An 86,850-nucleotide genomic window follows, 5' to 3' on the forward strand; every position below is an offset into this window, starting at 1 on the left:
TATATATTGCAGCATTACAACACTAAGCGGGGCCATAGTTATAACAACTATTTACCGCCAGTGGTGATGGAAGCAGCCGCTTAATTTAAACACCTATAAAGGTGTACAGTTTTACTTGACCACTTCACTCGCTGCATAATTGTGTCTGGAATTCAGCACGTTTGTACTTCACCAAAACTTTGCGACAGAACCAAAAAACGTTCTCAGTTATTATAAATATTATTGCATGGCTTATTTTTACACTTGGCGTATTATCACCATTGACTCCTTCTTATGGGAAGCCAACATTAGGTTCTATAATAGCTTTTATTTTGTTACCTATACTTTTATTGGTGATATCTTGTAATTGTTATGATCATAAACTATCAAGGTTTATCGTAATATTTCAAGCTTTACTTATTATTGGATTAACACTCAAATTGTTTTCACTTTATTAGTACAACCTAATAACATATGCGAATAATTATCTAAAGGGATAGCAGAAAAATTCAGCTTATTTGTAACAAGTCCACTAACCTTATCAAAAGACCACTTAAGTTGAGTCGTGTAACAAAACCGTTTGTAAAGCATGTGTCAACAGTTAATTAAAATAAAAGGCTGGTTATAAATAACCGAATTCGGTGCAATGGAACAATTAAGAGTTATCGTAGCTATTCAATAAAGCCAAAAAGCAGCAAAGTCTAATGACTTTACTGCTTAATTGCATCCTTACTATTACCACAAACATATTTATTATTTATTATTTACACCAGCACTTGCTATTGTTTTATTCATATTAACAGACGCTGTTATTGGTGATTCACCTTTGGTAATACCTTTAGTAATCGTATTTAAAACACCACCAACGGTAAATGGAACATCTAAACTCGCCCCATAATTATGGTTATATCCATGCATATCTTTATTGATGACTTTAGAATCACCTATCAATACTCCACCATTATTAGTACTTATTTTTGCTCCCGTAAGATTAGTGCCACCTTTAACGTTAAGATCTACCCCATTTTCAGCATGAATTACTGATTGTTCAGTAACTAGATTATTATTCACAACATCAAAACTGAAACCAGCATGCCCACTATGGCCTTTTATTTTATCTTCAACCAAAGCACTTTTCACACCATTACCAATGGTACGCGCACCACGATCCCACAATGCGGTTTTTTCCGGTGCTTTTTCTATTATTTTTTCTGGTAATGTTACTTTGTCTTGTGCCTTATTAAAACTTACGGTGCCAGCGGTATCTTGTGATTTATCATGGCGACGAGCAAACGCATTATATTTTTCAGTCACCTGACCAGCACCAGACTCGACGACACTATTTAATTTTTCATTCAATGGTTTAGAGTAATGTACAGTGCCAGCTTTAGATAATTTAGTTGTGATACTTGGTAATTTAGTATTAGTGTGCCCAATACCCGTATCAACATTAACACTAACTTTATGCTCGCTATCATTACGACTTTCAATATTTAAATTACCACCAATATCGCCATTAATTTTACCTCCATTGAGTACTCCGCCAGCAATACGGGTATCTTTTTGACTTATAATAGTAATATTATCTGCGTCGATCTTAGCATTCTGGTTGATTTTTTTATCCAGTTTATCAATACCCACGCTTAACCCAGCATTTAAATTATGTGTGTCTGAACCACTATTAGGATCGACTTTACCTTGACCATCTTTTTTAAATGACTGACCAACAACCGCATTACCATTTATGGCTACATCCCAATTATTCTTATGCTCTGTTGTCTGTGCTGATTCAAGAATAATACCGCCTTTATTCGCCGTTAAAGTAATATTTTTACTCTTAACTTGGTTACCCACCCCATGAATAGCATCGTTATCATTCGATCCTGCATTGATACTAATTTTATTATTACTGCTTAATTCAGAGCCCTGTTGTTTAACCAATGTTTCATCTTTAAATGGCTTTGTTGCAACGCTCAAATAATCATCAATTAGATATTTCATTTCCATTTTTATATACTGTTCGATTCATACTTACCTTACTGATAATTAACACATGCCTTACAAAGCCAATCTGACTAAACAACATCATATTAAGAAGCATATTTATCAACAAAGTAATTATTCAGATTATAACAAAGCGCTTAAAAATAGAGGGCGAATTGATATTTGGATATCAGATAACATCCTTGCCTGTTGGCAAGATGATTATCGAACTCATGACGGTACAGGCTCCAGTGTAAAATATCCTAATAGCACCATTGAAGCTTGCTATTACTTACGTATGGTATTTAAATTTCCATTACGTCAAACGCAAGGTTTTATCGAAAATATTCTTGAAATGCTAAGGTTAGAGACACTTCAATGTCCAGACTATACGCTGTTGTCTAAGCGTCTCAGTCAATTAGGTTTTAAAACGCCAAAATTCAAAAAATATGAAAAAGCAGACGATGATATTGTTGCTATAGCCATTGACTCTACGGGATTGAAACGATTTGGTAGAGATGAATGGCATCAAGAAAAACATAAGGTTAACGCTAAACGAAGTTGGCGCAAAGCGCATCTAGCGGTAGCAAGTAATCACCTTATTCAAAGCGCAGTATTGACCCATAAAAATGTTATGGATGACCAAGTTGTTGACGCCCTTTGTACTCAGATAACTAAGCCTCTCACGCATATTAGCGCTGATAAAATGTATGATACAGACGCGGTATTTGAAACATTAGATGCTTACTTTCCACTTGCTGATATTGTCATTCCCCCCAAAGATAATACGTTTGCTGATGAAAGCCATCATCCTAAAAGGATGACTAATCTCATTAGTTATTTTGCTCTGGGTGTCACTCGATGGCAAAGGTTTAAACACTATGGGCGAAGGAATGTATCAGAAACAGCAATGCAACGTTACAAAAAGATAATAGGTCCCAAGTTACACAGTAGAAAGTTCAGCAATCAACAACAAGAAATGTTAATTGGATGTGGCATCCTAAATCGATTTACTCAACTTGGGATGCCAAATAGCTTCCGAGTCGCCTAGTCATATCAAAAGACAACGGACTTAGAGTATTGCAACAAAGCCGCTAAAATGCGATGTGCTAAGTGGTTAAATTATTAATGTTACTGCCAATACAAGGGAAACACTGAGGTACAAAACGATAACGTTGATATAGCTGAAAGTTTAACTGTTACTTGGTGCTGCATTTAATAACTCTCTAAACAACAGAGCGATATTTATTGGAAAAAGAATACCTAGATGCACCAAAATACAAAGAAACCGACCAGTATTTATCACTGACCGGCTTATTCTGATCACTAACTAATGATGCCTCGCGCTTTATCTAGTAGCTCACCTTTGTAAATTGCACCATCTATCATTTCATGTGGTAAACCCTTGGCTTTAAGCTCTTGGCACAACTGTCCACGCTCTGCTTTTTCTTCTTTATCGGTCATGGCCAGTGCCAATATACAACTTGGCGGTATGGCACGAAATAACGAGACAATCTTGTTACTCAGTATCACACCCTCAGTATATTTCTTATCTTCTTTACGGCACGACTCCATCATTATTTGTTTTTCGCTTGAAAAATTTTTGAACTTAGCTATTCGCTCAATCTCTTTCTTACTTGCCAGCATTACTATGTACCACTCGATCATCGACAGCATTTTTTCAGATTCAGCAGGAAAATCGGTAATGTTTTGAGTAATCAGCCAAGGACTAACACCAAGTTTACGGAACATCTTGATCATCTTAATCAAGAATGGTGCAAGTAATGGGTTAATAGTTACCAAGTGTGCTTCATCAATTAGTAAGGCAATCATGCGAGCCAAATACTGATCGCGTTCAGCAAGGTTATTTACATATTGCAGAATACCCATAAAGGCAATCGCCATATGCGCTTCATAGCCCTCGCGTGTAAACGTTGCAAGGTCAATAATGCAAACGTCAACGTCAGGTATGCCATCACCCTCACTGTTAAATACATTACATTCAAATGTATTTGGTTCACACCAAAAGCCTAAGCCGCCAGCCATATCTGCAGCTTTCTTTCTACGTTCTTCGTTGTACTCACCATGTCGTTGATTGGCTATATCATCTAACACTTCTAGGATATGTTGTGGGCGAACCATTACCCCTGAATTATGGCAACGCTTTGCAGCATCAACAATGCTTCTACGTAGCATTTGACGGTCTGCACGACGATACGATTCGTATTCACGAACTTCACCACCAGTGATCATCATTAGAGCAATAATCTCTAACTCACCCAAAATATCTCGTTCTACAGTTTCATCATCAAGATCTATTGCGCTATCTGTAATAGCATCTTCTTCTATCTTGTCTATTTCGTGTGAGAAATCATCTACTGTGTTGATTTTGCTATCTTCAATCTCAACTAACTTGTAGGCATCTGCAAACAAACATAGTGGAGTTACTTTATCTGCACTATAGGACATTTTGGCTGTTTTCAGCCCGTAACGGCTAAAGTAATCACCAAGAAGACCAAATGAATTACCTGGATCAAATATAAACATTCTTGGACGATAGATCGCCATTATAGACGTTGCCAAATAACAACTTGTTGCTGATTTACCTGAACCTGGAGCACCAAGAACCAATCCAAATGTATTATTTTCACGGTCATTTTTATTGAACGGATCAACGCATAATGGAGAACCGCCCCGATTAAAAAAAACATAGCACGGATTTTTAGTTCCAAGGTCACGACCATAGGCAAAAGATAGGTTTGCTACGTGCTGACACCAAATTGGCTTATGGTAAATATATTTAGCATCAAATTCAGGATTAAAGGCCATTGGCAAGCCAAACAAGAATGCTTTTACCGAGTAAGGATCATGGCGGTCAGTAAGCGGTTTCAAACCACAGTTATGTAACGTTGTATATGCTGAAATACAGCGTTTCTTTAGGTCTTTTAAGTTTTTACCACGGATATACAAACCACTAAAGTTACGACAAATCAGATCACCACGCCCAACGCTTTGCGCTATTTGCTGTAATGCTTCACCTTTACGGCTTGCGCTTGTGCTACCACCGTAACTTTTCTCAGATTGTGTTTGAATAATTCCATCGAACTCAACTTGAGGACAGATAACAGTAGTGGACGATAGAATAGCTCCTGTAGGTAAGCGATCTAACCCACACGATACCGTTTCAGACCCACTACCTAACTCACCATCGACAACCTCACCGGTTAACTGGCCAATACGAGGAATCGAACGTAAACCACCAATACGCATAAAACGCATTGGCTGATCATCAAACCACCAGCAATTATTCTTGTTATCGCTACGCGGTGGTGACATTACCAGAGAGTTGCAAAGAGCATCACCAATTGGTAACTCCCCGTCAGCTTCACGCGCTAAAATGTCATCATAAATACGATGAAAGTTTTTCTTCCCCATTTCTGGATCTGGATTAAACAAATCCAACAACCATGAGAAGAATGTCTTTGGTGTATCTTCCATCACACGGAAGCCACCCGACTCTAAAGTTTGAATCGCGGTATCCATGACTTCATTAATTTCTTCTGCAGGGCAAAAATCCACATCGTTTGCATTACTTTGCGTACAACGCCTGTAAATGATCAGTTTAGTTTGGCGATAACCACCAACAAAAGCGGATTTTGTTACCGCATTATCTATAAAAATACCATCTTGATTATTGGCAATACCTTGCAAGTGTTTACGCTGCATATCTATATAGTGTTTTGTAAATTCTGTTCCTTGAGCGTGTGGTGCAGCGTAGGACTCCATTTCATCAGCTATACGGTCTATGTTTGGATCATCATAACTAAACTGCTGAATAATCCATTGTCCCTCATGCCTCGCATACTGATGAAACGACTGCTCTAAAAATTCAGTCAGTTTGTCACGATAACGAATTAGCGATTCAGTATCACGCCCCTCAGTAGCGACAGGTTCAATAGTGTAAACCTTAGCGCGTGAGAACATATCTTCTAGGATAAACGTCTTGGTCGTATTGTCGTAACCAGCGTAAGGCAGCAAATCAACAAAAGATGGTAGGTCACGATCATAGATACCTTGTACGTCTTTTTTCGTGACAGGCTTTCTTTCTGGTTGGATATTAGTTTTTTCCTGATCAGGTGCGCTTTCAACAGGGGTTTTATTAGCCCCACCTACTGTTAACGCACTCATTATTTTTTTTAGCATTTGTTATTTCCAATTAGATAAATTAACTTCGCCTGGGAGCGCGTATTCATCACGTTCCAACAACTTAAACTCAGTGACATATGCTGGAACAACAATGTTATCTCGCGTACTCATGTGAGTATTTACGAATAGGTACATTGTTGGATTCTGCAACATACGAAACTCAGGCTTTGGTGTACCGTGGTTAATATATGGTGTGATATTACGCTCGGTTGGTGTTGCTACACGTTTATTTACGAAATGACGGCCACCATCCCATAACTTCCCTACTTCACCGTCTTGACCACCAGCAGAGTGATTATCGTATATCTCTTGCATAGTCATATTATCAGTTGGAAAAAGGTCTTTTGGAGCGGCTGTACAACCAGACATTGCTAATGTTGTTGCGATAATAACGCTACTAATCAAGTGTTTTGTTTGCATGGGTATTCCAATCCTTTACGTAAGATACTTTTCGAGCTTGTGAATGGTAATCAATAGGTATTTGCTTTGTAATGTGAATGCTAATTTTCACATTTGGCTTAACATAGACCATTGCAAATGCTGTTTGGCGTATATCTTCAATCCATGCATTCATAGATTTAACAGCAGCATCACCGCCAGTCCCTAAAGCGTATTTAGTCGGATCGGTTATAACAGCGTTGCGATTATCGCCTGTACCCGTTACTTCTTGAGCAGCAGCAGCAAAACCACTCGCCACACCGCCTATAGCAGCCAAGCCACCCTGTAGAGAAATGAAACTTGCAGCGTCAGAAATGTATTTACCACTAATACATGGAATACCGTTATCAGTTGAAATCCAACCCACACGGTCTTGTGATACTTGACCGGCAGCTTCATAAGAGGTGCTGTTGTTTCCCCCCTCTTGATCTAAATTGCTCGCATTAAATGACTGCACACGACCATCGTTAAATGTGTATGTACCACTCACAATGTCACCAGAAACACATTGGCCAGTGTAGTTCCCTTTAGCTACGCCAGATAACACCATCGACTTCAAGTTAGGAATGTAAATACCGTTACTCGCTAGATTATCTGCGCCTACCAATACCTTGAACTCAAACGGATCAATTAACTTGCCTTTAACCGGCACTCGACCTAACAATGCGGTCATAGTTACCGCGCCCATTAAAGTAGAGTCTTGAGGGATCGTGCCAAACTTAGTTACATGATCAATCTCTTTACCGTCCTCAGTCTTTTCAATCACTTTTGGTTGGTAAAGACGATTACCTGTATTTCGTTTGAATACATCTTTTTTATCTAAAGCAAAAACTGCAGTGGGTTCTTTGTTGTTGTTTTCAGCTTTTAGCTCTGCATCACTCGGTAGAGTCCATCCATTTAAAGACTGACTTTCTGTTAGTTGATACCCGTTATCGGCGTTACCAGCCACAGTGCCAGCGTTAATGTTGCCGTTTCCAAGATTACTTGATGTATCTACTCCGTAATCATCAATATAACTAGGTTGTTCGACATGAGTGCGATTCGTAAAGTCACGCAGTTGGTTTTCCATATCGAGTAACTTATTATTAACAGCATCATCAACATCTAATGCACCTGTCGCATTAATTTTGTTTAAAACAGAATTAACTATATCGTCAGTATTAGTCTTGTTATTCCCACCACGCTTAACATTATCCAGTTCAGACGTTAACTGACGGTTTGCATCTTCCAAATTAGCTAGTTTTTCATTCTGAGCTTTAGAAATAGCAACAAGAGTCGCCACTTGTTCTTCTGATGTTGTTTCAAGGCCGCCAGCTTTTTTTGTTGGCAGATCTGGTGCGGCAGCTTGAACAGTCACGTTTTTTGATGATTCACCGCTAGGCATTACGGCTATCACAGCAGTTACAACAAGTGCAGCACCTATAGCTACAGTTAAAGGACTTAATTTCATTGAATTACCCTACTGACGGATCAACGTTTTTAATTAACGTCTTTATGTCGTGCTTCGTGATCAGATATAAATAACTAAAATTGTTTTGCGACGATTTTGCACCTAATGCGTAGTACGGTTCTGGTACTGAGGCGTAGCTAAAATCAATCGCTATGTCGTCAAAGCGAACGTCAACAGGAAACGGCATACGATTACGTAAAGTGATAACGTACAAGTTCATATCGCCAGCCTTATACGCTGATTCAATGCGCGAATGGAACACGTTAGTAGATCGTCCGTAGAACAATTGATCTAGATTGAGCTTTAGTGCTGGCAATTGCTGAATCTGAGAGTTATTTGTCCAAAGGCGGCTAGGCATGAAATTACGCATAGCTGCATAACGTATTAACTCATTCGGTGATACGGCCTCGTTAGGTATAACAGCCGCAGCAGCCCCACCATCGCTGAACGCAGCATTTGAGCTTTGCTCCTCAGGAAGTACACCAACAGGCATTGATGATTGCATTGCTACTTTACTAGCGTTGTCATTTTCCCACGGCATTACCACTCGTATTTCATCATCCGTACCTTTTGCCGTTGGTGATGAATTAACAGTGAATTTAATGATCTCGCCAGTTGTTGCGAGTTTTGCTTCAACAGGTATGTTCTTTAGTGTTTCGTTAGATTGTATGTAAAGGACACCAGCAGCACTATCTACTAACAACTTACCCTTTAGTTCCACTGGTACGCGAAACATGGCGTTATCGGGCATACGTACTAAACGTTGTTGTTCATTTTTAAGGTTGATCTGTAATGGTGCACCATCCCATTTCATAACCTCAGTTGCATTAGCAGAAAGACTACATGCAGTAGCAAGTAATCCTGATATTAAAAGAGCGATCTTTTTTTTGTTATTCATAATTAACCGTCTAAACCTATACGAGTCGGTTCACCATAGAAACCGGTAATACGTAAACCAGTTGGGTTATTCACTGGATCGAAATCTGCTTTCTCAACTACGATTGGGTAACGAGCTAAAATGTCTTTTGTTTTTTGCCCATTAACACGGTTTACAAATTGCAGATCTAAATAAACAACCCACTTAGAGGCACTTAACTTAAAGACTTTCTTATCATCAAAACGTGCACCTGCCATTTCACGAACTTCTTGGCTAACACCACGAGTCGCAATAGATTTTTTAAGCTCAAGTTTGATCATTGTTTCTAACTCTTGAGCGAACTCAGGTGTTAAATAGTTTCGATAAGCAATGATGTTTTTTTGAAGACCATTGCTAATATCATTTGTGTTGAATATTTGCTGCATTACATATAGGCCAAAACCGTAAACAGAATACGCAGGTACATCACCAATGGTACGAGTCGAACCGCTTTCCAAGTTAGGCGTTTGATAGAGTAATATAGTGTCAGGTATACGATATAAGCCGTAAATAGTTACACAAAACAAACCAGCCAAACCAAAACCAACAACACGTAAGGTTTTAATGTGATCGCGTGTTTCATCACTAAAACGCATCATTTTTTTTGGTAATGAACGTTTAGAAATATTATTTTTTAGTGGTGGCGCGGTTTGATCTTTCGCGCTATTAGATTTCGTCTTCGTCATTAGATTTTCTTTTAATTAGATCAAGTTGAGTGCCATGAATATGCGATTGAGTGTCCCAAGATGTATCATCAATAAACCCACTTGGTATTTTGATTTTGAATAAACCAAAAATAGAAAGTCCTTGAAGTTGCCATTTTTTAGTTAACTCACCTACCAGCAAATAAGATGGACGACCTTGTTTCATTCGCCCTATCTTTTTGCTGAGTAACCATCCTTGGATTAGTCCAATGGCAATACCGATAGGTAGACCCATCAACCCAAGGATGATCAAGCAAATCAAAGCAAAACACATGATCGAACCACCAAACACCATGCCCAACTCTGAGGACGTTAAACCAAGCAGAATAATTGCTGCCTCATCTAGATCATCAAGTTTGGTTTGTTGAGTATTCTCTCTTTGTGTTTGCATAATAGTTATTAGAACGAAAGGCCAAATGAATCTTTAGCTGTGCCCATGATCCAAATAACAGCAATAATTAGGATAATGGCTACAGCAACGTTCAAACCAAGATCAAAGAATGTTGACTTACCATTACGCCAGTTGTTGTATGCAGCGATAGTGTTTTGAGATACAACAACGAATGCGGCAAGTACGATTGCTGCGATAACTACACCGGCAACACCAAATACAATGTTCTTACCCGTTGCTATGTAATCTGATGAAGCTCCCCCTGGCACATCTGCACTTGGAAGTGAACCACCAGCAGCATGAGCTTGGACAGAACAAATAGTGGATAGAAGTAATGTTGCTGTACGCACTTTTGTTTTCTTAAATACGTTTAGTGGTTTTTTTAAATTTTTCATTTCTGATTCCAACTGAAAATGTTTTTTATGTAAGGTAATAAAAGGAAAAAATCATCAAGCAAAGCCAACGTGCTATTAGTTCTATTGCTTCATCTGAATCAAGTCTGTTTTTCGACCAAGACTTGTAACAAGCGGTGAACATCATTGCGCCTATGATTAGATAAATAATCACAAAGATGCTGGATAAAATAATTGATAGAGAGCTTGATTGTGCCGCCCCCTGAACCGTTGCATTCCAAGCGTCTATTGCTTTACTCATAAGTACCTATCCTTGAAATTGTGAACCGCCGTTGTCTAAAACAGAGACAGGCACAGGCTGCAAAGGTCGATACAAGAAATCATCAACTTGCTTTTGAAGTTTTAGAATTTCGTTTTGAAATTTGGCATAGTTAAACTGCGCTTTAGCGCGAGTATTAGCGGAGGCTTGAGAGGCCGTTGCTAATTCATTTATCTTTGCCAGTTGAGTTGATACCGTTTGCAATCCAATACGCTCACGCTGACTATTTGGACGCAGAGAACCACGATCATGAGCAGCTAAGGCTGAGGTAGAACTACAAACAAGAAGTAAGGCTAATACAGCCGTTTTCATCTTCATTTGTTACTCTCATTGTTATTTGATGCGGTAAGGTTAAAGCGGTTTTAATTTAAGGCTGGAATTAGTTGGTAAACGGTAAATTGGACAATTAAAAGAAGTGAATTGAGCTAGGGAGTGTTGATTTTGTAGTTTGCAAAAACAATAAAAGCCATCCTTAATAGAATGGCTTTAGCTAACTTATTTAGTTTACAAATATTTCATAAGTTAAAGGGTAAACTTCTGTTCGCTTAGATTCGCAAGCCGACCAGCGAGTTAACTTATCACTGCTCTTTTTACTTAGAGATAAAATAGACATAAAATTGTACCTGTTATCGAACATACTTGAATCGCGCATATGTTCAGGTATGTATTGCTCAATTGTTGGATTATCCTTATCAATAATCGCGCATTCTTGAGCAATATTTCTGTTCATTTTTATATTATGTGAATTTTTTAAAGATATAGATGTATTAGGATTCCAATATCTAACGCCACCTCGTATATAGAATAAAATCCTCAAATATTTCGGAGTTTTGTTTGTAAAGCCTAATTCACTCACATCATGACCTTTTCTATTAGGTTTATTTTTTAATAGGAATCGGCCAGAAAATAGAATGGGCGCATTAATTTGTTCGCGCTGATTAGCAGACACCGAAAAATAAGGGGCTGTACTTGAGCCGTAGTTACCCTGTTCATTACTACTGCTGCTTGATCCCCCTGGCATAAATGCGTGAATCGTAGGTCGAAGTCGAACCAAAGCATGATCTGCACTGTTATACATTACATCTTCTTGAGGTATACCGTTGTCATTTTTAACAAAATTAACCATTCTGGGTTGAAAGCCAAGTTGGGAATTAATAAACTCTTTATCTCTATCATACTTATCCCATACAGAGTCATCGAGTGGTGTTTTTTTATCTGTTAACGAACCATAAACATCTAGACCATCAAAACGATAACCAAACATTGATTTTTGTTGATTGTAACGACCACTACCATCATCCCAAGCCGTACTTGCAAAGTTCATCATAAGTTGCCTTGCAAATTTCTGATTACCTTTTAAGGTTAGAGAGAAATTCGTAGGTGTCCCCTGCATCTTATCTAATGGAATATATACCTGATATAACAGTCGATCTTGAGTATATTGCTTAACATCAATATCACTTGTGGTCTTATCAATAAATCGTTCTGCTTGTGCTGTACCAGCTACGTATTGCAGTGACGGCATTGTTGGTATTGTTCCATTTTCAGTCAAATACTCTTGTCTTGGAATGATTATATTGTCCGAATATGTCGGGGAGGTATTCATTACCCCTGAGTGATCTTTTTTATTTGGATAGTAAACAGCGTTTGCATAACCAGAGATAGCAATAGAAGAAAATATTAATGCATTAAGTGTCGTTCTAAGTATTGTCATTTTAACCCCCAACCACTGTCAATTTAGCCTGATTAACAAAAGTTCCTGATAATTGCTCACCTAATTCATCATTTTTCACAATAGAATTTAAAGTGATTTTAGGTCTAACAATATACTCATGGTATTTCTTCAAACCAGTCATGCTATCGCCAGCCAATAGATTTACACTAACAGCAGACTCGAACACTGAGCTTTTACGATTGCCACGATCACGGTTTGGAATAATGCTTTTTTCAAGCATGACAACCTTTGATAGAACAACCGTATTGGTATCAACATCTATCAAATCAAACGCTACTGACGTAGGTGAACGCACCATCGTTGATGCGGCAGTGTCTCGACCAATTAATCCCCCCATAGTCATTGGCCTTGAACTTGAATTTTGAACATTAAACTCCACTTCAAATCCAACTGAAAGATACCCTAATTGACCCGTGTTAACTCTAGTATCAACACCCCAACGTGACATAGTAGGATCACTCTTATCAACGAACCTCGGAACGTTAAGGTCGTAAGTATTGATTGATGGAATAGCCATTCCACTTATCTGATTTTTAATATCTTCATCTTGAGAGAGCCTTTGTGCTGACTCTTTTGCTTTAGTTTCAAAGTTATTAAATTTATCTTCTGACACATTCGATGCTTGTGCCAACGTTGATAAAGAAAAAGCCACTAAAACCGATATACTTAAAATTGTTTTTTTCATAATTATTAAATACCTAGCCACATCATGTCTGAATATTTCGTCATTAATGATCGTGTCCAAATCTTATATTGATCCACCCAAGAACTTGCTGCTTTTTCGGCATAGGGATTTCCGGCTTGTTTTTCTTTTTGTAACCAGTCATTTGATAAATGTTCCGCGTATTTAAGCTCACTAGAATCCAAATCAAAATTATTGTTCCGAATTGAATGTGGCATTGATTGTGTATTTAATATTTCAATACAAACCTTAACCGGTAGCTCTCTAACACCTAGATTAAACGTATGTGCCGCACTGTTTTGCATGAAATATTGAGATTCACCAACTTTATTCGGACTACCTTTTACTTGTACTTGGGGTGATATGTACGAGCCTAAGACTTTAAGACCATCAAAGCTTGATATGGTCATTTTTATTCTTGTAGTTACACCATTTTTAATGACGTTAATTACGCTTTGTGAACGTACATATAAAAGACCAGATTTACCCGTTGCAGCACTTCCATAAGAGTCACAATCCCCATTAGGTTTAGGGTAAGGTGCAACCTGCCCCGAATACAAAATCCAAGTATCAACACCATTAGGTCTTTTAATTTCTTTACCATCTGTAATTGGAACTAAGTTATTGTTGTAATAGGAAACGCCACCTGAACTAGTGATCTTGTTACGATAAAAATCCGTATTATTAGACTCAGCTAGTGGCGTATTTTGATCATATATATTACCAAACCTATCGCGCCCAAATTGGCGTGAAATAGGATCTAAATTTCGTTTGTCATTCAACGTTCGCTGCAAATATAACTGGCGTTTCCATTCACTCTCATAACCTTGGCTTGTGGTTTTAGGTAACTCTTTTAATGCGTTTTCAGAATTAAGAACACCAACAAACTTTTTAAGGCTTTGTTCCGAATGTTTTTCAGCTTTAAGTTTTGCAGCCCAGACTAAATCAGCTTTTTCTTTAGCCGCAGCTATATCATCATCATATGTGTTATTTCCTGCATAACTAAATGGGCTTAAAGCAATGGCAATTAGAACGCTTAATCTCTGTGTTTTAGTCATCTGTTAACGATCTCTGGCATGAAATTATGTAACTAATATTTGCACCAAGTGGTACTTCACTTGCACCTAGTTGAGCTTTATCGTGTGACGCTTCGTGAGAGTAGTTAGTTGTTGTATTTGTATCACCCCAAAAACCATTTTGACCATTAACATCACGACCATAGTTAATAAGATAAAAATGAATCCAATAGCGGTTATAGGTGTATTTAATGTCACTCGTTAAGCCAAAAGTTGCTATGTTGGCAAACGCATTGTTAGGCATTTCATTTTTGTCCATCATTGCATTAACAAGTGGATAAATGGCCGAAATAAAACCACTAATCTTTATGTCTTCTGCAGTGTATGGATTAGAGCTAGATGCCGTTGTACCATCCATCTTTTTGCACAATGAAAAATCTAATTTTTGCCTATCTGAAATATTGATGCCGTCAATGCTACTCGTATGACCAATATCAATAGAGCGAACACCAGCCGCCATAATTAGACGGTCACTACCTAGCTTTGTACCGTCAGTTAATTGAATTTTCCCATTACCAGCAATAAGGGTTTTATTACCAGTGTCCCAATCAGCCTCCAACTTGACCGTACCATCTAACTTTAAGTAACCATTAGATGATGATGGCGTGTAACCACTGGCTATATCAATAGGTACTTGAAGCCACGTTTTATCAGCCTCTATGACTATTTCTGAACGGACAATCATCGAAGACACACGCTTCACTAAAGCCCAATCTCTTTTTTGTGATGGACTCAGATTCTTAATAGTACGAACCGATGATTGTGATAATGAATTACCGAAATTAAAGTCTGTAACATCAATTTTAAGTAACTTCCTTTTATCATTATCTGGATCTGTAATTAAAACCATGTCCCCACCAAATGCTGATTTCGTTACATCATCACAATTTGTTGCCGCCTGTTCTGGTGTTGGGCTTTCAACGCAATTTGGTACAGTACCTAATTCAGCAAGATCTTCTAAAGAACTTGGGAATTGTTCTTCTGGTGTTGAATCAACACCGTTTTCTTGATCTTGTTTAGACTTGATCAACTGATATTCTTGAACGTAATTAAGTGTATTTGTGATATTTTTTGCTATAAACAACGCTCGTTCGTCATTTTCTTTTCGATCAAAAATACGTTGTTCATACATAGCTACAGCACTTGCACCAATCAGACCAGCAAGAAGCAACGGCAATAAAAAACCTTTTTGATTATTCATATAGTTCCTTACTTCTTGTTACGGCACATAGTCATATAACCCATTAAAATAGAAGCTTTTTTAGATGATGATGTTCCTCTATCGGCATAGCTGTTATAAACCTCATATTTGTCTGAATAGGTACTCAGAGCAGTAAATGAAGTCCAAAGTATCCATGAATCGCCATTATCAATTGGGCGTGAATAAACAGAAGAAATAGACGTAAATTCATCCGAAACTAAATTGCTAGGCGCAATACCATTGAACCAAGTTAAGATCTTTGGTTCTGTATCGCGTTTGTCACAGATTGGTTTTGGTACTAATTCCCCTGAAAGCAAAGTACCACTGTCTCTGATCAGGCCATTAGAGACTGATAATTGTGTTTTACCATCTGTAGTAGTTAACGTTATATCCCTAACGTCTGTGATCTGTTTATCACCAACAATCCAATCGCTCTTTAAAGGTTTAGAACCATCTGCAGGTATGTATAAATCGCTATCCACAGTTCCACCACCATCACCACCGGTATTAATAGTCCATGTCTTAGTTGATAGTAGGGAATATGAAATTTTGAGATTAGTACCATCCACTGTTACATGTGGAAGCTCTTTACTTGCAAGACCAATAAATAAACTTCGGTCACGCTTCGATAACTTTGTCATTGGCACTAAAATAGAATGAATTTTGCCGTCATTTTCAGAGATAAGCGTAATCTTTTCACCCCAAAGAGTTTTGTTAATATGAGTACAATACTCAAGATTACCGCCACCACTTGCCTCACATGAGTAGTCATAACCGTTAGTGATCATATCCTCTAATGAGTTAGGTACTCCCATCTGAAAAACAGCACTTTGTAATAGGCTTCCAGTCTCATTTAATCGCTTAACTTGAGTATTATAATAATTTGATAGCGACTGATTCTTGTGCTGCTTAAATGCGTAAATTCCAACTATGCTGACCACAACTAAAACGACAAGTAATTCAATAAGCGTAAAGCCTTTATTTTGTAATTTCTTCACAAGTAACTTCCAGAATATAAAGTACAGCCAGTATAAAACTTGTTTTAACTAACCCTTTTTTTAGACGGTTAACTAATAATTACTTGCTGGTGGGTTGAGACTGCAAACTGCAATTTCTATTTAGAAGGGAAAAAATAGCGACCCGAAGATCGCTTATTTTTGTGGAGAGTATTACTCGTAATTTGACTCACTATCAGGAACAATTGGATTTATTAAGCATGGTGATAATGGTGTTTCTGAATTGCGAATGTAAACAGAAGACAGTGGATACTCAAAGGCAATACCATCACTAGAACTTAATAACTGGCCATGCAAAGAATTAGCAAAATACTTAGACTTATCTTTGAATGCATCACTAAAGAATACTTTTATCTGAATCTTATTTAACTTAGTGCGTTTGTTATGATCAGCTTGCATTTCGGCTTTAGTGAAAAACTCACCTTTAACCGCTTTGAATGAGTACGAGGCTTTCTTAATAATACCTGATGTATCTATTGAGTTCCCTTGACCATCATTGATGTTATAAACAATTGGATTACCCTCTATATCTGTACTCTCAAATAATTTACATGAAGACATTAACTTAGTCCCATGTAATTCTGCTTCTAACCTTATGTCATCAACAAACTCTATAACCTGTTCTTTTTCAATATAAGGCTTAATCACATTATTGATAACTGCTGGAATTGTAGCCCCTAAAATAATCACAATTACAATCACAACCAGTAATTCTATCATCGTGAACCCACGATTATTTTTCATTTATTCTCTCCACTAACTCAATTTCTTGGAGTTTATACACATATCAATAAGTGGCTGATTTTAGTTGCTTCAAGCAAAAAAAACGGTAATAACAAATAGTCATTACCGTTCTTGTAAAGTAGCTATTAAACATCTATATCAATCGTTGTGCTTTTTCCATCACGACCACTAGCTTCAACTTTTCCAAAGCTACCGCAGTCTTTTGCTTTTGTGCAGCGTTCAACAGAGCGATATAACATGCTGTTTTCTACCGCGCCTACTGAGTCATAATTAATTTTGGTTACTGCAACATTAATATGCTGATTTCCATACGCTCTTGATGATGTAATAACGTAATCACCACCAAACGGATTCGCCCCTCTACCATCATTATCAGTGCCGCAAATTTCAATTGGCAATAACTGTTTATCGCACATACTAGCCACAGAAATAGATTTATACGTGTATTGCGAACCACGCCACAGAGGGGCTTGAGAAATCATTACATCTAGCGCACTGTTTACACGATAAGTATCTAGTTGAGCGATAACTTTTGGTTTAACTGCATTGCCAATAATGGCAAGAATTGCGATAACTACTAGGACAATCAATAACTCAATTAACGTAAAACCTTGCTCTTTATTTTCAACTTTAATATTTGAACTTTTCATAACCAACACCAAAAAAATTCGAAAAAAAAGGCGACTCATAGAGCCGCCATTTTTGTTATGACCTATCTAAAATTAGATAGTCATTGTGATAGAACCAGCAGTACCTTTCTTATCAGCAGATGTTGCAGGAGTACCATTAAACTTAGCTGAATCGCCTACTGAATGGTCTTTCAATGTGTTCGCAAGTTTTTTACCAATAGCGCCAGGGACTTTAGTCATTGTTAGATCAATTAGGTTTGCATCTTCTGCGTTAACAGTTAACGTGTAGTCACCACCAAACGGGTTAGTACCAACACCATCGTTAGCTGCGCCACAAAGCTCTAAAGATAACTGACCAGAATCACACATGCTTGCTACTGAAATGTCAGTAAAGTTAGTTTTTGCGCCTTTCCAAGCAAGGGTTTCAGCAGAAATAGTGCTTACAGCGTTAGTTACTTGGTACGTAGATACCATATCCATTACTTTCGGCTTAACTAAGTAGCCAACAAGACTAAGGATAGCAATAACCACTAATACAATTAGAAGCTCAATAAGAGTAAAGCCTGATTGCTTGTTTACTACAGGGTTCATTTTTGCTTTTAGTTTTTGAGCGAAAGTCATTGCTTTATTCCGTTTTTAATAATGTAACGTTCGATAATCGAACTAAGAAAATGTAAATCAAACAACGTTTCATGTTGTTGTTTCGATGTGGTTATTTTAGGGAATATCCAAAAAACTCACGCTTTAGACTGCAAATACAAACAAACACCATAAAATGATTTTAAATCAGTAAGTTACATATACAAAAAAAGGCACAACCACTCATTTAAGAGTCATTGTGCCTAAAAAACTTAAATTAAAGTCCGATCATGTTTAATGCACTTACACCAAGAAATGTCACAAGAATCATACCAGCCGTATAAATCATTGAAAATGCTTGTAAAATAAAACCATATCTAGTCACTGCTGCATCTAACATTTTTTGGTGCTGCTGCTTAGACATATCCAGTACAAATCCAATCGAGCGACTGTTTTTAGATGTTAGCACCTCAATTCTGGCTAATTCTCCATCAGTTAACAAGCCAGTAGCCATAACTGAGCCAATTGAATTATTTTTACCACTTCCTAATCGAGCAATCATTAACTCAACATGTGATTTTAAATAACCAGTCGTACATTTCTCGATTAGAGGCAAACTCGCATTAGGCGCAATATTTGACTTAAACATTAATGAAAGACTACTCAATAATGTAGTTGCGTTATAAATACGATATTCTTTAAAGACGGGTAAGTTATCGAATTTTGAACGAAATTTACTTGTCTTACGCCCTAAGAACTTGCCCCAGAAAAAAAAGAATAAGCTAAAACCTATAACGTAGTACGATGATTGGTACACAAACATATAACCAATATCATAAGCAATCTTTGATATTGGCGACCAGTAACGCAAGTTCACTTCTTCTAACTTTGGTTCAAATATGAAAAGAAACGCAACCACATTAGCCGCAGTACCCAGAAATAAAAGGAATAAAGAATACGCATTCGAGCCTAAGATCTTGCCAATAATCCCCCCATTATTTAATGCATCTACCGCATTATCTAATGCTTCATCTATTTTTCGATTGGATTCACCAGCACGAATAGCTTGAATAACAACGGGTGGAAACCATCCCTCCATCGCAACAGATAAAGGTTTAGAAGAGCTCATTTTTTCAAGCATATAATTCGCAGGAATAGCCTGTTTTTTTGAACCAAACTTAACGACCTGTTCTAAATGCTCTTTTGGAGATAAATTGCAGCGTAATGAAACCGCCATATCTGATACGAACTCAATTTGTATCTTTCGCTTAAAAGTACGTTGAGCAAACCATTCATTTGAAAACTTCTTAGGCATTAATGTTGCCCCCTAATGTTCTCATTTCATTAGCAATATCGTCATAACCAAATGATTGCTTCGTTGATGCATCCATATCATTGATAAGACGACAAGCCTCATGTATATCAATAAGGCCAGCCCCGATTTTTTGAATGGCGTGATCGCGTGTGGTCATGTAGTTAACGGACTTCAAATAATCTTGAATACCAAGCAAATTACCATCTTGTACAAGACGACGAATAGAGTTGTCCATTACCAATATTTCAGCAATAACCGTCTTACCTTTAAGTCCTGTATAGCTACATTCCACACAGCCTTGATCATTTTTAAAGCGCAACTTATTGAGATCACTTTCGCCACCACAGAATGACTCTACCAACGCCAACTGTTCCGTCATATTTTCAAAACGCCACAACACATCTTTTTTATTACGTTCTATCGCTAATTTTGTTTGCTGTAAAATTACTTCTTTATGTTCCTTGAGCTTATTAGAGCAATGAGGGCAAAGTTTATTGGCCAGCTTTTGATTCAAGAATCCATTAAATGAATCACTATCAGCGACTTGTTCTGGACTCAGCTTAAAGAACTTTATCAACATTGTGATACAACCAAGCGCAGAACCTGTGTGAACTGTGCCAACAGCCATATGACCTGTACTTGCAAGGCGATAGAAAATAGATGCTGATAATTCATCACGGATCTCACCAAACATCGCCACATCAATATCCTGACGTAATAATCGTTTACCAAAGTCTGCAAATGAACCACGGTAAATATCGTATTCATCCTTAGTACCATCCATATCAATCTCAGTTTGGGAGAATTTTGAGTTAAGCCATTCAACTGGATCTTCAAGAGTGTGTACGTTGATATTGTTTGGTAGTACATCAAGGAATGACATAAGTGTTGTCGTTTTACCCGAACCAGTTTGACCACTAATTAACAGGCCACCGTAGGGCATATTCATTAGCTTCATTAACTGTTTAATTTGTTGCGGTAAGAAACCTAGTTCGTGCGGAGTAAGAACGGTATCACTGTACGGATCAAGACAACGTAAGTTAATTTTCGCACCGCCTTTAATTGGCATTGTAGAAGCACGATAGTTACGTAACTTGCCCCCCACTTCCCAACTAAACCGGTTTTCATCTGGTACGGACTCATAAAATGAACCACTTGAACCCTCTGACGCTAAAACTTGGAAAACTTGGTTGCCAAGAGATACACCATAATCACGGTTGCGCATAACTTTATGTAAGCGAACTAAGCCACTAGAGCTACGACCTCGAACAAGAGTACCATTCGACATAATGCTGATATGAACATCAGCAACACGCTCTTGATAAGCCACGTTCAATAGCTCATTGAAGTCAATTGCAACTAAAGACTGTTCTTCTGAGTGTTCAGTAGAGCCACCCAATGATTCAGTAATATCCGATAGCAACATATCGTCAGGTAACTGCAAAACCTGCTCAATTAGTTCTGCCGTTACTAATTTGATATAAGGAATTTTTCCCGTTTCTTCAATATAAAAATCAAGAAGATCATCAACAAACGGTGCAGAGAGATCGCGTGTAAAAATAGTGCCACCACGACTAAGATAAGCCATTGTGCTTTCTTTACAGCGTATTAGAAGTTCTTCGTCACGGTAAGCATAGCGGTCGGATGGGAGTAACTCTGACAGTACAAAAGTTTCTAGGGTTGCGTTAGATTCAGACATTTCTATATCCAGTATTTGAGATTGAAACTATGTTACGCTCAGATATAAAAACGACTCGATTTAGTATGCCAGCCAAAAAAAACGGATAACATTACTGTTATCCGGCTTATAGTTAGAAGTTTAAAATTTGTATTATACAGATTTACATTTTGAAGAATTTTTCTTACCTGTTTCGCGATAACAAACTTGCTTATCTGTAATATTAGTTACGCGATATTGAGTACCATCAATTGCACCACCGATAGCCACACGTTGATTTTCACCATTAACATTTAATACTGCATTGCGCGTACCGTTAACTTTCATGGTCATAACAACATTAACGGACGATGCATTAGCTGTACGAACTAAAGCTGCTTTACTTAAATCAGCGTCATTTGAATAAACGCTATTGGTGGTGGTAGTGGAAATTGGCTGGCTTGATGCCATACCGAAATCATCAATAGCTATACCACTATCCATCGACTCACGTTTAACTTCAATTTGCTTACGCTGCAACTGCATTACAACAAGGTTTGACTGTGCGATTGAAGCATCAAGTTTTGCATTTGCAACGTCATGTTGCTTTTGTGAAAACTGGTTATTGAATACCTCAAGGTTCTTAACTTGAGCAGGTAAAATCATTGGAGCATTAACAGCATCCGGTGCTTGCACCTTTTCAATGATCGTAGTTGTCGCATGTTCAGATGATGAAGAACTATCACTGTACCCATCACTATCGCTGTCCATTAAAAAGAATGCAGCACCAGCAACAACAGCACCTATAATACCAATCGCTAGTAATGGATTAATTTCTTTGGGTTGATTCTTATTGTTACTTTTCTTTTTGTTCTTGCTCATGCTCTAGCTGTCCAGTTAGTTTGTATTTTTGGGAAATAGTGTAATTACCAAGATCTTTATTGTGTTTGACGACTAAACCAACAGACTCAATAGGAACATGGGCAAGTTGATCGTAAAACGCTTTGATCTGAGAAAGGTCTAAATATTGACCTGTAATCTGACCAGCCATTACGCGATAATTTGTTTTCTTCGCATTACTTTGGAGCGTGACCTTAGTGAATCCCGAATGGACAGCTAGATCGCTCAATTGTGCGTAGTTCATTTCCGTGTCGATGATGTAGCGTTTAAATGCGCTCATGTAATCATCTTTGTACTTAGGAATGTTCAAATTAATCGTGTAAGTAGAACCTTTGATATTCAACTTATCTTCTGAATTATTACGTACCCACGTAACCAACTCAGTCAAAGATGCATGATTAAACTTAGGCTTTAGCGTTAACTTAAACGCTCTACCCTTAACCTCTGCAGAACTAACTTCCCATGATGGAATATTGCTGTATTGCCCAATTTTGCCAATTACAAAATTAACATCTTGAGTAACATGAACACCTTTAATATCGTTTCGATACGCCTTATAAGGATCTTCAACAACACGATTTACAATTTCCCGTTGTCTCTCTAACTTAGCTGTTTCATAAGCGGTATATGCAAGGAATGAACAACCAATAACAAGAGCCGTTACTGAGGCAATGAATATTTTTTCCATGCCTGTTCGATAATATTGAGCGTTAGCTTGCGCAACTGTAATCGGTGAAAAATCAGTAACTTCGTTTTGTTGAATCGCGTCAGTTATTAATTCAACTTTGACACTAAGATCTTGTGATTCAATAAACGCATACAGACCTTTCCAAGCGTGTGCCTCTGAAATGACTAGTGGTACTTCTAATCGCTCACAAAAGCGCATAGCTGTTGAAAGAACCGCATCTAAACGCCCTGACAAGTCAGCCTTAATCTCACCATCTTTTATTGCAACGATGGTGACATTACAAAGTGAAATGTCAGTCTTTGGATTATCTATTACAGTATCAGCAACGTTAAACCACATTGCGACACAGCCACTCGCGTTAACATTTGAACGCAACCACTTAAATGCTATTAAATCAGCATATAACGGCATTACAACGCCACTTTCAATCTCTTTCTCGTCACTAATAACAGACGTAACCAGTACGGATTCATTTGTTAATTTAATGATTGAAGCATGATCCGCATCCGAAGAAATAGCTTTACGAATGCGAAAATTTTGAAAGGACGGACTATTTACATAATCACGTATCAGTTTCATGTTCCGACCTTAAATTAAATGTGCAGTTAGCAAGACCATTGTTTGTGTATATTGATCTTTACCACCATTACCGCCAAGGTACGGGTTATGGAACGATTCATCTGATGATGCTTTAGCTGATTCCTGATTGTAACCAGTCAAGATAAGTGTTTGGCCATCTAATAGCGAAGCAGACTGATTGAAACTATTCTCGTCCATTTGAGGTGATGTTAATTCAGCCCCTTGGTACTTAAACGTTTTAAACTGACCCTGCTCTGAAACCGTGCCACTAAATTGAAGCATAATTTCATCTTCGACCACTTTAACAAGTGAGCGCATTGAGAAACCAGTAACAATAACTTTTTGTTCGATACTTGAGATAACACCATCGCTAACGTTGCTATCACCAATAGCACCAACACCAACACTTGCGGCATACGCTTCTTTATGTACCGAGTTTATCTCACCAACTTGGTTATTTAGAGCCGTAAGACTTGGTTCTGTGCTTACAGAAACAACACCCTGTTGGCGTAGAGCCTCAATGAACAATGAAGTACCAGCCATTGAGCCATTTGTTGATGTTGCGCTGAATTTAGCAAGGTTAGTTAAGCCAGATACCGCAGCACTCGAACCGCCACTAGAGAAATTCAAAACACCATCTGTAGCTTTCTTAACAAGATCTAAATCAACGTTAAATGAGTTGGCGTTGCGTGATGTGAAAACAACAATTTTCGCATCAACACGTACCATTTGACCCATTTGTTTGTTGATTTGACTAATGTACTTGCCAATGCGCTTAACGCTTGCTGGCTTACCAGTAACAGTTATAGAGCCAGTTGCTTCATTAAGTGTTACTAACGAGTCACCGCCAATATTCTTAATTGTTTTAACAATATCTTTAGTAGGATCAACGTTGTTAGCTTGTATATTAGAAAACTGATCAGAATCAGATGAAAACATACCGCCAGTCTCACCGCCACTATCACCAGTTAAATCCGCCCCTGATTTTTTACCGATCAAAAAACTGTTTGAACCTGCAAATTTCATTAATGGAAAAGACTTGGTAATCTCAGCGTTAATAGAAATTGCTTCACGTTCGCTAGTGTCAATTTCATAGCCAGTTTTAGCTTCAATCGCATGAAAGACTTCTGAAAGAGAAGCCCCTTTCTTATTTAATGTGATTTGCTGATCTAACTTCGTCTTATTACCCCAAACAAAAGTAAGACCCGTACTTTCAGAAATCTGATCCATTACCACTTCTAATGGAGCTTTCTTCACATTGATAGATACAGTAAATGAATCGACCCAAGACGGCTTAAACTTAACAGGTAGCGATACTGCAAGGTTTACTGGTGGCTGTTCAATAAAGTTAGACTTAGCAGCCAAGCGTGCTTTGTCAACCATACCGCCCATAACTTCTGCTTTGTTTTGCTGCACTAAGTAATCAGTAGATCCACAACCAGTAAGAACAGTAGAACTACCAGCAATTAAAGCTAAAGTTAATGCTGATTTAATGAGTTTATTGTTAGTCATGTTCTTACCCTACTTTGCATCAACAATGAAAATTTCTTTAATAGACTCGACCAACTGATGTTTGATCTTTGTATTATATGGTTGAAGCATTTTTGTAAGAACAGCATCAATATTATTTTCAGCAACTACAGGGTAATCAACGCTGATTGGGTAATCTTGTGCCGCTAACCAACCGCGTTTTTGATCTAATTTCCAACCAAATTGTTTCGCAAGGTTTTCGATGTTGGTGCTTAAACGTCCGGCAGTCATATTGTATAGCGCAACGTTATCTGCACTGTGTAGGTGGAAAACAACCTGCTTAGAACCAGGGAATATTTTAGCATTGACTGTTTGGCCGCCTAACTCTGTTAGCTTTGTAGCAACGCCATATACAAAATCATTTACTGACGCTGTATTTAACTCAAAGTTAGAAACCGCTTTAGAGTTTAAGCTCTTTGCGGTTTTGTCGTTCAGCATCCAAATGGGGCTATAACCAAATTTGTCTAATTGTTTAATTACAGCTAATGAAAGCATATTGCCACTATTTACCTGAATTGATTGTTTTAATGGCTGAATCTTAGTTACTGTCGTTACTGCTTTTAATGATTCAGCACCAGTCATTCGATTGTTGTCCAATGCCGGTTTTGTGTCTAGCGTAGCCTTGGTTGCAACTGATTTTAATGGTGTTTTTGTTTGTTGATTAAAGCCGTTACTGAAATTTAAAGGGGTGGTAATAATAATTGGTTGGCTATCAATATTAATAGTTTCATAGCCATGATTATTGCTCATTGCCGCCTTACCATCACAAAGATTGTTAAGCGTTACTTTAATTGAATTAGTATTTGCGGTGGCTGCTAACTGAGGGATTGCCGTATAAACACTATTAAGCGCGTCTTGAGCGTTACTTGTTGATTTAATTGTAACGTTTTTGGTAATACGTAATTTAGTTCGGTCTATTTTATTATCCCAATCAACCGTTTCGAGGTCATACATTTTTGCTAGATAGTTTGTTGCCGTTTGTAATGACGCGCCTTTCTCAAACACAACAAGATCGTTTGAAACCGCTGCTACAGGGCTATTAGAGACAGAAGAACACCCCGTCATAGCCACGATAGCAGTAGCAATAACACTGTTTAGTAATTTACGTTTTGGCATGATTCGCATCTATTTGTTATTAGTTGATGCAAGTAGGTTAAGTTACGTTTTTAAAACCACTTTAATTAGTGTGTAAAGCTCAAATTATTGATAAGTGAGAATGTAATGATCAAAAAGAAAATAACAGCAACATTGTTTGCCTCAATGTTTTTATTTCCATGCTTGAGTGTAAATGCAGAAAGTGGTGGTAATACTCATTCGATTTTGCAAACTACAAAATCAACTGCACTTCAACAGGTACTTACATCGTTTGGCGATATAGCGATTAAGATCCCTGCAGATAATAAAGAAACAAATAGCATCGTCATGCTGTACGACAACCAGTGCAAATATTGCAACGAGTTCCTAATGAACATACCCACTCTTAGCTCTAATGGTATAACTGTATATGTCATGCCATTTTTAAATCATGGTGCATACACCCCTGAATCGAAATCAATGTATTTAGCGTGGTCAACAAGCAAACCTCTAACTTCTTTACTTAGTAAACAGTTTCCAAGCAAGCCAGATCCAAAAATAGCAGAACGCATATTTGAATTTACCAAATATGCCAAGAACCAACTGAATGTAACCAAGACACCGTATCTTCTTTTAGAAAATGGAGAGTTTATTGATGGTTTAGTTTCACCTTATAATTTAATCACTTACCTAAAATCAGCCAGCTAGCACCCACCTACTATGGACTAGTTAAAATAAATTTTATCAGTGATATGAAAACCCTTATGCCAGAAACGGAAACGTCAAATTGAATATATAATTCAAGAGAGAGAGTGAGCTACTTTTAATCGAGTAATGATTTAAATAGCTCACTATTTTTATATACATTAATTATTAATTATATTCTTTAAATTAGTTAAAGCATTAAAGCGTGTTATTATATCATCAGATTCAATTAATTTCCTTGCTGCTTCCATTAAATCATTATCACTATATATTTCTTTTTCATATCCAAACTTGGAGAATTTTCTATTTAACCCACAAGCATATATTGTAAAAGAACCCTTTCTTTCTTTATGATCATCTTTGCTAATGAAAAAGCCATTAAATTTTTCTAAATGATTATGCCAAACATCAAAGTGTGGATGAACAATTAAAAAAGATTTAGAGCTTCTTGGGTATTTTATAAATTCTTTTTTTAATGTATTAGTTGTATTTTTATTTATTTCTTGATCTCGTTTTATTTGATTGCAGTCAGCACAAATTACACATAAATTTTTAGGCTCAAATATAAACTGAGGGTAAATTGATTTAGGTACTATATGTTCAACATGTGCATTTCCAACAGCAACAATAGATAAATCTTTTTTACAAAAAGCACATTCGCCTTTCTGTAAGTTACGATAATAATTTCTAATATAGCACCTTAAATCAAGTAAACTATCATCACCCCAGTCTTTATAACTAAATGAACTACAATTCTTTTTTGTAGCAATCAATTGAAGTTGTTGTTTGCTAAATATTATTTTCTCTTTTATATCAGCCATATATTTTATACATTTCTTTTAGTGTTATTATCAAGTCATAAAGAGCCGAGTCCTTATCCATATCCATTACTATTTTAATTAAAAATTCATATTCTTCTCTTTTTTCATCACTTATAGATTTATACTTACTAATATGAGTAAATAAATTCATAGCTATTCTAATTAAGTATTCATTGTTTGGGCTATTTACACCAAACACCCTCGCCATTTGATAATCCATTGACTTATGGTGAACATCAATACCTTTTATTGGTTCAAGTGGGTTATATGATATATTTGTAACAAATGAATTAACTTTAGATAAAGATGAAACTATATGAGGTGAATGTGTAGCTAAAATAAAGTGACACCAACGATAATTATTAAATAATTTATGTAGAAATGGTATAAATTCAGATTGCCATTTTGGATGTAAACTCAGTTCTGGTTCATCTATCAATATAATTGAATTGTTTTTTATTTCACTAGCAATTGCAGTTATCATATGAAGATAACACAGCTCACCAGAACTCTTTTCTGATATTTTTGTTTGAACCATTTCTTTTGAATCAAAAAATGATAGATCATTAGCTGAAATAACATCTAATAATAAAAGTTTCTTTATTGCTCTAAGTGATTTTTTATCTTTAACACTTTGATTATAATGATACTTAATGTTTTTAATTTCGTTTTTATTTAAAATCAAAGTATCAACAGTAGAAACATCACAATTATAGCAATAGGATAAGAATGAATATATGGCATTTCTGATTATGTCCTTTTCTCTTTTTATTTCATAAGACTCATACTCCATTATAAAAAAAGAATCCACGGTACTATTAATATCAAACATTTCTATAGTAGAATAACTATCATTTTCTCTTATTAATTTTGTTTTTATTTTTACAGTTAGATCAAAATGCAAATCACACTCTAAATTTAATTTATTTAATGTTTCATCAACATGATTTGAATTATTAGCAATAAACCTCAAAATAGAATAACTAATCTGTTTTGATTTCAAGTCATTTAAGTTCTGCGGTTTACTATTATATGATACATTATAATTTGATGATGCTTTGTTGTAATAAAACTGCGGAAGTTTAATAAATGAACTGCTTATCTGTGACGTAATATTTTCTTCTGGAAACTTGTCAAATAAACAATTACTAACACTAATTATTCGTTGAGGCATTGGTACCATATGATGATAACCATCAATCATTAAAGATATATCATATTCTATAATGGAATCGTCTTTAACTTTTGTCACTTCACCTCTTGAATAAGAAATATAACAATTCTCAGTATAATTAAGGTAGTGAATCGAGCCTTCTTCATTATAATTTTTACTTATATATTTTTTGTTGTAAAAAGCTTTATTAGACAAATCGTTATATTGGTATATTTTTGACAACCTTTCATTAGTAGATAAAAATATATTACAGATTTTACCTAAAAGCCTACTTTTACCAGAAGCATTCACTCCAATTACAACAGAAAAAATATTTTCATTATTTAAAGGAGTATCTGTACAAAGTCTAATTGATTCACCATCAAAATCAACTTGCTTAATTATCATATTTAAATCACTCGCATCATACCAATAAAGCATTATTTACATACATGTAAGAATATATTTTGTAATTAAAATATTGTGTATCACATCGGTTCCTAATTCCTTTTTAACGAAAAACAGACTGAATTTACACATTAAATCAAAAGAAAAATATTCTCTATATATTTTTGTTAAGTCTTTATTTTAAATGATTTTCATACATGAAAATTATGACTCTACACAACTCTGGTAGTATATATTTCAATATTGCTAAAAATCGTATTCATCAGTTGCTTGGTAAATCATTAAACTTCATTTATCTCCACTCAACATCATATCGTAGCCCTGTAGTGGAATATTCGTCTTTAACTGCTCCACCTCTGTATATCGTCCAACCTTGCTGTACCATTTTTCCTTATATGATAATTTCAAAGTTCTGGTTAGTGTTCTTTAGATGCATCTGAAACAAACCATAACAATTCCCTCGCAACAACCGCATTCCAGTCACTTAGGCGCATAGTCAAAACGTGTTAAAATAGTAATTAACAAAATTACTTATCACTGTCTTTTACTGGTAGAGCTATGAATTACGAGAAAAGCTGCCTCGCTCGCGTGAACAACATCGAATGGATTGATTTCTACACTCTTGAACAAGAGTTCTTTGAATATCTAGCTATAAATGGAACGGTTCTAAAAAGTGAAGATGGTTTTGAGCCTCAGTATCACAAAATAGAATTTCGCGGAAAGAGAACAATTTACGCGCCACCAATGTATGTGCGATCTGTTATCTCAGTAGCTAAATCAGCTATTCCTACAATTCGGAAATATAAGAAAGACCTAGAAGCCGCATACAGAATTGCAATGCAGTCTATAAACAAATCATTCAAATCATTCCCTAGTAGATTTCCAAGCATTGAACCAGATCTATCTCAAATCAACATTTGGAGACAGGCTGCAACTTCAAGCAAAATATTAAAGCATGGTGACGTTGCACCCATTTGCCGTTTCTTCACCGATGCAGATAGCCGCGAGAACGCAAAGCAAACTGTTGACCACTTAAAAGTTAATTACAACATTCAAGCAAAACTACTCAAAAGTAATATGTCGCTTCGAGGTGGATTAAGTACCGAGCCATGCGTCTACGTAACTGCACCAGTAAATGAATTACTATCACATTTTGGTGTGAGTTCTATTCGTAGTAGACGAGAAAGCGGTACTCAGTATCGAGCTCATTGTTATGCTGCAGATGAACGAGGATCTTTTAGGATTGGTTATGGATTAGTTATTACCACTGGCCACCCAGAAATTTATGAGACTGTTCCTCAACGTGAAAGAGCACATAAAACAACATTGATTAAAAAGCCGTTGTACTTTTCTAATATCGGGAAAATTGCCGGTCAGTTTGTTGAACTGTACGAAGAAGACAATAAATAACAGCCAAGCTATGATTTACGATAACTAATTATAAATGATGTTAATTTTTAATGGTTAATGGTAATTAACAGCGATTAATCATCATTATATCTAATTTACTGTAAATCACACTTGTATATAAAATACACTAAGCACATTTCACCCACAACCAAGACAACTACTTAAAAGATAATATTGTAATATTTAAAAAGTATTAAATAAATATTACTTACAATATAAATAAAACTATAAGCTACTGTTATAAAGGGGTTGTGAGAGTTAAATTTGAAATCTACAATATTATTTACATATTACTATAGAGATAAAGCAATATTATTTGTATATTTATAGCGACAAAAAAACAGGTCGCACAAAATGAAAGGTTTGCAGAAAATGCTCGTTCTAAACAAAATAAATACAACGATGATCCCATTTGCTCACGGACTGATTAGCATTGCATCTATAGCAGCATTGTTTAATAGCGGTATCTCATTTAGAAACGATAAGCCAATTGAGTTCTTCGTTGAAAAAGTCAGTAACCAATGTGGTTACAGTATTCCTAAAACAATTCTGATCAATGAACCTAATGGTTATGGGCGGTTTTTACACGCGATTGAAGAACAACATACTAATGAGTTATTTGCGGCTTATGAATTGGTACACATCAACTTAGAGTGCCAGGTCGAGCTTGCATCATATCTAATTACACTAAAGAGAAGTAAAATCACTGGCAGTGAAATTGAAGATTATTTGATGAAAGGCAATATTTTTATTGCATGAGTTATGCACAATTCCTGTAGATTAAAATTGTATAACGTCATTGAATAGGCTCTGTATTACTGACACAACGAGGTGACAAGTAATACAGAGTTTTTTTAGTTAAATTTCGAGAAATTTGATACAGCAGCGCGTATACCAACCCCACTCAACAATATGATTGGCAATAACCATAGAGTTGGATGGTTATCTGTCGGTGCAACCAAATAAATCAACATGAATCCTACTAGTGGAACACCCACCAAGTGCATTGAGATCGACCATTTTAAACCACTATCTCTTACGCCAGTGTAAATGCGTTCCTTCCGTAGCACGAATCCATCTGCAAACATGCATAACCAAACAATAAAGAACAAAGGCAATGAACTAACAACATACGACATTTTAATGATCGTTGTGAATACAACAAAGATTGGAATATATAACCAAGCCCTCATTCCAACTTGCGGAGTTAGCATTAACTCTTTCATATTTGTATTAAAAAGTCCTGACACACCATCCATAAAATAACTTGTTACAGATAATGGATCGATCATGTATTTATGCCCTGTTTTATCCAATGATAAAAATTCAAAATATTTGATTAACACTAATCGGCTATGATCTATTCCTTTGTCTACAAAGCCAAATATTACAGCAACATACTCCACACCTATAGCTATAATTATTAGTAAGAATGAAACAATAACTATTTCAAACGCCAGCCTAAATAAAGCACCAATACCACCTGTATAACGTGGTGGCTTCTCTCTTTTTTGTGAACTGCCTTGTTGTGAATTTCCCTTGTTTTCTTGAGCCATAATTACCCTCCGTTTACGATTTTCACATAAAAGTTAAATTCATCATTGATTAGACAATCAGCGATTAAACAACTAATCCATGTTGATTTTGTAAACAGCAATATCGTTACGCTACGACTCAATTAAAAACAATATTGATATGACTGTTGAATACAGAATGGATGGGCAATTACGCCCAATAACCGAATACAAAGCAGCTTTGGTTAGCTCGTTGGGTACTTACGCCCTAGCTGCAGTTCCTAGCCTTGCTGGTTTACCTGCATCACTCAGCTATACATTGGCTGTAGCTACCGCAGCAATGGCTGGAACACAGATTGTTAATGGTCGCAAGTTAAAGCGTTATCAAAAAAATCTAACGCGATTAGAAGCGTTCGCAATGACCACAGAAGAATTACCTGTTTCTGAAACAGAGTTCTATCTCGGCAAAGGTTTTGATTGGACTCAAGTACATGCCCAACGCGCCTATGAATGCCAAAAGCAAAACGGTCGGAAGTACATCAAGCAATCACCCCTTTATTATAAAGCGCGTGAATTAGAACGATATGCAGCAAAAACAGGTAAATTGCGCCTAATCGCAGACCTAACAAGCTCTGGAAAAATAATTAACGGAAAAAAAATAGCTAAACGCCTTAATCGAATAATTGAAAAAAGACCGGCACTTAAACCACTGGCTACAATCAGTAATAAACTCAATTACATTAACTTAATTGATAATCCATATGCGCCACTCCCTCCCGTTGGTGGTGAGCCTTATCTACATGGTGTAGGTGCAAGTGAAGAAAAAGATATGTTCATGGAGCTCGGTGGCCGAAATGGACATACGCTTGTTATGGGCACTACCCGTGTGGGTAAAACCCGTGCAGCAGAGTTATTCATATCTGCAGATATTGCCCGTGTTGTAAAACGTAAGATTACTTATCGTGGGTATGACGGTTCAATTGTCAAAAAAGTAGTGACTGAGCCAGAGGCAATGGTTGCAGTGCTTGATCCAAAAGGTGATGCAGATTTACTTGCTCGTTGCTACTCAGAAGCAAAGCGGCATGGACGCGAGTTCATTCTATTTCACCTTGGCGCGCCAGACGTTACAGCCCGTTATAACGGTATTGGGCACTTTAGCCAGATCTCGGAGTGTGCGACCAGATCGACGAACCCGTTAGGTGGCGGCTCAGATAACGCATTTAAAGAGTTCGCGTGGCGATTCTCTAATGTTATTTGTACTGCTTTATGCCGACTACGTAAGCGTCCTAGTTATGACCTGATCCGTAAATACATCATGGATATGGAAGTGCTGTATCTGGAATACTGTAAAATGCTGATGGTTGAGCTAGAAATTGAAAACTGGCAAGAACTACACGAAGACTTGAAGCAAACAATGAAAGGTATTCCAGCGTCATTAAAGGCAATGTCACGCGAATCTTTAGCTTTTTATATGCTTATTAAAGAACAGCAAGAAGCCGGTAATATGAAAGATGATCCGGTATATGAAGCTGTACTTAACGCTGTCCGTTATGACCCAAGTTACTTCTCTAAAATTACAGCTAGTTACTTACCGTTCCTTGAAAAGCTATGTAGCGGTGACAACTTAAAAGTATTGTCTCCCAACTATGATGACTTAGATGATCCTCGCCCTGTTTTCGATTGGACTCAAGCAGCACGTAAACGTGCCGTTGTTTATTGTGGTTTCGATGCCATGACAAACCGTGACGTAGCTAGTGCATGTTCAAACGCCATGCTCTCTGACCTACTGAGCTTATCCGGTAAAATATATAAGTCAGGCATTAACTATGGTGTAGATGGTTGTTTATCAACTGAAAAACCTGTTTGTTATTTGCATCTTGACGAAGCAAACGAAATGGTTGGTGAAGAATTTATGCCAATTTTGAACAAAGCTGGTGGTTCAGGTATGCGCGTAACTGCTTATACACAATCAAGACAGGATCTTACAGTTAAACTTAATGACAGAGCCAAAGCGGAGGTATTGGAGTCTAACTTCAACACCTTAATAATGTTCCGTGTCAAAACCGAAGATACAGCTAAGTTATTCACCGATCAGCTACCAGAAGTAGACCTGTATGACACAAAAATACAAAACGGTGTCACACCTGATTCTGGAATTATAGATGATGGATTGGACACTAAAGTATTTTCAACTCGCGTTAGTGATTCTGTTGGTACAGCCAAAACCCAAAAACTCATTACACCAGATCAGATCATAGCCCTCCCCAAAGGACAGGCATTTTGTATTGTCGAGGGTTCAAGAGTTATCAAGGTACGATTCCCGTTACCAAAAGAGAGCGCATCCACACTACCACCTGATATTGAATCACTATGTTCAGCTATGCGAACCAAATACAACTCATATGACGGGTGGTGGAATGAACCAACGTCACATGTTCAATAAAGTAAACTTGTAATAATCAAAAATAACATTCAGGAATAGATTTTGAAAATAACAAAAACAATTACCTCTCTATTTGTTTGCATTCTGCTTTCAGCATGTAGCACCCCTGCTGAACATAGTGAGAGGATCAATACTAAAATAAACGAAGATAACCATATAGTAAAAGACCTTGAAGTGACCTATTTAGTTTCTTCCGATAAATGCATTAAGTTCTCACAGTCAATAGTGGAAATTAAAAATCTAAATAGCAATAAACCCATACCTAAGTATTTATTGAGCCACGAACGAATTAATTGCCCTTAATAAACCATTCATAAAATATTCATTAAGACCGCTCTTTAAAAGGCGGTTTTTTTATTGATTAATCACCATTGCCAGCTAGTAGCTATTTGAAAAATCAAGATAAAAAATAATTACACATATTAATAGTTACAAATCAATTAGTTGATACATTTCAACAAATAAACCATTACTTTCTTATACCCCATCAAATATTTACTACAAGAATGAATACCCACCCAGCATTACCACATATCGCCTATCTATATATTCAAAAAAAGTTTTTTAAATATTTCAAGTTTATCCAAAAACAATATAGGTAAAACTTAATACAAATCAACATTCACGATAAAATACCACTAGTACATCATTATGAGAATCACGATGCAGCCACTAATACTTATTGACGATGATGAAATTGATCGCGTTCTAAATATGTCATTACTAGAAACATTTGGCATTAGCACTACGAACAACAAAACACTAGCTCGACAGGTGTTCTATTCAACATTCAAATATACAAACCGACTCATTGGCCTAGCAAATAAATATGGCTACAAACTAGAAGTTAAAGCCGTAAACCCTAAAAATTCCAAATATGAGCCAGGGGAACGTTATAGAATTTCATTGAGTTATAAAGTGATAGGAATTGATCCAAAAGAAGTATCGCCAGAGTTCAAAGCAGAGCTAAAAACAGAACAGTTACGCTTCGCACAAGAATCACTTTATCAACAAGTGCGTTTAGAGAATGAATTATTCGTAGAACGACTAGCGGTAAAATTAAATAGATTTAAACGATTAAATGATCTTATGTCTTTAAACACTATCGCTGAAATGAGTGCAGAATGCTTTTCACGCAATAGTAAAAAAGCAAAACCACGGATGATCTGTAGAAAGTATCTAAGACAATACCTCAGCAATCCAAATCGTGTAGCTAGTGCCAAAAAGCAATTTGAATCAAGCCCGTTATTTGTTGAGTTTAGATCTAACTTCATTGCCGAAATTCAAAGGCTATCTGTACTACTGGATATTTCATTTATTGAGTTCAAATACCAGACAGTAAAATACATAGAGGATCAAATTAAGCAACAAAAGGTAATTTAAAAAAGAGCTTCGGCTCTTTTTTTGAACGTAAAATATACAGCCATGATTTATGAATAATCATGATTATTTAGATATACTTATCAAAAACCGCAAATATTGATGTTAATTTATTATTTTCAGTTATCCATCACTTTTAAAGTTAATCGTATACGCTGACGACTTCACGATTAACTTTAAGTAACAACTTCTCCTGCGCCACACCATCAAACATGCCATACGAACGCCTCAATCGCTCTGTACAAGTCCCAAAGCTCTTATCTCGACAGGTAGTTCAGATTATCGTTAAAAGCCTTACATCACGCTACAGGCTGATCTTATCATTCACTTCAAACTGAAAAGATCACGCGCCGTAGTCACTTCCCATATAGCTCTAAAACGCCCCGAGAATAAACCTAAGGCTTTATTGCCCCAATTACCCTATCAAGTTAGCACTATCTTATTGGTGGCTCTTAGAATCGCTTACAGGGGATAATTTAAGAAAAGATCGGTAATTGATCTTTTAAGATCCAATTCAGGATCTTCTGTTGGGATCGTGTTTGTATAACTAGTTCGCAGTGTGTTTTTATTTTTGCTGTTTTAAATTTTAAAAAAATGGCTCTAAAGATCTTTTATTTATTTTTACTTTAAACTTTAACGCTTTAATACTTTAGGTACTTTAGGCTTTACTTTAAGCTTTACTTTACACTTTAAGCTTTGTCTGATTTTAAGTTACTGATTAATATTTGAAATAAGGCAATATACAGCAACAAGATCCCGTTGAATAGCAACAAGATCCCGTTGAACAGCAACAGAATCCCGTAGATACAGCAACAGAATCCCGTAGATACAGCAACAGAATCCCGTGATACAGCAACAGAATCCCGCGATACAGCAACAGAATCCCGTGATACAGCAACAGAATCCCGTTGAACAGCAACAGAATCCCGAAGATACAGCAACAAAATCCCGTAATTTAGGGTGATAAATACCCTTGTTGGTTTTATTTTAACCGTTACCGCATGTGGATAATGAAAAAACATAGCAACAAAATATCGTGGTTATTCATTAATTCCCTCTCGAAACGAAAATACAGCAACAAAATCCCGAAACTTGATGCAATCAAAAACAAAAAACGGTCATATTTTCCGATAGTGCTCACAAAAAACACTAGGAATAGGCCAAAGAAAGATACAGCAACAAAATCCCGAAAATATAATCCTTGTAGGGGTGAAAAATCAGCGGTAGATCACTTGTTGTTCAAAAAACAAGCGGTTGTTTTAGTGGGGCTGTCAAATACAGCAACAAAATCCCGTTAATTTGCCGGTTTACGAAAAAAACCATGCCGATTTTGTCTTTACTGTGGGTGTTTCTTGGTTGATATGTATTATTATTGTTTCTGTAATGTGTATTTTATGTGACTATAAATTTAACAAGTGGTTATTTATCAATAAGTTATATTTTATCAAGTCTAGCTTACATGATTTCGTGAACTTGTAGATTATCGGCTTTGATGTTGTCATATCTTATGTGATCTAAAACACGTTATTTTTCATAAGTATCTGAATATAAATGATTATATTTGAATGTGGTTTTTAGGTGTTAAATATGGCAACACTGGCTGTGTTCAATGTTGCTTTATTTGTTGACGATACATCTAACTCATGTTGAAATGACGTTCTAATAATAAAAATCTTTAAGTTTGGGATGACTATGAGTAATAAGCTAAGTGCTACAAGTGAACAGCCACAAACAATGCTTTATCGTATGCCAGAAGAATTGAGGTATATCATTCCTGCTAAGTTTTTATTTGGTCGCCAAGAACTAAATAAAAATCAACGTAAGATTGTTGCGTTATTACTTTTACAAATTAAGCAATGGCGTGATGAATTATATGAAAGTGATCTAATCAACGGCAAAATGTCCGTTACTGAATTATCAGTAGATGAACGTAGAGCTCACTACAATAATTTTCGCCCAGATCCAGACACAATACCTAAACACCATTTGGCTGTTCGTTTTCAGCAGGACATTATTAAGAAAATGTTTGGCAGTATTGATTACGAAACTCATCGTATTATTGGTCGAGCATTAAAAGGGATAATGGGACGAGTAGTACATGAACAAGATCGTGATGCCGCAGGTAAGCTAGTCACTAAGATGTACGTGATTATTCCAAAAGCTGAAATTTCCGGTGGTGTATTAGAAATATTAATCGACCGTGATGCTGCAATTAAACTTATTGATCATTCAAAAGGTTATTCTGACACAGATCTTTCTATTTGGACTGAGCTTGATGGTGGTTACAGCCAGAAATTACTTGAAGTAATCAGCAAGAACAAACGTCATGTAAATGGCATGACTATGAGTATTGAAGACTTCCGTTTTACGTTCGCGTGTGATTACAAGACGTATTCACGCAAAGATGTTGAGGATGCTATAAAGCGTGGTGATGATAGTGTTCGCTACGGTGATCATGTTCTGAAATACAATCCGAAAACAGAAATTTTTGAAAAAGTTCCCCTTTATCCTCGTATGCAATCATTACAGCATCGTGTTATTGAGCCAGCATTTCAGCAGTTACTAAGTAAGTCACAAGGTTATTGGGTTGCCACGGACAAGCCAGAAGCTGAGGGTGCAGAACCTAAAGGTTATGAACTTATCCGAGTTAAAAAGAAAATCACAGGCATTCGGTTTTGTTTGAAATATGTAAAGAATCCTGTTGTTAAGGCTATTAAAGAGAAAAAGCAAGAGGCCAAGGATGAATCTATCCCACTACTGGAAACAATGTCGCCAGTCATGAACTCGCTTGCGCAGACAATTATTGAGGTCAATAAAGTATCGGCAATCCTTGATGTTAAACAAGAACAAGTCAATGCATGGAAACTGGCAATTGACTCATATCTAACTACAAGAAAGCTTATCGAGAGTATGACAGATAAGCCTCAGCCGTTTTTCTCTAATGACGTAGACGAGGCAATAGAAAAATTCTATAAATACTTCAAAAAATAGCTTTCACACTAAAAACGCTAGTTAGCGCGTGACAACGTAATATGAGCCAAATAAAAGTACGAGGCTCAACATGAAACTTTACGCGCTAACTCTTACAATCATTTTTTCTATCAACTTTGCTCATGCCGGTTCTGGTGCTGTCGATTTATCGGGTTTAACTGCTCCGCAAAGTGTAATTGTTCAATCACAACTAAATCTATTTTCTGAAATTGCAGAAAGCAAAATTACTTTTCGAAACCACCAGCAGTATTTCAAAGATTTACAAACTATTATTTATTGTGGTTATGAGGCATTCAGTAATAATCAACTAAAGTTCAGCCAGATTACGAAAGTGAATGAAGATTTTATTTTTGATACCAAGTTGCTAAAAAATAAATATAAAGTCTTGATAGCTAATCAATTGTCATTACCAAATGACCTGTCTATTTGCACAAAATTTCATGATACTCAAATAGCTTTAAGCTACGGTAATGAAGTTATGGATGAACTGTTTTAATACTTAAAATATTGTTTTAAAATATTTTAAAAATATTACGTGTAGAAGTGTGATATATAAAAATCAATAGGTTATATTAAATTGCCATGATTAGTAATACTGCGTTAATACTTTATCTATATTATTGTAGATGTTAAAAAAAAAGCCTCGCTATCTGTAGTCATACAGAATGCGAGGCTTTTTTACATGTGTGGCACTATTACTTCAACAAGTAGTAGTGCTTAGGCAGCGTACTTAAAAGAAGTAAAACTGCTATTTACGAAATTAGATATAGCTTCACCAATCACCTCACCGGCCTTAACAAAAGCGTTAAAGATAACGGACTGTCCAAGAATCTCATGTGCGATAGTATCAGACACACCGTTGATTAATCGGTTAGGTATTGTTTTGATCCGTGCATGTTCGTTTGGTGTAAACAGTCGAGTCAGTACATCATCAAATTTAGCTTTAATGTACGGCTCACTTGAACGGCACTTGTGATACACCCTACTACACCGCAATACTTACTGTTTTCATCTAAGAGAGTACGACCAAAGCCTTTACCAGCCATTTTATCACGTACCTCTTTATCAATAATATATTGAAACGTTTTCCAGCGAGTAGAATCTTCTGGTACATCATCCATTAACTCACCAAGTAAAGGCACTTGAATATTAGTATTAGGTACGATTTCATCAATATCGAATAAATCAGCTATTTCTTGAAGCATAGCTACTGCACAAAGACGATTTCTATTCTCGAATGCACCAAATTCATTTCCATTAACTACTTTCGTTTGTACCTTATAGCCTTGTTCCTCAAGAACTGAGCGGATAACACTAAAGCTCAGTGTTTTTTCATACTCAACTACATTTTCAATTAGAACGATTGGTGCTTTTAAGGCGAAGTTCAATGCATAGTGGAACATTGTTCCAGCTTCCGCATGTTGTTCAGCAGCAGAGAGCTTGTTCTTCGATTTTCCAGCAATGCTAGCTCCGGTACAAGGAATGCCCATTACGCCTATATCATAACGATCAGAACCGTTCGAGTTGACGTATTGCACTTTTGATTCAATCACGACACTATTTTCATCAAACAAGTGAGGATTGTTATTTAGTGAGGCATCGAGGTAAGCAGACTCACACTCAACAGCTAAAGCGATTTTAGATTTAATGCCAGCGTTACTCATACCATCATGAATTGCACTATCAAGCACACCGCCACCGTGAAACAGTGAACAAACACGTAATGGTTTACCCTCTTTTACACGATTAACTAATTGAGAAAGCATTTCTTTCTTAGCGGTATCGCTAGTCGTTCGACTAACAATGATGCCTTTTGGTGTAATAAGAACACGTACATTTTCATCAACATTATAAGCATCTAATTTAGAGCCAGTAATTTCGATGATCGGTAAGTATTCTTCACGCTTTTTACGCTTACTAACAATCTTGTCTGCGTTAGCATCACGTTTGATCGTTAACTTATCACCAGCAGTATCAACAGCGATGTTTGCACCCACATTGAAGCCGCAACGCGCAAGGCGAACTCCTTCAAGCCATAGACGCTTTTTGCCACGATTTAGACCGATCTTAGTATTGATTAGAAATTTCATTAGATTGTTCCTGATAGATAAAAGGTCACTCTGGAGTGACCTTGATATTGGATTATTGGATTTTAGAGATTGGGGATTGAGTGTTACTGCGGATCGTTTTGAATATTTTGCGCTAGTTTATCTAGCATAGTTAATCGGTGTTTGTACTCACAACGTAAGCCATTCACGCAAGTTAAATATTTTTCGTGATATTCCTTTATGCCACCCTGTTTGTAAGCGTCCAACACAATGGAAATATCATTACCAATTGGTGCGATGGTTTCATTGGTGAAATTTACATTTGAGATTGCATGGTATGGGTTATCACGATCATCTTCCAAAATGTCGAACTCAACTTGACTCAATGTTGGTAAGCCATATTTGTTCGGAATGAAAGATGATTTTGGGTACTTGCCATAGTCATACGTTGCGAACCTAAATAGAGGCTCTATTTCAAACTCAATTTCAGCTTGTGTAAGCCTTGTATGATTACTTAAAGCAAAGGTATCGCTTGATGAAAATGATTCGTTATCATCGTATACAAGCGTGATTAGAACGAATTTAGGTGTGATATTAGATAGAGGCATTAGGTTTTTCCTTTTGGGGATTATTAGATAGATGTTTGTTTAGCCAAAGAAAAGTGCTTGTAGCTCGTTATAACTTAATTCGCAAAGTACCTTATAAACATGAATCGTGAGGTCTTGTGTCGCTTGGTTATCGTGACTGTTATTTATCAATACTGATACGCTGTGATCAGTAAATGTAACGCCAGTTCTTGAAGTACAGACTGTTGAGTAAACACGATATTCGTAGCTATCACGATTAGTAAACGGGCATGAATTAAGAAACTCAGTTCGTTCGTAATCGTTAAGATCTGATTGCCAGTTAAAAGCAAACAATGCTGCTAGCTGTTGATGTTCTGTAAATGAATCAACATCAATGCCCTTTTGTTGGGCAAGGCTGTTAGCAGTATTAATCTCTTTATGGAAGTAAGCGTTGGGGTTTAGGTAATTATTAAGCATGGAGGATTGGCTTATAGATTGCTGGAACAAAAGCTAAGAACTTAGCCCTGGTAACTACGTTAGACATTGTTGTTTACAAAATCAAAAAGCACGTAGGTAGTCATGCTTGTTATAAAAACCATCAAGCATAGATTCAAACTTGCTTTCAACTTCTATAACTTCATCATTACTCATGCAGGTAAGGTGATCGTTTAGATAATGCGCTGGCATATGCGATAACACATAGTTAAATGTACCATTCACATTAAATAATTCATTTTTAAGTGAAAACTCACGATCAAAGATATTCTTACACTTGTTGAGTGCTGCGAGTAGAAATTGAGAATCAACATTATGGAATGTTTCTGCAATTTCAATGATGTTATTAATTTTAGAGTCGATAGACATAGTAGTATTTCCTGATAGGGAATTTAACAGATATAGGTAAACGCATGAACTGAATGTAGTTCATGGCGCGATATTGGACAGTTGGGAATGTTTAGATAGTTTAATAAGTAGAGTGCGGGGCTTTCACCGTCTGATGCCGTTATGAAGAATGGTAATGATAATAGCTAGCGTGATCATTGGCAAATAGTTTAAATAACCCCTCGTTTTAGGGCTAATGATTAATTCCAGAACAGAAGTAACTTTACTTTTTTAAATTGTATTGCAGCAACTTAGCTTTGCGTTCTTTACGTATTTCTTTTGCTTCTTTTGTGTTGCCATGCATAGTTATTGGATCGGGTTCTATATCTAAATACGCTTGCATCATTATCTGGTGTGTTTCTAGCACTTTTTTAGCTGCTCTTGAAACCATCTTATAATGAATGCCAGATCGAGCTGCAGCAACACTTGAGCTTTGTCCGTTTTTTGCCGCCCACAGTACCGCATCACGATTTAATTGAGGTATATCACGCAAAGAGTGAACAGCAAGACATGCTGCAATATGTTCTAATTTTATTCCACTTAATCTTTTCATGTTTAAACTTTTTATCTAGTCTTGAAATATTTTCTTAATATTTAAGAAGTATTGTAAATTCACTATTTTTACAAATAATCATTGAGTTAAGTGATCTTACAATACTACTAAAGTATTGTATTATTATTTATCCAGTATTTTTTAACTACTGATTAAATACGGATCTTACATTTTAAGTAATGGAGCTACCCATAAGTAGCCCATTTTATGATGTTCTTTTGATAATATTGTCATATTAAATTTCTTGATTATTGATTAGATAATTTTATAGTTTTCAGTAGGCAAACGCATAGCTGTACGAGTGTTCAAATCACCCCATAGAGATAAGCGTTTAGAGTTACCTGCAAATTTAGATTTGCCGTTTACAATTACCCAGACACCCACATCGTTAAACGAATACACCTGCTTTAAGTCTACTCGTACAGACATAGGAAGAACCTCATTCTGTATGTTATCCATTATAAGAGGACGAGCGGATTGATTAGAATAGTAACCTAGTACCATGTGCGGTGTTATATCGTTTGCAGTTGTGTATATTAGGCGTAGTTTTTCTTTATCAACACCCATGCGAGTTAGCACTTCTAACTTAGCAATTGCGTAGTCCTCACAATCACCCATACCCACACCAAGAAATTCAATAAGTGAAGCCCAGTAATCATCCTGCCCCCATAACACTGAATCTTCGCGGTAAAAAAACGCATTAAAGAAGTCGTTAACTACTATTAACTTTGTTTCAATAGGCGAGTTCGCATGTTTTGCCATGAGAACATTTAGGCGATCAAGTCGTACTTGTGCGTTAGAGCCGTACTTAACAGTGTAATTTGCGTTAGCCGTAAATGAATTAGCCGCCAATACTGGTGCGGTTGTCGTTATTAATAATGCGCCAACAATGGCTTTTCTTATTAATTTTAAAAAATGTTTATTTTTCATATTCTTAACCTCGTTCGTCATAACAATATAACTATAATAATTTTTAATTTTGTTTTCGGTAAGCGTCACCTAGTCTGATTTGTAAAAAATATAAGAAAAAATTTTACTTTAATTTTTCAATTAACAATTTTACTTTTCATTTAACACATCTACTTTTAAGTTACTGTTTTTAATTGGTTTATTTTTTATTTTTCATCGGCGTAAATTTTTTAGATACAAAAAATGCGCCCAAGGGCGCATCGTGGATTTTGAAATATTTAAAGTTACTCAACGAAATATCGGTAAGTAATAATAATTAAATCAATTATTAGTATTGTATTAATATTACCAACTACACAAAAACAATGACTTATGGTTGTTTTTATTTAAATGTAATATTTTTACAATATTTATGTAGGGCTACAAATATATTTAACAGCTATTGCTATTGTATATATTTCAACTCAGGTAGATAGAATAGTTGCCCTTGGAGGGGTTGGGGTAGTGTGTGATTAAACTCAACAGGTAGCATTACTGGTACAGGTTTTTTATCACCAACCATTGCTTTGCAAAGTGCAGCTATACGTCTTTCAACGCTAATTGACTCATGCTTACGTTCGCAAAACGTCATCCAAAAATGCGGCTTGGCTTTTTGAGTTAAAAAAGCAGGATCAATTCGACAAAGTAAATCATCTAACTCGACAATTGCATCATCTTCATTCATCGACATATAGCTTGACTGCTCACTTGTTGTAAATGCCAAAGCTGTTCCTTTAAATATTGCATTCCAATTATGTAGATACACACTAACAGAACGATTTAACAATTCAGTCATAGCCTCATAGATAACAGGTTCATCCCATTCGCTATCAATATCATGTGACTTGAAACAAACATCGTTAACTACACGATTATGCTCAATCATGTTTTTAGATAAGCGAAGTAGTTTAGTGCCTAGCAAGTTTGATTTCTTCTCGTTACCTATTAATGCTGGCGTTCGGCAAGTATCAAAGTGCGGTGTCATATAGCCGTATTGAGCCGCAAGGTTCAATCTATCCATATATGCCTGACCCGACTTCTCACACAGCCCTAAGAAATGCACTCTACGCCACACAGGACGCTTAACTTTACTGTTAGGTTTGATTGGTACTTTCATTTCCAGCAATCTTTCTATATCTGATAATGAAAGGCGTGGATGGATCTTATCTAAACCCTCAAATCCAGTATCAATACTCAAACGTGAGGGTACGCCAAGCGTGATATTTGGATGATAATTAAGAGCTTCAAGCATGTTAGTCGCATGATTAACAACATTCCCGCACTTATGTACAACGATCATTACTTGGCAACGGTTTGCCAGGGCAATTATTGCTTTAGCATGATCCGTAACGACTTTTAGGCTTTTCGTTGGAAACAATATGTCGTCAGGAACGACTAACGATAACCTACTCGCTTGTTCTACTGTCAGGCGATCTATGATGTTTTTGTAATTAGCAAAAACATCATTTGGAGTGACGTTTTCACCTTTGTTCATCGCTGTAATTACACCGTTATCAATGAATGAATATTGTGACTTTAGCGAATTGGATATGAAGTAAGGTAGGAAAGGTTTGGAGTCAAAATAGGCGAGTGACGTACCGATGTTGCAGCCAGCAGATAAATAGCCAATTGCTTCGTCAGCATTTGCCACCCCAGAACGGAAGATAACAGGCTTAATGCAAGCCTTGTTAACTATGGCATTAACGATACCTTTCACTCGACCACGCATATAGCCAATGCCACCACAGTTACGTGAGACATAGAGGTAATTAAGCCCTTTAAATCTGGATGTTAAGCCATTTTCAGTTAGGTGATCGAATGTATGTTGATACTTTAGCGTTAGGCATACGTAACAATCACGACCTTTAGTTAACTTTTCTTTAAGTAGTACGGTTGCCGATTTCTTGTGAGTCTTAATAAACTCGTTCATTTCCAAAGTGCCAATATTGGGCATTTCAAGATTGTAATGTGCAATTTGTGCATCTGCAGTAATTAAACCATGCTTGGCTGACATAATTAAAACATCTGCGTATTCACGTATATCACGACAGTTAGAGTTAATCAGAGAGAATATCTTTCCCTGATACAAATCATATGCGGCATGTACACCGAGTTTCTTTAAATCACTACAGTTGATGATAAGTAATGGTTTTGTATTGTTCATTAGATAATTCCATTGATTTTGTTGTAGACGCAATGCGTTTGCGCTATTTGATTGGGTTGTTGGTGAAAATTAAGGTTGGTGGTTTTTATGAGTATGCGCTTGAGAAATCGCTACTCATTTTTTGGTTCGATAAGTACAGGGGATATGGATAGATTTACTTGAGTTAGATGCTCAGATTTGATTACGGAGCTTTCACCGCAAGATGCTGTTATTGAGCAGCTAGATTAATAGTTAACAAATCTGATTACAATATGAACTCAGGCAAAAAACTCACATTAAATCGCAATAATTATTTGTTGTTAATCATAATTTTTTGTAACTAATTATGTTTTATATAAATTATTAGCATTTTTTCATGATTATTGATAAATATTTACGGTTTTATGTAAATCATGGCGGTATGTTTTTTGTACTTTAATGATGGCGGATTGTAGCGGAGTTGAATGAAATAACCCATAAAAATGGTGAACTTACTAATCAACAGTAAATATCACTGACGATTTATGATGTAGTTATCAAAATGAGGAACTAAAGATGATTATGTCTATTATCGCTGGCGGCTTTGTTGCTGGTGGCCTTACTTCTATCGTTGCTAATCAGTGGCGAACTGTTATTAATGAAAGTTTGGATGCTGGAAAATTAATTAGCATACGTACAGTCGTAAGCTGTGTTGTTTTTGCCGTATATGTCACCGCACTACAAATTAATGTTGATTCAACTAGCTTCTATTCATTCGCGCTGTTTGGCTTGATGCTATGGTTACTGTGCTTGCTAGATTACGACACCATGACTTTACCCGACAATATAACCCAACCGCTATTATGGGTTGGCCTATTGTTGTCTTGTACTAAATACTCAATGTTATCGCCAGTAGATGCTATATGGGGCGCGACAATTGGCTATATGTCGCTATGGTTATTGAATGTATTTTGTGTTTTTGTATTTAAAAAACAGGGAATGGGACATGGTGATTTCAAGTTATTTGCCGCAATTGGAGCTTGGCTTGGTGCTCAGTCATTAATCGCAACAATGGCCGTAGCAGTTATTGTTGGCTTCATTACCGCATTATATTTTCTCGCATCAAAGAAACACAAAAACGGGGCTTTCCCATTCGGAATCGGTTTGGCTTCTGGTGCAGTAGTTTACGTTCTGTGCGGTGACATTGTTGATATGTTTCTATCACTATTAAGTTGATTATTCAATTAACCAGAGCGTCCATCAAGGGCGCTTTTTTCAAAAAATATTAAAGCAATACCAAAAAACAACTATTGCAATACTTATATAATATCCATATACAACTATTACAATACTAATTTAATACTGCATTTTAACCAAATCTTTTTCAAGTTATTGAATTTTGGTTGTTAGGTTCTCGCTTGTAATATTTGAAGAATACTTTATCAATACTTCTTGATTATTATTTTAGTATCTTTTAAATATTAAACTTAGGTTTATCTTGTGCTGTTACATGAGTCGTATATGAAAATTCAGTTGCGATTCATTACTTCATTAAAAGTTAAATCGTGGGCATTTCAATACCATTGATGTACTAAATGTCTTCGCTCAAAGATATTAAATTAACATAGCCATTTCTCAAAATTGAACATTAGGTTATATATATGGGCATCACCGTTTTAGTAATTATTATCGTAGTTATAGTAGGGTTAATCGCTTTTTCTGCATTTACAACTGGATCTTCATCTCAAGCACCAGTACCAGAAAAAACACAGGAAGAAACACCTACTGAACCAGAATACCAATATAAAAAGATCGACTCATTAGTAACAACTACAGAGCTAAAGTTTTATAAAGCCTTAGTACAGGCCACTCCTAGTGAGTATGTTGTTTGCCCGAAAGTTAGAATCGCTGATGTGTTAGATGTTGGTGTAACACGAAAAGGAAATAGAAAATTATGGCATCGACACTTTTCAAAGATCAGTCAAAAGCACTTCGACTTTGTAATCTGTAATGTTAGCGATATGAGTTTTGTATGTGCCGTAGAGCTTAATGATGCAAGTCATAATCGTAAAGACCGTGTTGAGCGTGACGAGTTTGTTAGAATGGCATGTGAAAGTGCCGATGTTACGTTACACGAAGTATTACCAAAGCAAAATTACGATATTGAAGAATTAACATCAATGATCGTTAATCAACCTAAAAAGAATGATTAACATCAATGATCGTTAATCAACCTAAAAAGAATGATTAACTCATAATCAACATTTAATAACGAAAAAGCCCGTTACACTCCACAAGGAATGTAACGGGCTTTTTTTTACTTAGTAATTTAGATTGCTACAGGCTACATGCAAGGCAAGCCATTTCGCCCTCAATGTTTCCTTTAAGGATTAGCTTTCTGCGTTGTTCGTTCATCATTAGATATTTTCCAGATAGGATATTGGAATATTAGATGTTGAAGGCGAACATTTACGTTCGCCTTGTTAGGGATATTGCTTAATCACTTAATCAATCAGATTTAATTCTGTGGGAAGCAAAATTACTTCTTCAAGATCTATTGGCAGGGTTTCAAATGTATCAATAGGTTGATTTTCATCGCCCAAGTAAGAACATTCAAATTTCAAACCTTTATGGGTAATGACAGCTTTTACTGTGTCAGGGTAAATATGTACTGCATCATAGAAATCTTCATGTTTGGTTACATCCGTCCATTGAAACATTGTCAGATCAGTCACATCGTAACTAACAGTGGTATAAGCCATACAAGCATATGTATAACGCTCATACAGAGCTTCTATATCATCTTGAGATAAAGTCACACGAACAAACGTAGGACACTCAGCAAATGCGCTTGTAGCCAAAATAGGTGAAGTAATTACAGTAGATAGTTGTGTAGGCATTTAAATAATTCCTGATAGAAAGCCACCAGCAGAGTGCTAAGTGGCTTATTGGATTGGTTGTTAATTAAAGCGCAGAACCAAGCATTAAAGGCATGTTCTTAGCTTCAAGTTGAATGTTAGATTTAAACATGCTTTCAACACTTTGAATGTCGTAACCAGTTTCTTCCGCAGCTTCTTTTGCAGAGCGTAGCCAGCCTTTTAAGCGACCGAACTCAACATTGAATTTTTGCATGAATTTCTGATTGAACTTGATCCAAACGTTGCCATTTAGATAGAACTTAACTTCCATTAAAATTTCAAGATCACCGGTTGATAGATCTTTATATTTAAACTCGTTCTTTTCGCCTCGCTCCCATTTAAACGACTGTGCTTTAGGGCACTGTTCGTTTTGCAGGAATCCAAGATTATTTGAAATAGTTAAAATGTTATTGATGTTATCAACAGAGCGTTGTTGTAAGCCGCAGTCACTATTACTATATCGCCATGAACCATCAGTTAACCCACCAATCCCATGACATACAACACGGTAGTCAAGTTTGTAGTGAGAGTGTTCAGAAGCACAGTTGTAACGCCACTTGTCTTTAACAAGCGTTTTATCATTACTCTTGTAGTTCTTAGCTGATTCAAGGCTGTAAATGCTTTCAAACACTTCAATAAGCTGACTATCAAAGTAGGTATTGCAGTTTTTAAGCACCCATATACAAACAGCAAAAGCATTTTGAGCAGTAAAGTCGATACTCATATTGTTTTGCATGAGTTCTAACAATGCTGCGCGTGATGTTGAAGTAAGGCGAGAGGTAATATCTTCTAAGTTGTCGAACAACTCTTTCCAATACTTCTCTTTTAATGAAGAAACTTTCATGCGTAATAATTCACGAACGTCTTTCATGGCTACGCCAATCTCACTTAGTAGGCCACTATCTATAGAAGTAAGGGATTTATATGTTTCAAGCAAACGAGTCATATCACGATTGTAAAATTGTTCTAATGACTTCACCAGACCTTGCTGATTGATTAGATCTGAACGAGCTTGATCTTTTTTTACCTGTTCCTCGGCCATTTCAACCTTACATTTCTTAGAAATGTCGCTTTCAGTTTTACTTGGTTCAAATTCATTTTTAAACCATAGGCTAAACGCATCAACATTTTGTTCAACACGGTAATCACGATAATATTCATGGCTACGTGAAGAAAAATCGACACGAATTATGTCAACAATGGCACGGGCTTGACGATCAGCATCTTTGAAGTCGAGTAACTTCAATCGCATGGCGGTTGCGCCTCGATCTTTGAGTGTACGTTCGATTGCAGTATTTGTTTGCCAACGGTGCGGAATTACAAAATATGCGTGTTCACAATTAGACTCTCGAATAATCTTACAAGTCCATGCTTCGTATTCAAGGTAAGGTGGATTACAGAAGACCATGTTTACTTTCTTATCCATTAGGGTTTGCTCATGAAAATCAGTACCAATCAGGAAAATACTTGCGTCCATTGATTGCTGTAGCAAGGTCGATTTTTCGATAGCGTAACGCTTACCATCGGTTAATTTCATCAACGCTCGACCATCACCAGCACCCACATCAAGGATAGATTGCTTAATGTATTTGCGAGTTGGATCGTCACCATGACCAATTTCACGAACTTTATATGTTTTGATGATGTCACTTTTGATTACATCAAGAATTTCGTCAGTCGTTGGATACCATTCAAAATCTTGTTGCTGCTCTTTCACTTGCTTTAATAGTCGTTGTGTAGCACTACGATTGTTAGTATTAAAAGATCTTGGGATATTGGCAATTGCATTCATTATTAGATTATTCCAGATAGAAAAAAGCCTCAATAAATGAGGCTTTAGTTAGATAGGGGGTTGGGGTTAATATTTAGCGGCTGTACATCACTGATATATCTCTGAGCAATGTTGCGCATTGGCAAGGACTCATTGATTTAAACCACTCGCTAGCTTGGTGTCTAATACAGTTTATTGACTTTAAGTTGGCGTAATTGGGCTGCACTGTTTTATCAGTCACAGCAATGTAATTAACTAACCATTCGTCACTTAACATCGTTTCTTTATCTACTGTAGGTAAGTCTCTCGAATCAAGCAAAACGCTTTCAATTGCCACAAAAAGCGCGGCAGTATTATTGTTAATACAATCTCGCTCATAAGAGCTAATATCAACTTCGTTCAACTGACTAAGAAGTACGGTATCAATATGATGCTGTACAGCTTCGGTAAATATATTGTTTTTGTTGTTTACAATTTCAAACAGGAACGAGGTTGTTAATTGTGAAACGCCGGCATCAAATTGATTTTGACGTAGAAAAGACCAATAAACATATTCTGCAGGGCGCGATGCCTTTTGGATATATGACACAAACGTTTTTAAACGGTGTGATAAATCACCTTTCTGCTTGCCCTGGCACACGTTACGCAAGTATTTATAACTACGAGTTGAAATGGAACGCGCATTACACAGTATGCTATTGCTCGTACCATAGTCACGCTTACGGGCAGATGTTACGAAGCCCGTGGCACTTAGGTTTAATGTTCTCTTATCAAAATCATTATAGTAATAACCGATATTGAAGTATTGCTCAGTGCAGAGCGACATATACGTAAACGCGAACTCAATAAAAGCAAGGTTTAGTATATTTGAACATTCTGATTTAAAGTCACGCTTTAATATGGCTTTAGCTGCATCAATGCCGCTGGCCGTATTAAATCTAAAAGCATATAGACGTGCTTTACTTTGAACTGAATCAATATCTGGTTTTGCGACCATTTCAAGATCACAAAGATTATTAACGATAGTAGTAAGAGTCTTCATTAGATAATTCCATATAGGTAAATTGGTAAATAAAAGCCCCGTTTGAAAACGAGGCTTAGATTGGTAGATTACTGCAGGTATTTTGATTCAGTGCCAGTTTGTAAGTAGGTATTGTTTACTTTACATATAACACTTGCGCGTACAGCAACCTCTAGCGGAACGCTATCGACTTTTGACCACGCTCTAATAGTATTAACCTTAGATGTTAGCACTGGCGCAAGCTGACAAGGATCATCAATCCCCATTAGCTCGGCAAATCGGTCATAAGAATATTCACCTAGTTCAAAATTAACTTTATTGTCTAAGTGATCTTTGTATTCTTTGAACGATATTTCTTGCATAACAAAGAGTTCAGCCTTGGATGCATCGAGCAAAATAAAACGCTTGTTACGCATTAAGCCCTCAAAAGACCAGCCCTTGTTAAATGACTGTATTTTCAAGTGAGGTTCAACACGCGCTAAAATAGCCAATAAACCATCAATTGATAAATAACCGTGCTTTGCATGAATGTGGTTATTGAAAATAATTTCATTACCAGCAAATAACATTACTGTACCGGCACTACATATCTTTAAATATTTAATGCCGTAATCCTCTTTTAATTCAAGAGCGCGGCTATAAATATCGTCAACAGTAGAAATACGGACGGAATTGCATTTACGGTTATTTGCATTAGTGGTTATTTCAGTGTTTTTTTTGTCAAAATTAAAGTAGCACATTAGATAATTCCATTTTCCACAGTTTACTTTTCCACGCATTAAAACGTAGAAAGTAAATAAGGATATTTTTAGTTAGTTAAGGCAAATTTGCGGTTCGCAAAATTACCCATTAAGAGGTGTATTAATTCGCCCGTATTGGGTGATTAATAGATTTTGGGGAAACAATGAACTCTGATTCGTTACGCTCGTCAGTAAAGTGAATAACATCACTTTTATTGATCGTTATTTGCCAGATTTCAGGGTTTTCAGGTTTGAAACGATTAGCGAACCATCGTGCTTTTGTTAAATCGTTTGTCCAGCTCAAGCCATTTAACAAACCACCACGATATAACGTGATTTGTTCAGGCAAAGATTGGAAATATTTATCATTCAAACTCGGTGAAGTACCAAGGTGGTTAAATAGCCATAACCAAATATCTAGGTTTACAGAGGGATTTTCAGAATCAATCCAGATGTGTGAGATTAGTTCCCACTGATCCAAATGTTTTAACTGAGAAAGTTCATCAAACTTATTTAGCAGGTATTCAAGTCGGAATGGACGTTCAACAATACCTAGTTGCATTGATAGTGATTTGTCTTTTATGTGTTGTTCACGCGCACTTACTGCCTTATTTATGTAATTGTTCATTTCTGGACAATACAAGCTAGTCAGAAGTGGATGCCTGAACATGGCCAAGCCATCACTATCGTCAACATACTGTTGAAGTTCTGGTTTGAGGTTGCAGGGTGTAGAAAATAGATCGGTATTCATATTAGATAATTCATATAGGGAAATTGGTAAATCGCAGACGCGACAAAACGGTAACGGGATAGTTACTGTTGGATAGGTATTAAATGGATTGGTTTTAGAATTGGAATACGGAGCTTTCACCGCAAGATGCTGTTATGTAGGCTTTAGATTATATCAAGTTTGATCGGCTGACAATACGAAAACTGCATTAGATTTTGTAAACCACAAAAACAATACTAGCCCCAAAGGGTATTGAGAAAGCAAAAGTAGAAGGCAAGTATCGAGGCCGCCAACCTAATTTAGCGTCACATCACGATATTCTAGATCAACTGACGTTAGGATTGTTATTCGCAGATTCAAGAGAAGTTAGGTTGTAGTAGGGCGACGATAGCAAAAGTTGTTAAAAGACAGATATAGCAAGGAAGTGAGTGAATACGTCAATACTGTCGTTATCTTTAGTCTTGAAACCAAAACCTTTCACTTTATTAAGCGTGTTGTTTATTAGACATGTGATGTCCCTTATATATATATGATTAATTAACCGCTAAAATGAGATAAAAAAGTGGTTAAGTTATTAATGTTAATGAATAATAATAATGTTGATGCTGCTAAAAATTGAACTGTTATTTGATGTTTTATTAATAAATTTTAATCAATCAGAACACAGAATTATTTACAGGGTCAGGTTTGATAATGAATAAAAATTCGTGGCCAATGTTATTTGACCACTTCACCCCACATAGTTTGAGTGTCGGTAACTAAAGTGAAAATACTAACGTTTATTTCTACAAATCACGAAAATACGAGTGCTTTGATTAAAGCCTTGCACTCGCTTTTTGCGTCTTCAATAAAAAACACAGGTACCAACCCCTATGGTATCGGTTTTCCTGCGCTTCAGTCGGATACAGTAGGCCAATTCATCACGGTTTATTGTCCTGAAGACGCTGATGTTATTTTGGTGCACCCTGGCATCTTATATTTACTAGCTAAGAAAAAGGTGTCTTGTGCTGGGGTTAAGTCAATCTCTGACATTACTCCAAAATACTACCGAGCATTTATTCGTGACCGAAAATTAGAAAGAGGTGCGCCAGTTCAAGCAATGAAGCGTATGGTGTCATCAAATAAAGAAGAAAAAGAACAATTGGCTAAGGCATTAATTGGGCGCTATTTTCAATCACCTTTACCTCAAATTAATTTATCGAGTCAATCAAGCCAGCGCGTTTTTACATTAAATATCGGCGTTCAAGATAGTCATACATCATCTAATCAAGAGGTATTATCTTTTAATTCGTATGGCTTAAGTAGTTATAAGAATCCAATGTATTTACCTGTGGAGTGCATGGAATGAATTTTATTGCTAATAGCCACCAACAAACATTACTCGTTCATACACAGCAAGTAACTAAAGTCGCTTCTTCTATTTTTCAATCATTGAATGTAGAGTTTAATGATTCGATGAATGGTGAAATGGTGAATAAAGCTATTGAAATAGCGAGTAAATGCCATGATTTAGGTAAGTTGAGTGTCGATTTTCAAGCATATTTACAGCAAGATAATGCTTATCAACCTGATATCGGAGAAGGTGAGTTATTTTCTGCGCAAAACCCACTTCATCATGAAATTAGTTTGCTGTTATTTGATGTTTTATGGTCACAATTAAAAGAGACTATTGAACCGCAAATATTGCGACAAGCAAAACACCGTCAACTTCGTGAAATGATCCGTTATGGCATCTATTGGCATCATGCCGAGCCTGTTCGTGACGTTGATCCAACTCAAATATTACAAGAATATGTTGAAGATAGTGATGTATTGAGTGCATTAAGTGATAACACGACATTATTTTGTTCATCACTTTTCCCCGAATTAGATCTAAATATTACAGAGGATAATATCCTCGATGCTGTAGATAGGTTTAAAGTTCCTTCATTTTTTACGTTATCCACCAGTGATAAAGGTGATTATACTCAATGGCGTAACAGCTTTACTAAAAAGCTAGATGACAATGTGTATAATTTCTTAACCCGCTTCTGTGTGATTGCGTCAGATCGCCATGTTTCTCAGTTTAATGTAGCAGAAATCGAAACGCCTTATGCCTATCGCCAATTTAATGATACTGCGTTACAACAGGCAATTACTCGTTATATAGAGAGTCCTGAGTTATCTGGTCAACGTACTGAAGATCAAAAACAAGCTGCACATGATCTTATTGATTTTGATGGTAACGTTATTGTGGGGGCGGCTGGTTGTGGTAAAACACGAACAGCATTAATGGCATATCAATACCAGCGTGAGACTGGTGGTGAAAATAAAGGCATTTTATGGGTATGTCCTCGTGTTGCTGTGGGTTTGTCGGTACTGGAAGAAATTAAGGAATCAGTACCTGATGTTAAAGTAGGATTGATTTCAGGTGAGTTAAAAGGCGTTTGGCGAGGTGAAGAAGAAGTAGATGCTGATCTACTTGATGCTGATATATTAATTGTTACTGTCGATCAAGTAGCGAAATGGCTAACGACAAATAGTGCTCAACCTAATTTCATCGCCTTTATGCAACGTTATGTTGTATGGGATGAATATCATGAATTGTTTGCCATTCAGACGTTATATTATATCTCTGCGCTATTAATGCGATTAAAAGAACATCAGGTTAACGCCCATGTCTTTATTTCTGCGACTCCTGAACCATTACATTTACGCTTAATTTGTCGCAGTGATGCGAGCTGGCAATATCCTGTTATTTTGCCATCATTTAATATCAAGCCTGTACACTTGCATTTCGAAACTGAAGCAGAAACGAATAACAAGGCCACGCTTTATATCTTCAATACGGCAACTAAAGCTCAAGAACATGCATTAGAAAGTTGGTTGAGTGAACGTGACGATATTGCCTGTTATCACTCTAAGTTTATGCCAAGCGATAAAAAACAACTAACGCATTCTATTTTGGCGCAGTTTGGTAAGCATTCTACCTCTCTTGATGCAACGTTATTTGCAGGTCCTATTGCACAAGCCTCGTTAAATATCTCTCGTCAGTTTATGACAACTGAGTTGAGTCATCCTGCGAATATCGTGCAGCGTATAGGACGTAATAACCGTTTTGCAGAATACGATTGTGCGACAACCACATTATTAGCCTCTAAATATCAAACAAAAGAGCATGTGAGAAAATTCAGTACTGAAGGCACTGTTGTCAATACGGGTGCGTATAAACTGAAGTTTACGCAAGACCGCATTATTTCAACGCATGAGGCTTACTATAGCCAATATAGTTATGATTTCTTTAGTGTACTCATTGCCCATTTCAGTGACGATAATAATAAACCAAAAACATTAACAGGTAATGTCATCACATTAACGTTAAATGAGCTAAACGCATTTTATTTAAAATATCACATTGATGCGACAGGAAAGGATGGTCTTTTAGTGCGTGAAACGCGTGAATTTATTAAAGATTCAATGCGTTGTTTGCAAGTATTAAAACTCTTTAAACCAACTAAATTAACCATTAAAACCGCCAACCATTCAGAAGTTCGTGTGTCATACCGTGGTGCAAGTCTATGGGCGACTATGGCACATATCACCATGTCAAAAGCAGAGATGACAGTTGGTCAATTGATTGGCTTACCCAGCGATAGTGACCATCTGGTTTCTATTAATGAGCGAGATGTGGCTGATATTAATTTGGAACAAAATCTTGCTCAAACAACTGAGCCTGAATTTAAGTCATTAAAGCAAAGCGTGAAATACCGAGCTAAATATGCGGGTAATCGCGTTAGTAGTCATCTTTTAGTGCTTGCTCGGTCTATCGATAGTCCTTTGGTTTGTTCTTATTCTACAAGCGAAAACAGTGCTGGTCTGTACTACATCACCGCAAATAATTCACAGGGAAAAACCTTAACTCTTGGCTTTAGAAAGCTAAAAGATGGTCGTCGCTCTTTAACATTAACAAAATCAAAGTGAGTTAAATCATGAGTATTAATTATATTGAATTTACCCTTCAAGCATCGGGCTTTGGCTGTGTAAACACTAACGGTAATGTGAACCCATATACAGGTAAACAAGGCGGCGATGATGGCTTTAAGAACCGTATTTTTGCTAAGCAGCGTAATGGCAAAATGTATATCTCTAGCAACTGTATTCGTGGTTACTTTTTCGAACCTGATGCAAAAGGCATGATGCTGTCTAACCAAGGCGGCTTTAATAATAATAAAAGCGATAACGGTGAGCTTGTTATTAGCAGTAAAGACATGCCGATGATCTCTCAAAAAATTGCCAGTTCTTATTTAGGTCTTATTCGTGGCTATATGCTGACTGAAAAAGGTGGTGATGCAATTAAACGTAACTCCCCATTAATGGTTACTGATTGGATCAATGACAAAGGCGAACCAAATAAAAATGAAGTAATGGTGAACCATTTAGCATTAGATGAAAATGGTAAAAAAGAAAGCAACTCATTATTTTATCAAGATACATGGGGTGACACGCTTTACCACGGCATGGCTGTGCTTTCTATTGAACAAATGCAGTTCATTGAAATGGATAACCGCTTAGGTCATCAAGCGGTGCGTTTTAGTCAGAATCCGAAAAAAGCGAAGGTTAACGATGATATTGAAACCTTTAAAGTACAGTTGATTGAGAACCTGAAAAATATTGGCTCACGTTGTGGTATGCCTGAATCGAAATGCGATGACATTGATGTGACTTATGGTCGCTTCATGAAAAAAGACATGCTTTTTTCTTACCCCGAAGAAGGGATTTTATTAAATAACGCTGCCCTTCATGCCTTAATTTTAGAAACAAAGCGTCGTTTGGATACGTTCGCCATTGTTAAATCAAAAGGATTTGTACGTACAGATAAAATTAGCGTGTCTATGCGTAGTACGTTAACCACAGAGGGATTTGAACAAGTATTAATGCCAGATACTATCCCTGATTATGCGCGTTTCTATGCATCCGTAGAGGAAAATAACGAGGCGTAATCATGTTAAAAGTGACCCTTGATGTGCATTCTGGCACACAGAAAATCGTGATGCCTGATAAGGTAAAAGGCAGTTATATTGAAAAGTTTAACCTTAACTTTAACCCTGATAATCGGCCATTGTTCTTACAAGGTATTTTATTGTTTCTGATGGGGGAGCGAGTCTCGTTGCACGTTGTCAATCAAGATGCGGGTGATGATGAGGTGTGGGCAAAGCAAAAGCTGGGTCTGTGTGCATTTTTAGATAAACTTGAACTTAAAGGTTGCTTACGTCCACAGGCTTCAAACTACAACCTTATTACCTTTGAGCAGCACCGTAAACATGGTGTACCTATGTATGCGATGCAGCAATTTGAAGGGAATACATTAATACCTATAACTGAATCTCGTTTAAATAAACGCTATGCAGAGTTCATCGATAATGGGTTGTTTGATGTATTTCGTTTAATGCCTTGTGCTGTAAAACCTATATATAACGGCTCAAAATTAGCAAATATCATCACACAACCTGTTAATACTGATGTGCTGTTTAAAAGTGGTAATTGGCTGTTACATAAAAATACGCTGGTGGATTTGTTAGCAACAGTGCTAAACGATAAAAGTAATTTTATTAAAGGCAATTTAACCTACCAAGTAACAGATGCAATGTTAGCAACACTGAATCAAATATTTATTCCCGTTTCTACAGAGCATGTTGTACTGCGACCTGATGGAAACAGTTATAACCACATAATGGAGCATATTGAAGGGGTTCAAAATGGCATCGCTTTATTTAAGGTGAAGCAATTGGGTTATGACCTTGATATGAGTGCTCGAACACCTGAACAGCAACAATGGATTGATTGTGTTGATGAATCTAGTAGTCGTACTGCTGCTGTATTTGCTTATTTTATGTGGCAATACTTGAGTATGTATCAACAACTCTATTTGCAAGAACAAGCCAAAGGAAAAGATGGCACACCAAGCTGTACTAAATTTGGATTAAACTGTTTAGACTTTAAGGGTGAAAAAGGGTTAGAAGCCTTAGCTAATTGGCTGCAAGATCCTAAGAAAGCATTTAGTGATAAACCTTCGCAAAATAGTAATACCGAGTATTACAAAGGGGTTTTTGATGCGTCTAAATATGGTGTCAGTACACGATCACCAGTGCTTACACAACGTTATGATGGTGTGTTTGAACTGTACATAAAAAGTGATGTAGAAACTGAAAGATTGATTATGGATAAAATCAAACACAGTGGGCGTCATTATTTACGTGTAGGTAAGTTATGTTTAGCTGAATTAACGCAATTACCTGCTCGTATTCCTTCAAATTATTGGGAAACGGTTGAAGATGATGCAGCCAAGAAAGGTTAAGTGAAATACCCTTTTTTATTCTGTAGTTGTAACTTGTTGATTGTTAATGGTGTATTTGTTGCCCTTTAAAAAAAGGGTAAACAAGCATTATTTACACAACATTATGTTTTATAATGTTTTTATGGGTTTAATATCCAGTGTCCCGCCACATAGGCGGCTTAGAAGAAGAGCAGCCATTACGCACCTCAAGCGGTGTAGTGTCCCGCCACATAGGCGGCTTAGAAGAGTGCGTGATGCCCATACATCTTGCGGCTTTTGTGTCCCGCCACATAGGCGGCTTAGAAGTTAAATTAGATCTAACTAAACTTGTACCATTAGTGTCCCGCCACATAGGCGGCTTAGAAGTTACCAAAGAAAATGCTTTAAAAACAGCTAACGTGTCCCGCCACATAGGCGGCTTAGAAGGACTGAATAAAACTGCCCGTTGTGCCAGTACATGTGTCCCGCCACATAGGCGGCTTAGAAGATTGCGCGTGACAACGTAAACAATAACGCCCTGTGTCCCGCCACATAGGCGGCTTAGAAGACCATCACTAATTTCGATAAAGTAATTCATTGGTGTCCCGCCACATAGGCGGCTTAGAAGGGGTGCAGTTACTGAATATCATTTGGCTTATAGTGTCCCGCCACATAGGCGGCTTAGAAGCGATTCAGAAATGCCCGAATCGATTCGTAAATGTGTCCCGCCACATAGGCGGCTTAGAAGACTAGCGTTATCAGTTATCACACTCGACCACGGTGTCCCGCCACATAGGCGGCTTAGAAGTGAAGGTACAGATGGCGACCCTGAATTAGAAAGTGTCCCGCCACATAGGCGGCTTAGAAGGTAAAAACTCCAAACTTTGAACAGTATATGATGTGTCCCGCCACATAGGCGGCTTAGAAGGCGAAAATATGACATTTCAATGTTTATAGCGTGTGTCCCGCCACATAGGCGGCTTAGAAGTGGTACGACGTTTCGACCGAATTCATCGACATGTGTCCCGCCACATAGGCGGCTTAGAAGCATAGCCCCTAGCCAGTATTCTAATTTTTTTGGTGTCCCGCCACATAGGCGGCTTAGAAGAAGAACGATTGCTGATACTTATTGCTTGCAGTGTGTCCCGCCACATAGGCGGCTTAGAAGGTTCGTTAATTTCCCGAGCACAGTGCCGGACAGTGTCCCGCCACATAGGCGGCTTAGAAGTTCATAGCTACTACCGATAAGATCCGATATATGTGTCCCGCCACATAGGCGGCTTAGAAGATCATAGTTGACGATCAAGGCAATCCCAATATGTGTCCCGCCACATAGGCGGCTTAGAAGTGAGTTGGTCTTATACACATGAGAGTCAGATCGTGTCCCGCCACATAGGCGGCTTAGAAGTGGGGCAGACGGTAATCCCGGTGCAGATGGTAGTGTCCCGCCACATAGGCGGCTTAGAAGTGAAGGCGGTCTAAAGCAATGGATGAAAGACCGTGTCCCGCCACATAGGCGGCTTAGAAGAATGCCGAATAAATCATAAGCATTGAAGTGAAGTCCATAAATATGACGATTCATTTAACTGGTTGCAAAAATAATCTATCAAATATCTCTTTGGGATAGATTTAAGGCAAAAAAAACGAGCAACTAACCGGATTGGGTTAATTACTCGTTTTTCTGTGAGTTATAAATTAGAAATTATCAAGTGCAAGAAACGGGTTGCCATTGCTTGTGTTGGACTGACTATTAATACCGATTACCGGCTCGATAGTAACCGGCACATCTGTTTTAGGTTCTTTACGCTTAGTAGTCTTTGGCTTCTTAATTTTAGATTGTATTTTAGGTGTCTCAGCCTGAATGTGGCTAAATGCATTTGGGATCTTATTTGTACGATGCCCTGAGTCGAATATATACCAACAGTATTCGCAAGAATCAGTGCCATTTTTAGTGAACTTTGGGCGAGGAATAAGGATTGGTGCTTTTTCAGGAAATCCTATTTCATTCCAGAACGGTATTCTTTTCTTTGAACCAAGAAAATTAACTCGCTGTAAAAAGATCAGTGTTCCATCTTCTGCAAGTTCAGATCGCATCTTACGAATAAATTCCTCACTCAAACTAAAAGGTGGATTGGTGATTATTACGTCAAATTTTTTGCCAAAATCCGTTGTTAAATAGTCACGATTTTCTTGTATTTCACACCAATACTTTTGTTCTTCTGGTAAGTTGATAGCGTTAAAAATACGACTCTCTGTGCCACGACATGGCTCAAGAAAATCATCATCCTCACGTAGTTCTACCAACTTTAAAAGGGCATCAATCGCATTTTGTGGTGTTTGATAGTCATCATGTTCAATTGTATCTCCAGTGGTCGAGCTCATTAGATAATTCCGCGAATGGTAGGTAGAAAGCCATTCAAAGGAATGGCTTGGGGTTTTTTACTTAATTTATAGTGCGCCTAGGTGCACCATAAAGGCATTTATTTTTTGGATAGTATTAAAGCATTCAGTAATAAATTTGAGTATCGAGTAAATGAACAATCAGTGTCAGTGTTACTTTCAACTTTTTGGCGTTCTTTGAATTTCACAGCATCAATCTTTATGCTTTTATCCCCATCAATATCAAAATCAACAATTAGCTGTTTGAATCGAGGGAAAAAGTTGTATGTGATACTAGCGTTTTGTAAGTCACTCAACTCGCTAGCAACAACAGTTACATTGCTAAACTCATAGCCAGTAGATTTTATTGCTTCTATCAATCCACAAAAAATACCGGTATTCGTAAAGAAGTACGTGGTATCGCAAACTTTTGTTGATAGTAGAAATTTATCATTACCCGTTTGATCTTTAGATTTGAGTGTATGGCACTTATAACTAACTGCTAATTCATCCATTGCTTTAGAAAATGCAATGAGAATTACTGCAGAGTCACGAACGAGTAAATTAGAAAAACAAAAAGGAAACGATAAAGCATAAGGATCATTTAACCATCGCGATAAACACAACTTGTTATTGCTGTTTACATCCTCAAATATCTTAGATTCATAGTAACTAAGAAAGCTGAAAGCATTTTGAAGTAGAAACAACGAACGTGTACTCATGCGCTGTGGCATACCGCTAACATCGTCCGTAATATCGTTGAAACGAGATAAGGCCGATGTAGCAAGACGGTGACGCTTAATGTCTGAACTGTTCATTTAGATAATTCCGGTATTTGATAATTGGTAGGATTGTTAATGCTATAGCTAAACTTATTATTGATTTGCAAGCTCAGTGTTTTTTAGAGCAATTGCCCATACTTCATTTTCGATGGTCGTATCTAGTGGTGTGTGAGCTAATGATTCCATTAGTACAAACTCCCAACCTTGATCATCAAATAGCTCATTTGGGTACGGTTTATCTGTATTTTCTAATTCATCAATATCTAAGATTGGTTCACCATCACCTAATGTTTTACACATTATTTTCGCTGTCTCTTTAGCATCAATAATGACAAGACTTTCGCCAGCATCTTTTGCTAAATCTTCAAGATTAACAATGTTTTTTAATACAGTTAATGGATCTAAATTAAGTGCAAAATATGCATCAATAGCCAATGACTTTGATTCAGCCATAATTAGCGTTGTCTTTACTGAATTAGTAGGCGTGGTGTAAGAGATAATAAATGGGTATTTAGTAGACATTAGTTTTTCCTGTTCTGAAATTAGATATAAAAAAGCCCGTAAATTAACGGGCTGGTGGATAGGTCTGTTGATTACTGATAGCAAGGGAAGCAATCATAAACATTAGCATCACAATCAAACTCGATCATGCGGTAGCCAGCGTTTAGTGCCGATTGAGCGATAGTGTAGAGGTTGTCTTGAAGTAAGGTAATTTTGATATTCTCTAAATCAAAACTCTCATACATTTTCAATAAATAACCCTCATTACGCTTACCAATAAAGGCAAATGGCATTCCATCCAATGCATCATTACGTTGCTGTATTAACACTAATTCTTCAAGTAACGCTAAATCATTTTCTGATAAATTCGCTGTAGAAATACCTATAGCACGGTAGTTATCATCGGTGTTAACGAGTTCATTGATTGTGGTTTGATTAGTCATTGTAATTCCTTGGGTAAGTTAGATGATTGGTAAATTTAAGTAACGTTAATTAAACGCTCTTGCATGGTTAGGAGTTGTTTATTTAGAAATGTAATTTTCATTGTAGACTTGGCCAGCTACATACTCAGAAAGAGAAATACAGAAATCAATGTAAATATCATCATCACCATTCCAGTCATGTTCGATCTTTACATGTTCAATAAATTTCGATTGAGCTTCATTTGAGTTATTACTTTCGATAAACATTAAAATATTTTCACAGTCACTTACACGGCCAATAGTAACAAATGTATTTTTTGGATTAGCATTTTGGGTAGGCATAAAATTATTCCTTGTTGGATAGTTGGATAGTTGGATAAACGGGCTTTCACCGTCTGATGCATTAAGGAATCTATTTATTAACGCTTTAAGAAAAAACGTTAAAAGATAGAGGCTAGTTTGAACATGCAGTGCACATTCAAACCAACCTTAACCCCCACAAACTTTATCTCATATTAATTATTTGGTAGTTCGTGGTACATATCTGTTGGTGCAACACTGTAATCCCCTGGAGCTGGTATACCTTGGTCAGTTGGCATGTCATATCCATGTTGAGATTGCGATGGTGCTGGTGTGTTAGTTGGATTAGCCTGTTGATTACGATTACGACATTCAAGCATTAATACTCGATCAATTTTGAAGTCATTTGAAACAGCACGGTTTTGATTGCGATCTTCATAAGAATGAGTTTGTACTTTAGCTTTAATTAAAAGGTTATCACCTTTATTAATGCCGTACTTGAATGCTTTAGTTGCAAACTTTTCATGTACAGAAATACGAACCCAAACAGTAGGATCATTTTTACTTTTTTGTAGAGCTAGGCTAACTGTCATCCATGCATTATTAGGATTTTTTTCAACCTTACCTACAGTTCCACCCAACAAAAACTCATTAGCAATTGATTCGCCACCGTTACTTACCGATAGAACATCTATAACAACGTATTCAGTAATTGTTAACTTTGAAGCGTTATTACCTTTTGCTTGAAATGAATTAATCTCAACCTTTGCGATAATTGCAGTTCCATTCACAATAGCTAAGTCTTGTACCAGTGGAGTGTTGATAATTAAACGAAGTAAAACAGGTTTAGGTTGATATTGACCCTCTGCAATAGGTGTATGCTGAACCCACAGAATAGATTGGTCATTTCCATTATCATTAATCTGAATAACAGAACCACCTAAAGTACCCTCGTTTGAATTGATTTTCATGTTAGACCCTTAAAATAAAGTTTGTAGGAATTAGATATTAAATAGTGCGCGTTCATCTGGTGTAGCAATAGTTTCAAGGTACTCCCTTAACCAGATACCACTTTGAACGGCTTTAGTAACCACCAGCCCTTTGTTCCAGTCGTTAGTATCAACTAGTTCATCAAGTGAGCCAGCAACAAGCATGTTATAACCCCCCATGAGTGCAGATTTCACCGCGTCTTTAAAGGTTTTAAAAACATCGTGATAACTTGCACCAGATTGGGAGTAGTAACTTAAACGATATAGGTTTCCTTTCTCACGCTGATCCAAATATGGTTCAGGAAGAATAACGACCATCTGTTTAGTTTTACTTATTGGATCGATTAACTCTGGACAATTACTATCAGCATCCCATAACTCGTTAGCAATTTTAGATAGCTTTTCATCAAAGAATGCTTCTTCTTCAACGTGCCAGTCTTCAAAGCTAAGATCGCAGTTTTCACCATGTTTTCGCGCAATCATGCCAATAAAATCATCAAGGCAATTAAGGCGTTTTAAGCGATAAGTGAAAGTGCGTTCGGTTTGCCATTCAGCAAAAGTAATAAGTTCATCAACTAGGCGTTTGTGGCGTGGTTTTTTTGCATTAGACATTAGGGTTTCCTTGTAGGGGCGTTAGATTAGTTAAATAAAAAGTATTCACGGTGCGCGTTTATGCGCTGAGATAAGCAAAAGTAAATATCGCTTACCGTAGATGAAATTAGAGACTCATAATTGGCATTATTCAAAACACCAAGAAAGCGGCTTTCTACTTCCGAGACACATGAATTAAAGATAGATTGATCAACCATATTATTTTCTTCGTACTCAACCAAGGCGTTATCTATAACGTCAATACGGTCTAGGTTAAGTCCCAAGTTAAATTTAAAATCTGGATGCGTAATACTAGGAAATTTGCTCATAATTTCGTTTCGGATATTAAGAGAAAGTTCGGTAGCGTGACAGGGTTCAGTTTCAGAATATGACTTTAGGACTTCAAGAAGAATTAATGCTTCATAGATGGTTGGTGTAATAGATTTCATGATTATTCCTTGTTGGGGTATTGGAGGTTAAAGACAAATATTGGTTAGGTAGCTGTACAATTGAACGGTATCAAAACCATCATCAAGTGAAGTGCAGCCACGGTGATCAATTTCAGTCCAAAGGTTATTGTCAGCATCTTGAATCAAGATAATTTCAAACCAGTTCACTTCATCAAGACACAATCCAGTACGCGCACAAACAGCAGCATACATTTCATCTTTCGTTTGAAATGTCATACAGCCAGTTAAATTGTCAGCGTCAAAGTCGTTGCCGGTTACAGCAAAGTAATGATTGTTTTGGTTGATGATGTAGTGAGTGTTAACCATTTTGGTTTCCTTAGATAAGGGGGTTGGATAATGATATTGCTGTTTACAAAAACAAGCGTTTTTAGTTGGATAGGGAAGAACGGGAATGAGCTAGAGCTGCAAGCATACTTACACGCTGATTAATCCGTGAAATAACTTTATCTGCGTAAAACAACTCTTGATAGAAACCGTCACAATGGATCGTGTAACCATCCTTTACTGTTTGTAATATCGCCTCTGAAATAGAGTGATAAGCAACGCTAGATGAACAATGCTTATTATGTCGATGGTAAAAAGACACTTCGACTTTAAAACCATTTTCATTAAAGCAATCACGACACTTTGAAATAGTTATGAAGCTATCGCCAGTGTTCTTCTTTAGCTCAATAAAATCACTATTATTAGCCGTTATTAAAATACGTCTAACAATTCGTAATTTGCTTTGGCTATCAAGGGCTATTGCATTGCTAAATAACTCGCTAATGCTATTGGACGTAAGAATCTTGTCATTAGCAAACGACATAAATTCAGCGTTATTGATTAGTGTTTTTGCTGAGATGTATTGCTGTGGTTTGAACGTAAGTTCATTAAGGGTTGATTTCGCCATTAGATAATTCCAGATGTGCGAAAATCCCGTAACGGATTAACCGCACAGGTAAGTTGATAAAGGGGAGTTAGATTAGGTGTAAAGTTGGATAGTTAAATAATTAAAGGCAGAGGCTTTAACTGCATCGCTTTCTAAAGAGGTATTAGAATAGCGTTAACATAAGATCGCGTCAACGCTGATAACTAAAATTGTTTTTGTAATAGGTATTATTACCTATTTTAAAATTCCTGCAGATCAAAGTGCTTCGATATTTGAACACAGATAAACCACAGTTGGATCTTCTGTATTGATGCCGTTAATAAAACCTTTCTGAGCCCAAAATTGTTGTGAATCACTATCAGTAGATTTGCACTCGACCAAGATCAGTTCAATGTTAAGTTGAGTAAAATATGTAATTGCGTGGTCTAGTAGTTGATTGCAATAACCTTGATTCCGCTTCATTGTTTCAGTGTAAGCCCAAGTAACAATAGCCAAGTCTTTTCGTAAAGGTAATTGCTCACAAGTCATTGCTGACAAAGTATTACCGTTGCTATCACAAAGCTCGAAAGCATATAGTTCTTGCAAATCATCATTGTTAACAATTAGTGGTTTTAAAACAGCATCACTATTGTTAATTGAGTATAAGTCGTGGGCTCGTTCACGTATGCGATTGATGTTATCCATGCCGAATGGCTGATTGCCAACATGATTGATTATTGAAAGATTGATTGTCATTGGGGTGTACCTAATTGGTCAAAGTGAACTTGCCACTGAGAAAGAAAAAAATACCCCGATATGTGATTCGAGGTATGTTATTAAGCAGAATTTTGAAGTGGCTTTGATAACTTCATTTTCTATTTATAAGCAAAACCAATTATTTGTCAATTGATTACAGTTCTTTATTTGCCAAGTGGCTATATGGCATATAATACTCTATGAGCTTTTGAATCATTTCTTGATCACCAGTAAATATCCAGTCAGAAATTCCAGTTTGTTTAATCACAAGCTGACCATTCACTATTTGCATATCGAAATTGCAATCTAATGCCAAAGAGCCGTATTTTTCCGTTCTGACAGCCACAAACTCACCAGTTCCGTTTTCAAATGGCCGTGAGAACATATAATCAAAACTTAAAGATTCTTGTGACGGAATAGGCGAACAATTTATATTTAACATCTGTTTTTTCCTATCTTGGGTTTCGTCATGCTTGTATTGATGATAAGTTCTTTACTTCATGTTATCAAGGTTAACTTCTTTTATAACAACGCACTAGGCATTGTCCCCCGCAACTAAAAAGCTATACACATTATAAAAATTACGGGTTTGAACACTTTTATGTTTTTTTGTTACACAACGAATTTTTTTAAAATCTCAATGATCTCTTTGTAAGTAAAATCATAATGATGTTGATACCTCATCAATATGATGTAATATTAATAGTATCTTGTGTCAACATACGGGCTCTGTAATGATTAATACTGCAGTAAATGATGTTGCTTTTAATGGTGATGCACCACTACCAGAAAACATCTTTAATAATGATAAGGTCTATTATCAAACTGTCGTTAAAGGATTATCTGGAAAGGTAATTAAATGGGCTGTTTCGGCAATGCCAAAGCAGAAAGAGGTGATTGTAAAAGCACTTGGTACAACGTCAGGCAATCTAAGCCGTCTATATTCAAAGACTGCGCTAGATAAGCACCAAACCGAGGAAATTCTTGACGTTCTTAAACTATATGTCGAAGTTTGTGATGTATTTGGCAGTACCAAGAAAGCTGATTTATGGTTGTCTATTTCTGTTCCAGCACTGCAAGGCGAAAAACCAATTGATTTAATGGACACATTCATTGGTCGAAAAATGGTACGCGAAACGGTTAATAAAATTCGTTTTGGTGAGTTTTCATAGTATCAAAAATAACAATAAGACCTGTATTAAGGTAATTTTTAATGATCACTAATTTATTTCGAGCCTCACCAGAAATATACTTAAACAACCTAGATGGTAAAGGTGGTAGTTATGCTAATGGGGCGCGATGGAATCCTGCTGGTTATCCAATTGTGTATTTAGCCAGTTCAGCATCAACGGCCTTACTCGAAATGGCTCATTACATACCGCATCCAGAGTTAGTACCTGATAATTATCGTTTGGGCAGATATGAAATACCGACCAATTTGATTGATACTTACGATAAGTCGAAACTACCAAAAAATTGGGATGAATATCCTCACCCGCAATCTACGCAGCAAATAGGTAAGGCTTGGTTAGATAATAGTAGTAACGTAGCGTTACGGTTGCCAAGCAGTGCAGTTCCAGGTGGTTATGATGATATTGTTATCTTCAATCCTTGTCACCCCAAGGCTGGTGAACTCAAGTTCATTGAAGCATTTCCACTAGCTTACAGTAGTAGAATGTTCAGTGGTTTAAGTAAAGATTAGAGAACATTAAAGCTATCCAAGTAATGCATTGTTTTCATTAAAAATGGTAGCCAATAACGTTTAAGTCATTAAGATTCACAATATCAACGGGCGCGTCTTTGTGTGCATTCTTAACAAGCCCATTTTCTTGAATAAACACATCATTAAACTTGCCAGTAATGTCATTGTTCCAATTCTCAATATTAGAGAAAACTTCCGTACCATTTAGAAATATTGCTAATTCTTGTCCTTTTTCTAATCTGTGTTTAATTGTCTCATGGTGAAGAATATCATTAAGGCAAGTAACAGCACCGCCATTATCTCCTTTGATAACCAGTCTATTTATTGCTTGTTCGTGCGTTAAGCTTTTAAATGGACTGCCAGCCCCAACGACATAAGTAGTCTCTATGCCGCGCAATTCGTTAATCTTCTGGTAATATTTTTGTATATCAGGCGTATCTAATTTTGGATACAAAGTGGAATTGGGATCATAGTTACTCACGCTACGAGTTGAATAAACATACAGATTCTCAAATGTTGTTATTTGACTAGCTATGGCAGAAAGTGTTCTTGCAAGTTCCATTTGCTCATTTGCACAAATATTATTAATTGAGCTTCCATTTTTGTCTATCGACTCAAAAACTCCGAATAGAGCAGTGCGAGAACCATTCCAGTAGAAAGTACCATTAAGCATATTAATAGCTGTACTAGTAGTAAATCGTCGTCGAAATCGCTTTCTAACGATTTGGTTTTGTTGGTTGTAATATTTGTTTGTAACCTCAACGAACACTAACGAATTACATTTCTGGTTCATATCAAAATATCCTGCACTTTGTTTAAATCAATCTTATTCCTCGAACGTTGTTCTTACAAGTGCGTGATGTTAAATATACAAATAAATACAACATGTTACATAAATATTGAGTTGGATTTTAATGCGCTTTTGTAGGTTTAAATATAGTGTTGCAAAAATAATTATATCTCACTGAGTAGTGTTTATTTCAAAATTAATACGCTTTTGTACAGGACAAGAATTGTTTTAATTCTGTATTGATTTATTCTAATTGCATAGCGGAAACCAGCATCGTTATTTGGAATTAGACAAATGTTAAGTTTAAAGAAAAAAGTAGAACTAAAAATTCAACAATTAGTTAATCAAGACAAAAAATTACAAGCATTCATATTGGTTGTGATTTTAGGTTTATTCAAACAATTAAAGCGAGTTGGTATTGTTGTTGGCATCTACTTGGCTATTTATTTCAGCATAACAATATTGAGTTATATTCTGCCATTCGGTGAGTATGAGCATGTAGATGGTAAAGTGAAACTGAGTGCAAACTTAACGTTTTACATTGTATGTTATCTAAAACGAGTTCCACTAAAAGCATTCTTAAAGCGTAGAAGTAAAGCGTTGATGGTTAAAATGGGTTTCGCTGCTTAATTTATCCCAATTACAACGTAAAAAACCGCCACTAACAAGGTTTATTAGTAGGCGGTTTTTTTATATAAAATTAAGAGTAAAACCTTTAATGCATTTGATCTTTAGTTGGGGACGGGGAAGTTTTTTTAATTATTTGCGTAGCCAGTCCATCAGTAATAAGCATTTCTTCTACTGATTGCGATGTATGAGTCAACTGAATCATATATCCAATTGAACCGTTTGAAAACTCACCATGCACTAATCTTATTTGATGATCGTTTACATTGGTGTTTGATTCTTCAGCTACACTTTCAACCCAATTGGTCAAATCTTTTAGTGTGTTAATTCGCGAGTTAGGACGCATTTAATTACCGCGCTTTTCTAAAGTTATGCCACATTGTAGCATTAATAAGTAACGAGGGTCACAAGACTATATACTTAGCCAATACCCATGATTTTCTCAACAAAAGCTGATTGGCTCAATATATAAACCAATTGAAGCGCACTTAAAGTTAAAAACTGAAAAATTAGAAAGTTATGAACTTCTTGCCTATCAATCTTAGTCGCCATGATGCATATAAATGTAGAAGCTAACAAGCAATTTAATATCAATAAATACGTTTGATTGTAATAAATTATTGCTATTGCTCCCCAGGCCATTGCATTAACTAATTCTACAAATGGGTAACGTGTACTTATTGGGCTTTTGCACCCACTACATTTGCCGGTTAATACCAACCAACTAAGTACAGGAACATTCTCTATAGTAGTGATCTGATGATTGCAAATAGGGCAAGCAGATCGCGGTACATTAAGATTAAACGGCTTACTTAGGTCAAAATTTGGATCTACATTTACTTCTTTATGTAACTCTTTTATATGAGGTAAAGCATTTTTTAGTGCATTTCGTTTTGCCATGATTGGTAAGCGATAAATAACGACATTCAAGAAGCTACCGACAGCTAAACCTAAACCCGTGGCAATAATTGTTGTAAGTGTCATTTCCATTGTCTTAATTAATGTATGTAATTCCTTATTTTTGTACGGCTAAACATGGCCACTGAGATTAGTTGTTAGACCCATTTAAAAAAAACCAGCTATCAACCTTAATAACTGGTAAACGGAACGGAGTCGTTAAGGGTTATGAAACATTTGTGTTCTGGTGTAACAATTTCTAATGAGATCTTTAATAATAAAACCTGGCACAAATAGAGTGGCAGAAAGTTTAATTGTTAAGTAAAACATTAGTTGGCAATTTTATATAAACGTGTTTATACAATAGATAAACACGTAATCACTGTGGCGATAGTATGCTTTTATATTGTCAGGATCAAGTTTTTGACCATAAAAATATAGATTTTGAGCTCATAACGCACTGATTTGTTGTTTTGTTTTTGTTGTTTGCAAAATCTAAATACTGAGTGGTAAGTATTTTCGATGCGTTTCTTGGCAAACACATAGAGGGCATTGATCGCTAAACCTAACCACATTATTTTAGTGAATGATTTTTTATATTCTGTTTTTAATGCGCACAATTACGCAGTTATTATGGGGTAATATATTTATCTATTAGGTAATCAGTGGTATTGTCATAAGACTCTGACTTTTGTAACGTGGCAAGAATGGACGTAACTTTAAAGGCGACAACCGTTACCAATAATGAAATATATGCCGTTGTTAAATCTACAATGGAATTTGTACTATCTGTAGCAGAAGTTTACAGATCAGAGTCACCACCACTCAATGTTGGTGAATCGAGTCCAGTAACATTTAAAAATGGTATTCGTAAATTCTATTCATCAGGCTATCAGTATTTATTAGAGTTGAATAAGAACATTATTCCAAATAACGGGAATATTTACTGTGCGAATATTGATGTGGCATACATCTTACTTGGTGATGTGCTTGGTGGGCGGTTAACTGGTGATGATATTTCAGAGAAGAATATTGCCATTACAGTTTGTGCGTATATGGGACTGCATACCCGAAAAACATCTAAAAATATTGTGGTAAACAAAATAATTCGCTCCCCAATGGCTTATTGTGAGTACATGACTGACAATGATCTTAAAATCATTGCCGTGACAACAGGTACAGCATACTCAACGCTTAATAAGTGGTTCTTTACACGTTTTACCTTGTTTGCGAGTATTGTTCACCAGTACCAAATACAGCGATTCAACTCTCAAATTCAGAACGTTATGACCGATAGGGTTATATGTAAAATCATACCAATCGTTGAAGAACTTAATCTTTAAAAAAAAGAGGTGTCTATAGTTGACACCTCTTTTTTTCGCCCCTAACACCTAACTCGATTCTTTAATTTCAGATATTATGCATTACAAAACTCTAATGAACGTGACGAAATTCTTAAATTGTCACCATTGTTAATTCTGTGTTTATTGAACAATTTAGCAATATCTGTACTGATAGGGTTCAATTGTCGCGTTATGGCATTAACCGGTCTGTTTACCAACTGCTCTTGTAGATCTGTTTGCGTAATATTACTAATATCGTAAAACTCGATATTATTGCTATCAATACAATTACTACCTTTCCCTGCACGAACGCGAATAATTGACTTACTCATCGTCCTATAAGCTGTTAACGACCATTCTTGATTGAGCATCTTAGTTGCAAAGCGGAAAGATTTATAACGTCCAACTTCAACCACCATCAACATATCAGCAATTACACATACGAATTGAAACTTAATATTGTTGCGTGGCATAAGCTTGCTCTTTTTCAGTGATTGATTGCTAATGTTTTGGCTTTCTTTTGACATAACGGTAGCGTAATCGAGCTCTGATAGGGACATTAGAGACACGTAAGCACAACCTGATGCTTCTCTGCCAATATTGCCGCCTTTAGGGATAGTGTGCTGTCTGATGATGGAGTCTAATTTAGCTCTTTGTTGCTTAGTTGAGTAATTATTGCTGAGTGACTGCTCAACATGCACAATCGTATTTAATAGCGCACATTTTGGTACATTTATAATTGATAATGGTTTGATTAAACAAAATGACGAGTTGCAGTTAAAAGCGGTAATATCTTTTTTGTGGGGTTTTAGTGTTGGCATTTTTGGTATTCCATATTTGTTATTAGAGTTTCCATATAGGGATTAAGTAGCCACATATCAGACTGTTTTTTTACTAATGTTATTTACAATGCTTACTTACAAATGGATTATCATTTCCTTGTATAGCTTTAATCTTCGCATTTCGAGTGCATTCCCATGACGTTACGGGATCTTGTTTATCCCACGCTTGCATCATCTTTTTTTGTTGTGAGCTTAAACGATACATAGGATAAGAAGACTCCATGTACATACTCGCTCTTGCCACTTCACCACGGCTATTTGCTGGTGGCTGCGCGATACGTTTTTTAGTGTCGTAACGGAAATCGCACGATCCAAATACAGACTTAGCATTAGGCATCATTGCCCAACGATAATTGCTATGCGCGGCATTAACTGAGCCAATCGCAGGGCTAAGATTATGGAGGTCTGCTTGAATATAACGATACTGCTTTGATACCTTACTTGCGCAGTTTCGACCTTTAAAAGACTTACCTTTTTTATCTACGCATTGAGGTGAACCCTCACGCCACTCCTTGAATGATCTACCTATATTTTCCATTGGTACTATGTGTTCAGCTTCCCAACGTAAAGCTCTTTTTTTCCATTTTTGATTAATAAATCCCGTTGGTAGAGTAATGTTTTTGCTGCTATCAAATTGGGCATCACAGTAAAGTGTTCTCATGTTAGCCGGTTGAGTGTAGATCTGGTGTTGCATTATTTTTTTTGCTTTATTGAACGAATCATTATGCGTATTACCAGTAATATCAGAAGCAAAAGAGCTCAAAGAACTAGCCGCAGCTAGAATGGTGATAGTTAATTTTGCAAGTTTCATTTTTTACTACCCATAAATTATTAATGAATATCTATTTCGATTATTAGTCACATTATCTTCCGTTAAAAACAGCATTAATCCAGCATCACTTGTGTCACCAGCGACATAAGCCGAGAAATAATTACCGTTTTGGTAACTATGGTGTTTGTTGATAAAAAATATTGGTGAAAGACCAAAAAAACGTAATGTTATAGACACCAATATTTTCTATTATCAACTCAACACAAAACCTCTACTTGCCGCAATTGAAAATATTTTGTGGCAACTTTTTAAATATAGCCACGCAATTATTTTTACTTTTAGGGCAACTAAAATCTCCAACTGGCAAAATGGATTCACTCACCAGATCGTTTGAGCAACGCTTAATTATTAATGACGAGTAATCACCAGAGTAGGCGATTTCATCACTCATTAAAGAACGGGGATTTTGTAATGAAGCATTGGAAGAACACCCAACCAAGGCCGCACTCACAATTACACCTGCTGCAATTGTTACTAAACGAGATTTGAACATTTTCTTTTATCCTATCTGTATTGTTGATTTACGCCATTAAAGCACATAAATACACCTATTACATTACTATGTTTACCTAATAGATAAATACCTTGATTAAATATGTAATTTAAAGCTATATTGATTTGCCGCAACAATGGAGCTGTTTTTTGTCAACAGCCATTTTATGTGTGGTTGTGAGAATGAGGATTATTAGTTGTTAAGACGGATACTGACTAAAAGCCGTATAGAGCTAATAAATCTTTATTATTAAACTCAACATGGAGAGAGGCTCGAAAATGAAGAAAGTTACTAAAAAAAGGTTATGGAAAGTTGTAGACAGCTTTCTTAAAGCTAATCGCCTAACGTACAAGCAGAAACTTTTAGCTGAGGCAATATTTTGGGCGATGAAACAGGATGGTAAATGTGTATTGGATTCATCTTTATTATGTAGTGTTGTGTCGGCTCATGTCACTACGATGTACCGGTATCGTGAAGTGCTAGTTGGTATTGGTTTAATCAGGCATAACCGCATTGGTATAAGGTCTACATATGAATACACATTAAATTTTGGTGCGTTGACTGAATATGGGCTTTACGACTTAGCTCCCATTACGTTACGTGAATTTAACTCTGAGGAATTAATTAGTATTCCCTTAACATTTGATGTTAATTTGCTAGATATTGATCGACCAGTAAAGGTTATTAACGTAGCTACACAAAACTTACTGGAGGCTACACCGTCAATAAATAATTAAATAACACCCCAACTTACACACGGAATTATCAAAATGACAAACAATCTAATACTACAAATTTATCAAAAGGGAGTGTAATTATGATTACTCTTGAGGAATTTATTAAACAAGAACAAGTCAAATTACAATCATTCGAGGCGTATTGGCGCAAGAATGAAATCATAAAACCAGAGTTATTTCCTAGTGAATTATTAGCTGGCGATTGGGATGAAATGCTTGCCATATATAGTGAAGAAGAATAATTACATTTCGGCAACCCCATACAGCAAAAAGCCCGTTAATTAACGGGCTTTTTTAATGTGTATTCTAAGCACTAACATAGCGTAATTGGCGTTCTTTTGCCTCACGTTTAATTTGTAATTCTTTGCGTAATTTCAGACCAAACTTATGTGTTAATAGATTGGCAAATAAAACAGTATTGTCGCGTGTATCAATGGCAATAAATACGCATGACTTACGGATTACAAAATCATCTGTATTTGTAACATCGTATTCGTAAATTTCAGATTCAAGATGATCTTCAAGATCAGTGTGCTTTGCATTTTGACGTACAATCCACACTCCCATCTTTACTTTACCTTTGACCTCTTTAACACCTGCAGCATTAAGACTCTCAGCTACGTCATTGATAAATTTTTGATCGAGGTTCAGTTGGTTTTGCATGCTTGTAATTCCTAATCATATTGTTTCGTTCTGCAGGTATCATAATGGGAAAAGATAAAAGGGCAGGGAATAGACTGTAAATTACCTACCCCCAGGTTTATTGTTTAGCCCCAAATAGAAATTGCAAATAACAGAAACTATTACTGGCCAAAGCCTAAGTTTGTTAAATATGCAGGATAATAGTTGAGTCCAGTATCGTCGTGGATTTGTTGACCGCTAACAGGAATAACATATAAGCCTTGTGCGCGTTCTAATATGTTCGCGTATTGTTCATCCGAATGAACATCAACGAGCATGACAGTGACATTCTCACGCTTAAAACGCTTAATGTTTGCGTCTAACCATTGCATTGAGTATTGGTCACTTCCAATAATAGCCAAAGAACTTGTCATTCCCTCTAACGGCTTTGCTAACTTGGTATATGTCATGCCACTTTTGGGTTTCATGCTAGGTGTGACCACAGGGAAAATAGCAGCAAGTGCTTCATCCATAAGTTGTTGCCTATCACCTTTAATGTTCATTTCTAACTCTGCTTTTTTAGCTATTTCACTCATTCTGTCAAAACGTATTACCCCTTGCGCTTCTGCTATACGATCTTTTCCCATAACCTCAACCAGTGTTTGTGTTTTTAGTTGTCCAGTTGGAAGTTCAGTAAGTGCGTTCGCGTAAATTGGCGTTATTAATAAAAGGTACGTTAAACCCAATTTCGTAGTACGATTTTTCAAGTAAATATTCCTTTGAGGTTTCAAGTTTCTTCATTAAAAGTAAGCATGAAATATCTAAATCATGTGCAGCAATGGCTTTTTGTCTCTCAGTGGTACAGCTATCAGCATTAACCATATTGAAATTGTATTTGGCAAAATCGTATTGCCATTGAAAATACTTAATTGCATCAAGAGCTAAAGGTGCTGATTGATTTAAGATATTCTCAAGCGAAAGAGGTATTCCTTTTTGTTTGGCGATATAAAATAGGTTTGCACAACTAAAGCAATTAAGGGTTTGTTGTCCTGTTAATAGTGATCCTGTAATTTGTTCTGAAATCTCATTCTCACATGCACTCTCATAATCAAAATACGTACTATCAACACACTCTTTTCGCCATTGGCGATGTTTATTCAGAGTAATGCCAATACCTAATTCCAGATCAATAAGGTAATTAGCTGTTTGCGCGTCTGTATTGGACTTGTACCAATATTCCCAACGATTAATGGCGTAAAGAGATCGCAATGTTTTTATTGAATAACTTTTGCCAATAACTTGTATAGCTACATGATTAAATCTTTTATGCCAATGCTGTCCTGTCGGTAAATTGTAGCAACTCATATATCTTTTTTTATTACTCAATTGAACCACTGGTTTAGTTCGCTTATAGAGCGTCAATTCAGCATCAAGTGAGGGTAGGACATTAACTCTACGTGAAGCCTTGCTATCGTGGGTATAAACAACATACATACCGTTATTGCGTTTTTCTAATGTATGAAGCTCACATGGACGCAAGCCGGCACTAATTATTAGTCTTGTAGCCAGAGACATACGATCAGATAAATTTTCAATGATTTGTTTAATCTCGCTAGAGGTATAGCCATTCTCTGTGTTGCTGATAGATAATTCCATTATGTATATTGCCGTAATGTTTTTGATAGTTTAAAGGCTAGTGCGCATTACAATAATTTTAGTGTGTCGGGCTTTATGGACTTTTATCGAAAAAACCTGATACGTTAATCAGGCTTAAAGATAAATGGTAATTATTTGATATATCCATTTAAGAATAGGAATAACATAAAAAACAAAACTGCAGGTATAAACACAATAATTGTACTGATGATGTGTTGCGTTATTGTCATTTTGATTTTGTTATTTTCAATGTTAAGTTTCATCAAACCATGAGGGATTGTAAGGCGTAGAAATGCAAAAATTGCAACCGATGTTAATAGCCCAAAGAGGGAACGAAAGATCTCACCAATCGATAAAGTATGTTTTGACAAAAAACACTGGCTTATAATGAATAATGACTGGGAAAACATATAGCCATTCACTACACAAAATCCAATAAACAAAATCCAATTATCACGCTGTTTAAATCTACCGGTTAAGCAAACCTCCTTAATGTATTTCAATAATTCTTTAAAGGTTGGTTTCGCGTTAGTATATTTACTCAATGCTTTACTCCAAAAAAAAGCTGCTAGTGATCACCACCAGCAACTAATTAAATTTATTTTATCGAATGATATATTTCAGAACAGAGCCAATTAACACCAGTGCGATGTAAACCCAAAAAAGGCTAATCTTCGCTACTACAACTGCTTTAATCTTCACGTACTGTTTTGTAGTTAGGCTCTTACCACCATCAAGGAACATACGGAGAATAGATTTAAGACTACGATCTCCCCCAAAGCCGTAATAGATAAATGCTAAAAGGTGGCAAACGGTCAGTGCAGCAAAAACAGTAATACCTAGTGGGATATTACCCAATAGACCAATCACAATTAAAAAGCAGAAGTCTGTAATGATACTTACTTTTTCGGTTGGGGTTTCGTTAAACTCAATTAACCCCTTTAAATCAAATTTAAAAGATCGATTCTTCTTGGTTTCTTCATTATTATTTAATTTTTCAGCAGTGGTTTCTACATTCTCAATATCAGCCATGATCACCTCGTCGTCACGTATCTTTTTATTAGTTTCAGGCTGACTTTCTGTTGCTTTAAAATCGGTCATTTTTTCTCTAATTAGTCTCGTAGCATGGGGAATGTTGTCGAATGGAACTGTAAAAGTTATGGACTGTTTTTCTTACATTGGATTCAGATGTTTCTAGTAGGGCTAATGTCGCCTCTTGACACATTTGTAAGTTCAAATCTTCTAAATTACCTAGACAGTAAACCTGATGTATTGCGGCCATTTTAGTGCGAATAAAATCATGATTTACTTGCTTGCTATCACTTGCTAATACCCAATCAGCGGTCTTGCACATTAGAAACATGAAATCCTCTGTTTTATCAGTAGGGTTAAGTAGATCTCTTTGCTTTTGTGTTAGTTCTTTCGTATTTGAAGTTGTGTATAAAGGTATAAGTGTCATTGATAGCCATTCCATTGATGTCAGATGAAAAAGGCTGTAAATAAGTAATGTTGCAAACAGCCAGTTTTCTTTTTTGTTACATTCTGGTAGCTAATATAATCGTCATTAAAAAATACGGCTTAATTAGTCACGCAGCGCAATATTCAAAATTTGACACGAGGGTAATCTAAGAGGTTATTCGTACCAGTCTTGCTATAGGTAAAGCAGAAATTAGAGCAAAAAAACTGCAAACGGGCGTTTGCAGTAATAAAAGGGTTAAGCATTACTTCAGTGGAAGTTGCTCGAACATATCAGCCTTGCTTTCTGACATTTCGTTTAGTAATTGCCGTGAGATATATGCAGCACTGTAGCAGTCTTCATTCTCGTTAATGGGCATCACCAATAACATGCAGTGACGGCCATAATCTTTAATGGTTTGTATTTTGGTTACGCAGCAACATTGAGCGAACTCATGAATGGCGTGTTGAAAGTCATAAATGAATAAGCGTGTATTCAATGTTTCATTACTTAGGAAATCACTAGCTGGCTCAAACTCTCGCTCAGGATGATTAAACATTTCTTTTCGATATACCATTTCGACTAGCCAATCCAGAAATTGAGTTACCGTGCTTAACGTATTGAGTGTACTACGTGCGTTGATATTCATTGCTGGTTGTGTTGTTTCTCGAACCAAAGCATGTAACGTTGATTGTGAAACAGGTGTTTTCTTATGCATGGTCATGTTATCCAGATCTTTTAATTATAAGTACGAGCTAATTTGTCTTTGTATCGCTTCTTGTATCGTGAAGCCGCTTTCTTGTTTCCAGGGGAGTGATAATAAGCAGCAGCATCAATCCAATTACCACGCGCTATATACTCCTCTCGCAGTATTTCGCACCCAACACGGACGTTAGTTTCTGGTGCAGTCATTTCCCATAAAGATTTAACTCTATCTTTATGCCAACGCCAATTCACTTGCATGATGCCAATATCAAACAAGAGTTGTTTACGGTCTATAAGACGTTGTGCAGCAATATAAAGCGATTTTCGATTAGGGTAGAAATAGGATTTGCCTTTGTGGTTTATCGTCCACGCCCACGGTGACGAACGCCCATTTTTCAAACCTGTTTCTGTCTCAGTTAGAGCAATGGCAAACAAGTTTTTAGATGGTACATTGCATGAACTAGCTATTTTTTTAAATGCCGATGGTACTTGAACTTTTTTGGCATTTGCATGGGGTACTGTTGAAACACCAAGTGCTAGTGCTAATACAAAATAACGAAATTGTTTACTCATTTAACTGACTTCCTCTATCGAACAACACCATTTTTATCCAATTATTATTTTCTGGTGGAATTAGTGCGTAATAGAAAAAAGCGCGACCAATAAAAATTATTAGCCGCGCTTTAGTGGTTGGATAAGTGTTTAATTAGATAGGTTAGTTGTAAGTTTGATTAGATTTTGAAAACTACAAAATCATTTATTCAAAATGGCTCGACACGACTTTTACCGGAGAGAACGCACAGATAGTATTTACATCATACTCAAAACCACCTGTCGCTTGCTGCACTGGTGTTTCAATTGCAGCCACAATTAGCTGTAATTCAATATCGCTAGATAACAACTCAAGACAAGGGATTACATCACTAACATCACCGAAATCACTCATACCGTTCTTTAGAACTGCAATACATGTATTAACGGATAATTGTACGTATTTGATATGATCTTTAATTTCAGATTCAGGAATATTGCGCTTTTGCCCAAAACCAACTTGAACACCGCGCTCCCATGAAACTACTTCTGTGTCATTCGATAAGTAATTGGGAAAACTCCCCATAACCTTTTCTGGTGCACTCGGAATCATTTGCTTGCTTCTTCTTACACACTCAATCAATAAGTTTAAAAAGAAACGATCATTTTGTTTTTTACCAATCATTACGCCCATCCTAAATATCCATTTTTGAAACCAACGGGTGAATGATATACGTCCTCTTGATTCATGCCGTTTTTAGTTGTTATGGGTATTTTTGATGATTTATTGATGCTTAATTTTTAGTTCAATTCAAATTGCCGAGTGTCGATCTTTTTAGGGTTTTACAATTAAGTGCAAACAAAGCCTTAAAATGAATACATAGCCGAATAATCAGCATATCAATGGTAATTCGCCAGCTAAAACCCATATTAAAATGAATAAAAATATTATTTATCTTAATTGATACTTTTCAATCGCTATAAAGCAATTAAAATAGCTGGTGGTATAAAACGTATTCTTTTACCCCAAACAATACAAATGTGATGTTGATTAGGTATTCAGTTGGCTGTTACATTTTACTTAATTAACCAGATAATACTCATATAATCATGAATAAATATATATTTAATGTTTTTTGTTACCTATGAAATATTATTGAAAACTTTAGCTGAAATAGATTTTGTATTTAACATCTTTAATTATAAATAAATGAGCCGTTGCCTTTTTACCGCAGGACTCGTTTACGTTTCGGCATAATATCAGCAAAAGTGCCGCCACTGGCTAAGATAGATAAGCTATCGTTTATTTGTTGGTAGCACCAATTATGATCATATAAGTCTCGTTCCGAAATTAACTTTTTCTCAATGAATGCATTTCGCTTGGCCATTTCATCAAACCATAAAAACTTTGCTGTTATATACAAATGATTAACGTAAAAGTGATTAACTATACCAGCATGTAATTCGTGCGTAATCTTCGCTATGTAGGCCGTAAGTGTCTTAAAGTAATCATCTATTGTGTGTGGGATCTTCGTGGCCTTAATCGGGCTTCCCGTGTATTTTATCGGTATTTGTAATGCTAGTGTGTACTCGTAACTACGAACAACTTTGCGACATTGCATTTTGATAAATAGAGGGACGCAGTTATGTATGTAATCTGTTTGAAATACAATTGAACTAGGTTCTTGATGATTGGATATAATGTTAGCTAATTTATGCGAGTAACAAGATTCAAGATCAGGCTGTAAAGCTAGATGTTTAGCATTTCGATGATCGCTACAATCAGGCATTTTTAAATGTTCAATGTAGTACCAATCCACAGCCTCACATATAGAATGAGTAATACCTAACTCCCCAATACGAAAAAACTTATTTGATTTTACGTAAGTGCGGCTAATTCGGAACGCTGGCGTGAATGTGTCGCCTTGACGATAGCAATTCAAAATAAGGAAATCGTGAATAGAACTAATCATCATAATCATATACCGTCTGTTTGCTTTGTTTGTGTTGTTCTATTCGCATTAAACATGCTTGTTCAAATGAGCTTCGTTCTGCAAAAAATGCGGCACAACGATTCAATTGGCTATCACGAAAACTAGGAAGTAGTTTGATAGCATCTGATAAATAAACCATTACAATCACTGGCTCTTTACCAGAAAAGCACAACCATTCGTAATCGTTTTGCCAACCAGCAAATTCATCATCAAGCGTAATATCAAAATCAGCAGCAGAAGATACAACGTCACTTGCTGGCACAACAATAAACCTAATGTTTGTAGATTTATCACGAATACGTGAATACGCCCTACGTGTTAAATAGTCGATTGATGATTGCATGAGATTTATTATCTCAATAGGTTCTTTAATTAACTTGCAGCTTTCTGTGTTTTTTAAAGATCTTGCCATGAGGGTTAATTTTAGCTCGACACTAGATCTTTCTATCTCAATATTTTCCATAATCGCCACCAGCAATGAGTATGGAATTATTATGATAGATAAGGGAAGTTTAGCGGTGTTTAGTTGGGAAAGGGTGACGGCCTTACTCAATGGCCATGTTTTTAAACTCGAATAAAAACCTTTAATTAACCGGCACAAAATGAAAAAACAAGTTTTTCACCTCGTACCGGTTTAAGTTTAAATCAACGCAATGATATTGTTTGTGTTTTACCATTACTACTTACTGTCATGTAAGGCAGTGAGCGAGCCGGTTGCTTTGATCCGTTATCAACGAACGATACACCAGCCAATTTATTTGGGTGTTTGCTTGATAATGAATACTTGAACTGCTTAGTTGAAGCATCCGTTGCGTTGTAAAAGTGATATTTAAGCTGAGTGTGCGGCTGCTTGGCTTGGAGTGTTCGACCCATATCAACTAAACACTGACTATCGCTAACACATACACTTGGATCAACGTAAATATTAACAAGTTCAGTATTGGCATTTCCGGTATCGTCCATAACAATCGTGTCTTTAAGAGCAAACTCTTTCTTCTGCTCCCAATTCATCCAACGAGGGCTGTTTGGATCGTTCTGCTTCTCAACTTTAATCATGGTTATAGCAAATGCCGTTTCTAAACGTTCACGCTCAGTACGTTGTTTATAAGCTAGTTTAGCGTATTTAGTTCGTTCTTCTTCCGTTTTAGCCGAATTACCAAGAGCAATTACAGGATCTATATCTGGTGTCCATTTACCGCGAGGGGTGTACTCCATAATGTACTTATACTTGGCATATTCCTGATTGCTCAAATTGAAGTTTTTAGCCTTAATAAGATCTTCTTTAGTTAGACCAATATTCACATCGTTAATACTAAGGTTTTGGGCAATATTACTTACAGTGTTGCTATATGATGCTTGGCTAGTCACGGTCTTAACAGAACTTGCTTGTGCCGGTACAGAGACAGCAGAAAACAATGCACTAGCGATGAAGAATGATAGTTTTGCAGATTTCATAATTACTTCCCTAATTACGGAGCTTAACTAAACGATTATTCGGTGCAATAAACGTGACTGAGTGAGCTTCAATGCTTTTAACGACAAAACCATTCACGTTATAACCAGGGTAAATAACGCGAAAACCATCTGGCGACATTAACGTAGCTGAGTATTTGTGATTCCACATATCAATGCTGGCTAACGTAACACCGTTAATGCGATAGACTTCTTGGATCGAATTAGTCTTAGGTTTTCTTACTATCTTCTTGTGCTTACGAACAACGGGCTTTTGTTTGTACGAACTGGACTTCTTGGCCTCTTGTTTCTTAGCTTCAATGACTTTCTTAGCGTTAGCCTGTTCGATACCATCAACTTTCGTATTTAGACGTATAAGGGCATTATCCGTTGAAAGTGACTTCTGATTAACAGCCGTAGTTAAGGTTTCTACCTTTTCATTGAGTGCTGTTACTTTATTTTCGTTACTGCCATTCATTTGGAACATCGTAAGCTGATCACTCGATAGCTTTTCGATAGCAGCCTTGTTTTCTTCAACAATTTGCGACTCATTAACGGCACGACTCTTAATACCGTCTAGTTGCTCTTGTATGAGCGCAACTTCACTTGCATAACCCTTGGCTTGGGTTTGTGCGTTTAAGCCCGTATACACGCCACCAGCAGCAAAAAGTAGACTAATACCAGTAACACACCAAAGTAGGACGTTGCTTTTCCCTGAACTTGAACGATTAGGTTCTTCATCATCCGGTATTTCTGTGTAAATAGGTTCAGCAACTTCTTTTTCTTCTTCTTCGAGGTACTGGTTTTCTAAGCTTTCATCAACCTCAGCATCATGGGCACTCTCAAGCTCAGGTTTAGGTTCAGGTTCTTGTCTTTCGATCACTTCACCATCACCACTTACATCTTTACCATCACTCGATACTTCTAAATCAAGATCACCGGTAGGATGCTGTAGCTGTTCATCTTTATTATCGAACACTGCAAAATCATCATTCTTATCAGTTTTACTCATACTTCCCCCTAGCGATTATTGCTACCAACAAGAAACTTATATGACTTTTCTTTGTGGATAGGTTCAATGCCAACAAGATCTGCAGGGCAGATGATTTTTACTGTTCGCATGACAGGATCTACACGGTAATCAAAACCATCACCGATTAACGTGTCGATTAAATTACGAACGGTTACTTGGCTAACGCTACGTTGCACCAGTGGCAATGGTAACTGCATAAGACGATTGGCACTTGCCGTTAACTGACTAGGGGCAATAAGCGTGTAACCCGTTCGTAAGAGTACGTAATTCAATGCTTGACCAACCGTAGATACGTTCTGTGGAAAAGTAATTGTAGTTACAGTGAGTAGGGGATCTTTTTGCTCTGCAGATGCATCAACGTTAATTAGCGTTAAGCCATTTTCTACGTATTGTGGCAAACGATCTGGATTGTCGATTAGATTGGCGTTAGCTGTACTAGCCGCACCTACTAGTAGTAATGCCATTGTTAATTTAGATATGGATAACTTCATTAGTAATAAACCTCATTATTCGTGAGATCATTATCAGGGAAGTTTTATTTGTGAGCCGTTTTAGTCACTCAGCCGATATATTGTAGTTGTAGTAGAAGTTCATGATTTGATATTGCAAACAACAAAAACAATCTATTTTGCAGGTTAATATGGTATGTGAGCGAATTTGGGCTGCTATATGTAGGTCATAGGTTTTTTATGGCCGCTGGCTTTTTACACTCCAGGGGGATTAGTCTAACTAAGTTATGCCCCTTTATTAGTTAAACCTAATATTCATTTATATCGTATTAACGTGATTTCGGATTAGTTTGTGTATGTAATCAGGCTTATTAAATATACTGTTAAGTTTCATATTGGGATTACGGCAATTTGATTACATAGTCATTCATTTTTATTCGTGACTTGGGCTGAAAAAGTTGATTATGTAACTGTTTTTTTGTCTTATGATTTAGATTTTGTGGTAAAAAGTCAGAAGATTATTAAGGTTGTTAATCTGGAGAGTACTATGCCAAAACATCATTTTTTATTGACTTACTCAGTATCTCCCAACGGAAGTGGGGATAAAGAAAGCCGAGCAGCCGATAAAGTTAGACGAAAGATCACTAAATTAGAAGAATGGCGAAAGTTAGATAATGTAGAGACTGCTTTTGAAGGACAACTTTACCTTGTTTCAAATGATGTCGAAGATAAAAGAAGTGAAGCAGAAGAAGATGTTACTAAGGTTTTTAGAGCTGTAGTTGATGAACTCGATGCATATTCTGATGTTTGGGTTAATGTAGCGTTATCAGTTGATAAGCTTGGTGCTTGTATCGAATTTAGAGTTTAAGAACCTAAAACTTAACAGAGCATTTAAGAGTGATTCCCAACGCTTAGCATTTTTAGTCCTATCGTTGGGTTTCGTGTTTAAGGCATTATGCTTAGTGAAGTGGTCAAGTAAAACTGTACACCTTTATAGGTGTTTAAATTAAGCGGCTGCTTCCATCACCACTGGCGGTAAATAGTTGTTATAACTATGGCCCCGCTTAGTGTTGTAATGCTGCAATATATA

The 86,850-nt window shown here is 36.5% G+C and carries 91 protein-coding genes and 1 CRISPR repeat array; of the genes, 21 read left to right on the forward strand and 70 right to left on the reverse strand.

Going from position 1 to position 86,850, the window contains the following annotated elements; all coding sequences use genetic code 11:
- Nucleotides 1-732: 732 nt before the first annotated feature.
- Nucleotides 733-1,986 carry a hemagglutinin repeat-containing protein gene (locus CIK00_RS14760; RefSeq protein WP_065208208.1) on the reverse strand — a complete coding sequence of 418 codons (1,254 nt, stop codon included), beginning with the start codon at nucleotides 1,984-1,986 and terminating at the stop codon, nucleotides 733-735.
- A gap of 46 nt (nucleotides 1,987-2,032) precedes the next feature.
- Here CIK00_RS14760 and CIK00_RS14765 point away from each other — a divergent pair, with 46 nt between their 5' ends.
- Nucleotides 2,033-3,013: an IS5 family transposase gene (locus tag CIK00_RS14765; protein ID WP_065208209.1), complete on the forward strand. Its 981-nt coding sequence runs from the start codon at nucleotides 2,033-2,035 to the stop codon at nucleotides 3,011-3,013.
- Nucleotides 3,014-3,288: 275 nt separating this feature from the next.
- On the opposite strand, the gene CIK00_RS14770 is transcribed toward CIK00_RS14765, so the two are convergent.
- The 23 genes from CIK00_RS14770 to CIK00_RS14880 form a co-directional block, all read right to left on the reverse strand.
- Nucleotides 3,289-6,165, reverse strand: a complete 2,877-nt coding sequence (locus CIK00_RS14770; protein ID WP_065208210.1) for a conjugative transfer ATPase — start codon at nucleotides 6,163-6,165, stop codon at nucleotides 3,289-3,291.
- A 3-nt stretch (nucleotides 6,166-6,168) separates the two neighbouring features.
- Complete coding sequence (locus CIK00_RS14775; RefSeq protein ID WP_065208211.1) at nucleotides 6,169-6,588, reverse strand: hypothetical protein; 420 nt, start codon at nucleotides 6,586-6,588, stop codon at nucleotides 6,169-6,171.
- Complete coding sequence (locus tag CIK00_RS14780; RefSeq protein WP_065208212.1) at nucleotides 6,566-8,056, reverse strand: TIGR03752 family integrating conjugative element protein; 1,491 nt, start codon at nucleotides 8,054-8,056, stop codon at nucleotides 6,566-6,568. The genes CIK00_RS14775 and CIK00_RS14780 overlap by 23 nt, the downstream gene beginning before the upstream one ends.
- A 4-nt stretch (nucleotides 8,057-8,060) precedes the next feature.
- Nucleotides 8,061-8,954 (reverse strand): DUF3438 family protein, encoded by an 894-nt coding sequence (locus tag CIK00_RS14785; protein ID WP_065208213.1) that lies wholly within the window; start codon nucleotides 8,952-8,954, stop codon nucleotides 8,061-8,063.
- Nucleotides 8,955-8,956: 2 nt separating this feature from the next.
- Entirely contained in the window at nucleotides 8,957-9,658 is a 702-nt protein-coding gene (locus tag CIK00_RS14790) for a DUF2895 family protein (protein ID WP_065208214.1), read from the reverse strand.
- On the reverse strand, nucleotides 9,639-10,067 hold the full coding sequence (locus CIK00_RS14795; RefSeq protein WP_065208215.1) for a DUF3487 family protein: 429 nt from the start codon (nucleotides 10,065-10,067) through the stop codon (nucleotides 9,639-9,641). The genes CIK00_RS14790 and CIK00_RS14795 overlap by 20 nt, the downstream gene beginning before the upstream one ends.
- A gap of 8 nt (nucleotides 10,068-10,075) precedes the next feature.
- Entirely contained in the window at nucleotides 10,076-10,462 is a 387-nt protein-coding gene (locus CIK00_RS14800; RefSeq protein WP_065208216.1) for a DUF2976 domain-containing protein, read from the reverse strand.
- Nucleotides 10,463-10,487: 25 nt separating this feature from the next.
- A complete protein-coding gene (locus CIK00_RS14805; protein ID WP_065208217.1) occupies nucleotides 10,488-10,721 on the reverse strand; it encodes a DUF3262 family protein in 234 nt (77 codons plus the stop codon).
- A 6-nt stretch (nucleotides 10,722-10,727) separates the two neighbouring features.
- Nucleotides 10,728-11,057, reverse strand: a complete 330-nt coding sequence (locus tag CIK00_RS14810) for a hypothetical protein (protein WP_065208218.1) — start codon at nucleotides 11,055-11,057, stop codon at nucleotides 10,728-10,730.
- 181 nt (nucleotides 11,058-11,238) lie between these two features.
- Nucleotides 11,239-12,453, reverse strand: a complete 1,215-nt coding sequence (locus CIK00_RS14815; protein WP_065208219.1) for a hypothetical protein — start codon at nucleotides 12,451-12,453, stop codon at nucleotides 11,239-11,241.
- Between the two features lies 1 nt (nucleotide 12,454).
- A complete protein-coding gene (locus CIK00_RS14820; protein ID WP_065208220.1) occupies nucleotides 12,455-13,159 on the reverse strand; it encodes a hypothetical protein in 705 nt (234 codons plus the stop codon).
- Between the two features lie 5 nt (nucleotides 13,160-13,164).
- Nucleotides 13,165-14,214, reverse strand: a complete 1,050-nt coding sequence (locus CIK00_RS14825) for a hypothetical protein (RefSeq protein ID WP_065208221.1) — start codon at nucleotides 14,212-14,214, stop codon at nucleotides 13,165-13,167.
- A complete protein-coding gene (locus CIK00_RS14830) occupies nucleotides 14,207-15,433 on the reverse strand; it encodes a hypothetical protein (RefSeq protein ID WP_065208222.1) in 1,227 nt (408 codons plus the stop codon). The genes CIK00_RS14825 and CIK00_RS14830 overlap by 8 nt, the downstream gene beginning before the upstream one ends.
- A gap of 8 nt (nucleotides 15,434-15,441) precedes the next feature.
- Entirely contained in the window at nucleotides 15,442-16,431 is a 990-nt protein-coding gene (locus CIK00_RS14835) for a prepilin-type N-terminal cleavage/methylation domain-containing protein (RefSeq protein WP_065208223.1), read from the reverse strand.
- A gap of 171 nt (nucleotides 16,432-16,602) precedes the next feature.
- Entirely contained in the window at nucleotides 16,603-17,193 is a 591-nt protein-coding gene (locus tag CIK00_RS14840) for a prepilin-type N-terminal cleavage/methylation domain-containing protein (RefSeq protein ID WP_065208224.1), read from the reverse strand.
- A 125-nt stretch (nucleotides 17,194-17,318) separates the two neighbouring features.
- The gene (locus tag CIK00_RS14845) at nucleotides 17,319-17,843 is read right to left on the reverse strand and encodes a prepilin-type N-terminal cleavage/methylation domain-containing protein (RefSeq protein WP_065208225.1); all 525 of its coding nucleotides are present in this window, start codon (nucleotides 17,841-17,843) and stop codon (nucleotides 17,319-17,321) included.
- 72 nt (nucleotides 17,844-17,915) lie between these two features.
- On the reverse strand, nucleotides 17,916-18,443 hold the full coding sequence (locus CIK00_RS14850; RefSeq protein ID WP_082960763.1) for a prepilin-type N-terminal cleavage/methylation domain-containing protein: 528 nt from the start codon (nucleotides 18,441-18,443) through the stop codon (nucleotides 17,916-17,918).
- A 235-nt stretch (nucleotides 18,444-18,678) separates the two neighbouring features.
- Nucleotides 18,679-19,716, reverse strand: coding sequence for a type II secretion system F family protein (locus CIK00_RS14855; RefSeq protein ID WP_065208226.1), 1,038 nt, complete (start codon nucleotides 19,714-19,716; stop codon nucleotides 18,679-18,681).
- A complete protein-coding gene (locus CIK00_RS14860; RefSeq protein ID WP_065208227.1) occupies nucleotides 19,709-21,415 on the reverse strand; it encodes a GspE/PulE family protein in 1,707 nt (568 codons plus the stop codon). Before CIK00_RS14860 ends, CIK00_RS14855 begins: the two co-directional genes overlap by 8 nt.
- A 132-nt stretch (nucleotides 21,416-21,547) precedes the next feature.
- Entirely contained in the window at nucleotides 21,548-22,255 is a 708-nt protein-coding gene (locus tag CIK00_RS14865) for a hypothetical protein (RefSeq protein WP_065208228.1), read from the reverse strand.
- Complete coding sequence (locus CIK00_RS14870; RefSeq protein WP_065208229.1) at nucleotides 22,230-23,540, reverse strand: hypothetical protein; 1,311 nt, start codon at nucleotides 23,538-23,540, stop codon at nucleotides 22,230-22,232. Before CIK00_RS14870 ends, CIK00_RS14865 begins: the two co-directional genes overlap by 26 nt.
- Before the next feature lie 9 nt (nucleotides 23,541-23,549).
- A complete protein-coding gene (locus CIK00_RS14875; RefSeq protein ID WP_101769594.1) occupies nucleotides 23,550-25,052 on the reverse strand; it encodes a hypothetical protein in 1,503 nt (500 codons plus the stop codon).
- Nucleotides 25,053-25,061: 9 nt separating this feature from the next.
- Entirely contained in the window at nucleotides 25,062-26,186 is a 1,125-nt protein-coding gene (locus CIK00_RS14880; RefSeq protein ID WP_065208232.1) for a hypothetical protein, read from the reverse strand.
- Between the two features lie 105 nt (nucleotides 26,187-26,291).
- On the opposite strand from CIK00_RS14880, the gene CIK00_RS14885 reads away from it, so the two are divergent.
- A complete protein-coding gene (locus tag CIK00_RS14885) occupies nucleotides 26,292-26,852 on the forward strand; it encodes a thioredoxin fold domain-containing protein (protein ID WP_065208233.1) in 561 nt (186 codons plus the stop codon).
- Nucleotides 26,853-27,010: 158 nt separating this feature from the next.
- Here the strand turns inward: CIK00_RS14885 and CIK00_RS14890 are convergent, their stop codons facing one another.
- The gene (locus CIK00_RS14890) at nucleotides 27,011-27,670 is read right to left on the reverse strand and encodes an HNH endonuclease (RefSeq protein ID WP_065208234.1); all 660 of its coding nucleotides are present in this window, start codon (nucleotides 27,668-27,670) and stop codon (nucleotides 27,011-27,013) included.
- Complete coding sequence (locus CIK00_RS14895) at nucleotides 27,663-29,231, reverse strand: AAA family ATPase (RefSeq protein WP_162272544.1); 1,569 nt, start codon at nucleotides 29,229-29,231, stop codon at nucleotides 27,663-27,665. The genes CIK00_RS14890 and CIK00_RS14895 overlap by 8 nt, the downstream gene beginning before the upstream one ends.
- 558 nt (nucleotides 29,232-29,789) lie before the next feature.
- Here CIK00_RS14895 and CIK00_RS14900 point away from each other — a divergent pair.
- The gene (locus tag CIK00_RS14900; protein WP_065208235.1) at nucleotides 29,790-30,641 is read left to right on the forward strand and encodes a hypothetical protein; all 852 of its coding nucleotides are present in this window, start codon (nucleotides 29,790-29,792) and stop codon (nucleotides 30,639-30,641) included.
- Between the two features lie 354 nt (nucleotides 30,642-30,995).
- Nucleotides 30,996-31,400: a hypothetical protein gene (locus CIK00_RS14905; protein WP_144043166.1), complete on the forward strand. Its 405-nt coding sequence runs from the start codon at nucleotides 30,996-30,998 to the stop codon at nucleotides 31,398-31,400.
- 95 nt (nucleotides 31,401-31,495) lie between these two features.
- Here CIK00_RS14905 and CIK00_RS14910 read toward each other — a convergent pair whose 3' ends face one another.
- Complete coding sequence (locus tag CIK00_RS14910) at nucleotides 31,496-32,197, reverse strand: DUF4400 domain-containing protein (protein WP_065208237.1); 702 nt, start codon at nucleotides 32,195-32,197, stop codon at nucleotides 31,496-31,498.
- Nucleotides 32,198-32,336: 139 nt separating this feature from the next.
- On the opposite strand from CIK00_RS14910, the gene traD reads away from it, so the two are divergent.
- The 4 genes from traD to CIK00_RS14930 all read left to right on the forward strand — a co-directional run bounded on the left by traD (nucleotide 32,337) and on the right by CIK00_RS14930 (nucleotide 39,465).
- Nucleotides 32,337-34,598, forward strand: coding sequence for a type IV conjugative transfer system coupling protein TraD (traD, locus tag CIK00_RS14915; RefSeq protein WP_082960765.1), 2,262 nt, complete (start codon nucleotides 32,337-32,339; stop codon nucleotides 34,596-34,598).
- A 663-nt stretch (nucleotides 34,599-35,261) separates the two neighbouring features.
- Nucleotides 35,262-35,981, forward strand: coding sequence for a hypothetical protein (locus CIK00_RS14920; RefSeq protein ID WP_065208239.1), 720 nt, complete (start codon nucleotides 35,262-35,264; stop codon nucleotides 35,979-35,981).
- 1,689 nt (nucleotides 35,982-37,670) lie between these two features.
- A complete protein-coding gene (locus CIK00_RS14925) occupies nucleotides 37,671-38,969 on the forward strand; it encodes a RepB family plasmid replication initiator protein (RefSeq protein WP_065208240.1) in 1,299 nt (432 codons plus the stop codon).
- A 70-nt stretch (nucleotides 38,970-39,039) separates the two neighbouring features.
- Nucleotides 39,040-39,465: a hypothetical protein gene (locus CIK00_RS14930; RefSeq protein ID WP_065208241.1), complete on the forward strand. Its 426-nt coding sequence runs from the start codon at nucleotides 39,040-39,042 to the stop codon at nucleotides 39,463-39,465.
- A 424-nt stretch (nucleotides 39,466-39,889) separates the two neighbouring features.
- Here the strand turns inward: CIK00_RS14930 and CIK00_RS14935 are convergent, their stop codons facing one another.
- From CIK00_RS14935 to CIK00_RS14965, 7 genes are all read right to left on the reverse strand, one after another.
- A complete protein-coding gene (locus tag CIK00_RS14935) occupies nucleotides 39,890-41,059 on the reverse strand; it encodes a DNA cytosine methyltransferase (RefSeq protein WP_082960767.1) in 1,170 nt (389 codons plus the stop codon).
- Between the two features lie 83 nt (nucleotides 41,060-41,142).
- A complete protein-coding gene (locus CIK00_RS14940; RefSeq protein WP_065208242.1) occupies nucleotides 41,143-41,625 on the reverse strand; it encodes a hypothetical protein in 483 nt (160 codons plus the stop codon).
- A gap of 39 nt (nucleotides 41,626-41,664) precedes the next feature.
- On the reverse strand, nucleotides 41,665-42,060 hold the full coding sequence (locus CIK00_RS14945) for a hypothetical protein (protein ID WP_065208243.1): 396 nt from the start codon (nucleotides 42,058-42,060) through the stop codon (nucleotides 41,665-41,667).
- Between the two features lie 81 nt (nucleotides 42,061-42,141).
- On the reverse strand, nucleotides 42,142-42,447 hold the full coding sequence (locus tag CIK00_RS14950; RefSeq protein ID WP_065208244.1) for a hypothetical protein: 306 nt from the start codon (nucleotides 42,445-42,447) through the stop codon (nucleotides 42,142-42,144).
- A 241-nt stretch (nucleotides 42,448-42,688) separates the two neighbouring features.
- On the reverse strand, nucleotides 42,689-43,018 hold the full coding sequence (locus tag CIK00_RS14955; RefSeq protein WP_065208245.1) for a hypothetical protein: 330 nt from the start codon (nucleotides 43,016-43,018) through the stop codon (nucleotides 42,689-42,691).
- 255 nt (nucleotides 43,019-43,273) lie between these two features.
- Nucleotides 43,274-43,948: a transglutaminase-like cysteine peptidase gene (locus CIK00_RS14960; RefSeq protein ID WP_065208260.1), complete on the reverse strand. Its 675-nt coding sequence runs from the start codon at nucleotides 43,946-43,948 to the stop codon at nucleotides 43,274-43,276.
- A gap of 424 nt (nucleotides 43,949-44,372) precedes the next feature.
- Nucleotides 44,373-46,130, reverse strand: coding sequence for a DUF6884 domain-containing protein (locus tag CIK00_RS14965; protein WP_065208246.1), 1,758 nt, complete (start codon nucleotides 46,128-46,130; stop codon nucleotides 44,373-44,375).
- A gap of 534 nt (nucleotides 46,131-46,664) precedes the next feature.
- On the opposite strand from CIK00_RS14965, the gene CIK00_RS14970 reads away from it, so the two are divergent.
- Both CIK00_RS14970 and CIK00_RS14975 read left to right on the forward strand, forming a co-directional pair.
- Nucleotides 46,665-47,324, forward strand: coding sequence for a prepilin peptidase (locus CIK00_RS14970; protein WP_065208247.1), 660 nt, complete (start codon nucleotides 46,665-46,667; stop codon nucleotides 47,322-47,324).
- Nucleotides 47,325-47,749: 425 nt separating this feature from the next.
- On the forward strand, nucleotides 47,750-48,301 hold the full coding sequence (locus CIK00_RS14975; protein WP_065208248.1) for a DUF2726 domain-containing protein: 552 nt from the start codon (nucleotides 47,750-47,752) through the stop codon (nucleotides 48,299-48,301).
- 291 nt (nucleotides 48,302-48,592) lie between these two features.
- On the opposite strand, the gene CIK00_RS14980 is transcribed toward CIK00_RS14975, so the two are convergent.
- The 5 genes from CIK00_RS14980 to CIK00_RS15000 form a co-directional block, all read right to left on the reverse strand.
- On the reverse strand, nucleotides 48,593-48,988 hold the full coding sequence (locus CIK00_RS14980; protein ID WP_065208249.1) for a hypothetical protein: 396 nt from the start codon (nucleotides 48,986-48,988) through the stop codon (nucleotides 48,593-48,595).
- A gap of 64 nt (nucleotides 48,989-49,052) precedes the next feature.
- On the reverse strand, nucleotides 49,053-50,798 hold the full coding sequence (locus CIK00_RS14985) for a DUF4942 domain-containing protein (RefSeq protein ID WP_065208250.1): 1,746 nt from the start codon (nucleotides 50,796-50,798) through the stop codon (nucleotides 49,053-49,055).
- A gap of 73 nt (nucleotides 50,799-50,871) precedes the next feature.
- On the reverse strand, nucleotides 50,872-51,819 hold the full coding sequence (locus CIK00_RS14990; RefSeq protein ID WP_065208251.1) for a hypothetical protein: 948 nt from the start codon (nucleotides 51,817-51,819) through the stop codon (nucleotides 50,872-50,874).
- A 68-nt stretch (nucleotides 51,820-51,887) separates the two neighbouring features.
- Nucleotides 51,888-52,538, reverse strand: a complete 651-nt coding sequence (locus CIK00_RS14995) for a hypothetical protein (protein WP_065208252.1) — start codon at nucleotides 52,536-52,538, stop codon at nucleotides 51,888-51,890.
- A 121-nt stretch (nucleotides 52,539-52,659) separates the two neighbouring features.
- Nucleotides 52,660-53,289: a hypothetical protein gene (locus tag CIK00_RS15000; RefSeq protein ID WP_144043168.1), complete on the reverse strand. Its 630-nt coding sequence runs from the start codon at nucleotides 53,287-53,289 to the stop codon at nucleotides 52,660-52,662.
- Between the two features lie 742 nt (nucleotides 53,290-54,031).
- Here CIK00_RS15000 and cas6f point away from each other — a divergent pair.
- The 4 genes from cas6f to CIK00_RS15025 are packed head-to-tail and all read left to right on the forward strand — an operon-like array spanning nucleotide 54,032 to nucleotide 59,602.
- Nucleotides 54,032-54,616 (forward strand): type I-F CRISPR-associated endoribonuclease Cas6/Csy4, encoded by a 585-nt coding sequence (gene cas6f / locus CIK00_RS15010; RefSeq protein ID WP_065208254.1) that lies wholly within the window; start codon nucleotides 54,032-54,034, stop codon nucleotides 54,614-54,616.
- A complete protein-coding gene (locus CIK00_RS15015) occupies nucleotides 54,613-57,228 on the forward strand; it encodes a CRISPR-associated endonuclease Cas3'' (RefSeq protein ID WP_065208255.1) in 2,616 nt (871 codons plus the stop codon). The genes cas6f and CIK00_RS15015 overlap by 4 nt, the downstream gene beginning before the upstream one ends.
- An 8-nt stretch (nucleotides 57,229-57,236) precedes the next feature.
- Nucleotides 57,237-58,247, forward strand: a complete 1,011-nt coding sequence (gene cas7fv, locus CIK00_RS15020; RefSeq protein WP_065208256.1) for a type I-Fv CRISPR-associated protein Cas7fv — start codon at nucleotides 57,237-57,239, stop codon at nucleotides 58,245-58,247.
- A 2-nt stretch (nucleotides 58,248-58,249) separates the two neighbouring features.
- On the forward strand, nucleotides 58,250-59,602 hold the full coding sequence (locus tag CIK00_RS15025; RefSeq protein WP_065208257.1) for a hypothetical protein: 1,353 nt from the start codon (nucleotides 58,250-58,252) through the stop codon (nucleotides 59,600-59,602).
- Between the two features lie 137 nt (nucleotides 59,603-59,739).
- Nucleotides 59,740-61,088: a CRISPR direct-repeat array (repeat unit 28 nt; unit sequence GTGTCCCGCCACATAGGCGGCTTAGAAG).
- 167 nt (nucleotides 61,089-61,255) lie between these two features.
- On the opposite strand, the gene CIK00_RS15030 is transcribed toward CIK00_RS15025, so the two are convergent.
- The 12 genes from CIK00_RS15030 to CIK00_RS15085 form a co-directional block, all read right to left on the reverse strand.
- On the reverse strand, nucleotides 61,256-61,942 hold the full coding sequence (locus tag CIK00_RS15030) for a hypothetical protein (RefSeq protein WP_065208516.1): 687 nt from the start codon (nucleotides 61,940-61,942) through the stop codon (nucleotides 61,256-61,258).
- Nucleotides 61,943-62,040: 98 nt separating this feature from the next.
- Nucleotides 62,041-62,757: a hypothetical protein gene (locus tag CIK00_RS15035; protein ID WP_065208515.1), complete on the reverse strand. Its 717-nt coding sequence runs from the start codon at nucleotides 62,755-62,757 to the stop codon at nucleotides 62,041-62,043.
- A gap of 57 nt (nucleotides 62,758-62,814) precedes the next feature.
- Complete coding sequence (locus CIK00_RS15040; RefSeq protein WP_065208514.1) at nucleotides 62,815-63,243, reverse strand: hypothetical protein; 429 nt, start codon at nucleotides 63,241-63,243, stop codon at nucleotides 62,815-62,817.
- Between the two features lie 71 nt (nucleotides 63,244-63,314).
- Entirely contained in the window at nucleotides 63,315-63,665 is a 351-nt protein-coding gene (locus CIK00_RS15045; protein WP_065208513.1) for a DUF5983 family protein, read from the reverse strand.
- A gap of 78 nt (nucleotides 63,666-63,743) precedes the next feature.
- A complete protein-coding gene (locus CIK00_RS15050) occupies nucleotides 63,744-63,986 on the reverse strand; it encodes a hypothetical protein (protein WP_065208512.1) in 243 nt (80 codons plus the stop codon).
- Nucleotides 63,987-64,159: 173 nt separating this feature from the next.
- Nucleotides 64,160-64,915, reverse strand: coding sequence for a single-stranded DNA-binding protein (locus CIK00_RS15055; protein WP_065208511.1), 756 nt, complete (start codon nucleotides 64,913-64,915; stop codon nucleotides 64,160-64,162).
- A gap of 30 nt (nucleotides 64,916-64,945) precedes the next feature.
- Nucleotides 64,946-65,545: a hypothetical protein gene (locus CIK00_RS15060; protein ID WP_065208510.1), complete on the reverse strand. Its 600-nt coding sequence runs from the start codon at nucleotides 65,543-65,545 to the stop codon at nucleotides 64,946-64,948.
- 26 nt (nucleotides 65,546-65,571) lie between these two features.
- On the reverse strand, nucleotides 65,572-65,973 hold the full coding sequence (locus tag CIK00_RS15065; RefSeq protein WP_065208509.1) for a hypothetical protein: 402 nt from the start codon (nucleotides 65,971-65,973) through the stop codon (nucleotides 65,572-65,574).
- 27 nt (nucleotides 65,974-66,000) lie between these two features.
- Complete coding sequence (locus tag CIK00_RS15070; protein WP_065208508.1) at nucleotides 66,001-66,300, reverse strand: hypothetical protein; 300 nt, start codon at nucleotides 66,298-66,300, stop codon at nucleotides 66,001-66,003.
- A gap of 61 nt (nucleotides 66,301-66,361) precedes the next feature.
- Nucleotides 66,362-66,886 (reverse strand): hypothetical protein, encoded by a 525-nt coding sequence (locus tag CIK00_RS15075; RefSeq protein ID WP_065208507.1) that lies wholly within the window; start codon nucleotides 66,884-66,886, stop codon nucleotides 66,362-66,364.
- 234 nt (nucleotides 66,887-67,120) lie between these two features.
- Nucleotides 67,121-67,600, reverse strand: coding sequence for a GNAT family protein (locus CIK00_RS15080; protein WP_065208506.1), 480 nt, complete (start codon nucleotides 67,598-67,600; stop codon nucleotides 67,121-67,123).
- Nucleotides 67,601-67,754: 154 nt separating this feature from the next.
- Nucleotides 67,755-68,042, reverse strand: coding sequence for a hypothetical protein (locus CIK00_RS15085; RefSeq protein ID WP_065208505.1), 288 nt, complete (start codon nucleotides 68,040-68,042; stop codon nucleotides 67,755-67,757).
- A 292-nt stretch (nucleotides 68,043-68,334) separates the two neighbouring features.
- On the opposite strand from CIK00_RS15085, the gene CIK00_RS15090 reads away from it, so the two are divergent.
- Both CIK00_RS15090 and CIK00_RS15095 read left to right on the forward strand, forming a co-directional pair.
- Nucleotides 68,335-68,772 (forward strand): antitoxin Xre/MbcA/ParS toxin-binding domain-containing protein, encoded by a 438-nt coding sequence (locus tag CIK00_RS15090; RefSeq protein ID WP_065189986.1) that lies wholly within the window; start codon nucleotides 68,335-68,337, stop codon nucleotides 68,770-68,772.
- A gap of 41 nt (nucleotides 68,773-68,813) precedes the next feature.
- Nucleotides 68,814-69,302, forward strand: coding sequence for an RES family NAD+ phosphorylase (locus CIK00_RS15095; protein WP_065208504.1), 489 nt, complete (start codon nucleotides 68,814-68,816; stop codon nucleotides 69,300-69,302).
- 37 nt (nucleotides 69,303-69,339) lie between these two features.
- Here CIK00_RS15095 and CIK00_RS15100 read toward each other — a convergent pair whose 3' ends face one another.
- Nucleotides 69,340-70,095 carry a hypothetical protein gene (locus tag CIK00_RS15100; RefSeq protein ID WP_065208503.1) on the reverse strand — a complete coding sequence of 252 codons (756 nt, stop codon included), beginning with the start codon at nucleotides 70,093-70,095 and terminating at the stop codon, nucleotides 69,340-69,342.
- A gap of 291 nt (nucleotides 70,096-70,386) precedes the next feature.
- Here CIK00_RS15100 and CIK00_RS15105 point away from each other — a divergent pair, with 291 nt between their 5' ends.
- Entirely contained in the window at nucleotides 70,387-70,722 is a 336-nt protein-coding gene (locus CIK00_RS15105) for a hypothetical protein (RefSeq protein ID WP_065189983.1), read from the forward strand.
- 85 nt (nucleotides 70,723-70,807) lie between these two features.
- Here CIK00_RS15105 and CIK00_RS15110 read toward each other — a convergent pair whose 3' ends face one another.
- A complete protein-coding gene (locus CIK00_RS15110) occupies nucleotides 70,808-71,065 on the reverse strand; it encodes a hypothetical protein (RefSeq protein WP_065208502.1) in 258 nt (85 codons plus the stop codon).
- Between the two features lie 74 nt (nucleotides 71,066-71,139).
- Complete coding sequence (locus tag CIK00_RS15115; RefSeq protein ID WP_162272547.1) at nucleotides 71,140-71,703, reverse strand: prepilin peptidase; 564 nt, start codon at nucleotides 71,701-71,703, stop codon at nucleotides 71,140-71,142.
- A 620-nt stretch (nucleotides 71,704-72,323) separates the two neighbouring features.
- On the opposite strand from CIK00_RS15115, the gene CIK00_RS15120 reads away from it, so the two are divergent.
- Nucleotides 72,324-72,959, forward strand: a complete 636-nt coding sequence (locus CIK00_RS15120) for a hypothetical protein (RefSeq protein ID WP_065208500.1) — start codon at nucleotides 72,324-72,326, stop codon at nucleotides 72,957-72,959.
- Nucleotides 72,960-73,033: 74 nt separating this feature from the next.
- Here the strand turns inward: CIK00_RS15120 and CIK00_RS15125 are convergent, their stop codons facing one another.
- From CIK00_RS15125 to CIK00_RS15135, 3 genes are all read right to left on the reverse strand, one after another.
- Complete coding sequence (locus CIK00_RS15125; protein WP_065208499.1) at nucleotides 73,034-73,780, reverse strand: hypothetical protein; 747 nt, start codon at nucleotides 73,778-73,780, stop codon at nucleotides 73,034-73,036.
- Nucleotides 73,781-73,859: 79 nt separating this feature from the next.
- The gene (locus CIK00_RS15130; RefSeq protein ID WP_065208498.1) at nucleotides 73,860-74,612 is read right to left on the reverse strand and encodes an endonuclease; all 753 of its coding nucleotides are present in this window, start codon (nucleotides 74,610-74,612) and stop codon (nucleotides 73,860-73,862) included.
- A gap of 232 nt (nucleotides 74,613-74,844) precedes the next feature.
- The gene (locus CIK00_RS15135; protein WP_065208497.1) at nucleotides 74,845-75,126 is read right to left on the reverse strand and encodes a hypothetical protein; all 282 of its coding nucleotides are present in this window, start codon (nucleotides 75,124-75,126) and stop codon (nucleotides 74,845-74,847) included.
- A gap of 278 nt (nucleotides 75,127-75,404) precedes the next feature.
- Here CIK00_RS15135 and CIK00_RS15140 point away from each other — a divergent pair, with 278 nt between their 5' ends.
- Both CIK00_RS15140 and CIK00_RS21350 read left to right on the forward strand, forming a co-directional pair.
- Nucleotides 75,405-75,863 (forward strand): hypothetical protein, encoded by a 459-nt coding sequence (locus CIK00_RS15140; RefSeq protein ID WP_065208496.1) that lies wholly within the window; start codon nucleotides 75,405-75,407, stop codon nucleotides 75,861-75,863.
- Between the two features lie 80 nt (nucleotides 75,864-75,943).
- A complete protein-coding gene (locus CIK00_RS21350; protein WP_156731391.1) occupies nucleotides 75,944-76,105 on the forward strand; it encodes a hypothetical protein in 162 nt (53 codons plus the stop codon).
- Between the two features lie 64 nt (nucleotides 76,106-76,169).
- Here CIK00_RS21350 and CIK00_RS15145 read toward each other — a convergent pair whose 3' ends face one another.
- The 13 genes from CIK00_RS15145 to pilL2 form a co-directional block, all read right to left on the reverse strand.
- Nucleotides 76,170-76,526 carry a hypothetical protein gene (locus tag CIK00_RS15145; RefSeq protein ID WP_065208495.1) on the reverse strand — a complete coding sequence of 119 codons (357 nt, stop codon included), beginning with the start codon at nucleotides 76,524-76,526 and terminating at the stop codon, nucleotides 76,170-76,172.
- Nucleotides 76,527-76,666: 140 nt separating this feature from the next.
- Nucleotides 76,667-77,251, reverse strand: a complete 585-nt coding sequence (locus CIK00_RS15150) for a DUF2859 domain-containing protein (protein WP_144043169.1) — start codon at nucleotides 77,249-77,251, stop codon at nucleotides 76,667-76,669.
- Nucleotides 77,175-78,140: a hypothetical protein gene (locus CIK00_RS15155; protein ID WP_065208493.1), complete on the reverse strand. Its 966-nt coding sequence runs from the start codon at nucleotides 78,138-78,140 to the stop codon at nucleotides 77,175-77,177. The genes CIK00_RS15150 and CIK00_RS15155 overlap by 77 nt, the downstream gene beginning before the upstream one ends.
- A gap of 603 nt (nucleotides 78,141-78,743) precedes the next feature.
- Nucleotides 78,744-79,241 carry a hypothetical protein gene (locus CIK00_RS15165; protein ID WP_065208491.1) on the reverse strand — a complete coding sequence of 166 codons (498 nt, stop codon included), beginning with the start codon at nucleotides 79,239-79,241 and terminating at the stop codon, nucleotides 78,744-78,746.
- Nucleotides 79,242-79,248: 7 nt separating this feature from the next.
- Complete coding sequence (locus tag CIK00_RS15170; RefSeq protein WP_156731389.1) at nucleotides 79,249-79,494, reverse strand: hypothetical protein; 246 nt, start codon at nucleotides 79,492-79,494, stop codon at nucleotides 79,249-79,251.
- A 367-nt stretch (nucleotides 79,495-79,861) separates the two neighbouring features.
- On the reverse strand, nucleotides 79,862-80,314 hold the full coding sequence (locus tag CIK00_RS15175; RefSeq protein WP_144043170.1) for a hypothetical protein: 453 nt from the start codon (nucleotides 80,312-80,314) through the stop codon (nucleotides 79,862-79,864).
- Nucleotides 80,315-80,334: 20 nt separating this feature from the next.
- The gene (locus CIK00_RS15180) at nucleotides 80,335-80,874 is read right to left on the reverse strand and encodes a transglycosylase SLT domain-containing protein (RefSeq protein WP_065208488.1); all 540 of its coding nucleotides are present in this window, start codon (nucleotides 80,872-80,874) and stop codon (nucleotides 80,335-80,337) included.
- 184 nt (nucleotides 80,875-81,058) lie between these two features.
- Complete coding sequence (locus CIK00_RS15185; protein WP_144043171.1) at nucleotides 81,059-81,517, reverse strand: hypothetical protein; 459 nt, start codon at nucleotides 81,515-81,517, stop codon at nucleotides 81,059-81,061.
- Between the two features lie 541 nt (nucleotides 81,518-82,058).
- On the reverse strand, nucleotides 82,059-82,808 hold the full coding sequence (locus tag CIK00_RS15190; protein ID WP_065208486.1) for a hypothetical protein: 750 nt from the start codon (nucleotides 82,806-82,808) through the stop codon (nucleotides 82,059-82,061).
- Entirely contained in the window at nucleotides 82,798-83,289 is a 492-nt protein-coding gene (locus CIK00_RS15195; protein WP_144043172.1) for a hypothetical protein, read from the reverse strand. The genes CIK00_RS15190 and CIK00_RS15195 overlap by 11 nt, the downstream gene beginning before the upstream one ends.
- 182 nt (nucleotides 83,290-83,471) lie before the next feature.
- Nucleotides 83,472-84,281: a hypothetical protein gene (locus tag CIK00_RS15205; RefSeq protein ID WP_065208483.1), complete on the reverse strand. Its 810-nt coding sequence runs from the start codon at nucleotides 84,279-84,281 to the stop codon at nucleotides 83,472-83,474.
- 10 nt (nucleotides 84,282-84,291) lie between these two features.
- Nucleotides 84,292-85,290 carry a hypothetical protein gene (locus tag CIK00_RS15210; RefSeq protein WP_065208482.1) on the reverse strand — a complete coding sequence of 333 codons (999 nt, stop codon included), beginning with the start codon at nucleotides 85,288-85,290 and terminating at the stop codon, nucleotides 84,292-84,294.
- Between the two features lie 8 nt (nucleotides 85,291-85,298).
- Nucleotides 85,299-85,802, reverse strand: coding sequence for a PFGI-1 class ICE element type IV pilus protein PilL2 (gene pilL2, locus CIK00_RS15215; protein WP_065208481.1), 504 nt, complete (start codon nucleotides 85,800-85,802; stop codon nucleotides 85,299-85,301).
- A gap of 397 nt (nucleotides 85,803-86,199) precedes the next feature.
- Between pilL2 and CIK00_RS15220 the strand changes: the two genes are divergently transcribed.
- Nucleotides 86,200-86,628 carry a hypothetical protein gene (locus CIK00_RS15220; RefSeq protein ID WP_082960789.1) on the forward strand — a complete coding sequence of 143 codons (429 nt, stop codon included), beginning with the start codon at nucleotides 86,200-86,202 and terminating at the stop codon, nucleotides 86,626-86,628.
- The last annotated feature ends 222 nt before the right edge of the window (nucleotides 86,629-86,850 follow it).

Source organism: Photobacterium carnosum, assembly GCF_002849605.1.
GTDB lineage: Bacteria > Pseudomonadota > Gammaproteobacteria > Enterobacterales > Vibrionaceae > Photobacterium > Photobacterium carnosum.

Excerpts from the sequence above, each read along its gene's own strand:
- CIK00_RS14760 (WP_065208208.1), bottom strand. The coding sequence starts at position 1,986 with ATGGAAATGAAATATCTAATTGATGATTATTTGAGCGTTGCAACAAAG.
- CIK00_RS14765 (WP_065208209.1), top strand. The coding sequence starts at position 2,033 with ATGCCTTACAAAGCCAATCTGACTAAACAACATCATATTAAGAAGCAT.
- CIK00_RS14770 (WP_065208210.1), bottom strand. The coding sequence starts at position 6,165 with ATGCTAAAAAAAATAATGAGTGCGTTAACAGTAGGTGGGGCTAATAAA.
- CIK00_RS14775 (WP_065208211.1), bottom strand. The coding sequence starts at position 6,588 with ATGCAAACAAAACACTTGATTAGTAGCGTTATTATCGCAACAACATTA.
- CIK00_RS14780 (WP_065208212.1), bottom strand. The coding sequence starts at position 8,056 with ATGAAATTAAGTCCTTTAACTGTAGCTATAGGTGCTGCACTTGTTGTA.
- CIK00_RS14785 (WP_065208213.1), bottom strand. The coding sequence starts at position 8,954 with ATGAATAACAAAAAAAAGATCGCTCTTTTAATATCAGGATTACTTGCT.
- CIK00_RS14790 (WP_065208214.1), bottom strand. The coding sequence starts at position 9,658 with ATGACGAAGACGAAATCTAATAGCGCGAAAGATCAAACCGCGCCACCA.
- CIK00_RS14795 (WP_065208215.1), bottom strand. The coding sequence starts at position 10,067 with ATGCAAACACAAAGAGAGAATACTCAACAAACCAAACTTGATGATCTA.
- CIK00_RS14800 (WP_065208216.1), bottom strand. The coding sequence starts at position 10,462 with ATGAAAAATTTAAAAAAACCACTAAACGTATTTAAGAAAACAAAAGTG.
- CIK00_RS14805 (WP_065208217.1), bottom strand. The coding sequence starts at position 10,721 with ATGAGTAAAGCAATAGACGCTTGGAATGCAACGGTTCAGGGGGCGGCA.
- CIK00_RS14810 (WP_065208218.1), bottom strand. The coding sequence starts at position 11,057 with ATGAAGATGAAAACGGCTGTATTAGCCTTACTTCTTGTTTGTAGTTCT.
- CIK00_RS14815 (WP_065208219.1), bottom strand. The coding sequence starts at position 12,453 with ATGACAATACTTAGAACGACACTTAATGCATTAATATTTTCTTCTATT.
- CIK00_RS14820 (WP_065208220.1), bottom strand. The coding sequence starts at position 13,159 with ATGAAAAAAACAATTTTAAGTATATCGGTTTTAGTGGCTTTTTCTTTA.
- CIK00_RS14825 (WP_065208221.1), bottom strand. The coding sequence starts at position 14,214 with ATGACTAAAACACAGAGATTAAGCGTTCTAATTGCCATTGCTTTAAGC.
- CIK00_RS14830 (WP_065208222.1), bottom strand. The coding sequence starts at position 15,433 with ATGAATAATCAAAAAGGTTTTTTATTGCCGTTGCTTCTTGCTGGTCTG.
- CIK00_RS14840 (WP_065208224.1), bottom strand. The coding sequence starts at position 17,193 with ATGAAAAATAATCGTGGGTTCACGATGATAGAATTACTGGTTGTGATT.
- CIK00_RS14845 (WP_065208225.1), bottom strand. The coding sequence starts at position 17,843 with ATGAAAAGTTCAAATATTAAAGTTGAAAATAAAGAGCAAGGTTTTACG.
- CIK00_RS14850 (WP_082960763.1), bottom strand. The coding sequence starts at position 18,443 with ATGACTTTCGCTCAAAAACTAAAAGCAAAAATGAACCCTGTAGTAAAC.
- CIK00_RS14855 (WP_065208226.1), bottom strand. The coding sequence starts at position 19,716 with ATGCCTAAGAAGTTTTCAAATGAATGGTTTGCTCAACGTACTTTTAAG.
- CIK00_RS14860 (WP_065208227.1), bottom strand. The coding sequence starts at position 21,415 with ATGTCTGAATCTAACGCAACCCTAGAAACTTTTGTACTGTCAGAGTTA.
- CIK00_RS14865 (WP_065208228.1), bottom strand. The coding sequence starts at position 22,255 with ATGAGCAAGAACAAAAAGAAAAGTAACAATAAGAATCAACCCAAAGAA.
- CIK00_RS14870 (WP_065208229.1), bottom strand. The coding sequence starts at position 23,540 with ATGAAACTGATACGTGATTATGTAAATAGTCCGTCCTTTCAAAATTTT.
- CIK00_RS14875 (WP_101769594.1), bottom strand. The coding sequence starts at position 25,052 with ATGACTAACAATAAACTCATTAAATCAGCATTAACTTTAGCTTTAATT.
- CIK00_RS14880 (WP_065208232.1), bottom strand. The coding sequence starts at position 26,186 with ATGCCAAAACGTAAATTACTAAACAGTGTTATTGCTACTGCTATCGTG.
- CIK00_RS14885 (WP_065208233.1), top strand. The coding sequence starts at position 26,292 with ATGATCAAAAAGAAAATAACAGCAACATTGTTTGCCTCAATGTTTTTA.
- CIK00_RS14890 (WP_065208234.1), bottom strand. The coding sequence starts at position 27,670 with ATGGCTGATATAAAAGAGAAAATAATATTTAGCAAACAACAACTTCAA.
- CIK00_RS14895 (WP_162272544.1), bottom strand. The coding sequence starts at position 29,231 with ATGATAATTAAGCAAGTTGATTTTGATGGTGAATCAATTAGACTTTGT.
- CIK00_RS14900 (WP_065208235.1), top strand. The coding sequence starts at position 29,790 with ATGAATTACGAGAAAAGCTGCCTCGCTCGCGTGAACAACATCGAATGG.
- CIK00_RS14905 (WP_144043166.1), top strand. The coding sequence starts at position 30,996 with ATGAAAGGTTTGCAGAAAATGCTCGTTCTAAACAAAATAAATACAACG.
- CIK00_RS14910 (WP_065208237.1), bottom strand. The coding sequence starts at position 32,197 with ATGGCTCAAGAAAACAAGGGAAATTCACAACAAGGCAGTTCACAAAAA.
- traD (WP_082960765.1), top strand. The coding sequence starts at position 32,337 with ATGACTGTTGAATACAGAATGGATGGGCAATTACGCCCAATAACCGAA.
- CIK00_RS14920 (WP_065208239.1), top strand. The coding sequence starts at position 35,262 with ATGCAGCCACTAATACTTATTGACGATGATGAAATTGATCGCGTTCTA.
- CIK00_RS14925 (WP_065208240.1), top strand. The coding sequence starts at position 37,671 with ATGAGTAATAAGCTAAGTGCTACAAGTGAACAGCCACAAACAATGCTT.
- CIK00_RS14930 (WP_065208241.1), top strand. The coding sequence starts at position 39,040 with ATGAAACTTTACGCGCTAACTCTTACAATCATTTTTTCTATCAACTTT.
- CIK00_RS14935 (WP_082960767.1), bottom strand. The coding sequence starts at position 41,059 with ATGAAATTTCTAATCAATACTAAGATCGGTCTAAATCGTGGCAAAAAG.
- CIK00_RS14940 (WP_065208242.1), bottom strand. The coding sequence starts at position 41,625 with ATGCCTCTATCTAATATCACACCTAAATTCGTTCTAATCACGCTTGTA.
- CIK00_RS14945 (WP_065208243.1), bottom strand. The coding sequence starts at position 42,060 with ATGCTTAATAATTACCTAAACCCCAACGCTTACTTCCATAAAGAGATT.
- CIK00_RS14950 (WP_065208244.1), bottom strand. The coding sequence starts at position 42,447 with ATGTCTATCGACTCTAAAATTAATAACATCATTGAAATTGCAGAAACA.
- CIK00_RS14955 (WP_065208245.1), bottom strand. The coding sequence starts at position 43,018 with ATGAAAAGATTAAGTGGAATAAAATTAGAACATATTGCAGCATGTCTT.
- CIK00_RS14960 (WP_065208260.1), bottom strand. The coding sequence starts at position 43,948 with ATGAAAAATAAACATTTTTTAAAATTAATAAGAAAAGCCATTGTTGGC.
- CIK00_RS14965 (WP_065208246.1), bottom strand. The coding sequence starts at position 46,130 with ATGAACAATACAAAACCATTACTTATCATCAACTGTAGTGATTTAAAG.
- CIK00_RS14970 (WP_065208247.1), top strand. The coding sequence starts at position 46,665 with ATGATTATGTCTATTATCGCTGGCGGCTTTGTTGCTGGTGGCCTTACT.
- CIK00_RS14975 (WP_065208248.1), top strand. The coding sequence starts at position 47,750 with ATGGGCATCACCGTTTTAGTAATTATTATCGTAGTTATAGTAGGGTTA.
- CIK00_RS14980 (WP_065208249.1), bottom strand. The coding sequence starts at position 48,988 with ATGCCTACACAACTATCTACTGTAATTACTTCACCTATTTTGGCTACA.
- CIK00_RS14985 (WP_065208250.1), bottom strand. The coding sequence starts at position 50,798 with ATGAATGCAATTGCCAATATCCCAAGATCTTTTAATACTAACAATCGT.
- CIK00_RS14990 (WP_065208251.1), bottom strand. The coding sequence starts at position 51,819 with ATGAAGACTCTTACTACTATCGTTAATAATCTTTGTGATCTTGAAATG.
- CIK00_RS14995 (WP_065208252.1), bottom strand. The coding sequence starts at position 52,538 with ATGTGCTACTTTAATTTTGACAAAAAAAACACTGAAATAACCACTAAT.
- CIK00_RS15000 (WP_144043168.1), bottom strand. The coding sequence starts at position 53,289 with ATGAATACCGATCTATTTTCTACACCCTGCAACCTCAAACCAGAACTT.
- CIK00_RS15015 (WP_065208255.1), top strand. The coding sequence starts at position 54,613 with ATGAATTTTATTGCTAATAGCCACCAACAAACATTACTCGTTCATACA.
- cas7fv (WP_065208256.1), top strand. The coding sequence starts at position 57,237 with ATGAGTATTAATTATATTGAATTTACCCTTCAAGCATCGGGCTTTGGC.
- CIK00_RS15025 (WP_065208257.1), top strand. The coding sequence starts at position 58,250 with ATGTTAAAAGTGACCCTTGATGTGCATTCTGGCACACAGAAAATCGTG.
- CIK00_RS15030 (WP_065208516.1), bottom strand. The coding sequence starts at position 61,942 with ATGAGCTCGACCACTGGAGATACAATTGAACATGATGACTATCAAACA.
- CIK00_RS15035 (WP_065208515.1), bottom strand. The coding sequence starts at position 62,757 with ATGAACAGTTCAGACATTAAGCGTCACCGTCTTGCTACATCGGCCTTA.
- CIK00_RS15040 (WP_065208514.1), bottom strand. The coding sequence starts at position 63,243 with ATGTCTACTAAATACCCATTTATTATCTCTTACACCACGCCTACTAAT.
- CIK00_RS15045 (WP_065208513.1), bottom strand. The coding sequence starts at position 63,665 with ATGACTAATCAAACCACAATCAATGAACTCGTTAACACCGATGATAAC.
- CIK00_RS15050 (WP_065208512.1), bottom strand. The coding sequence starts at position 63,986 with ATGCCTACCCAAAATGCTAATCCAAAAAATACATTTGTTACTATTGGC.
- CIK00_RS15055 (WP_065208511.1), bottom strand. The coding sequence starts at position 64,915 with ATGAAAATCAATTCAAACGAGGGTACTTTAGGTGGTTCTGTTATTCAG.
- CIK00_RS15060 (WP_065208510.1), bottom strand. The coding sequence starts at position 65,545 with ATGTCTAATGCAAAAAAACCACGCCACAAACGCCTAGTTGATGAACTT.
- CIK00_RS15065 (WP_065208509.1), bottom strand. The coding sequence starts at position 65,973 with ATGAAATCTATTACACCAACCATCTATGAAGCATTAATTCTTCTTGAA.
- CIK00_RS15070 (WP_065208508.1), bottom strand. The coding sequence starts at position 66,300 with ATGGTTAACACTCACTACATCATCAACCAAAACAATCATTACTTTGCT.
- CIK00_RS15075 (WP_065208507.1), bottom strand. The coding sequence starts at position 66,886 with ATGGCGAAATCAACCCTTAATGAACTTACGTTCAAACCACAGCAATAC.
- CIK00_RS15080 (WP_065208506.1), bottom strand. The coding sequence starts at position 67,600 with ATGACAATCAATCTTTCAATAATCAATCATGTTGGCAATCAGCCATTC.
- CIK00_RS15085 (WP_065208505.1), bottom strand. The coding sequence starts at position 68,042 with ATGTTAAATATAAATTGTTCGCCTATTCCGTCACAAGAATCTTTAAGT.
- CIK00_RS15090 (WP_065189986.1), top strand. The coding sequence starts at position 68,335 with ATGATTAATACTGCAGTAAATGATGTTGCTTTTAATGGTGATGCACCA.
- CIK00_RS15095 (WP_065208504.1), top strand. The coding sequence starts at position 68,814 with ATGATCACTAATTTATTTCGAGCCTCACCAGAAATATACTTAAACAAC.
- CIK00_RS15100 (WP_065208503.1), bottom strand. The coding sequence starts at position 70,095 with ATGAACCAGAAATGTAATTCGTTAGTGTTCGTTGAGGTTACAAACAAA.
- CIK00_RS15105 (WP_065189983.1), top strand. The coding sequence starts at position 70,387 with ATGTTAAGTTTAAAGAAAAAAGTAGAACTAAAAATTCAACAATTAGTT.
- CIK00_RS15110 (WP_065208502.1), bottom strand. The coding sequence starts at position 71,065 with ATGCGTCCTAACTCGCGAATTAACACACTAAAAGATTTGACCAATTGG.
- CIK00_RS15115 (WP_162272547.1), bottom strand. The coding sequence starts at position 71,703 with ATGACACTTACAACAATTATTGCCACGGGTTTAGGTTTAGCTGTCGGT.
- CIK00_RS15120 (WP_065208500.1), top strand. The coding sequence starts at position 72,324 with ATGGACGTAACTTTAAAGGCGACAACCGTTACCAATAATGAAATATAT.
- CIK00_RS15125 (WP_065208499.1), bottom strand. The coding sequence starts at position 73,780 with ATGCCAACACTAAAACCCCACAAAAAAGATATTACCGCTTTTAACTGC.
- CIK00_RS15130 (WP_065208498.1), bottom strand. The coding sequence starts at position 74,612 with ATGAAACTTGCAAAATTAACTATCACCATTCTAGCTGCGGCTAGTTCT.
- CIK00_RS15135 (WP_065208497.1), bottom strand. The coding sequence starts at position 75,126 with ATGTTCAAATCTCGTTTAGTAACAATTGCAGCAGGTGTAATTGTGAGT.
- CIK00_RS15140 (WP_065208496.1), top strand. The coding sequence starts at position 75,405 with ATGAAGAAAGTTACTAAAAAAAGGTTATGGAAAGTTGTAGACAGCTTT.
- CIK00_RS21350 (WP_156731391.1), top strand. The coding sequence starts at position 75,944 with ATGATTACTCTTGAGGAATTTATTAAACAAGAACAAGTCAAATTACAA.
- CIK00_RS15145 (WP_065208495.1), bottom strand. The coding sequence starts at position 76,526 with ATGCAAAACCAACTGAACCTCGATCAAAAATTTATCAATGACGTAGCT.
- CIK00_RS15155 (WP_065208493.1), bottom strand. The coding sequence starts at position 78,140 with ATGGAATTATCTATCAGCAACACAGAGAATGGCTATACCTCTAGCGAG.
- CIK00_RS15165 (WP_065208491.1), bottom strand. The coding sequence starts at position 79,241 with ATGACCGATTTTAAAGCAACAGAAAGTCAGCCTGAAACTAATAAAAAG.
- CIK00_RS15170 (WP_156731389.1), bottom strand. The coding sequence starts at position 79,494 with ATGTGCAAGACCGCTGATTGGGTATTAGCAAGTGATAGCAAGCAAGTA.
- CIK00_RS15175 (WP_144043170.1), bottom strand. The coding sequence starts at position 80,314 with ATGCATAAGAAAACACCTGTTTCACAATCAACGTTACATGCTTTGGTT.
- CIK00_RS15180 (WP_065208488.1), bottom strand. The coding sequence starts at position 80,874 with ATGAGTAAACAATTTCGTTATTTTGTATTAGCACTAGCACTTGGTGTT.
- CIK00_RS15185 (WP_144043171.1), bottom strand. The coding sequence starts at position 81,517 with ATGATTGGTAAAAAACAAAATGATCGTTTCTTTTTAAACTTATTGATT.
- CIK00_RS15190 (WP_065208486.1), bottom strand. The coding sequence starts at position 82,808 with ATGATGATTAGTTCTATTCACGATTTCCTTATTTTGAATTGCTATCGT.
- CIK00_RS15195 (WP_144043172.1), bottom strand. The coding sequence starts at position 83,289 with ATGGAAAATATTGAGATAGAAAGATCTAGTGTCGAGCTAAAATTAACC.
- CIK00_RS15205 (WP_065208483.1), bottom strand. The coding sequence starts at position 84,281 with ATGAAATCTGCAAAACTATCATTCTTCATCGCTAGTGCATTGTTTTCT.
- CIK00_RS15210 (WP_065208482.1), bottom strand. The coding sequence starts at position 85,290 with ATGAGTAAAACTGATAAGAATGATGATTTTGCAGTGTTCGATAATAAA.
- pilL2 (WP_065208481.1), bottom strand. The coding sequence starts at position 85,802 with ATGAAGTTATCCATATCTAAATTAACAATGGCATTACTACTAGTAGGT.